The sequence below is a fragment of the Cohnella sp. GbtcB17 genome (genome assembly GCF_019091135.1).
Lineage (GTDB): Bacteria > Bacillota > Bacilli > Paenibacillales > Paenibacillaceae > Cohnella.
In genome coordinates this window covers 1-115,343 of the sequence record NZ_JAGXJW010000018.1, presented here as the reverse complement: position 1 = coordinate 115,343, position 115,343 = coordinate 1, and the positions used below count along the sequence as shown (strand labels likewise).

Genomic DNA, 115,343 nt, shown 5'->3' with positions numbered 1-115,343 from the left:
GTCCATGCTGAACACGCCGTCCGTGACGACGACGCGGGCCCGGTAGGACGCGCTCTCCTTCAGCGCGTGCTCCAGCTGGTCGAGATTTTTGTGGGCGTATACTTTGCGGCTCGCCTTGGTCAGCCGGATGCCGTCGATGATGCTGGCATGGTTGAGCTCGTCGCTGATCACGACATCGTCGGGACCCAGGATCGACCCGAGGATGCCCTGGTTCGTCGTGAATCCGGATTGGAATACCAGCGTAGCCTCCGTGCCCTTAAACGCGGCCAGCTCGCGCTCGAGCTCGCCGTGTATGTCGAGCGTGCCGGCGATCGTACGGACGGAGCCGCTGCCGACGCCGTATTTTTCGATCGCTTCGATCGCCGCGCGCTTCAGCTCCGGGTGCACGGTCAAGCCCAGGTAGTTGTTGGAGGACATCTGGAGCACCCGGCGTCCGCCGAGCGTCATCCAGCTGCCCGATCCGCCCTCCCATTCCGTGAGCGGCCGGTATCTGCCGTCGGCCCGGAGCTGTTCGAGTTCCTTCGATAAAAAGTCCAAGTTTGCCATCTTGTATATGTCGACTCCTTCCAATCTTCGCTCCATTGTTCAGCTGTGCGTAAAGACGACCTTGCCGCAATTGCCCGACTTCACCAGCTCGAACGCCTCTTCGTAACGGTCCAGCGTGAACGTATGCGTGACCAGTCCATCCAGCCGCAGCGCCCCCGAATCGAGCAGTCCTTTCATCTGGTACCACGTCTCGTACATGCGACGGCCGGTAATGCCGTGCACGCTGATCCCTTTGAAAATGAGATGGCGCGCCAGGTCGATCGGCACGTCGTCCGTCGGAATGCCGAGCAGCGATATGCGCCCCGCGTTCGCCGCCGCTTCGAACCCGCCCCGGATCGCTGCCGGATGGCCGGACATCTCGAGCACGACTTCGGCCCCTTCGCCGTCGGTCAGCGCGCGAACCGCCTCGGCCATCGGTGTCTCCGCGCTGTTGACGAGCGCGTCGGCGCCCATCCGCTTCGCCATCTCCAACCGGTTGGCGCGGACGTCGACGGCGATGATCTTGCCCGCGCCGCACGCGCGCGCTACGGCGATCGCCATCAACCCGATCGCGCCCGTGCCGATCACGGCGACGGACTTGCCGACGATGTCGTCGGCGAGGACGGTCTGCACGGCATTGCCGAGCGGATCCTGCAAGCACGCCAGCTCGAACGGCATCTCCGGCCGGTTGTGAATCACATTGCCGGCCGGCAGCACCGCATACTCGGCGAAGCAGCCCGGCGCCGAGATGCCGAAGCTGCGCGTGCGGGCGCAGACATGCGCATTGCCCGTACGGCAGGCTTTGCAGGTGCCGCAAACGATGTGGCCTTCGCCTGAGACATGGTCGCCGATCTTGACGTTCGCCACTTGCTCTCCGATGTCAACGACGACGCCCGCGAACTCGTGTCCGAAAACGTTCGGCGTGACGACGGCGCTCTCGGCCCAAGAATCCCAATTATAGATATGAAGATCCGTGCCGCAAATCGAGGACGCCTTCACCCGGACCAATACTTCTGCCGGTCCCGGGACCGGCACCGGCACCTCCATCAGCGCCGCGCCCGGTCCCCGGTTCGGCTTGACCAGGCCGAGCATCGTTCTATCCCGCATTCTCATCACCCTCGTATCGAGTTAAATCCGTCATATACAACATATTATACATTTGTATTGTATATTGTACAATCTAACTATATAGGTTTATATTCGCCTTACGTCCGGTATAATGGAGAGAAAATAACGGGACTTAGGTGGATACGATGGACGCGATTCATAAGAAAGTCGGCAAAAACCTGCAAGCCGTGCGCAAATCGCGCGGCCTTAGCCTTGACCAGGTGGCCGAGCTGACGGGCGTCAGCAAAGCGATGATCGGCCAGATCGAGCGTGGCGACTCCAATCCGACGATTTCCGTGTTGTGGAAAATCGTCAACGGATTAAAGATTTCATTTACGTCGCTTATCGAGGAGGCAAAGGCGGAAGTCACGTTCGTCGATATGGCCGAGATCGAGCCGTTTTTAGAGGAAGACGGCGCCTACCGCGCGTTTCCGATGTTCCCCTTCGACCAGCGCAAGGGCTTCGAAATGTACGCGGTCAACATGGATCCCGGCTGCAGCCACGAATCGGAGCCCCACAACGAAGCGGTCGAGGAATATATCGTCGTGACGGACGGCTCGCTCGACGTCGAGATCGGCGGCAAGACTTACGCGGTCTCTGCGGGCAACGCCGTGCGCTTCCACGCGGACCGACCGCACGCGTACCGGAACAATACCGGTCAGGTCACTACCTATATTACGCTCATTCATTATCCTTCGTGATGCGCGCCCGCGTTGTTCTGTCGCCGTAATGCCTGCAAATATACATCTTTTTTCGCCGATCGCTATCCTTTCGAGAAGAAAAGATGCAGATCCGCAGGTATTTTCCTCCATCTGCCCTTTCCGGCTTGTGCTTTGAATTTACCTGCGCATTTGCAGGCATTTCATCACGTGTCGCGAGTCGGTAGAAAATACATGTACGTATGCAGGTTTTTCGATCCGCAATACATCAAAACTCCCCGGCACCGAAGGCGCTTTACCCTTTTACGAATCGCCGCCAAATTTTTAAATGCTGATCTAGCAACAAAAAGGACGCCGAAACAGCCTCAAGGCTGTTTCGGCGTCCTTCCTTATTCGCTTGCCAGCCTGCGAATCTGCGCTTGCGCCCAAATGAACCAGCTCGCCTGCTCTTGGTTGCCGCCGTCCTGGATATAAGCTTCTCCACGGGAGAACGGGAGGAAGTTGAATGCTTCTCCGAATAGCGGAACCGTATTGTACGTTTCCAACCATTCTTGCAAGAGGGACAGCCGATTCCAATCGCCGCTCGTGGCATAGAAATAACAAGCCCACGCCAACCCTTTGCCGATGACCTGCGCACCGGCATTCGTCGTATTCGGCGTGATGTACGTATGAAGCATGCGGAATTCGCCCCACATAAACGAACCTTGGCGTTCATAGGCTTGCAACGTATTGCGCGTCTTCTCCTCCGCACCCGGCACCGCGGCAGGGATCGGCGCCAGGTTGACGAAGGAAAAGCCCGGCAGCAGCCGGTCCGCGCTGTCCCGGCCGCGCAGTTCTCCAAAAACGGGCCGACAGTCCTCGTCAAGCGCCGTCAAGCCCCGTTCGATTCCTGCCTGCAGCGCTCCCGCATTGTTTTCCAGAAGCGACGCCGTCTCGTCGTCCGCCAGCCGCCGGGCAACGCCCGCAACCTTGGTCAGCGCCTGCACGGCAAACTGATTGGTGAGCAGATCGTACACGCTCATATGCACATTCTCGCGGGCATGTTCGTAGGCCGGGTTCCAGAGCAGGTTCAGCTTCGGATCGAAATACGGCGCCTTCAAGTAATAAAAAGCGAAATCGCGAACGAGCGGGTAATATTTGCGCTCCGTCTCCCTGTCATCCGCGAGCTGCACATAATCCGCCCAAGCCAGCAAGAGCTGATAATGACCGTCCGGTTGATCCAGCATGACCGGCGGACTTCCGTCAGCGAACATGATCTGCGGCGCACGCTCCGCCCCGCAGGCTTCGATCCGGTCCAGCAGAGACACGAGCACCTTGCGCGCTTCGGGGAGATCCGCCAATGCCAGCAGAGCGAATAGATGCGCGGCCGTGTCTCTCACGAATTGCCCCGGATAAGCGCCGGTGACGGAGGTCGGCACGTACCCGTCGGGCGTCGTTCGGCTATAAAGACTGTCCAGCGTCGTCCGGTAGATCGCATCGTTGCGTTCGCCGAACACCCGGGCGGCAGCCGCCGTTTTTGCATCGGGCAGATCGTCCGTCATCCTGAACGCGGCCGCTTCCGAGAAGCGGGACATCTCCGACTCGTCGTCCCCGATCTGTACCTTCCAGTAGTAGGTACGGCCGGCCGACAGCGCCGGTCCGGCATACCGCACGCGGCCGCGCGCGCAAATGCCCGGGTCGCCCCACTGCCTGACGATGCCCGTATCCCATTGGTCCGCTTGTCCCGGCAGCAGCAGCTCGGGACGCGTAGCCACCAGCAGCCGAAAAGCGCGCTCCTCGCGGCGGCCTTCGACCGTCCAGCGGAACATAGGCGTATTGGAGGGTACGGCTCCCGTCTCTGTCAAAGGCCCTACCGCAAGGCGGACCGGTTGGTACGGGTTCTTTCCGTTTTTTCCGTCCGCCTCGTTCGTTCTGTTCGACATGCCGCTCACCTCTCCAGACCGGACCGAACCGACACATGCGCCCGGCTTAACGGGTCCAGGCCGTCGATGGTTACGATTTTACGCTGTCCGGGCAGCAGATCGAAATAATTGTCGGACGGGACGGCTTCGTTCACTAAACCGAAATCAAAATGGACCGCGTGGGCGAAAACGTCCGTCGAAACCTCCACCGTCCATTGTTTGCCTTCCGTCGAGACCGGCGCAAGCTTCAGCTTTGGCATCGTCAGCCGCATTTCCCTGTACGTGTTCGTCCGCAGCCAAGCCGGATCGGCGATCTCCGTCGACAGCGGAAGAACGTAGCGGACCCCTGCCGGATGATCGAACGCGCCTTTGGGGAAACGAAGAGCCTCGCAGCGGGAAAACGGCTTTAAAACAACGACTGCCGTGTCCGCGTTTTTAACGGTACCGTCGAATGATTGATAGCCGTATTCCACACGAAGCTCGACCTCGGCGGCCGTATCGTTACAGCCTGTGACCTCCACTTCCCCGCCTGCCTCTCGCAAAATAAACCGGACCGGCGCAAACGCCCGCTTTACGAAATAATAAGCGATTTTCCGCCGGCGGTAATAATCGACGATGGACCAGCCGACTTCTCCCCAGCAATCGTTGTACATCCAGAATAGGCTGCCCGAGCAGTCTTCCTTACGCCGGATCGCCTCCAGCGAATATTGCAGCATCAAACCTTGCGTCAGCCCTGCGTAATGCAGATAGCCCTCCAAATCCAGCTTTTTCGGATCGGCATAGTGCTTGGCGATGCCGGCCGGCACCGTTTTTTTCTCGTGCACGTTCGTATGGTTGTCCCAGATCGCGCTCGTGCGGTCCGGTTCGTGCGGTCCGAAGTATTGCCGGATCGACGCGAGGCCCGGCGGGCCGATATAGCCGTATTCGGAGATGAACTTGCCGCTCAGCTGGTCGTATTCCTCCGGCGCGATCCGCTTCCCCATCTCCTCGTTCATCGTGCATTCGAACCAGTGATGGCGGTCTCCCGCCTCGCTGCCGTTAGGATGCGCGCCGCCGTATGGCGAGCTGTTCCAATACGGAATATGCGGGCAATTCCTGCGCACGACGGCCGGCGCGATATAGTTATAGCAATAGGCGCCTCCAAAATACTCGGCCTGCTTTTCCCCGGTCCACCACTCGTCGAATGCCCAATGGTTTTCGTTGCTGCCGCACCACAAAGCCAGCGAAGCGTGGTTCCGCAGCCGCCGCGTCTGGTAATCCATTTCCCGCTCCACTTCGCTGCGGAACCATGCCAGCCGGTCCGGATATGCGGCGCAGGCGAACATAAAGTTCTGCCACACCAGCAGCCCCATACGGTCGCACAGCTCGTAAAAGCAATCCGGCTCGTAGCGCCCGCCGCCCCATACGCGGATCAGGTTAAAATTCGCTTGCGCGGCTTCGCCGAGCAGCTTCTCGTATGCAGCGACGTCAACTCTCGCATAGATCGAATCCGGCGGAATCCAGTTGGCGCCTTTCCCGTACAACGCGACGCCGTTGATCTCGATCGCGAATCTGCGCTCCGCCCCGCCGTCGATCCGCTCCTGGTTCAAGCGGATCGTCCGCACGCCGAACGCAACCGGCGGGTGCTCCGCCCGCTCATCCTCAACGATCATGGCGACCCGGACGGCGTACAGCTGCTGCTCGCCCATGCCGCTCGGCCACCACAGCTTGACCTGGGTTATCCGTCCGTCCAGCCGGATGTAATTCAGTCCGGAAGCCAGCGGTGCTTCCGCAATCATCGTCTCGATCAGCGTCTCCCCGTCATAGAGACCGATCTCGAACCGAGCCTCGCGGGTCGCATAAGAATGAAACTGATCCGCTTCCACCGTCACCGCAACGCAGCCGTCGCTCCCTTCGACGCGCGTATCGACCGCGACCGAACGGATCGCCGCAAGCCGGTGAAAGCGCAAGGTCGCGTCCCCCATAATGCCGCAACTGGCCAAGCGAGGCCCCCAGTCCCAGCCGAACACGTACTGCGGCTTGCGCAGCATAATTCTCCCCGCATCTCCGCGGCCGTTAAAGCCCTCCATGCCGATCGTGTTTTTCAGCTTGGCGACATCGGCTTCGCTGTGCAGCTCGCTGCCCGTCGTCAGGCGCACGACGAGCTCGTTGTCCCCGGCGCGCAGCCAAGCCTTCACATCGCGGCTGAACGGATAAAACGCGCTGCGGTGATGCCCGAGGCGACGGCCGTTCAAAAAAAGATCCGCTTCGCAATCGAGCGACTCCAGCACAAGCTCCGCCACGCAGGCATTCGCCAGATCGGCCTCGTCCACGCGGAAGCTTTTCCTGAACCACCACGATTTACGCTCCACCCATACGCTGTCGAAGCAATGATTGGCGGTCAACGGTTCCTCGATGATCCCTTCGCGGATCAGCGGCATGCGGACATCGCACGGCAAATCGGCCGCCAGCCACCCGTCATTGTCCAGCAGCACCCGCTCCAACTCGTCGGCTCCCACATGCAGCTCGCAGGCTTTTACCCGCCACGCTTCGTTTAACGACTGCCGCTTCATTTGACCGCTCCCATCGCGATGCCGGAGAAGATCCAGCGTTGAAAGATTAAATAGATGAGCACGGAAGGCACCGTAATGACCAGAATGCCCGCCGACATGTAATTCCACAGCACCATCCGGTCGCCGGTGAATCCGATCAGCAGCGTGGCCACCGTGCGCAAATGCGCGGACGGCATGTACAAATACGGAATGTACATATCGTTGAAGACGCCGATGATTTTCAGGATGGCCACGGTCGCGGTCGCCGGCGCCAGCAGCGGCAGGAAAATGCGGTAATAAATTTTAAAATAAGAAGCGCCTTCGATCATCGCGGCTTCGTCCAAGCTATAGGGGAGCGTCCGGGAAAACTGCAGGAACATGTAAATTTGAATGATGTCCGTGCCCACGTAGAGCAGCGTCGGCGCGAGCAGCGTATCGTAGACGCCAAGCTGGTTCACCAACGAGAACCGGGCGACCTCGGTCGTGATGCCGGGTACGATCAAGGCGATCATATACACAAACAAGATCAGCGGCTTCGCCTTGAAGCGGAATCGGCCCAGCACATAAGCCACCATCGAGCCGAGCAGTATATTGCCGACGACGCTTACCGCAATCAGAACGAGAGAATTGCCGAACGCAGTACCGACGTTGCCGACCTGAAAAAAATAGGCGTAATTGGACAGGTACAGGAAGCTGTCGGGCAACGCGAACGGCCGGTTCAGCAGCAGCTCTTCGTTGGACTTGAAGGAGGTGAAGAGCACGATCAGAATCGGCGCGATAAAGAGCAGGCTCACCGATCCCATCAGGGCATAGATCAACGTTTTATTTAAAATCTTCATGGTTGTCGCCCTTTTCCCTTACTAGAATATGCTGCGTCAGCTGTACGACCAGCACGATCGCGATCAGCACGACCGCCATTGCGGAAGCCAGCCCGTAACGGCTGAACTGGAACGCCTCGTGCACCGAGTACAGCGCAAAGGTCATGCTCGCATATCCCGGACCGCCCTGTCCGGTCAGCAGGAACGGCTGCTCGAACGTCTGCACGCTGCCGGTGAACACCAGGAAAACCGACAGCTTCACGATATCGCTGATGCACGGCAGCGTGATAAACCGGAACGATTGCCACTTTCCCGCGCCGTCGATGACGGCCGCCTCGTAAAGATCTTCGGGTATCGATTGCAAGGTGGCGATCAGGATGACCATATAGAAACCGACCGTTTTCCAGACGACGATCAGCGCCAGCGAGACATTGACCACGGAAGCGTCGCTCAGCCAGCGCTGCTCCAAAAATCCGAGCCCCAGCGCCCGCAGAGCGACATTGATCGCTCCCGATTCGGTCTCGTACAGGAAGCCGAACATAAAGGAAACGGCGGTGGCGTTCAAAATAAACGGTGCGAAAACGATGGAGCGGAAGCCCTTGGCAAACCTGAGCTTGCCGGTGAGCAGCACCGCCAGGAACAACGAGAACGCAACGCCGACGAGACCGGTAAGGAAGTAGATGAGGTTGTTGCGCAGAGACACCCACACTTCCCTGGATTGCACGACCTCGCGGTAATTGTCCAGGCCGATCCACTTGGCGCCGTCCAGGCCGTTCCAATCCGTAAAGCTCAGTTGGAAGAGCTTAAATGTCGGATACAGGACGAACATGGCGTACAAGGCGAGCGGCACGAGCAGAAACGACGACACGAACACCCTTTTTTTCATCTGCAAACTCATCGGGTTCACTCCTGCTCCTCGCGATCAGCCGGGGGCGGATCAGCGCAAGCTTTCCCGACCTCCGGCCCGACCGGGGCTTTTGCGATTATTTGGCCGCAGCGACGGCTTTCTTGAATTTACCGTTCAAGTCCTTGACCACCTGGTCCACCGTTCTGCCGGCGACGAGCTCCTGCAGCGATTTGTACAGCGTGATGCCGGAGTTGTTCCATACTTTGATCGCTTTTTCTTGCTGCGGCGCAAGCGTCGCGATGTTCAATTGATAGTCCTTCACGAAGCCGGCCCAGGGAATGGAGGAATTGTCCGCATCCTTAAGCGGAGAGAGCATACCGCTGTAGGTCATGAATTCCGAATCGTACTTGCTGTAATACCAGTCCAGAAATGCGAGGGCCGCATCCATGCTCTTCGTGTTCTTGTTGATCGCCATCGGCAGGTCCGGCGAAGCGGTCAGCATGGTCGTGGCGGCGGGCGTGTCGGATACCGGGAACGGGAAGATCGCGAAGCGGGTCATGTCCACGCCCTTTTCGCTCAGGTTCTGATACAGCCACGTGCCCATCAGCATCATCGCCGACTTGCCCGAGCCGAAATCGTTGGTGGCGGCGTCGAACCCGACGGACAGCGGATCCTTTTCGAAGTAACCCTTGTCCACCAAGTCCTTCAAAATGCCAAAACTCTTGACGTAGCCGCTGTCCGCGGTGAACGGCTCCTCCTGCTCGGCGAACGCGTTATAGATGTTCGTATCGTTGCCGATAATCGGAGCGAGCTGCTGATACGGATCCAGCGGCCACGCGTCTTTGGCGCCGGAAGACAACGGAATGTACTTGCCGCTGTCCTTGATCTTCTGGCTCGTTTCCAGGAACGCCGAGTACGTCTTCGGCACTTCGAGTCCGAGCTCCGCGAAAATATCCTTGTTGTACCAGACGACCGGCGTCAGCATCAGACCGCGCGGCACCGTATAGTTTTTGCCGTCCGGCGCGACGAGCGAATCCATGCCGATCAGCTTGCCGGCGATGGGCAAGTCGTTGAGCGGCACGAAAAACTTGGACCACTGATCCCGGCTAAGATGCGTATCCGTCACGTTGACGATGTCCGGCAAGCTGTTGGACGCGGCTCTGATCTTGATCGTCTGATTGTCCGTGAAGCCCTCGATCTTCAGCTCGACGCCCGGATAATCCGCCATGAACCGGTCGGCCATATCCTTCAGCTTCGTATCGACGATATTCGTTTCCCACGTCAAAAAGGTAAGCTTGCCTGTTACTGTCGGCTGCTCCGGCGAGCCGGAAGCCTCCCCGGTCGCCTGGCCGGATGAGGCCGCCGCGCTTGCGCTTGCGCTGCCGCTCGGCGCGTTGTCCTTGCTGTCACCGCAGCCCGCGAGCAAGCCTGTCAACGTCATGGCGAGCGCGAGCGATACGATTTTGGTTTTTTTCATTGTTCAAGTCCCCCCGCTGGTTGATTGTGCCGCAAGTCCATTGTAAAGCGCTTGCACGATTCTTATAATGGACTCGTTTTATGTTTATCTGGATTGAATTAAGGCCTTTGTCCGGCGCTCCGGATACATAAGAAAACCGGCAGGGCTAACCCTAACCCTGACGGTCCTTTTGGCGTTGGCGAATATTCGCTGCTTATCTCCCGATAAAAACGACGGCGCCCGCACTGGTGGTTTATTTGCGCAGCAGCTCAAGCGCGAACGCGCCGTCCTTCGCCTGTAGCGGAAGAGTCAGCGTCACACAAGTGCACGCCCCTTCCTCGCTCTCCACGCTTAAGCCATAGGCGTCGCCGTAGTAGAGCTTGAGTCGTTCGTTGACATTTCCCATGCCGAGTCCGCCGGTCTCCACTGTCTGAATGTCCCGTTCTTGTGCCGCGGTCTCTTGTTTCGTCACTGCCGCTCCCTCCAGCTTCGCCCGCAGCTCCGTCAGTTGCCGCGACGTCATCCCGCAGCCATTGTCGCGAATCCGGAACTGCGCCGTCTGCCCGCTCACCGTTCCCGACAAGCTCAGCAGTCCGCCTGCCGGCGTATCGGCCAAGCCGTGCACGATCGCGTTTTCCACGATCGGCTGAAAGACGAATTTGAGAATCTCGCAAGCGTACAGCCGCTCGTCGAATTGCACCTCCCATGCGAAGCGGTTGCCGAACCGGATTTTCTGCAGCTCGACGTAGCTGGTCAGATGGTCCAGCTCCTTCTTCAGCGATACGGTCTCGTTCGTATTCTCGGTAATGTAATAGCGGTAAAACTTTCCGAGCATGCGTGCCATCCGCGACGTGTCCGCATCGTCGTTCAGCTCCGCCATCATATGGATCGACTCCAGCGTGTTGAACAGAAAATGCGGATGAATCTGCAGCTTGAGCGCATTCAGCTCCGCCTCCTTCTGCTTCAGCTGCGCGACGAACAGCATCCGGATCAGGCCGTTTATTTTTTTGATCATCTTATTGAACTCGTGGCTGATCTGAAAAATTTCATTTTTGTCGCCCCTGCGCAGCTTCATATGCAAATTGCCCTGCTGCACCCGCTTCATGGTCGCGCTGAGACGCTTGATCGGCAGCGTCAGCCGCACCGCGAACCAGACGGACACGCTCAGCGCGATCAGCACGCAGCCCGACATGAGCAGCAGCGCATAGATCGTTGTCGTCGTGTTGGAGACGTTCAGCTCTTTTTTCGGAAAAAAAGAAATGACCGACCAACCCGTCTCAGACACCACCGTTCTCGTCCGAACGTAGGACTCTCCCCCGATGTTGAGTTGGTTGGCCTTAACGTCCCCGCTGTCGTCCAGCACCTGCGCCGCGATCAGGCTGCTATGGTCCGCGGCTCCGCCGGAATCGTAGATGAATTGTCCTTCCTCGTCGATCACGATCGTCCGCTGCCGATTCACGACGTTCAGCGCCTGGAACAACGGGGCCAGCTCCTCGACCTTCAGGCTGATTAAAATACCGGCGACAGGCTCGAACGAGCCATTGTAATCGCGCAGCGCCTTGCCGACCGAGATGACGTCCATATAGCGTTCCTCGCCGACCAGCTTGAGCCGGTGACGGGGCAGCAGCACGCTCTCGCCTTCCGCCGCGATCAAGGCCGGATACCAACGCTCGCCGACAGGATTGAAGTCCGCGGCCAGATTGATGTCCGTATCTCTCAGCTTGTTGATGCTGCGGCCGGCCATGTCGAAAACGACGACGGAAGAAATCTCTTTCTTGTAAAATAGCGTCGATTCCATAAAGCTCATCAGAATGCCCTGCGTGCGCAGATCGAAATAATAGTTCCTATTATGGATGGCGTTGTCGTGAAGCTCTTGCATGATCTCGGCATCGTTCAGCGGAATTTCTGACAAATACTTCATGTCCTTGATATACATCGACAGCTGATCCGCCGCCTGGTTGACCATCACGTTCAGCGAGCTGATATAGTTGGATTTCTGGTTGTAGTTGTACACGTAGGAAGAGATCAGGATAATGGCCAGCATCGGAATAAAAATCAGCACGACGAAGCCGCCGATCAGCTTAAACGTCAGGCTGCGCCGGCTCAGGCTGACGGCCCGTCCGAACCGGAGCCGCAGCCGCCTCCATCGCCGTCTACGCATTGCGGCCTCCGCGCTGCGCGCGATACTCCTGCGGCGACAGGCCGGTTATTCGTTTAAAGATCCGGCTGAAATAGTTCGGATCCTCGTATCCGACCTCAAGGGAGATCTCGGCGATCCGGTTGTGCGGATCCTCCAGCAGCCGCTGCGCCTGCTCGATCCGGCAGCGGATCAAATAGCCGGTGAAGTTTTCTCCCGTTTCCTTTTTAAACAGCTGCGAAAAGTAGATCGCGTTCAAATGCACGATGCCCGCGATTTCGTTCAAGGAAATATTGTGCCGGTAATGCTCCGCGATGTAGGCCTTCGCACGACTGATAGGATCGTTTTTGGGGGCGGGAAGGGGCGGAGAGGCGGGAGAAGCGTCAGGCTCGCTGCCTGCGGCCCCCGGCTTCCGGCCGATCGCGGACAACAGATCGAGCAGATCCTGATTGTCCACCGGCTTGAGCAAATAATCCACCGCGCCGTACTTCATCGTCTCCCGCACGAATTCGAACTCGGCATAGCCGCTGAGCACGATGACGCGAACCCCGGGATACCGGCTGAAAATGGATTTGACGAATTCGACGCCGTTCATCCCCGGCATTTTGATGTCCGTAATGACTGTATGAAAGCGGTGCGCGGCCAGCTTCTCCAGCCCTTCGTTGCCGTTTCCGGCTTCTCCCCGGACCTGGAAGCCCGCGCGCGCGTTATCGATAATTTTTTTCAGACCCAGTCGAATGAGAGGCTCGTCGTCTACCACCAGTATGTCCTGCACTTGGGCGTCCCTCACTTTGCAAGCGGATTCATCTATTATCCCAGAACCCTGTCGGCTTTCATAGAGATATGGGAGGCAAAAGCGGCTTCTCCCGGAGAAGAAGCCGCCCTGCAGCCGACACCGCCGCACTTAGCGCTTAATGCTTAATAGGCAATCCAGACGCTGCCGAGCTGCGGCGTAAAGATCTGGCCGGTGTCCGTGTCCGCGAATTCGATCTTCAGGTAATTGACCCCGCTGAGACCTGATTGAAAGTACATCACTCTTCTCCATACGCCTCCCTGATCGCTGACGGCAGGCGTTACCTGCGTGTAATTAACGCCGTCCGCGGAGGTGTAGAGCTTGAAATGGTCGACCGTCGAGTCCGATTCCCACCAATGCGCGCGCACCGTGAAGCCGGTCATCCCCGTCACCTGATAAACCAGCCGATCCGCCGCGTTCGCCGTGCGGGACACCCGGCTCCGGTCGCCGCCGAAGTTCGCCCAAGCCGACGAATCCAGAATAACCGTGTTGGTCGCGCTTTTCGTCCATTTCAGGTCGTCGAGGTTGTCGACAAGCATCTTGCCACCGTACGTCAAATCCACGTTTGCGATCTGCGAAGCCCAAGGATATGAATCCATATCCCTGAATTCGATTTTCAGGAAATTGACGTTGGTCAGCCCGCTTTTCGTATATTTGATCTTTTTCCACGTGCCGCCCAGATCCGCGATGACCGGCGTAATCTCGCTAAAGGCGATGCCGTCGGCCGAACCGTAAAACTTGAAGTGCGTGACCGTCGTATCGCCTTCCCACCAGAAGGCGTTCATCTCGAAGCCTTTGATGTCGTTCGCGTAATAGGTCGCGGTATTGTAGCTGAGCGTCGTGCGCTTCAGCCTGCTTCGGTCTCCTTCAAAAGAAGGAACGCTGCTGTAGTCGAAGTCCAGTCCCGCATCCATGTTGTACGTCACGGTCGAATTGTCCAACGGATCTTTGAGCACGTAATCCGTCTGCGTCGTTCCCGTGCGGTAGCCAATCTCGATTCGGCCCAATTGCGGATAAGCGACAGGCGAATCGGATTCCGCGTAAGCGATCTTCAGGAAATTCGCGTCAGGAGGCAGCTCCGGCAGCGTATATACGATTCTTCTTTTCGTCCCGCCTTTGTCCTCGATCGTCAGCGGCGTAATCTCCTTATAATTGCTGTCGGTGGACGATAAATAGAACTTGAAATGATTGATTGTCGTATCGTTATCCGACCAATAGGCGAACAGCTTCACGCTGTCCATGCCGTTCTGGTTGTAAACGATCGACTCGGCGGTGTTCGTCATGCGCATCAGTCGGCTCGTATCGTCCTCGAAGCCGGATGGAGAAGAAGCATCGAAGCTCAGGCCCGCCGTATGGCTGTACATTTTCGCAAAGCTGTTCATGTCGTCGATCAGCTTCGCCGTCTGCACCGTCGTCGCCGTGCCGCTTGCCTGACTCGATGCGACGCCCTTGTTGCCCGCCTTGTCTACCGCCAGCACCTTGTAATAGTAGGTCTGGCCGGGCAGCAGATTCGTATCCAGCCACTTGTTCGTCTGCGGAATGGCGATCAGGCTGCCCGCTCCCGGCGTGAATCCGCTGGTCGTCCCTCGGTAAACCTCGTAATAGCGAAGGTCGCTCGCCGTGCTCGCCGTCCAGCTCAACGCAAGCTTCGTGTCGCTGACGTTCGCGACGCCAAGTCCGGTCGTCTGTCCCGGCGCCGCCGTATCCGCCGAGCCTGTCACCTTGATGATTTGAGCGGTCGTGGACGGTACTTTGATGTACCAATAGCCGCTCACGTCGATCAAGCTGAAGCTCAGCGCCGCGTTGTTGCCATCCTGTACCGCGAAGTTCGTATACCCGTTCGTCACCAGGCCGCCGACGGATATGAACACGTTTTGGGCAGAGGTTTCGGTTCGAGTGGCCTGGATGATATTTTTGTTCGCGCCCGCGATCGTGAGCGAGCTGAACTTGTCGGCCGGAGGCAGGATCGGAGAATTGACCGCGACCGGATACATCATCTGAAACGGGTTCGGCGCCAGCATCGACTTCATCTCGTCCTGCATGAGCTTGCTGTGAATGTACATGCCCACCGTCCAGAAATGGGTGCTGCCGTTGCCGATATTGTTGATATCGGGACCGCTGCCGCCCTCGTACGTGTCGATATAAGAGGTTGTATAGATCCAGTCGTTCGCGACGTACGCATGCTCGAAATAATCGATGAATTCGTTATAGATGTCCCAGTAGGCTGTATCGCGGGTTTGCATATAAAGGTATCCCGCCAACTGCGCGGACAACAAAATGGACTTGTCCTCCATCCGCCACTTTTGGTTGCGCAAATACGCGAGAATGTCCGTCGCATACTGGCGGTAGCGCAAATCGCCCGTCGTCTCGGCCATCCGGGCCATGACGACGCCGGCCTGCCATTCGAAAAAGTGCCACGGCGCGGTAAAGGCGCTGCCCGAATCGGGCGAGCCGTTGCGGCCGAACCAGCCGCCGCCGATCGGGTCCTTCTGCCAGCCGTATTTGATCCAACTGTCCGCCTGCGTCTTCACGATGTCGTAATACTTCTGCTCGCCGTACAGATCGTAAAGGCTCAGCAAAAAGTTATAGAGGTCGAACGCGCCGACGTCCAGACCGTACACGTCGAAGCTGTCGCCGAACGGATGGCCGCTGCGGCCGCTCCCGCTGTTGTAATTCGGCATCAGATTCGTCAGGTCGCTTCGTTCGCGCCAGGCCGTGTCCAGGATGTTGTCGAATTGCGCCTTCCACTTCGCGTCTCCGGTCGATTGGTACAAGAACCACAGGTTCGCGAAAGATCTCGCGCCGCTGTCCCCCATCTCGTTAAAATTCAACTGGTACGCGTAGGTGTTCAAGTCCACGATATTTTCCCAGAAGTACGAATACGGCATCCAGTAATGCGTGCCCCAGTAGTTGCTTTGGGTCGTGCGGTCCGCATAGGCGCGGTTCCAGAGCGCCGCATAGTCGCCCGGCCGCTGCAGCATGACCACGTCGTTGGGGGCGGGCTGCAGCCATTTGTGCACGATAGGCGTGCCTTCGTAAGCGGTCGTGAAGGAATAGCGGATGCCGCCGCTGCGGACGTGAATGCCGACGCCGTCCGTGTAGGCGGCCGTCACGTAATCGTTGTACGCCTGCTTGAACGTTGCATTCCCGTTGAGCAGGTAAATGGAATTGAGGCCGAGTAGGTCATAGCGCTGCCCCATCTCCAGCAAGTTATCCTTGGCCGTGCCGGGAACTGTGCCGCTCGACCACAGCTTGGACAGCTGCTGGGCCCGCTGCCGGTATAGCTCCGCGACCGCTTCCGCTTTCTGCAGCGGCGTCTTCGACGTGTCCGCGTAGGTCGTGATTTTCAGATTGTCGAAGTAGACGTTGCCGTAATTCCCTCCGTCCCACCAGTCGCCGATCCGGCTTTTGACGATCGCCCCTTGCCGGATGCCGGTCGCCGCAATGGCGGATAACGCCGTTCCGTTCAGCTTGGGCGTGATGACGCCGTCCACCCAATTGACCGTCAGCTCCAGCGTATTCCATTGATTGGCGTTCAGCGTGCCCGAGGTCGTCGTATCGTGAATGCCGCCGGACGTGTCGAAGTAGCGCACCTTGAACTGTCGGTTCTGATCGACGATAAAATAGAAGAATTCCTCGGTAAAGTCCGCATCCTTGGCGAACGCCACCACCATCTCCCCCGTGATCGAGACCGGGTATACATCAACGCTGACCCGGTATTGGCCCGAAGCGATCGCAATCGACTTTTCCGCATAAGCTTGGCTGCTGACGGCCGATCCGTTCAGGTGCAAGCTTCGCGTCCCTTCCGATTTGACCGTTGTATCGTAAACCGCGCTGCCGGAACCCGATGCCGAAGTGCTCCAATAGCCGTCCTCAAAGCCTTCCGTTTTCATCAACTGCCAGTCGCTCAGCGCTTCCGATCTGCCGCCGAACGCGAATAGCGCCAGCGCCGCCGGCAGCAGCGCTAGCCAGCCTTTGGCGCGCCAGCACTTGCCTCTCTTCATCTTTTCCATCAGTGTTGTCACGGGTTCCCGCCCTTTCGTGAGGAGTGGAATCTATGTAATCAGAGGACGAGGTCGTCTCCGTTATTTTAATTAAGCGCTTTCAAAACTTACATCGAATCCGTTACCGCCTTTCTTTTTCGATTTTAACGCCGTCGACGGGCAAGCAGACAGGACTGTGTTCGTATTTTTCTGGACTGGATTAGGATCAAGGCGCGAATTTGCGCAAAAAAGCCGGTTCCCCGGGAACCGGCTGCTCTAGATCTCCATCCCTCTCCACATCATGAGCGCGGCGCCGGTGGCGACGGCGTCCTCGCGCAGCTCGCCTTTGGTGAAAACCGGCTGGTACGTCGGATAGTAGTAAACGTTCTGGCGGGCAGTCTCGATGGCGGTTCGGTAAAAGCGTTCATCCGAGTAGATGAGCGACCCGCCCAGGATGACGGTCTCCGGGTGGAACATGTTGATCATATTGGCGAGGCCGATGCCCAGGTAGACCGCCGCGCCGTCGAACAGCTCGACCGCGGACGGATGTCCCTCCCGCAGCGCCTGCAGCACGTCGTCGTAGCGAATCTGCTCCGGCGCGCGCCGTAGCCGCTCCGTCCAGCCGCCGCGTCCCAGCTTGGCTTGCGATTGCGCCTGCTTCTCGAGCGCCTGAATGGAGGCGTACGCCTCCAGGGCGCCGAAGTTGCCGCCCTCGTGCAGCCGCGCGCCGTCCGCCTGGATGATCATCTGCCCGACTGCGCCCTCCAGATCGATCGAGCCATGGACGATCCGGCCGTTCGACATCATCGCGGAGCGCAGCCCGATCCCGGCATGCACGTACAGCATATGCTGGGGATTGGCACGCCGCAGCGCCCAGCGCTCGCCCATGAGCGCTGCGTTCGCGCCGTTTTCGAGACGCGTCTTGAACCCGGTCGCTTCCTCGGCCATCCGGCAGATCGGGACGTCCTGCCAGCCCGGCGCCGCGAAGTGGAGCGGCCGAAGCACGATGCCCCGCTCGCGGTCCAGCGGTCCGACGGCACCGATGCCGAAGCCCTTCACCTGGCCGGGCTCGATCTTGTGATCGAACAGGATGGCCTTGACCGTCTTCTCCGCGTGCGCGATCAGCTTGTCCGGCGTCATCGCTTCGTCCATGCGCCAGCGGGTGAACGACATCGGGTTCATGCGGACGTCGAAGAAGCCGAGCGAAGCATGGGAACGGGATATCTCCAGGCCGAAAAAGTAACCGAATGCCGGATTCGTCTCGTATACGATCGGCCTTCTGCCGCCGCTGGAAGGGCCGAGACCCGAAGCCTGAATAAGCCTGTCCGCGGTCATCTCTTCGAGCGTACGCGTAAGCGTGCTGCTCGGAATCCGGAAACGCTCCAGCAGCTCTGCCTTGGACGCCGCGCCTTGCTCGGCGATATGGCGGTAGATCAATTCCTTTGACGTGGGCACTCGATTCGCGCGATCCATGGACAGGGCACTTCCTCACTCGTTCGTTCGGCTCTAATCGTTCCTATTATTATATCGAAACACCTTACGGCGAGCCATATCACGGTCCTCCGGTCGGTTTAATTTCAAAATGAAAAAAAGAAAAGAGATTAAAATTCGATTCCCGCTTTATTTTAGCCCAATATTTCAAACTTAATTCCATTTTGGATTTAAGATGTTATACTGTTGAAGACGGGAGGTTTCACCATGACCGATAAAAGAAAGCTCCAGCTCTCGCTATTCCTCGTATTTTTGAAAATGAGCCCTTTAACGTTCGGCGGCGGATACGCGCTAATCCCGGCGATCGAACGCGAGGTCGTCGAAAAGAAAAACTGGCTGCGCGAAGAGGAAATCGCCGATTTGTTCGCGGTATCCGGCACCGTGCCCGGCGCCGTCGCCGCAAATTCGGCCGCCTTCATCGGCTACCGGATCGCCGGCGTATCCGGCGCGATCGCGGCGCTGCTCGGCATCTGCCTGCCTACCTTCGCGCTCATGATCGTCTTGTCGATCTTCTACGTTCAATTCAAGGACAATCCGAAAATCGAAGCGGCGTTCACCGCGGTACGCGCCACGGTCGCCGCGCTCATCGCCTTCGCGGCGATTAAGGTCGCCCGCTCTTCGATCGTGGACTTCGCCTCAGGCACGCTTGCGGCGGCGGCCGCGCTCCTGCTTTTTACCGGCATCCATCCGCTATGGGTCATCGCCCTGGGCGCAATAGCCGGCATGCTATGGGTTCATTTCCGCGCGCTAAGCGGCAAGGACACAAAAATCAAGGACAAAGAGCCTGTCTACGATTACATGATATAATTCTGAGCAAATGAGGTTGAGGGCATGCTGATCGATCTGTTCGCCATGTTTTTCCTCGTCGGGCTCGTCTCGTTCGGCGGCGGCTATGCAATGATCCCGCTCATTCAGGAAGAGATTGTGAACCGCTATCGCTGGATGGAGGCGAGCCAGCTCGCGGACATCGTAGCCGTCGCAGGCATGTCGCCCGGCCCGATCGCGACGAACATCGCGGTAGCCGTCGGTTTTCGGCAAGCAGGGTGGCTCGGAGCAGCTTTAGCGGCGCTGGCCGTCTTGCTGCCTTCGTTCGCGCTCATTCTGGCCGCGGGCAAGCTTTTTTTCCGCTATCGCGACAATCCTCGGGTGGCAGCCGCCTTCTACGGCTTGCGGGCCGTCGTCGTCGGACTTGTCGCCTATGCGGCCGTGTCGTTCGCGCGGCATGCCGGCATGCTGACGACTGCGCCGGATTGGCGGACCTGGTGCCAGCTCGCGATATTCGTCGGCTCCCTGTTCGCGCTCGTCTATTTGCACAAGCATCCGTTTGTCGTCATTCTCATATCCGGTCTGGTCGGTATCGCGCTCTACGGCTAGCCGGCTTATCGGAGCAGCCTTTAATCCCTAAGCGAATGGAGCGAACCTGCTTGGAAGAACAAGTCAGACCTTGCTGCGCCGCCCGCAGATCGTCCGTTCCAGCGGACAGCGCCGGCGCCGTCTCGCCGCCGCCTGAAGCCGTCCGGCTTGACCGCCGGCCATCGCCTCATCCTGAGCTTGAGTCGCATATGATATGGATTCCCGGCGGCGAGTTCGTCATGGGCACGGACGCGGCCGACGGATTTCCCGCGGACGGCGAAGGGCCTCCCCGGCCGGTGCGGGTAGACGGCTTTTACCTGTCGGCTCATGCCGTTACCAACGCCGACTTCAAAGCGTTCGTCGAAGCGACCGGCTACGTCACCGAGGCGGAGCGCTTCGGCTGGTCCTACGTCTTTCACCTGTTCGTCTCCGAAGCCGTCAAACAAAGCGTGACCGACGTGCCGCAGTCGACACCCTGGTGGTACGTCGTGAACGGCGCCAGGTGGGACAAGCCCGAAGGGCCCGGCTCCGGCATCGAGGACCGCATGGACCACCCGGTCGTCCACGTCAGTTGGCACGACGCTGCCGCATATTGCAGCTGGGCCGGCGCGCGACTGCCGACCGAGGCCGAATGGGAGTATGCCGCGAGGGGCGGACTGGCCCGCAAAACTTATCCTTGGGGGGACTTGCTGAAGGAGGGCGGGGAGCATCGCTGCAACATTTGGCAGGGCAAGTTTCCGGTGAAAAACAACGAGAGCGACGGCTACGCGGGAACCGCTCCCGTGGATGCTTACGCCCCTAACGGACACGGCCTCTACAATATGGCAGGCAACGTGTGGGAATGGTGCGCGGACTGGTTCACGCCCGCCTACCACTCGATCACCGCCGCGTCGAATCCGAGATTCGACCAGCCGACGGACACACGCTCGATGCGCGGCGGTTCCTACCTGTGCCGCCGCTCCTCCTGCAACCGGTACCGCGTCGCCGCGCGCAGCTCGAACACGCCGGACAGCTCCAGCGGCAACTGCGGGTTTCGCGTGGCGCGGTCGCGCTGAAGAGGTTGGCGGGGAAGGCACCTGCAAAAAAGCTGTACAGCTAATGGAACCAGCCGTACAGCGGAATAAACAGCAGCGACGTTACTATACCCGCCAGCGCCATCGACACGCCGCTGACGCTGCCCTGCAGCTCGGAATCCCGAATCACGCGGCCCGTGCCGATGCCGTGGGAGGAGGTGCCGATGGCGACGCCGATCGGCATATCGCCGGAGATGCCCAGTCGGCGCAGCAGGGCGGGTCCGACCATGCTGCCGAGCAGCCCGGTCAGCACCGTCAGCACGGCGGCGAGCTCGGGAATGCCGCCGGCCTGGCGGGCGATCTCGACCGAGATGGCGCTGGAGACGGACTTCGGCATCATGGTCGCCATCAGCTCCTGCGTTCCGCCCATGAGCCAGACGAGCAGCCCGGCGCCGGCGATGCCGCTCACCGATCCGAGGGTGACGCCGGAGAGGATCGCAGCGAAGTAGCGGCGGAGGAAGTGCCGCTGCTTGTAAAGCGGCACGCCCAGCGCGACGGTCGCCGGTCCCAGAAAGAACGTAATCAGATCGCCGCCTGCCCGGTAGTCGTCATAAGGAATATCGAATAGCAGCAACAGCGCGATGATCGCGCCCGAGCAGACGAACAACGGATGGATCGATTTCCAACGGCCCTGCACCTTCAGGGCAATGACGTAGGCGCCGACGGTAACCGTCACGCCGAACAACGGGTTTTCATAGATCTGTTGCAAGTTCATAGGCCGGGGCTCGCCTCTCCCTGCCCGGGCTCAGGCGCAGGCCTAGCCTTGCGGCCGACCCGGGCGGCTACGCCTCCGGCCACGAGCATGACGATCAGCGTGCTGCCCGTGAGACTGACGACGATCGCGAGCCCGTTCGCCCGCAACACCGGCAGAAAGGCGATCGTACCGACGATATACGGCACGAAGAACAGCATCATATGCCGCGTCAGCAGCTCGGCGGAGCGCTCCACCCACTCCAGCTTGACGAGTCGCAGGAACAAGGCCGCCGTGAACAGGATCAGGCCGATGACATTGCCCGGAATCGGCAGCTGGAAGACGCGCTCCGCAAGCAGTCCAAGCAAATTAAATCCGAGCAAAATGGCGAATCCGGTCATGCCTACGCTTCCTCCCATTCGCTAGCAGGCTCATCGCACCCTCGCCAAGCCTTTAAAGGTATAGGCCAGCACCGGCTTGCCGTCCAGTGCGATATCCTCATCCTCGCAAGCTTCGCCGAAGGACAGCCAATCCTCCTCGTCAAAATGCTGCACCGAGGGGCCGTTGCCGACATGAACGCAAAGAATATACGATGCGCCCGTGATGGAGCGGCAGTCGAGCACGTGATGCGCCGAGGTTTCCCGGCCATCCCGGACATAAGCGGTAATGCTCGCTTCTTGGATTGGCTCGTCGCCGGCCGAAGCGATGCTCGCTGCCTCCGGGGACACGAGCGACGCCTGCAGGATCGCCTCGATCCCTTCTCCCGCGAAGCTTTCCGCTTCCGCGAACGAGTTGATTTTTCTCATGATAGTCTTCCTCTCCATTTCCTGGGTTTGCCGTTCGTTCTCTTTTGGCCGCATTCGTCATCGCGCTGGCCAGCACCTCCGTCGGCAGCGGCTTCTGGCTGCGCAGCAGGCCGAGCTTGTTCACATATCGGAGCGCCTTCACGCTAACTGCCTCCATCGCCCGATGGATTACCTGACCAGGCACCGGATCGAGCAGGCTAAGCGGCTGCGGCGCGAACACGCCTGTGCCCCCTACCAAGTCAAGCCGCTTCGATATTCGTGCGGCGAGAGCCCCTTCTGCTTTTTAAACGCCAGATAAAACGCCTTGTAATCCGCATACCCTACGTCCAGGGCGATCTGCGCCATCTTTTTGTCCGGTTCCTGCATCATCCTGCATGCCTCTTCGATACGCACCTGCTGCACATAGTGCATCGCGGTCATGCCGGTCGTTTCCTTGAACAGCTGGCTGAAGTAGTTTTTGCTGAAAAAGGTCCGCTTGGCCAATTCCGCGAGGCGGAACGGCTCGTGGTAATGGGTATCGAGGTATCGGAGCACCGCCTCGATCTCGGATTTCCGCCTGGGCTGTCGCTCGTCGGCCGCGCTTCTGCGCTGGTAGCCTCGCATCATTTTGACGATCAGCTCGATCATATACGCCCGCAGCACCGCGTTGTACCCCTCAAGCTGACCGTTGTACTCCCGCTCCATCTTGCCGATCAGCTCGTCGAACTCCCGCTGCTCCTCGGCATTCAGGCGAAGATTCTCCCGTACGCGTCCCTCGATCCAGCTGTCCTTAAACAGATAGGACATCGTCAAGCTCGTGAAGTCCTGGAACGGCAGCAGGCTGTCGTCCATGAAGCCCGGAAGAAACAACAGGTTGTAAGTGATGAGCTCTTCGTCCTCCGGATCGCGGTAAAAGGCATGCTTGACCTCATAGTTGATCAGGAACAGGTCTCCCTTGGCCACCCGGTAGATCTCTTCGCCGACCTCGTGATAGCCCGCACCCGCATAGACGTAGCAAATCTCGACAAAGTCGTGGGCGTGAGGCCGCTGCCCGCCGATGACCGCTTCCGAGTGCTTGACGATACGAAACGATTCTCCCGGCCTGAAAAACTGCTCTCCCAGATACACGGCGCCCAGCGGCATGCTCGCCCCTCCTCTTCCCTCTTTTTCTTCTCTTGTCCGATATCGGTATATCCGCCATCCGAGTCTGAATAATTGCCATCGCGATTCGCCCTTTAGAGGGCTACGATAACAACGTACAGCTTCATTATAACGAAAGGCGGCTGGAAAGCGATGAAAGCATTGGCAGTAACGGAGCTCGGCAAGCGGGCGGAAATCATGGAGATGTCGGACCCTGTGATCGACGACGATTCGATTATTATCCGGACCACCTATTCCGGGATCAGCATCGGTACGGAAATGTGGATCGCCGAAGGAAGACGGCAGGATTATGGCCCGCCGCCCTTCGTCAACGGATATCAGGCCAGCGGAACGGTTGTCGAGGTCGGGGCGAATGCGGCCGACACGGTCAAGGTCGGCGACTTCGTGACGGTATTCTGCAACGGCGCGCATGCGCAGTATGTGAAGGCGAGCAGACATCATGTGCACGCGCTCGCTTCGGAAGCTTCGTTGCGGGATTGCGCGATGTTCGTCCAGCCCTGCGTCGCGGCCAACGCCTGGAATCTGGCCAAGGTCAATACGGGCGACACCGTGTACGTCGTCGGGCAAGGGCTGATCGGCCAATGCGCGGCTATGCTCGCCCGCCTGCGCGGCGCCTATGTCGTGGTTTCCGACATCTCGGCCGATCGCCTTGAGCGGTCCCGGGCGTACTGCGCGGACTGGGCAATCGACGCCTCAGTGCAGTCCGTGCCGTTGGCGATCCGCGCCCGGTTCCCCGAGGGGATCGATATCGTCGCCGAATCGACCGGCTTTGAGGCACTGCTGGACGATGCGCTGGACGCCTGTCGGCGCAAGGGAACGTTCGTCTTCCTCGGCTGGTATCCGGACCGGGTCGGTTTCCGCTACGACGTGCCGCACAGCAAGCAGCTGAACGCAATCTTCCCCTGCTTCATCGGCGATCGCCCCTCGCGCGAAGGCGTGATCCGGCTCATCGAATCCGGCAGTCTGAACCTGGCGGGCCTGATCTCGCACGAAGTACGGTGGGACGCTTCGCCTGAACTGTATAACCAACTGTTCACGAAGCAGCGCAACGAATACAACGGCATCGTTATTAATTGGGAGCAGGTGAATTAACATGGCGATCCTGATTACCGGAGCAACCGGGTTCATCGGCCGCGAGCTGGCCCCGCGGCTGGCCGGCAGCCATGAAGTCGTCTGTCTGTCGCGCGGCGGCAAGGCGTTGGGACGGGACGATGCCGGGTGCGTCCATGTGCGGGGTTCGTTCGATCGGTTCGAGGACTTGCGGCAGCTGGATGCCTATCGGATCGATACTGTTATTCATCTGGCTGCGGTGACGGGCGGCTGCAGCGAGGAGGACGGCTTATCCGTAAATGTACTGGGTACGAGACGGCTGTTCCGGTACCTGCTCGACAGAGGCGCCGTAAGGTTCGTCTCGGCCAGCTCGGTCGCCGCTCCCGGCTGCCTCGGCAGCGGCTTCCTGCCAGAGCGGCTGCCGATCCCGGACGAGCACCCCTGTCTGGCGACGGACGCCTACGGCCTCAGCAAAGCGATGGCCGAGCAGATATCGCACTATTTCCATCGCCTGCATCCGGACACGCGCTTCGTCAATCTGCGATTAGGCGCAGTCGTGGGTGCAGACTGGACGTCGCAGCCTGTAGACGCAGGTACGAAGCTGACGATCCCCTTCGTGCGCTTGAGCCATGTGTACGTCAGCGACATCGTCGCGGGCATCGTTCGCACGGTCGAAGCTGAGCTGCCGCCCGGCGTCCATACGTGGAACCTGGTCGGCCCCGACAGCAGCTGCAGCATTCCTACGGCCGACATGCTCCGTGCGGTGCTGGGGGACCGTGCGGCGGATTACGACCTGTCCTACTACGAACAGTCTGGCCACGCGCACAAGCCCGTGTTCGACATGCGCGCCATCGCAGACGCGATTGGATTCTACCCGCAGCGCTCTATGCGTGCACAACCGGCTTCCCGATGAGCTTGGGCGCATCACAGGAAAAGAGCCGTACCAGCACCGATATCGGGTGTCTGTACGGCTCGTGCAATGGCGGCCCACAGGAGCACTTCCCGTTTCCAGTAGCCGATGATTAAGAGGACTATGTTCAGCATAGGTAAACTGAGCGAAGCAAAGCCGGCGGATTCCAGCACGTAGCGACCGCCCCCGTTATCGCTGGCGATCTTCGCAAATCGATATTGGTATTCGTAATCGATTTTCCACTGCGCTTCCTGGCTTCCTGCCGCCTTGATCGTCGTCCCGAGGCAAGAGAACAGAACGTCCCCTTTCACCAGCTGTCTCCACCGCTCCGGCGCGTCCAAGTCTTGCGTGAAGGAATCGTCCTTGAGCACCAGCCTCGTTCGGGTTCAGGCTGGTTTAATGCCCTCGCATATCGAGGTCACTCAGCGCGAAATCGCTGCTTCCCCAAGTATAGACGATGTAATGGCTGCTTAGCGTCTCTTCCGGAGGAATCTTTTTAAAGCTTAAGTCGCCCCTATCGGTAACCCGAATTTTGCTGTCCCTCTGCGGTTCGACGATGCAGCTCCATTCATCCTGGCGATACCGTGAATAGTACGCGTTCAGCGCTTCCAGGGACAGATCCGACTTCATGAGCATCGCGCCGAAAAATTGCATGCCGTTGCCGTTTCCCACGAACTTTCCGGCTGCGGATACGGCGTCTATTCTCTCGGTATTTTCCGGCAACGGTAATCGAATTAACTCTTTTTTAATCGTGGAAGCCGTATGATTATTGACGAGCGGAACGGCTATGAACACGGTAATGAACAACAGGATAAACCCGACGAAAAAAGCTGTCATTAAAAAGGCGATCGCTTTACCCAAGGCAACCCCTCCCGAGCGGTCTCCGCATCGAACTATACCATTTAGACGACAAACTCGGCGAAATGTCTCCAACTCAATGGCATATTTTTTCTTCGCTGCCTTAAACCGGCCTAAAAAAGAATGACAAGGCACAAATCGCCCTAGTAAGATAAGTGAAGCGTTGAATGGAAGGATGGGCAAGATGACGAATTTATACTTCATCCGGCACGGAGAGGCATGTGTGTTAAAAGACGGTATCGTCGATGACTTCGGATTAACCGAGGAGGGACGGTCCCAGGCGGAAAAGCTGCGCGATCGTCTGATCGAGACCGGGGAAATACAAACCGACGTGCTGATCGCCAGTTCCTTTTTGAGAGCTATGCAGACGGCGGAAGTGATTGCACCCGCCTTCGATCGGCCCATCGCGTTCGATGACGAGTTCCAGGAATTACGGCCGGGGAAAGCGCTGGGGTTGACCAAGGAGCAACTGGACGAACTTTTAACGGATTATAGCCCGTCGACGAACCCTTTTGCCGCGATCGCCCCCGATGCGGAAAATTGGCCGCAATTCGTGCTGCGGATCGGATCGGCGATCCATCGCGTTTGCGCCGAGCACCGCGGACGGACCGTGGCGATCGTTTGTCACGGCGGGGTGATCGAGTGTACGTTTCAGTACTTTTTCGGGCTTAATCCTTTTAAACTGCCCGCCGTTCAATTCCAGGTGTCCAACACGTCGATCACGCATTGGTCGGTCGATGACGAGGGCAAAGCGGCATTGATCAAGTTTAACGACGCCCGCCACTTGGACTAGCGAATCCCCGCGAATCAAAGGAAGAAACCGCCCGGTCGCCCGGACGGCTTCTTTCAACAACGGCGCTGAAACCGTATTGTTCCTCCCGCCGCCCGTCTCAAAAATGACCCTCACGAGTCATTATTTTGCGGTAAGCGCCAAAGGTGACTACGCTTCAATTCGTGGCTTATCGGCTTGGCAGTCCGGGTTCGGAACCAAGCCCAGCTGCGCAAGCTTCGTCAAGTAATAGCATTCCTCCCGCATCATATGATCCGGCATCAACGGATTGATTCGATCCAGCATCTCGGCGGTGAATTGCATTTCTTCGATTTCGTTCAGGAAGCCCACGAACAGCTTCATCTCCAGATCGACCTCTCTGTGGAGCCTGCGAAAGGCGGGAAAGTCCTTCAGGCTGGTCCGCATGTAGCCCGCCATTTCAATGCTTTTCATATACAGCTGCTGAAAGTGTTTTTCGAATTGGCCGCTTCGCTTGATCCAACGCTTTTCCAGTGCATCCAGATCGCTCGCGATTGCCGCCGCATGTCCGGCCGCGTCGGGCAGCCATAGAAAATCGTGATGCAAGGCATTAAATTCGGGCACGGGTTTCCCGGCGACCAAGGCGGTCAATATGCGCAGGTATTCTTCCAGCTCGTTGACCATGTGGTTAATAAAAGTAGGCGTCAAATCGATCTTGATTTTGCCGAGTATGGCCCTGCTCAGGAGGTCCAGCTTGAACGTTCGAAGCTTGACCGTCTGCTCATAAGCTTGCCCGCTGACGGAACCGGCGTCTGCATCGGAAGAAACCCGGCGCGCCTGATCGAGAAGTCGATCGAAAGATTGAATGAAGCCCATCGCGATCTCGATGTCCTGACGTTCGAGCGGAGACAGCGCATTGGTAATAAACCTCGCATGGTCGCCCAGAATTTGCAGCCAAAAACGATGTTCATATATAGCGGATTGAGCCATTCGCGTTTCCCCTTTATGATGGATAGATTCTCCCTCGAAAGGTATGTCGCGAGCTGTATAAATATGACCGCTCCGCTCGCCGGCTCGGACAAACGTCCAAACTTGTCCTTAACGCTTGGAATAACCTGCTGTATATTCTCTCAGGAGGTGCGGCCGTGCTTCAAGTAAACGGTATTGTCGGCGGAAGGTCGCCGATCTCGCTAGGTGCCGGAAAGAGCGTCGATGTGCAGACGATCGTGATCGATGTGCCTAAAGGTAAAAAACTGGTGCTGAAAAGCTTGAATTTCCTGTTGTCCAACGACGCGTTTGTCTTCAAAATCGAAGCTTTGCCCTCGACCGGAACGTTTACCGCGAGAGGCGGGGCAGGCGACTTGACGCCTAACAAGGTGCTATTCAACAACACGACCGGCGACGGAGTCCGGATCTTCCTCAATATTTCCGTCCGCAATAGCGCGCGGAATGCGCGGACGCTGGACCGCACCTCCAGCTGGCTGCTCAAGATGGCCCGCATCTGAGGCGTATCCGCACCAAGCTTAATCCACAGCCACACTGGCATTAACTGCCTTTCAGCAATTTATTTGCTCGTTTTGCGATTGTGGACGGAAATCAGCGGCGTTTTAACGGTATCCCCATCCGTCAGGACCACTCCTTAAGATGGATGGGTTAGATGGAGGTAAGCGGGGAAAGCTCCGCGTTTTTTAGGCGGCCGGCGGATGTCGACCGATGGCGTGCCGTCGTCGAACGATTAGTCGTTAAAAGGTACCGCCGCCGAGCAAAAAACGCCAAGCCCGCGGACTTGGCGTTTTCCCTTTTTCTGTTACTCGACGCTACCTCTTATCCTTCTCATAAAATCGAATGTAATCGACTCTGAACTCGCTCGGGTACGCGGGTGCTTGTCCGGCGTTATTCTCTTCACGCGGTATTTCATAAATGTTCAGCATCAATTGCATCGGATAATTCGGCGATTGCGTCGAATGGTGCACCAGCTCGTTATCGATGTAAAAACGGACGCCTTCCGGGGACCAGTCCATCGCATAGACGTGGAATCGGCTGGCGTCGATCGGGAACTCTCGCTCGAAAAACTCCTCCTCGATGGAAGGGTCGCCGAAGGGGTGAAGTCCGAAGCCGATCGTCGACCGTTCCGCGCCTCCTCCGTTCCAGCCCTTCATCTCGAACAGACAAATCTCGGCCGATCTTTCCGGACGGTCCTCGAACCCGATCATCCATAAAGCGCACAAGTTGTTAGGCGTATGAAGCCCGCTCGCCCGCAGCTCCAGATAGCCGTAATGAGGGGTAAACAACCGCTCCTCGACTTGTTCTTCCCGCACACGGCAGTCCTTGGAGAAGCGATGCTGACCATATTCGCTTCCGAGCGGTCCGGAATAGACGCCGGTCTGAAGGTTGCTGACCTTAATGCGCCCGTTGAACTCGGGGCTCCAAGGCGCCTGATCCTCCGTGATTTGCAACACGAGCTGGCTCTCCTCGAACCTGAAATTTGCGCTTGTTTTCGCGCGGCTGCTCCATTGCGGCAAATAGAAAGGCAGCCATTTGCTTCGGTCCAGTTCCCCCGAATCGAAGTCGTCCTCGAATACTAGCGTATACCCCACCTTGTTAACGTCATTTCTGGGAAAGTCGGGCCCTGGCACGGATTACGAGTCCCCTTTCGATGTTCTATAAAATATTGGATCCGCTATGACAGTATACAACTTTATCCAACCTAATTATTAAAAAGCTCCGTTTACGGCAGGGGCTTTATTGCCTGTCTGCCATATCGGGAGCCATCAGCTTCGTCGCCGCCCGGTCCAACAAATATAAACGCTCGCCCCTATTCGTAATAGCTCCGCACGACGATGTCCTGATCGTAGTTGCCAAAGCCCTTGCCGTACAGCGTGAGTCCGCCGCGGCCCCGCCCGGTATCCTCGGCGGCGATGCGCAGCGCCCAGTTCATCGCGTCCGTCTCGATATCGCGCAGGCCGACGTCGGAGATTTTCTGACCGTCGACGTAGGTGCCCTTCTCCTTGATGCGAAGCACCTTTAACAATCCGTACTGATTGACGTCCGAATGCCACCACTCGGGCGTCAGCCGCCCCCGCCGGTCCCCGAAGTCGCCCGGGCTTGTCCACACCCCTACCGTCTTGCCGCCCAGATCGAAGCGGATGTCCGACGGCCAATTCTCGTTCACGCGCGGCGCCTCCGACCCAATCTCGAGCGAGATCTCGATCTCGTGCAGCCGCTGGTCCTTGTACAAATAGTTGGGCAGCTTGTATTCGACCCATCCCTTGGCCATCCACAGGATGCCGGCGTTCACCCGCTCCGGGTCCATGAAGCAGACCGGGTTGTCGAACTGGCCGATAATCTTTTCCACCGTCGCAATGCCGCAGGTCGGCCAAGCCTCGTAGTCGGTGTACTGGCCGATCGGCAGAGACAGCTCGTGGCAGCCGAGCGATGCGGGCGAGTCGGGAGACAGCTTGATCTGCATGAACTCCGTTTTGACATAACAAAGCTTGTACGTCCCGCCGTCGATCCGCTTCATTCTGCTGCCGACGATGCCGGCCTCTTCGAGCTTGCGAATATGTCCGCTGACGACCGCGTTGCTGAGGTACAGCTCCTCCGCCAGCTCCTTCACATGCCGTTCCCGCTCGTACAGCTTATCGATGATTTTTAACCGAACCTCGCTGGCCAGCGCCTCGTAGATGCGAAGCGCGTTCGAATCGGTTGAGAGTAGCACGCCCTCACCATCCGTTCAGGATTTTGTTTTATGTGAATCCTGCATTCAATTGTTGTTCATCAAAACCTATTATGTTACGAATAATATAGGATTTCAACATTTTAATGAATTTATATTTTCCTTAATCCTAAGGAGGCCCACCTCATGACAATCCGCTCTCGTATGCTGATCGACAAGCATTTCACCGTATCCGCCGTGGATCCCCGGATGTACGGTTCCTTTATCGAACATTTGGGACGCGCCGTATACGGGGGAATCTACGAGCCGGGCCACCCTACCGCGGACGAGAACGGCTTCCGCCGAGATGCGCTGGAGGCGATCCGCGCGCTTCAGGTTCCAATCGTGCGCTCCCCGGGCGGCAACTTCATGTCCGGCAACATCTGGGAGGACGGCGTCGGCCCCAAGTCGGAGCGCAAGCGCAAGCTCGAACTCGCCTGGTGGACGACCGAGACGAACGCCGTCGGCACGAATGAGTTCGCGGAGTGGGCCAAGCTGGCCGGCACGGAAGTGATGATGGCCGTCAACCTCGGCACGCGGGGCCCGGACGATGCGAGAAATCTCGTCGAATACTGCAATCATCCTTCAGGCTCTTACTACAGCGACTTGCGCATCTCCCACGGCTATCGCGAGCCCCATCGCTTCAAGACGTGGTGTCTGGGCAACGAGATGGTCGGTCCCTGGCAGATCGGTGCAAAAACTGCGGTCGAGTATGGACGGATCGCCAATGAGACGGGGAAAGTGATGCGCTGGGTCGATCCGACGATCGAGCTCGTCGCCTGCGGCAGCTCCTCCAGGGGCATGCCGACGTTCGCCGAGTGGGAAGCAACCGTTCTCGATCTCGCCTACGATCAGGTCGATTACCTTTCGCTGCATGCTTATTACAACAATAACGCGGGCGATACGGCCAACTTCCTGGCCAGCTCGCTCGATCTCGACCAGTTCATCGGGGGCGTAGCTTCGATCGCCGATTACGTTCAGGCGAAAAAGCGCAGCAAGAAAAAAATCATGCTGTCGCTCGACGAATGGAATGTGTGGCACTCGATCGGCACCAGCCGCGCGAGCGAACGCTGGCAGATCGCGCCGCCCGAGTTCGAGGACGCGTACACCTTCGAAGACGCGCTCGCCGTCGGGTGCTATCTGATCACGATGCTGAAGCACGCCGACCGGGTGAAAATGGGCTGCCTCGCCCAGCTGATCAACACGATCGCGCCGATCATGACGGAGACGGGCGGTTCGCTCTGGCTGCAGACGACCTACTATCCGTTTTTCCACGCTTCGAATTACGGCAGAGGCACGGTACTCCAATCGGTCGTCGACGCGCCGAAGTACGATGCCAAGGACTTCACCGACGTTCCATACCTGGAATCGGTCAGTGTGTTCGACGAAGAGCAAGGTGTCCTGACCATCTTCGCCGTGAACCGTCATCTGGAGGAGCCGATGGCGCTCGAAGTCGACGTCCGCAGCTTCGGCGACGCGCGTCTGCTCGAGCATATCGTGCTGGAAAGCGACGACCTGAAGGCAACCAACACCAAGACAAATCCGAACCGGGTCGTTCCGCGGAAGGGCGGCGAGTCCAAGATCGACCAGGGCAGCGTGCAAGCCTTGCTCGGCCGCGCCTCCTGGAACGTCATCCGCATCGCGACGACGAAGGGCTAATCGAAAAAACCAAAAGACCGGGAACGGCGTTGGGGATTGGGTCCCCGGCTGTTTCCGGTCGTTGATGCGGACATATGCGATGTGACCGCACAACGACATACCTTAGCTACTGTTGAGTCGGATTTATGCGATACTACCGCACAACGCCGCTCTACAGCCGCAGTTTTGGCGGAGATATGCGATATTGCCGCATAACAACCACACCCAAGCTACTGTTAGGTCCGAGATGTGCGATACTACCGCACAACAGCGTTCCCCAAGCCGCGCCCCTAACGTGCCAGCAGCACGTCCTAGCGCTCGCGGACGTATGTCGCAGTTGCTGTTCGCCATGTGCAGAACGAGCGACCGATCGTTGGCCGTCTTACGTCACCATGAGCTAGTTCGTCCGCTCTCTGACCGCAACTCTGGATTCGTCTCGCCGCAAGTTCATCAGGACCAGCACCAGCGCGATCGCCGCGAGGAAGACGCCGAGCAGCCGGAAGCCGGCAAAGGTAAACGTCCCGCCCATAATCATGCCGGTGAGCAGCGAAGATAGAATCGTCCCGAGGTATCTCGATGTATTGAAGAGGCCCGAGGCTACGCCGGCGATTTCTTTGGGCGAGCTTCTGAACAAGGCCGCCTGCATGCCGACGGCGTTCAGCCCGTTGCCGACTCCGAAGGCCGCCAGCGGCAAGCTGACGCCGATCGCCGGCGAGGACTTGCCCAGCGCCGCGAGCCATATAGAGCCTAGCAGCATCAGTATGGCGGCCGCAATCAACGCGGGCCTCGGTCCCGACTTGTCGATCCATTTGCCCGCGAACGGAGAAGCGGCGACCGAGCAAAGGCCGAGCGTCAGCATCAGAAGCCCCGTGTGAAGCTCGCTGACCTGGCGAACCGTCTGCAGATAGGAAGGAACGCCGAAAAAGAGCGCATAAAAGAGCAGGTTGACGAGCACGAACTGCACATTGACCCAAGTCATCGCCGGGTACTTGGCAAAGGTCCGCAGCGGGATAAACGGCGACGCCGTCGTCAGCTCGCGCCTTGCGAATAAAGTCAGCGACACCAGGCCGATCCCCCCGGCGACGATGCCCCGCAACGGGGCGTGCCCAGCCGTCTTGACAGACAGCAAGCCTATGAGCAAACCTAGCAATCCCGCCGCAAAAAGCAGGATCCCGATCGCATCGATCCTCGCCGCCCATTTTCGAAGAGACAGCTTGCCTGCGGCCGCCGGAGCGTCCCCCGGAATCGCGCGCCGTGCGAGCAGGAAGCTCGCCACAACGAACGGCACGTTGACGATAAAGATCGCATGCCAGTCCCATTGCTCCAGCAAGACGCCCCCCGCAAAAGGGCCGATCGCCGCCGCTCCGGACAAAAAGATCGACAGCACGGATAGCGCCGATGCCTGCTTTTCCGTCACGTGAATTCTGACGATCGCCATGCCGACCGCGACCAGCATGCTCGTTCCGATCGACTGCGCGACACGCGCCGCGATCAGCCATCCGAAGCTCGGCGACAGCGGAGCCAGCATCGAGGAGACGAAGGATACGACGAGCCCTGCGAGAAAGATTCTTCTGCGGCCGAACAGGTCGCTGACCTTGCCCATGACGGGCTGAGCGATCGCGCTCGCCAAATAAAAAGAGAAGATCAACCAGGATACTTCCGTATAATCGAGCCTGTAAACCTGCTGCAGACGCGCGATCGCGACGGCGATCATCGAAGAATTTAACGGATTTAACAATACGCCCAAGCCGACCGCGATCAACAGCTTTTTGCTGCGGACATTCATTTATGCTTCCCCTCCAACAACCGTGCTACAGCCATCTTACTTTATGCCGTCCATTTACTCCAACGCATTTTAAGCTATACTAGCATTGACTATAGGGAATGAATCGAGGGATCGGCATGGAGCTGCTTCAGCTGCAATATTTTATCGCGGTCGCGCGTCTTGAACATATGACCGAGGCTGCCCGAAGCCTGCATGTGACCCAATCGTCGCTCAGCAAAACGATCCAGCGCCTGGAAGAGAGCCTCGGCGTGCCGTTGTTCGACCGAACGGGCAGGCAGCTGCGGTTGAACGCGTTCGGCAGTCGCTTTCTGCTGCGCGCGGAGCGGGCATTGTTCGAGCTGGAGCAAGGGAAGCAGGAGCTCGGCGAGCTGTCGGATCGGATGGAAGGTACGCTTAAGCTGGCGATGACGACCGCAAGCACGCTGCCCGGCATCTTAAAGGCGTTCCGGGAAAAGCGTCCCTCGGTCCATTTTCATGCGCAAATGGCAAACCTGACGGAGATGATCGCGCTGCTGCGTCGCGGAGAGGTTGACTTCTGCATCACTTCGCCGCCTGTCGAGGAGGAGGACATTCATTGTGAGATCGTGTTCGTCGACCCTTTCGTGCTGGCGGTTCCCAAAGGTCACCGGTTGGCGGATCGCGACAGCGTGTCGCTGGAGGAACTTAGAGACGAATGGTTTGTCGGCGTAAAAAAGGGCTACGGCACGAGGGATTTTCTTGATGTCGTCTGCGATGCTGCCGGCTTCGCCCCCCGGTACGTGTACGAGGGAAACGAACCCGCAAGGCTGAGCGCCCTGGTCGAGGCCGATATCGGCGTCGCCTTTATGCCGGGCACGGCCAGGTACCCGCAGGCCAATGTCCGTTATCTGCGTTTGGAGGATGCCGGCTTGACGCGTGAGATCGCTTTGTTGTGGCACAGGAGCCGCTACCTGTCGCAGGCGGCGCTGGATTTTCGGGAGGTCGTGCTCGCCTATTTCGAAGCGCAATCCGACCATTCGTTCAGGGCATGAATATTCAACCTGGCGAAGTAAATGCGATTGTGACCTGCGCACCAAAAAACGGAAAACCTCGGGACGAGGATTTCCGTTTTTATGAATATAGGGCGGTTCCATACCTGCCGGGCTTGCCTGCGGGTAAACGAATTTTACCGGAGAATCAATTGAATCCGCCGTTCACGCGAATCGTCTGTCCGGTAATCCAGCGCCCTCTGTCGCCGGCGAGCAGCTCCACCGCGTTCGCGATGTCCTCCGGCTCTCCCAGGCGTCCGAAGGCGTTCATCCGCCGAAACGATTCGACCAGCTCTTCCGACTTCCCGGTCAGGAACAGCTCGGTCGAAACCTGTCCCGGCGCGATGCAGTTGATCGTGATGTCCTTGGGACCGAATTCCTTTGCCAGTTGGCGCGTCAATTGCTCTACTGCGCCCTTGGTCGCGGCGTAGACGCTGTACGTCGGGAGCATCGCGCCGGCCACGGAGGTCGAGAAGTTGATGATCGATCCGCCCGGCGACATATGCTTCATCGCTTGCTGGCAAGCGAAGTATGTTCCTTTTACATTGACGGCAAATTGACGGTCGAACGCCGCCTCCGTCACGTCCGCGATCGCCGCGTTGTCCATGATGCCGGCATTGTTGACGACGATGTCGACGCGCCCGTATTGCCCGAGCGTCCGCTCGAACAGCGCTTCGACGTCGCTTACTTTGCTAACGTCGGCGCCGATGGCGAACGCTTCTCCGCCGGCTTGCTTGATCGTCTCTACGACTTCGTCCGCCTTGCCCGGATTTGAAGCATAATTGACGATCGCCTTCGCGCCGGAGCCTGCCAGTTGAATGGCGATCTGCCGCCCGATTCCTCTCGAAGCCCCTGTAACGATCGCGACTTTTCCCTGCAATTCCATATCGAATCCCTCTCCTTTGGGTGGAACGGCCGCCGCTGTCCGCGTCCGACCTGATGAACTCATTATAGAAAAGGTTGACCGCCACCGGGTAGAACAGACGTATTCGATCCTTGCCTATTTCTCTTCGGAGCGGGTATGATGAGGGAAAACGCGAAGCGCGCGGAAAGGAGCCGTCGACCGATGAATGAACCTTCGCGCATGGAGCAGGCCCGGCAGCGATTGGCGAATGCGATTCAGCGCCATGCTCCGAGCAGCGGCACGCATCGAACTGCCATACCGGATTTAACGCTGCTGCATGCCGTGCGAACGTCCGAGCCGCTGGAGTCCGTCTACAAGCCCTCGATCTGCATCGTGGCGCAAGGCGCCAAGACGGCTGCTTTGGCGGACGGCATCTATACCTACGATCCGATGACGTACCTGGTGACTTCGGTCGAGCTGCCGATCTTCGGCAAAATCGTCGAGGCTTCGCCCGAGATTCCCTATTTAAGCCTGAAGCTGTGCTTCGATGCCGACGTCATTCTGGACGTCGCCGGCGTGATCCCGCGTCCCGAGCTCGTCTCTTCGGAGCCGGTCCGGGGCATTACCGTGAGCCGCATGTCCCCCGCCCTGCTCGAAGCCGCTTGTCGGCTGGTCGAGCTGCTCGATGAGCCGGAGGACGTCCCGGCGCTAGCTCCCCTCGTCATCCGCGAGATGCTGTACCGCCTGCTTCAAGGCGAACAAGGTCCGCTCCTGCGGTCGTTCGCGACGGTCGGCAGCCAATCGCATCTCATTGCCCAGTCTGTCCGATTGATCAACCGGCAATACGAGCGTCCGATTCGCGTCGAAGAGCTGGCGGGTGCCGTCAACATGAGCGTGTCAGCGTTTCACAAGCACTTCAAGCGCGTCACAGCCATGAGCCCGCTGCAATATCAGAAGACGGTGCGTCTGCAGGAAGCGAAGCGCCTGATGCTGTCGGAAGCCGTATCGGCGTCCGAGGCGGCTTTTCGCGTAGGCTACGAGAGCCCGTCTCAATTCAGCAGGGAGTACGCCCGTCTGTACGGACGGCCGCCGATGCAGGACGTGCAGGAGCTTCGCGAAGCGACGGCTGTCGGGGCGGGCGGCGAAGGGCAAGACTAATTATGAAGAGGCTCGGCGAGTAAGCGAATGGGAGGATTCGGTATGATTACGCTCAGAAAAATCACGCTCGATAACCGGCGTGCCGTGTTTAACCTCGAAGTGTCCGAGGATCAGCGCCAGTACGTCGCATCCAATCTGTCGAGCGTCGCGTCTTGTTATGTGCTGTCCACAAATGGGGGACATCCTTTTCCGTTTGCCATTTACGCGGATGAGCAGCCGGTCGGATTTGCCATGTTGACATACGGGATTACCGGATACGAGCTGCCGTCAGTCGCCGACGGCAGCTACTGCATCCTGCGGTTCATGATCGACAGGCATTATCAGGGCCGGGGTTACGGCCGCGAGGCGTTGGCGGAAATGATAAAGTTCATCCGTACCTTTCCCGCCGGCCCCGCGCAATTGTGCTGGCTCCCTTACAAACGAGACAACACCGCCGCCAAGAAGCTTTATGAAAGCTTCGGTTTCCAGGAAAACGGTGAGATTTGCGATGGCGAACAGGTCACCGTATTGCGCTTGTGAGCGGCAAGTCCGCCTCCACGCCGATTTGAAGCAACCACGCAGTATAACAGCCCTCGGCCATTCCGATCGGAACGGTCAAGGGCTGCTGCGACTAACTGTTTTTACTGGAATGACAAGGCGTCCACTTCAACATAGTAGTTCGTCGATCTCACGTTTTTACTGTTCTTGGCCACCACTTTGATCGTGTGCGTGCCGCCCGTCAGGCCTTGCTTGCGATAAACCGCCACGTCGGTAAAGCGCTCCTCGCTGTACAGATCGACCGTCTGGTCCAGCACGCCGTCGATATACACGTCGGCCATCCCGTGATCGGCGTCCGTTTTGCCGCGCCATTCGACGCTCGTTCCCGTGAAGCTGGCTTGCATATACGCGCCGGCCGACGTCGTGTGATGGCCGGTATCGCGATAATAGCCGGTGCCGGTCGAGATCCCGGTGCTCCACGTACCGGAATAAGCCAGCTGCGAGTTGCTGTCGTCCCAGGTGACGATCGGCGTGCCCTTCGAGCTGTTCAGCCGGTCGATCTCCACATAATAGCCGGTCGAAGCCGCGTTCTTGTCGCTGCGTGCGACGATCTGGATCGTATGCGCCCCGTTCGAGAGCCCGCGTTTAACGTAAATTTGATTGTCGATATACCGGTTGGCATTGTAGAGATCGACGGTCTGATTGAGCGTGCCGTCGATATACACGTCGGCTTTGCCGTGATCCGGGCCGATGACGCCGTACCATTCGATGCTTGCCCCGTTAAACGTATATTGCGCATAGCTTCCGCCAGTCGTCGAGAAATGGCCCGTATTGTTCCAATAACCGGTTCCCGAAGGTACGCTGGTCAGCCATGTGCCGGCGTAGGTGAATCCGCTGGCCGTGTCGTCGACGACCGTCGGCGTCCCCGTCGTAATGTTGAAGCGATCCACTTCCACGTAGGTGCCCGTCGAAGCGCTGTTTCTGTCGCTCCTGGCGACGATCTTGATCGTATGCGGACCGTTCGTCAGGCCGACCTTGGAGTAAATCTCCGTATTGACGAAGCGATGGGCCGCGTACAAATCGACCGAATTGTCCAGCGCGCCGTCGATATACACGTCCGCCGTGCCGTGATCGGGACCTTTGACGCCGGACCAGACCACGTTGGTGCCGTTAAACGTATATTCCGAGTAGCTGCCCGCGGTCGTCGTAAAGTGACCGTTGTTCCCTGAATATCCCGTCCCCGACGGCACGCTGGTCAGCCAGGTTCCCGAATAGGCGATGCCCGCGTCGTTGTCTTCGACTACGGTCACGCCCGGCCCTGCGCCCGCGATCGCGTTATGCATGTTGACCAACTGCGCGTACTGCGGAGAATTGATATGCCCTTCCTTGCTCACGTTCGGCCCGATGGAGATGACGCCGCTCTGGTTGGTCACCGTCGAAAAATAGTTGGTCAAATCCAGCGTCGAATACTTGAAGCCGTTCCGCGCCCAATCGTAGCCTTGATAGGCCGTCTCGCTCCACTGGACCCCGCCGATCCATCTGGAATAAGGCGCCGCGTTGTATTGGGAAGGCACGTACTGGAGCAGGTTCTGCTCGCCTGTAATATAATCCGCGTAAGTGGTCATCGGCGCTTCTACCGACAAACCCGGATCGAAGGAAACGATCGCATCGGCATTGCCGTGCTTGGCGGCCGCGGCAAAGGTCTGAAAATTATGCGCGGCGGTGTAATCCGTATACGCTTGTGAAATATCCGGCTTGCCGTACATGGCGCCGTTGTTGTAAGTCCCGTCGAACCACCAGCCGGCGACTTTCGAACCGTAACGGTCCGACCATTCTTGTATAATGCTCTCCCACTTGGCCTGGAAGGCTTGCGGCGCCAGGTTGTCGTAGATCGGCGTCGGATCGCCGAGTGCCGCACCCGCGCCGGGATCGTCCGAGGGAGAACGGGCGGGCAGATACAGCATAAGCTTGATGCCGTAAGGATTGAGCGCGTCGTACAGATCCTCCGGCAAATCCCGCGTCGACATCTTCGACGTCGAAGCGGTGCGCCCGACGAGGCTGTCGTACGTTGCATTAGGCGAAGCGAAGTAACCGCTGTTCTGCCCGAGCGTAAAAATGACGTACTTCGCGCCTGTCTCGCTAACCTGTTTCGCAAAATAGTCGACGTCGAAGTTGTCGACCAGCGTGTTCCAATCGCCCGTAATATCCCCGCCGCCGTACAGCCACTGCACGAACAGCCCGAATTTCCCCTGCATGAACCAATCCGTGTTGGCATTGTACGTCTGGGCCTGCGCGCGATGAGGCGGGATGAGTGCCAGAACAACCAGTAAAGCCAGAACCAACGCATACGCGCGATTAGAACGTCTAAATGGTCTTTGACGCGTCGTCATGCTTGAACCCTCCCTTGGCGGATGGCTTGCTTGATGGCTTGCAGTTGTTCCCTTTGCTGCGGATCGAGACGGCCGAACCGGTTGACGTGAACGTCCAGCGCGATGACGCCCTGCCATTCGATGGCGGACTTGACCCAATCCGTCAACTCGCCGGTCGGCCAGTTCAGCCCCGTATTGCCCCAACCCGCCAGATCCGTGACGAATCGCCCCAGGAACGTCCAATGGAACCACTGGACGCCCTCCCGTTCGTCCGCCCATCGCCCGTCCCCGGGCAAAGGGCCGATCTCGTTGGTCTCCCCTGCCGTATAGTCCTCCAGCGGCGAGTTGACGAGCCGGTCGCGGAAGATGCCGCCGTTAAAGGCCACGATGCGCGACGCATTGCCCGACTTGGCTGCGCCGGCGAGAGTGTACCAGTTGCAGGGCAGCGTCAGGTCGTCGTAAGCCTCCTGGAACCACATGCCGTCGAACCACCAGCCCGCCAGCTTTTCCCCGTATCGGTCGGACCATTCGCGGATGACCGCCTGCCACTTGGCCTGCGTCTCCTGCGACGGCGCGACCTCCACCGGATAATCGAATGCCCGGTTGATCGCGTGATCCCCTGCTTCCAGATGCGCCTTGCTCGGCGGATTGGCCGGCACGTACAGGATCAGCTTAATGCCGTGAGGCGCCAGGGCATCGGCAATCTCAAGCGGCAGATCGCGGGTTGAAGCGCGCTCTCCAGGCTGCAGGCCGGCGATGCGATCGTAGGTCGCGTTGGGCGAGAGCAAGTAGCCGCTGTTCTGGCCAAGGGTCAGGATGACAAAGCCGGCTCCGCTCTCTACGACCTGCTCCACATAACGATCGACGTCGAAGCCGTCAATCACCTCGTTCCAGCTCTCCTCGTCCTGCCATTTCTCGCCGTCGTTCGGCGCCACCCGGTTCATGAACTCCGCCAGCAAATGATGCGAGATGCCGTAGCGGGCGGCGTGCAGCCAATCCGTATTCGGATTCCCATCCGCGTCGGCAATGGGTCCGATCGCTTCGCTGGTCAAGACGTGACGCTCATCCCCGCTAACAAGCCCAGCCTCGCACCTGACGTATCGGCCGACGGCGGCCGCGGAGAGCGGCAGAACATCGTAGTAAGCGCCGGCTATGGGCGTATAAATCCCGTCCTTGGCATCCGAAGTGAGCCAACGGTAGGATGGCCCCTCGTGCTCCTCGTGCCGGTCGGATTCCCGCTCCGGCGGAAGGACCCTGGCTTGCAGCGCGCCCTTCTTGCGGGGCAAGCCCGATATTTCGACGCGCGCTGCCTTCAAGCTTTCATCATTGGACGGCACGGGCATCCGCTCCTCTTATTTCTTATTGAGCTGGTCCAAAGTCGCCTGCGCTTCGGCCAACACCTTGTCGCCTCCGGCCTTTTTCCAATCCGCTACGTACTTGTCGAATTCGCTAATCGGCCTGCGGCCGGTGATGAAATCGATGAAGCTCTTGATCGTAAGCTGCGTCAACGCGTCCTGGAATTCGTCGTAAGCCGGCTTGGCCAGCGGCGTCATGAAGTCGTACTTGCCGATCCCTTTGCTCGCGGCCGCTTCCTTGACCGGCATCAGGTCGCCCCGCGTCATGAACGGCGCCTGGAAGTCGTAATCGTTGAAGCTGGCCGGCGCGTGATAATAGTTGCCGATGCCGAACTTGGTGCGCTCCTCGTCCGTGTCGTAAGGCGGGATGTAGGCGTAGGTGCCGTCGCTCTTGATCTCGAACGTCTTGCCTTTTTCTCCGTAGTGGATTTTCGTATACAGGTCGAGATCGAAGGAGGTCGCGTCGAACATTTTCAGATAAGCCGCCATCTTCTCGGGATCCTTCTCAAGCTGCTTGCCGAACTGAATGCCCGTTCCGAGCATCGGATTGCCCTGCGTAATGCCGAAGCTGCCGCTCGGCCCCTTCGGACCGCTGGACAGCGCCCAATCCGCGTCCGGCACGTTTTTGCGCAATTGGGTGTAATATTTGCCTTCGTAGAACGCCTCCGGCTGGATGAACTCCCACCACGACCGCTGCACGACGCCGACTTTGCTGGAAATGACTTTGTCATCCACGTTGGAATCTTTGTTGACGAAAAATTCCGGATCGATCAAGTCGGCCTTGAACCACTTGTTCAACGTCGTCAGCGCTTCCTTGGCGCCCGGCTCGATCTCGCCCCGCACCGCCTTGCCGTCCGCATCGACGGTTGCGCCCGGATACACGCCGTACGCGCCGAAGACGGACGAGAAAATGGTCTGAATCGTCGTGGCGCTGGCCGTCATGCCGTAGGTGTCCTTCTTCCCGTTGCCGTCCGGATCGTCGTTGCGGAACTTGGTGAGCGCCGCCTCCATCTCTTCGACGGTGTCAGGCGTCTTCGCGATGCCGACCTTCTTCAGCCAGTCCTGCCGATAGCCGATGATCTCGGAGGAGGAAGCGAGCGTCCACAGCACCGGCAGATTATAGATCTTGCCGTCCTCGTGGCGCACGAACCGCATCGGATCGGCGCCGAGATTTTTTTCCAGCCAGGCCATATATTTCGGCGCGTTCTGCTTCAGCATATCGATCGGAATCTCCGCCGCCGCCCCCTGATCGGCGAACTTGTCGGCGTCTGCGAACGGAACTTCCTTCCACCAGTCCGGAATGTCGCCCGAGGCGATCTGCAGCAGCAGCTTCTCCTTGATAGCCGCCGCGTCGTTCGTCGAATTGTAAAATCCGATATCGACGCCGAACTTGTCGCGAATCGCATTCATCGCATATCCGTCGAGATTCGTCTTGTCCGCGTCGAAATTCCATACCATCAGCTTCATTTTCTCGCCGGTTGACGACGCCGAAGCCGCAGACGCAGACGCGCCGGACGATACCGCGGCATTGCCGTCGTTGTCGTTGCCGCATGCCGTCACCGTCGTCGCCAGCAGCGCCGCCCCCAGCAGCATCGAGATTTTTTTCTTTTGTTTATCCATCTGAACCGCTCCCTCGATTGTCGTTTTTCGAATCTGTATATAAAAGGCTCAGCCTTTTATAGCGCCTACCATGACCCCTTGGACGAAATACTTCTGCACGAAGGGGTAGACGACCAACATCGGAATGATCGACAGCATGACGACCGCCGCCTGCAGCTGCCTGTCGGTATATTCGCTGTGCGTATTCATCTTCTGGATCATCGCGTTCATGTCCGCCGTATCGTTTTCGATGAGAATCTTGCGGAGGACGACCTGAAGCACCTGCTTGTGCCCGTCGGCGATATAAATCAGACTGTCGAACCACGCGTTCCAGTGACCGACGCCCACCCACAAAGCAAGCGTCGCCAGCACGGGCGCGGACAGCGGCAGGATGACCGAGACGTAGATTCGTAAATAACCCGCGCCGTCCACGCGCGCCGATTCCTCCAGGCTGTCGGGTATGGAACGGAAGAAATTGCGCATGACGAGCGCGTTAAAGGCGCTGAGCGTCCCGGGCAGCACGAGCGCCCATACCGAATTCAGCAGATGCAGCTCGCGAATCAACAGGTAATTCGGGATCAGGCCGCCGGTAAAAAGCATCGTCAGCAGCAGGAAGCCGGTCAAGGCGCGATTGAAGGGCAAGTCCTTCTTGGACAAGGGATAAGCGGTCAAGGAAGTCACGACGAGCATGCACAGCACGCCGAGCGCGGTTCTGACGATCGTATTGAGATACCCCGTCCAAAGCGGCTTAAAGTGAAAGGCCAGGCGGTAAGCCTCGAACGAGACCTGCTCCGGAACGAACATCAGGCGGGTCGAATAGACGGAAGCGCCTGTCTCCAACGAGGTAACGAGCTGCGTCCAAAACGGATAAAGCGTGAGCAGCATGAGCAGCGTCATCGACGCATACAAGCATAGATCCGCAGCCATGCCGAGCCGCGTTTTACGGTAAACCATCTACTCACCCCTTTTTGTACGTTGGTCTACCAAAGCGTGTGATCGTTGCCTCCGACGGCTTTGACCAGACGATTGACGCTTAGCAGCAGAATTAACGCCACCACCGATTTGAACATGCCGACCGCCGTGGAATAGCTGTAGTCCGCGTTGATGAGCCCCAGCCGGTACACGTAGGTATCGATCACGTCGGCAACGCCGTACACCTGCGAGTTGTACATATTAAAGATCTGATCGAAGCCGGCATCCAGAATCGTTCCCATCGAGAGAATGAGCATGATGGAGATGACGGGTGCCAGCATCGGCAGCGTAATCTGGATCATTCGCCGGAAGCGGCCGGCCCCGTCCATAATCGCCGCCTCGTGAAGCTGCGGATCGACGCCTGCGATCGCGGCCAGAAAAATAATCGAGCTCCAGCCGAAGCTTTGAAAAACCGAGGTGCCGACCAGAATGCTTCTGAAGTAACGCTCGTCGGCCATAAAGACGACAGGCGCATGTCCGAACGCCTTGACGAGGGCATTGACGGGTCCCTCGAGCGAGAACAGCGTCGTGAAGATGCCCGCCAGCACGATCCAGGAAATAAAATGCGGCAAGTACGACACCGTCTGCACCCATTTGCGGAAAAGCGGACGTCTAATCTCGTTAAGCAGCAGCGCGAACGCGATCGGCGCCGGAAAACCGAAGATGAGCTTGTAGACGCTGATCAAAATCGTGTTTTTGAGCACGACGTAGAAATGCGGATCGTCGAACACTTTGTTAAAGTGCTTCATGCCGACCCAGGGACTGTCCAGAATGCCCGAGGTAATGCGAAAATCCTTGAAGGCGAGCACCAGCCCGTACATGGGCATGTAATTGAATACAAGCAAGAAGATAAAGCCGGGTATGAGCATTAAAAACAACATCCGGTATTGCTTGAACTTGTTGAACCGTCCCTTCGCCCGACCGCTCGACCGGGTCTGGACGGCGGATTCCGCTGCGGTTGCCTGCATCGCTCGCTTCCTTTCCAGCGCTTGCCGAACGCCCTGTGCTTGTGCCTTGCATGAGTAATATTAGCAAGCCGGAATGGCTTTGTATCGTTCTCATTTCTTCGATTCATTTCAGTTTTTTTCGTTGTTGGCCGATGGAGCCGCACGACGCTTGACGCCTTTTCTCCGGGTAAGCAATAATCGATTAAAGCGCTTACGCTAACTTGCAACGGAAAGAAGGCTGGCCATGTTCCGCATCCTGATCGTCGACGATGAGCACTTCGAGCGCGACGGCGTCGTCTATCTCATTCGCAAGTTCGGCCTGGATCTGTCGATCGCCGAAGCGGAGAGCGGCGAAGAAGCGCTTGCGTATATGCAAGCGCATGCCGTAGATATTCTGCTGACCGACATCCGGATGCATGGGATGGACGGTCTTCAGCTGGCGCGTCATGCGCGGGACCTGCAGCCGAACGTTAAAATCGTCATTCTGAGCGCCTACGGACAATTCGAATACGCGCAGCAAGCGATCGACCTGAAGGCCGTTCAATACGTACTGAAGCCGGTCGAAGTCGAGAGCTTGGTGAAGGCGCTTCGTCAAGCCGTCGATCTGTGCACGGAGGAACGGCTCGAGCTGGAACGGCAATCGAAGCTTCAGCAGGTGTACCGACGCGGCATTCAGTCGGAGAAGAGCACGCTGCTGGCCGATCTCATGGGCGAAGGGGAAAATGGGCCCTTGTCCGGGGAAGACGCCCACGGAGAGCTGCTGCAGTTGAACCGTTTGTTCGCCGGCCCGGGCGTTTCCGAAGATCGCTCGTACCGCTTCTTGATGCTGGATACGCGGCTGCGGTTTTTCGATACGGTCGACGACGGATTCGAAGCGCTGCTGGGCGAACGGCTGAACGGCGAAGGCGCCGTCATCGTCTTGAACGAATATCAGGCGCTCGTTCTCCTGGAAGCGCGCGCCGAGGAGACGGAGCGTTCGCTGGAGCGGATGTGCGGGGATTTGGCGCGCTGGTTCAAAGGGCATTACGGCAAGGAACTGAGCATCGTATGCAGCGGCCCGTTCCATGACTTCGCGCAGATGCGTGCCGAATATCGCAAATTGGAGTCCATGCTCGAGAGCAAATTTTTCTACGAAGAAGGCTTCGTCCTGTTCGCCGACGCCGCCCTGCCGCAGCTGCAATCGTCCGCGTTTGCGGAGCGGGCGATCGCGGATATTTCCCAGTGCCTGTCGCGCAAGGAGTGGGACGTCGCGCAGGCCCGCTTCGTCCACCTGTTCGACGATCTGAAGAACAGCGGGCACGCCTCGGTGATCTACGTGAAATACATCTGCTCTGAAATTATCCGCCCCCTCCTCCAAACGAAACGAAAAGGAGACGCGGGCGACTTTCGGGACACGCTCGAAGCGATCTTTCGCACGACCGCACTCAAAGATCTGCGGCAATTGATGCTCGACCTGTTCAGAGAATGCGGCGCCCGCTCGGAGCAGGCCGCGCTGCCGGAAGCGAATCATAAGATCGTGGACGAGGTTATTCAGATCATCGAACGGGAATATCATACCGATCTGTCGGTGGACACGATCGCCGAACGCGTCTACCTGACGCCCAGCTATTTAAGCCACTTGTTCGCCAAGCAGACCGGCGTGAGCCTGATCAAATATTTGACGATGCACCGGCTGGAAAAGGCTAAAAAGCTGCTGCAAGAAACCAACCGTAAAATCGTCGATATTGGCGCCGAAGTGGGCTATGCCAACTACCCGTATTTTTGCTCGCTGCTCAAAAACTATTACGGCAAGACGCCCACGCAAATCCGGGAGGAAGGGCGGACATGATCGCCCGCCTCCGGCATGCGGTCGATCGGCTGCGGTTCAGGCAGAAGCTTGTGCTTTCCTACCTGTTTATCAGCTTGATCCCGATCCTGTTTCTGGGGACGTATTCTTACAATCAATCGAAGCATTTCCTGAACGATCAGGCGATGGACGACTTCCGCGGCAGCGCAGGCATCTTCGCCGAAAGCATCCGCGCCAACATGGACCGGTACGAGACGATGGCCAGCCTCGTCTTGTACAACGATATCATTCAAAAAATTTTATCCAAGCGATACCTGGATTTGTTCAACCTGTACGACGACTTGACAGAGTTCTTGAACCCTTATCTGAACATGCTGCTTAACCTCAACAAGGACACACTTCAGCTCACCATCTATACGAAAAACGACATGCCCGAATACGGCGACTACATCAATCGGATCGAACGCATCGAAGACATGCCGTGGTATGCCGCGCTGCAGGACGGCAACCGGCCCCAGTGGTTCCACGACCCGAACCAGCTGTTCCTCGCCAGCCGCTTCCCCAAGCTACGGCCCGCGGGCAACACGTACAAAGCGGCAAGAAGCGCCAGTGACGAAAATGTTCTCTACATCCGCGTCAACAATCGCAATTTGTTCGCGAGCTTGCCCGACGCGATGAAGGACCAGTGGGTGTTCCTCGTGGACGCTGCCGGCGCGACGGTCTACGCCAATCAGAACATGGACGAACAGATGACGCGCACGCTCGCTGGCATCGTCGACAGACCCGAAGGTCATCTGAAAATCGGCGGAACCGATATGATCCTCATCAAACAGCCCGTTCCCGCGACCGACTGGCTGCTGTACTGCCTCGTTCCCTATCGCAACCTTGCCCAGCATTCGGGCAGCATCGTCCGGGCGACGCTCATCGTCGCGGGCCTTTGCCTGCTCATCCTGATCGTCATCATCGCGGTGTTCGCCAAATCGATGATCCGGCAGATCTACAAGCTGAACAACTGGATGCGGCGCGTCGAAGAAGGAGAGCTCGAGCTGAGAATCAAGAGCACGTCGAAGGACGAGATCGGCGAGCTGACGCGAAGGTTCGGCAACATGCTGCAGCGGATCAACGAGCTGATCAACGAAGGCTACAAAAACAAGATCAAGCAGAAGGAAGCCGAGCTGAGCGCCTTGAAGTCGCAGATCACGCCGCATTTCCTGTACAACACACTCAGCTTCATTAACTGGAAAGCCGTAAAAAGCGACGATCTCGAGCTCAGCCGGATGGTCACGAGCCTCTCCAAGTTTTACCGGACGGCGCTGAATCGCGGAGATAACATGATCTCCGTGCGCGACGAGATCGAGAATATGAAGTCCTATGTGGACATCGTGCTGATGACCAGCGGTCACCGGTTTGACGTGATGTACGACCTGGACGAGACCGGCTACGACTATGGCACGATCAACCTGATTCTCCAGCCGCTCGTCGAAAATGCGGTCAAGCACGGCATCAACAAAAAGACGGACGGCAAAGGCTTGCTCGAGATCAAGCTGCGCGAAGGCGAGGACACGATCGAATTCAGCGTACGCGACAACGGGCCGGGAATCGAACCGCACCTGCTAAGCGAGCTGCTGACCAAGCCTACCGCCGGCTACGGTCTGAAAAACGTAGACGAACGAATCAAGCTCATGTTCGGCGCCGAATTCGGATTGCTGATCGAAAGCGAGGTCGGCCGGGGAACGCGCATGCGGGTGGTGATCCCGAAGCAGGCGTTAACCAGCGACGGACCCGCATCGTAAAAAACTCCCCCGAAGGGGAGTTCAACGGTTCGCGGCTTCTTCGCCTGCCATCGAGCGGATGTAGAAGTAGCCCAGCACCGAGCAGAGCAAGAAGGTGAAGAAGGCCATGGCGGCCGCCTGCTCGCGTTCCTGGAAGACGCCGAATACCTGCTGCATGGATACGCCAAGCATCTGCGGCGCGTTCGGTCCGAGCAGGAACGGCGCGGTGAAGGAGCCGATGACGCCCATGAAGACGAAGGTCAGCGCGACGAGGAACGTCTTGTAGGACAAGGGGAAAATGAACCGCAGGAATATGCGCAGCTTGCCCGCCCCCGTGTCGCGGGCGCTCTCGATGATCGAAGCCGGGATGCCCGTCAGCGCCGAGCTCAGCAGCATCGTGGCGAACGGGATATTAAACCAGATGTTCGCGATGACGATGCCTTTCTCGTCGAAAATGAGACGGGGCAGCGTCATGCCGAGCGGCAGCAGCAGCCGGGCCAGCCAGCCGTGGTTGCCCAGCAGGTTCATTAGCCCGTACGTGGCGATCACGCCCGGGATGAACAACGGGATCATGTATGTCTTGCGGATCCAATCGACCAGCTTCCCGGAGCTGAATCGCATATACAGCGCGAGCGAATAGCTCACGAGCAGCACCAGCGCGCAAGAGACGACCGTCACCTTGAGGGTGAAGAGGATGTTCGAGCGCATCCCCTTATCGGTGAACAAAAATTGATAACGGCTCAGATCGTACCCGCCTTCGCCGTTGCTCAGGCTCGTGACGAACGATTGAACGATCGGGATGACGACGATGACGAGCAGCAGAACGAAGGAAGGGCTGACCATGATCAGCCCCCCGATCGCTTGTTTGACTTCCTTCCTCATTGCGCCGCTACGTCGCTCTGCCAGCGTTTGTTGATTTCCGTGCCGAGATCTCCGATGTTGAACGTGCGGAAGCCTTCCGATACGCCCTTGAACTTATCCTGCATCGCTTGGGACATGTTGGAGAGCTCGATGCCCGGGAACCCGTTCATCTTGGTCACAATCACTTCTTGCGCCTCCGGAGACAGTACGAAGTCCAGGAATTGCTTGACGGCGTCCTGCTTGTCCGACAGCTTGTTGACCATCAGGTAGGTCGGGCCGCCGTTGAAGCCCGGCGTAATTTGCTGCATCTTCACCGTGTCAGGCAGCAGCTTCTCGCCGAGCTGCTGGAGCACCATATCGGACCATGCCGGGATGATCTCCACTTCGCCGTTCGCCAGCAGGTCGAGCGTGCCCTGGTTTTTCTTCGGATAAATGCCTTTGCCGTACACGAATTTGTTCAATTCCTTAAGCTTGCTGAATCCCGCGTCCCACTTGGCCATGACCGCAGGATCGCTGTTGTGGATATCGTCTTCCGGCAGGCCGTCATACAGCACGGTCGTGACGAAGGAGCTGCCAGAACCGCCGGTGGACGGATCGTTGTACGCGAATTTGCCCGGATTTTGCTTGATCCAGTCCAGCAGCTCGTCTAACGTCTTCGGAGGCGCGGATACTTTGGCGCTGTCGTAGGCGAGCACGACGGCCGAGGAACGGTAAGGAACCGCCATGTTGGATACGTCGGCCATCGTCTTCGGGTCGATGTTGGCAAGGTTGGGAATACCGCTTGTGTCGAGCGCCGCCCATACGTCGTCCTTCGTGCCTTGCGCCACGACATTGATGCCGTCCTCGTACAGATCGATGTCTCCCGAGCCTTTGCCGGCTTTTTTCGCCGCGAGAATCCGGTCGTAGGTCGGCTCGGCGCCGGCGCCGGACGGAATATAGACTTCTTTGACTTTGACTTTGTCGTTCTGCTTTTCGAACATCGGGATGAGCGTGTCCCACAGATCTTTGACGTTTTGCGAGCCGGTAAAATAGAAGGAGAATTGGACGGGCTCTGCGGACGAGGAAGAGACGGAAGGAGAACTGGACGCAGAGCTGGATGGAGAGTTAGAAGACGAGTCGGAAGCGGCGGCGTTCGCATTCGCGTCGTTTTTGCTGCCGCAAGCCGACAATGCCGCAACCGTTAACGTCAGCGCAGACAGCGCCGTCAAGCTTTTCTTCAAACGAACCATAGATAATCATCCTCCTCAGATTGTGTCAATCGTTTGGATAAGCGATCATGGAAGCCAAGGTTACGCGCACGCTTTCTCCCGTGCGCAGCCGCTCAATGGCTTCCTTGGATTGAAAGGCCTTAAGCGTGCCGTGCCGGTCCATGTCGACCGATACTTCCGCGTAGTGTCCGAGAATCATGATTTGTTTGATTTTCCCCGGCAGTCCCTGCCCCTGTCCGTCCTGATGATTCGAGCTCGCGTTCAAGCCGACGTCCTCCGGTCTGACGGCCACCTTGACCTTCCCCGAGAGACGCTTCGCGTTCGGCCACGACAGCTCGCCGACCCGAATCCGCTCGCCGTCCACCACCCCCTCCAAAAAGTTCATTTTCCCGATAAACTGCGCGACGTACAGCGTCTCCGGCTCGTTGTAAATGCGCTGCGGCTGCGCGATCTGCTCGATATGCCCGTGATTCATCTCGATGATCCGGTTCGACAGGGAGAGCGCTTCATCCTGATCGTGCGTGACGAGCACCATCGTAAGGCCCGTCTGCGTCTGGATGTCCCGAAGCTCTTCGCGCATCTCGTGCCTCAGCTTGGCGTCGAGCGCCGAGAAGGGCTCGTCCAGGAGCAGCACGGCCGGCTTCAGCAGCAGCGACCGGGCGAGCGCGACGCGCTGCTGCTGTCCGCCCGACAGTTGCGTCGGATATTTCTTCTCCGCGCCCGGCAGCCGCACGAGCCGCAGCGCGTCCGAGACGGCGGTCTTGATGTCGGCTTTGGGCATGCCGCGAATCTTGAGTCCGAATGCCAGGTTGTCGTAGACCGACATATGGGGCCATAAATTGTAGCTTTGGAACACCATCGAGGTCGGACGCTTCTCCGGAGGCAGCTTGGTCACACTCTTGCCCTCGATCAGGATCTCTCCCGCATCCGGCTCGAGGAATCCCCCGATGCCGCGGAGCACAGTCGTCTTGCCGCAGCCGGAAGGTCCGAGCAGCGTCACGAGCTCGCCTTTGTTCACTTCGAGGTTAATGCCGGTGACGCCCTCGCCTGTCTTGTAGCGTTTGGTCAGGCCGCGGACGGCCAGTTGGACGCTCATTTCGTAGATCCCCTCCTTTTCGTTATTTCACTTGAAATCCGCTGGCCATCACGTCCGCGCTGATAAGCCGCTGGGCGGCCACGAGCAGGATGATGGTCGGCGCCGTCAGGATGATCGAAAATACCGCGCCGGCGCTGCTAGGAAAGTCCGATATGATCGAGTACATGATGATCGGCATCGTCTTGATGTCGGGAATGCCGACCAGGAACGTCCCTTGCGCTTCGTCGAGCGAGTTGAGGAACGTGAATACGGAGGCGACCATGATGCCCGGCATCGCCATCGGCAGTGTGATGCTCCGGAATACCCGCAGCGGCGTCGCGCCGACGTCCCGGGCCGACTCTTCCTGGGCGGCTTGAATGTTGCGGAAGGCCGCGGTCGGAATCCACGTCATGAACATGAGCACGTTGATCATGTGCACGAGGACGACCCCGAGCATCGTGTTCATAAGTCCCACTTTGTAGAACAGCACCGCGATCGACACGTAGAGGCCCATTTTCGGAAAGGCGTGCGTCAGCAGGAAGGAGAACAAAAACACTCTTTTGAACGGGAAACGAATGCGGGCGAATGCATAGGCCGCCGGAATGCAGAGAACGATGGAAAGCGCGGTGACGATCGTCGCGATCAGGAAGGACAGCCCGATCGACTTCGCAACGTCGTCCTGTTCGAACACGAACCTCCACCATTTAAAAGACCATTGATGGGGCAGCAGATCGGGGTACGTCCATTGGCCGCTGAAGGCCAGTACGACCAGGTTCAGCAAAGGTCCCGCGAAAAACACGGCAAAAATCGTCAATAGAATAAACTCGATGATCCTCCGTCTGCCGATGGCTTTAAAGTACCATCCCACTAGGCTCGCGCCTCCTTTCTCAAGTCGACTCGCGAATCAGAATTTCGCTGGAGAATTCGTTCTTTTTAGACAGGACCTCTTCTTGATGAATGAGACGGTCGAGCAAGGCGACGGCGTCGTGCCCCATCCGGTTCGTGTCCACCTTGACCGTCGTCAGCGCCGGCGCGTACGCCGCCGCGAAGTCGATATCGTCGAAGCCCATCACCGCCGCTTGTTCCGGGACACGGACCGATCGCTGCAGCAGCACCTTCATGGCGCCGAGCGCAAGCATGTCGTTGGTGGTGAAAAGCACGGTATAATCGCCGCCGATGAACGCCTCGAAGTGCTCCGCCATGAGCCGGGCGCCCTGCTCGAGATTCGACTCCGGCGACAGGACGATGGCCAGGTCCGACGCCGGGACGCCGAGCCGCTGCAGCCCTTGCCTGAACCCCTCCAGCCGGAGATGGTGGCTTCGGTGCTCCTGGGGTCCTGCGATGACGAAAAATCGCCGGTGCCCGAGGCCGTGCAAGTATGCGGCCGCCTTGGCGCCGCCCTCCTCGTCGTTGCTGACGAGGTGGATGACGTCCGGATCGTCGGTCGAGCCGTTCACCATCAGGTAAGGAAGATTGTACTTTTTGACGTGATCGACGACGTTCTTCCGCAGTCTGCTGATCAGAATGAGGCCGTCGACGCGCCGCTCCAGCATGTGGTCCGCCGAGCGGACCGACATCTCCCGGTCGGTCTTGAGCAGCACCGAGTAGCCCAGCCCTTCGGCCGCTTCGAGGATCGCGTCGATCAGCTTGCCGTACAGCGGATGGGAGACGATCGGCTGTTGCTCACGGAATACGATCACGCCGATGTTGTTCGTCCGCTTGGCGACCATCGCCCTCGCCACCGCGTTCGGCTTGTACTGCAATTGCTCGACGACCTCGAGCACACGAGCCCTGGCTTCGGGACTGGCATACCCGTTTCCGGATATAACTCTCGATGCCGTCGATTTGGATACGCCGGCGAGCGAAGCGATTTCCTTGATGTTATAGGTCATGCCCGCTTAGCCCCTCTTCGTGCCAGCCTTGTTTGACGCGCAGCAGCGCCGCGACGTCCCGCGTCGTGATAGACCGGACGCCCATCTCCGCGTACTTCCTCATCTCCTGCGCCTCGCCGACGGTCCAGACGAATACCGACAGTCCGCGATCGGATGCGAGCGTCAGCAGCTCCGGCAGCGCGAGCTGATAGGGCACGTTGAGGCCGAAGCAGCCGGCGCGTTGTGCGTCCTCGCAGGCCGTTTTAATCGCTTCGACGTAGACGGACGTCCGGAAGCTGCCGATATCGACGTTCAACAGCTTCGCGATGCCGCCGTCCGCGTCGTTTGCCCGAACCGCTCTGCCGTATTCGCAGCCGGTCAGCAGCACCCGGTCGGCGAGTTCCCGCCTCCGTATGAGCGCCATGACGGGCTCGATGCAATCGTCGGTCTTGAGGTCCAGATTCATTCGGGCTTGCCCGCCGCCGACCAACAGATCGAGGACCGTCTCGAGCCGGACGATCGGCGCCGACAGCCCTGCGTCCAGCTCTTGCAAGGTCAATCGGGACAAGCTAGCGATGCGGCCGTCGGCCAGCACGACGCGATCGTCATGACTCAGCACAAGGACGCCGTCGCGGGTGACCCGGATGTCGTCTTCGATGATGTCCGCACCAAGAGACAGACCCGCCCGGGCGGATTCGACGGAATTGTCCGGCGTGCCCATGCATCCGGTATGCGCGGTGATGAGTGGAAAATCGTTCATTGGCGTTCTGCTCCTAATCGAAATAAATGGCGTTGGTAAAAGCGATCAGGGCCGATACGCCCCGGACGATCCCCCACAATTCGGCCCGCATCCATGACAAGCCTTCGGTTTGCACGGCCATGCGAATCTTTTGCGTATCCTCCGTCGCCTGAACCGCGCGCTCCTCCAATACGCCCTGATTGCTGGACAAGCGTATGCGGCATGCCGGATCGGCAAGCGCCCAATGCCCCTGGCGGACGGAAAAATCAATGCCGATGCTTGCTGTCACCGTGCGTTTGTCGGCCGGGATGACATCCCCGATCCGGTAGAAGGCGGCGGGCGTCTCGGCCTCCAGCGTGACCAGCGGACCGATCGTTACCGATACCCGCCCCCGGCGCAGCGCCTCTACCGCCTCCTCGCCGATCGGTCTCGACTCGTCTTCAAGGCGGAGATAGGTGACCGAGATCGGCTCGTCCGTCTCCGCGGCGTCGTGCCAATCGCGTCCGGACGTGGCGGCCAGGCGGTAGCCTTCGTTCAGCTTGTCCGTCCACAGCGCGAACGCGCGCGCATTGTCCGTCTTGATCGGCGCGAACGTGCCCGACCAGGCTTCGATATAGTCGAAGTCGTTCCAGTCCTCCACCTCGTACTCCCAGTAACAGCCCGTGCATGCCGGACTTCCGATGCGGAACGGATGCGCAAGCCCGGCGACGCCTCCGCGCGCATGAACGGCGGACACGCCGTCGTGGATATTGCCGGTATTCGCTTGCCGCCAATCGACGTATTCCGCCAGGCCGACGGTGACCATATGCCCGTGGAACGTCGTCCACTCCATGCCGGGCAATATCGCGATCCCCGCCTGCCGCTCCGCCGCTTCCTTGTCCGCCAAGCCCGACATCGTATTGTGATCGGTGAGCGCCACGCACTCGAAGCCGAGCTTGGCCGCCGCCGACGCGAGCTCCGTCAGCGTCATTTTGCCGTCGCTATGAAGCGTATGGGCGTGCAGCTCGCATGCCGTCCATCTCATGGCTGCTCCCCCTTCCTTTCCCCGTCTTCCACCCATACTTGCAGGCGATAGGCGCAGCTGTCGGTGACGATGGCATGGAGGCTAAGCGTGATCGTCCATTCCCCCGCCGCGAGCTTGCCCTTCATCAAGCCCGGGGAAGCGTCGTGCTCTGAGATGGTTAGGCCCTGGACCGGATCATGGCGGTGACAGGCGCCGCGGTAGCCGTCCGGGTCGTCCACCGATAGCGTGATGAGGTTGTTGAGCGGGAGGTACCGGTCGAGCCTCTCCTTGGCAAGCGCCCGTTGCTCGGGCAGGACGTATTTTTCAAAGCTATGTTTCAGAAGTTCGCGCGCTCTTCCGTCGTCGTCCAATCGCTTGGGCGAATATTCGAAATGAATTCGAACCGCGAATGCCGGCTCGTCCAGCTGAAAAGCGAAGCGGACATGCGTGCGGGAGTCTTCAGGGGTCGCATTCGCTCGGATATCGATCAGCATGACAGGACTCCCTTTTTTAATGTCGTGGTATGGGAACGATCCCACAGCTATTAATTTAAAGCCGAAATGTTCGAGCAGTATGTCCGAAAAAACAAATTTGTGTAAAGGTTCGTTGGGACGGGGGTGTAGAGATGCGTTCTGCGCCATGCAGAAAGACCTTCAGAGCAGCACGCAGCGCGCTCTGAAGGTCTTTTCGTTTGGTCGCAGCATAGGAGTGGTTCCTGCAGCCGCGCTTTTCTCGCTTACAGCACGCTCCGGCGCTCTCGTCGTTCCAGTAACGTTGCTTTTATCGCTTACAGCGGTCGCCGGCTCGTGCAGCCGCGCTTTTCTCGCTTACAGCACGGTCCGGCACTCTCGTCGCTTCAGTAACGCTGCTTTTATCGCTTGCAGCGGTTGCCTGCTCATGTAGCCGCGCTTTTCTCGCTTACCGCACGGTCCGGCGCCCTCGTCGCTTCAGTAACATTGCTTTTCTCGCTTACAGCGACGGCCTGCTCTTGCAGCCGCGCTTTTCTCGCTTATAGCACGGTCCGGCGCCCTCGTCGCTTCAGTAACTTTGCTTTTCTCGCTTACAGCGATCGCCGGCTCATGCAGCAGCGTTTATCTCGCTTATAGCACGGTCCGGCACTCTCGTTGTTCCAGTAACGTTGCTTTTCTCGCTTACAGCGGCGGCCTGCTCCTGTAGCCGCGCTTTTCTCGCTTACCGCACGGTCCGGCGCCCTCGCCGCTTCTGTAACGTTGCTTTTCTCGCTTACAGCGACAGCCTGCTCATGCAGCCGCGCTTTTCTCGCTTACAGCGGTCGCCCGCTCCTGCAGCCGCGCTTTTCTCGCTTACCGCACGCTCCGGCGCTCGCGTCGCTTCAGTAACATTGCTTTTCTCGCTTACAGCGACGGCCTGCTCATGCAGCCGCGCTTTTCTCGCTTACAGCACGGTCCGACGCTCTCTTCGCTTCAGTAACATTGCTTTTCTCGCTTACAGCGGTCGCCGGCTCCTGCAGCCGCGCTTTTCTCGCTTACCGCACGGTCCGGCGCCCTCGTCGCTTCAGTAACATTGCTTTTCTCGCTTACAGCGACGGCCTGCTCTTGCAGCCGCGCTTTTCTCGCTTATAGCACGGTCCGGCGCCCTCGTCGCTTCAGTAATATTGCTTTTCTCGCTTACAGCGGCGGCCTGCTCCTGCAGCCGCGTCTATCTCACTGCACGGTCCCCGGTGTCCCCGACGAATCCCGCTCGCGCAGGAATGTCTCCAACCGGCAGATCTCTACACCGGCCAGCATCATGATGCCGGTCCCGTGGTTGTCGTTGACGACGGTGAGCAGATCGTATTTGTAATAGTCCTCGGTAAACGAATAACGCGAGCCGCTGCACACGCCGTGCACGTTGCCGTTGCGGTCGATCGCCTTCGTCGCGAGCCCCCACCAGCCGCGCAGCGCGGCTTCGGCGAAGCGGGCGGTGTCCTCCAGCCATCCGAAGCGGACGCCCCGCGCGAAGGCGTAGGCGAACATCGCCGTGCAGGAGGCTTCCTCGTAAGCGTCCGGATCGGTCAGCACCTGCCGCCACAGCCCCGACTCGCCCTGCTGGGCCGCGATGCCTGCGCACAGCTCGCGGAAAAAAGCGAGCAGCGCCGGCCGGTCCTTGTGCACCGAGGGCAGCCGCTCCAGCAGCTCCGACAGCGAGAACAGCGTCCAGCCGTTGCCTCTGCCCCACGGAATGCGCGTCGCCTTGCCGTACTTGAAGTCGTACACATGGCTCATGACACCCCGGTCCTCCATGTACAGGTAGTTCCGGTAATGCAGGAACTGGCTCGCCGCGTCGTCCAAATAGCGTTGGTCCCCGGTAATGCCCGCATAGCGGCTCAGGAAAGGCGCGCTCATGTACAGATCGTCCGCCCACATCGTGTCGGCCGAGTATTCGCCGACGCACAGGCGGTAATATGCGCCGTCCTCACGCCGCTCCAGCCTGTTCGCGATAAAGTCCGCGATGACGTTCGCGATTGCCAGGTAGTTCGCATTGCCTTCGGTCGGATAAGCCTCGAGCATCGCCGAGCCGAACGAACCGCAGTTGTCCAGCATTTTCATCAGCACGAGCTGGTGATTGATCGAAGGAAAGCCGTACGCGGCCTTGTCCCAGAGGGAATATTCGTACCAGTCGGTGCATGTGTCGATATGGGCACGCGCATAGTCGGCGATCTCGGGACGTCCGAGCTCGCGAGCGGTCTGCAGCAGCCCGTACATCGTGACGCCGAGCGGGTAGTCCCAGCGGCCGAAGTTGGTGGCGGTGCCTGCCGTCCAGCGGTTACTCAACATGGCGTTCTCGTAATAGGGACGCAGCCGCAAGCCCGGGCCGTCCAGCGCCCAGCCGGTCATGCCGCCGGCACCCGCCAAGGCTTGGGACCCGGACTCGGCTGCTGCTCCGCTAGCTACCGCCCCAATCGCTGCCGCGCCGTCGGCCAGCTTGAACAGGCGCTTGACCGATTGCACGGCGGCAGGCGCCTCGTCAATGTCCGCGGGCAACGGGCCCGCATACAGCCAGCCGCCGGCCGAGCTCGCGCCGTGAACCGGCGCCGGCAGCTCGAAGCGAACCGGCGTGCCCGACGCCGCCTCAGATACCGCGAGCTCGAAGCCCCATCCCGACTCGCCCGTCTCCGCGCGGACCAGCACATGACCGTCCTTGAACGCCGGGGGCAGCTCGCGCTTGAACGCCCCTGCCTCGGTCAGCTCGATGACCGGCTGCCCGTCGAGCCAGACGGTGAGCGGGCCGTGCGCCCAGCCCCGCCAAACGCTGCCTGCGCCTCGCGCCGCTGGCGGCAGCCGGCTCCAGGCATAGCCCGCAGCTGCGCCCTCCGGCACGCCGAAGATGCGCTCGAAGTTCGGCCTGGCCGCCGCTTCCTCCGGCCACTCGCGCGCCGGCAGCCAGGCGATGCCGGTGTCGGCTTCTTTCCCGCCGAAGTCGGGGAAGCCGAGTCCTTCGCCGTAAAGCGCGTCCGGCAGCGCGCCGGTATAGGCCCAGCCTGCGGATTCCCGGCGCTCGGCGAACGGCGCGAGCACCTGCAGGATGCGCACCTTGCCTTCCTCCGCGCCGAAGCGGCAGCCGAAGCCCGCCTCCGTCTTGCGCATTTCGAGCAGGAGCGTATTCCAGCCCTTGCGCAGCAGAAGCGGGACGATCGCCCTGGCGTCCGGCTTCATCTCGTCGACCGCGCCGGACCGGTACAGCAACGTGTCGTTCAGGTAAAAACGGACCGGACTAAAAGGCATGATCCCCGCATCCAGCGAGCGCTCGTCGTCGCTCCATACGAGACCGCATGCGTAAGCGACCTCCCCGTGCCGGGCGTCCGGCAGCCGCCGCGCCAGATCGAAGTCGTAATAGCCCTCTTCGGTCTGGAGAATGCCGTCCGCCGAGAACGCGCGCAGCGCGAAGGGAATCTCGGGATTGGCGCCCAGGTAACGCCCGGCCACCGCGCCGAGGATGCCGGCGGCGTCCTCGCCCAGCCAGTAGCCGATGCTCTCGCGCCGTTCGATATATTCGGTCATGGATGATCACTCCAGGCTCATTATGCAAATAGAAGAAAGATCAAGCTTCTGCACGCGGCAAGGTCCGGATGCGAATCCGCGTCTCGAACGGCGCGACGACGTTCAGCAGCAGCGTCCGGCAGTCGGTCGGCAGGTTCGCCTCGCGGACGAAGCCTGCCGTATGCGCGAACGCGCCGCCGCTCAGTTCAAACACGTCCCGTCCCACCGCATAACGCAAGGTGCCCGACTTCCAGAACTGCTTGCCCTCGCCCGCGGGCGCCAGCTCGCCGCCGGACAGCTCGCCGTCCGCTGCCAAAATGACGGAGATCTGCGCCATCGCATCCTCCGGTTCCTCCGAACGAATGACGAGCTCCCAGCCGTCCGCCGTCTCCAGCACATCGGCCTCGACGCGGAGCCGCTGCACATGCGTTTCCTCGCGCAGGTGGTGAGGCAGCAGGTACCATGGGCTGGTCGCCTCGCCCGCGGTCGCCGGCAGGCGCTTCGCCGCCACCGGTCCGTAGTAGCCTTTGAACTGCTCGCCGGCCAGGCGGTATCCGTCTTCCGCTTCGACTAGGCTGTTCATCGGGACGAAGCCCGGCGCGAAGTAGGTGGCGACCTGAACGCCGAGCAGCCGCGCGGCGCCGTGCCGCAGGGCGAAGAAGGAAGGCGTCTCCGCGCTGATCGTGACGCTCTCGTCCCCTCGACGCACCCGGGCGACGGCAGCGCCGAAGTCCGGATGCAGCCGGCTGTGATAAATGCGGCCGCCATGGCCCGCGCCGTCCATCGCCGCCAGGTATTGCCGCCGCGGGAAGTCCGCATGCAGCAGCTTGCGGTATTCGGTCGGCAGCGCCGCGGGCGCTACGGCCCGTTCCTGCAGCGACGGATCGAGCAGCAGCCGGACCGCCGCATTCGTCGGGCAGCTGCCAGGATGCGGCAGCTGTCCGTACGCGAGGTCGGCGGCCGCCTGGAACTCGGCGTCTTCGTCGAGCCGCGCCATCATGGCGTAAGGCAGAAAATAAGAGGACAGGTCGTGTTGATGTCCGAAGTCCTGACGACCGGAGTAATCCGTCACGACGTCGCCGTTCGGATGGACCAGATAAAGCATCATGCGTAGGTTGGCGCGGACGGGCGCGAGCAGCTCGGGCTTCCCGAGCAGACGGGCCGCATGGATGAGCATAATGTCGCTCACCGCGTTGTAAATGCCGTTGCTCCGCTCGGTCCATTCGCCGTCCGGCGTAATGTCCATGCCTTCCGCGAGCCACTGCTCCGCGCGGCCAATCGTCTCCGGCGCGCCGAACAGCTCGTGCAGGAAGCCAAGCGCGGCGCTGACGACCCAACGGTGATTCGGCGTGTGGACGCCGCCCGTCACGAGCGCCGGGATCGTCCGCTCGAGGAACAAGCGGACGTCGGCCGCCGCCTCGCGCAGCGGCGCCCAGTCGTCCTGCGCGAGCAGCTGGTACACCTGTGCATAGCCGACGACGACGAACGCCGTATCTGGCGGCGAGTGGAAGTTCGTCCAGCCCGGCGAGATCGTGCCGTCCTCGTGCTGCGCCCCCAGCATATAGCTGGCGGCCAGCGCGAATCTAGCTGCCAGCGCCTCGTCCCGGTAATAGGGAGAGTCCGGATTGCAAAGCGATGCCGCCCAGATTGCCATCGTCACGGGCGTTCCGGTGGAGTGGTTCGGCGAGGCCAAGCCGTACTCGGCGCTTACGATGCCACCATAGCTGCGGCTTTTTTCATCCAGGTCCTGGCGGTCCATGCCTTCCCGCACCCAATTGTCGTTAATCTCGAACACGTTCCGATAGACGCTGTTCATGCTTGAATCCCTCCGTCCGCCGCCGGCCTCGAACCGGGCGCAGGCGCTCCCTTTCGCGCCGACAGCTTTTGCTGCAATATCGCATGACTGCGGTGAATCGCCTCCGGCTCGCAGGCCGCTTTAAGCTCGTATACTTTAAGCGGGACGCGGTCGATCGCCTCGAGGAACAGGTCGAACGTCTCGCCGTCACCGCTGTGAACGTACGGACACCAATGATCCGACAGCCCGATCGTCTCGTGGATGTGCAGCCCGCCGATGTCGTCGATCAGGCCCGGCAGCTCGGACGCGTTGTCGTACAGCCCCATCCGCTCCATCATCATCCCGTGCCCGATGTCGAACCACAATTTCACCGGCGAGCCCTTCAATTGATCGATGATCCATCTGGCTTCGCCGAGCGTCGGGATCTGGTTGCAGCGCGAACGCGTCTCGATGCCGAGGATCAGATCGTAGCCTCTCGCGGCGAGCGTATAGGATGCCTGCTCCAGACTGTCGCGAATGCGCGCGAGATAGCCGCCGGCCAGCGTCTGCCGCCGTTCCAGCATCTCGTCCCACAAGGTTCGGTACGCCTCCGCGTCCGGGCCTTGCTCGCGGTAGATCTCCTGCAGCTTGCGGCTGATGTCGTTCGGGAACGGCACCTCGCCCGGATGCACCACGACTGCTTTTGCCCCATAGCGATGCGCGTACTCGGCCGACCGTACGAGCAGCTCGATTGCCCGTCCGCGCCGCTCCGCGTCCTCGAAGCCGAGCAGCACCGAGTCCGTGCCGTAGTCCGGATCCGGGACGTGCGGAAACGTATTGTGCACGCTCGACACGCCGATCTCGCCGCGCTCGATCATCGGCTCGATCGTCGTCAGCAACTGCTCGGTCACGTTGTAATTCAGCTCGACCTGCCGAAAGCCGAGCCCGCGAATTTCCTCGATCATGTCCCGGCCGGTCGTATGGCGCTTGATGTTCCAGCACGTCGAGAACGAATATCCGGCTTTATCCCCTGCAAGGTCCGCAGCCCTGTCCAAGCCGCTCATCCCTTCACCGCCCCCAGCATGACGCCGCTGACGAAGTAGCGCTGCAGCCACGGATAGACGAGCAGAATCGGCACGGTGGCGAACACGACGCTCGCCGCCTTCAGGCTCTCGGGCGTGGAGTGGAGGACGCCGGGCCCTTCGTTGCGCGTCACGTCCGAGATCATGCTGTTCTGCACCAGCTGGTACAGCTTCAACTGCAGCGGATAAAGCTCGGCTTTGGTGATATAAAGGAGCGAATCCTGGAAACCGTTCCATCGCCCGACCGCATAAAACAGGCTGAGCGTCGCGATGACCGGCAAAGAGAGCGGCAGGATGATCTTGAAGAGCGTGCCGAACTGCGTCGCGCCGTCGATCTCGGCCGCCTCGACGAGACTGTCCGGAATGCCGTTGAAGAACGAAATCAGAATAATCAGATAAAAAGGGCTAATCAAGCCCGGCAAAACGAGCGCCCACACCGTATTTAGCAGATGCAAATTTTGAACGAGGATGTACTCCGGTATGATGCCGCCGCTGAAAAACATCGTGACGACGATGATGAACATGAACACCTTGCGGCCCTTCAGCTTTTTATGCGTCAGGGGGTAAGCGGCCGCGATCGTCATGATCATGCACAGAACCGTAGTCAAGGCGGTCAAAAATACGGTAAAGCCAAGCGAGCGGATCATCGACGTGTCCGACAAAACGCTGCGGTAGGCTCTTAGATCCAGATCGATCGGCAGCAGCGTGACGGCGCCGGATACGACGGCGCGGGTGGAGCTGAGCGATATCGCGAGGATATGGAAAAAAGGCGCCAGGCAGATAAGGACAAAAATCGCAAGGAGAACGACGTTGACGGTATCGAAAATGCGGTTGGACGTACGCTCGGTCACGGTAGTCCCCTCCTTTCGGTAGATAGCTTACATAGCTTACATAGCTTACAGGATGCCTTCGTCGGTCAGCTTCCTGGACGCATAATTGGCGCCGAGGACGAATATCAGTCCGACGACCGCCTGGAACAGTCCGACGACCGTCGCCAGCGTATACTGGCCGGACTCCAGACCCGTACGGTACACGTAGGTGCTGAGCACGTCGGAATAATCCATGACCATCTTGTTGCCGATGACGAACGGACGGTCGAAGCCGATCGCGATCATATTGCCGAGATTGATGATGAGCAGGGTGGCGATCGTCGTCTTAAGGCCGGGCAGGGTGATATGCCAGATCCGCTTAAGCCGTCCGGCGCCGTCCACTTCGGCCGCTTCGAACAGATCGCGGTTGATGCCGGTAAGCGCCGCCAGGTACAGAATCGTACCCCAGCCCGCGCTCTGCCACACGCCGGTCGCCAGGTACGTGAACAGCCAATAATGTTTGTCCGACAGGAACGGCACCGGGCCGAATCCAAGCGAGGCGAGGAAGTTGTTGACGAGCCCGGACTGCGTGCCGAACACCTGGTATACGATGCCGCCTATAATAACCCAGGAGATAAAGTGGGGAATGTACAAAATCGTTTGGGACAGCCGCTTGAACCACTGGAACTTGACCTCGAACAGCATGATCGCGAGAATCAGCGGAGCCGGAAAGGATACGATCAGATCCAGGATGTTCAGCATGAGCGTATTGCGGAGCGTTTTGAAGAAATCATGGGAATGGAACACTTCGCGGAAAGCATCAAGCCCGATCCATTCGCTGCCCATGATGCCTTGAAAGAAGTTAAAGTCCTTGAACGCGATCTGCACGCCCCACATGGGGCCGTACTTGAAGATGACGAAATAGGCGAGAGGCAGGACTAGCAAAGCGTATAACTGCCAATAACGGCGTAAGTAGACGGTTCCTCTCATGATTGCCGATCTCCTCTCCTGAGGCTGGAAGTAAAGGGCGGCCCATCAGGGCCGCCGCTTCTCCCTTGTTTGTCTCGTGCCTGAAACTGAAACCCAGACTTACTTCTTCTCTTGATACAGCTTGGTGCGCTCGTCGAGGATCGCCTGACCGCCGCTCTGCATGTAATCCTTCAGAGCGGATTCGTACGCGCTCTCGAATTTGTCCGGTTTGGCCGTCGCGGCCTTCACGATGAACTCTTCGTACTTATCCTGCAGCGCCGTGCCGTACTTGGATTCCGCCTCGATCGGACGATCGATCAGGAGCGGCGCGAACGTATCGGTGACCGAGATGTCGAGCGCCTTGCGGAGATTTTGTTGGTACGCCGGCGGGAAGCCTGCCGCGAACGCTTGCTTGTCTTTCTCTTCGTCGCCGGTGAATTTGCCGTTCGCGAGGATAACGATATCGCCGTAATTGTAGATGCGGTCGACCACGTCCTGCGGCGCGTCCGTTTTCACGATCGGAATGCCGTCCTTCATTTCGTAGTTCTCGCCTTCAACGCCGTTTTGCAGCGCCAGCATATTTTCCGACTGAGCCATCCAATCCAGGTACTTGACCGCCTCGGCTGCATGCTCGCTTGACTTCGGAATCATGATATACATGCCGTTCGGCGCGTAGGCCGGCTTCGCGTGCTTGCCTTCGGAATTCGTCAGCGGGTCGATCGGATCGAGCTTCGCCGTCGGCACCGTCTTGAGCAGGTTCTCGTAACTGCCGTCCGCATAGTACAGGTTCGGATAATCCTCGGTCAGAAATCCGACCACGCCGTTCTGTACGTCCTGGGTCAACTGCTTCTTGTCCTTGTCGAGACCGAAGTCCTTGCTGATCAGGCCTTCGTTGTACAGCTTGTTGTAAAATTGCAGCGCATCCTTGAAGCCGGGCAGCAGCGTCGGATATTCGTTGGAGCCGAGCTTCTGCGTCAGCGTGAAGCGCTGTTCGTCGGTCATCGGCTTAATGAACGACCAGATGAGCGGGTCGTACTGCGCCGGCTCGATCGTCATGCCGTAAGGAATCACCTTGCCGCCCGTCTTGCCCGGGTCCTTCTCCTTGAACGCGACCAGCGTGTCGTACAGCTCCTGCGTCGTCGTCGGCGCCTTCATGCCGAGCGCGTCCAGCCAGTCGGTACGGATAAACGACGAATACTTGCCAAGGATCGAGCGCTTGCCGGGAATCGCGAGCTGTTTGCCGTCATAAACGCCGTAGGCGAGCGCGTCGTCCCCGAGGAACGTCTTCAGGTTCGAGCCGTACTGGTTCAGAAGGTCCGTCAGATCGGTCAGGCCGCCCTGCTGGGCATATCGGTTGAAGGTGGCCGAGTCGTAGGTGAAGACGATATCCGGCACGTCGCTGCCGCTCGCCATCAGCACGTTCAGCTTCTTGATCTCTTCGGAGCGGGGCACGGGCACGAATTCCATCTTAATGTTGTTCGGCGTGCCGAAGTTGTCTTGAATGTATTTCGTCAGATAGCTGTTCGTGATGGTGTAAGGACTTGGCGTGTTGCCGCGGTCGAACAGTTCGACCTTAAGCGTGACCTGCTTGCCCGATGCGGCAGGCGAGGATGCGGTGCCGGCCGAAGCCGATCCTCCGCCGCTTGCGGCGTTCCCTGCGTTCGAATTCGAATTGGATGAACATGCGCTCAGCAGGCTCATGCTTGCGAGTACGGCTGCCAGCGACAGGCTTGCCGCCTTCGTCATCTTTGGTGCCATTGTCACAACCCCTTTTCATATAAATAGGTTCGCCCTTTTCTCCGCCTGTCGGGGAGCCGACCGGATCTCGTCTCGCCCCGCCGGTTGAAAGCGCTTCGATCGGGATGTCCCCAGTATGCCTTCCGGTGCGCCGCCGGGACAATAAACTAAATTCGGACGGCGAGAAGCCGCCGTTTTACGGGCATTCCGCGGGGATGCACCGGGCAAGGCGCACCGTTTTCGCGAACTAAACCGAATTCCGCCGCGCCCGTTTTCCCCTTTCGCAGCCGCGTTCCGCCGGTCTTACCGTCACCGGATTCCGAAGACCGCATCGTACCGGAGCGCCGTTTTGCAAATTAAAAAAACGAAACGAGTGCGCTCCGATTCGGAAGCTCGCACTCATTTCGCAACCATCGTTTTGAAAAATAAACCGAATTCCCGAAATAAACTTTAACGGAATTCGTTGCGCATTTTCCTTGTCGCGCCGCGGCTTGCGCGATCATTCGGCCGACGAGCGCAGCTTCAGCTTGCGGTAGTCTCCGGGCGCGACGCCGTAGGTTCGCTTGAAGACGCGGCCGAACGTGATCGAATTCGCGTAGCCGATCTGCAGGGCGATATCCTGAATCGGCAGCTTCGTCTCCAGCAGCAGCTTCTCGGCCCGCTCCATCCGCAGATGCACGAGGAAGTCGACGAACTTCATATCGAACTCCGTTTTGAACAAATAGCTCGCGTACTTCCCGGAGATCTGGAAGCGGTCGCTCAGGTGCTTCAGGGAAAGGTCGGGATCCGAAAAATGCTCCTCGATGTAGCTCTTCATCTCGTTAATCATCGCGCGGTACGTATTCGTCTTGCTGACGACGACGTACGAACGATAAGTCTCGCTGAGGAATTCGCCGATCCCGGCCTCGAGCTCGTCAAGCGATCTCGACGCGTCGAGAATGCGCTGCCAGCTCTCCCCTTGATCGCCCGACAGCCTGTCTCTCAGCTCTTCGGAGAAAATATCGAGCTCGTGTCCGAGCATCCGCATCATCGTCTGCAGCAACGACCGGATCGCATCGTCCTTGAGCCTGTCCTTGCGGAAACGGTCGAACATGTCGTGCAGGCCGTCTCTCCAGGCCTCGTTGTTCATGCGGAAGTCCTTGACCAGCTCCGAGATCGTCCCCAGGTACGGCAGCACCGGACTCAGATCGCCGCTTGTCATCTCTTCGCCGAACAATATCGTGCCCTTGCCATGCGAGAGCTTATGCCTGAGCGCCTCGGTCGCCGCGCGGAACGAATGCTCGACCTCCTCGAGGCGCCTTGCAGCCACGCCGATGCCGAAGCGCAGCGGAATGCGCAGCTTGTCCTCGACCCAGACGCGGCATTGATCCGCGATGCCCCGCAGATCCTCCGTGCTTCTCGCCCCTTCGCCTTCCGGCAGCGCGATCAGGACGGCGACGCGGTCGCCGGCGATCCACTCCGCCCAGCTATGCAGGTTCTCGTTGCGGGCGAGCTCCTGGAAGACGTTCATCAGGGCGAACTTCAGCACGTTCTGGTCTTTGGCCGAGTATTGGCTCTGAAACAACGGATATTCGTCGATCTCGGCGACCGCGATCGCGTAGCTTCGGGCCTCCGCGTCTTCGTCCTGCGGCAGCGGACTGAGCTTGCGCATCTTGTCGGCCAGGTCGTCCCCCAGCTTGTGGCCGCCGATCAGATCGACGAACAGCTGGCTGCGCTGAAGCAGCAGGTTCTCATGATACTGCTTTTCGTAATCCATGGACCTCGAGATCAGGCTGGTCAATGCGTTGTCGATCATCGCCAGCTCGTCCTTTTTGGATGGGGGCGCGTCGGTGCGCAGCTGGATCGACTGCAGGCGGTTCATGACGAGCTGGATCGGACGATAGTTTTTGCGCGTGATGTAAACGATATAGACAACGGCAAGCAGCACCGTCAGTATGCCGATCGCGATCCATACGTATGAAATAACGGATACCCATGCGTACAAATGCCCCGTGCGGATGCCGCTCTCGAACGCCCAGCCAAGCCGGTCCGAGCGCAGCGTCGTTAACTTCTTGCCGCCCGACGCGGAGCCGCCTGCGCCTTCGGCTTTGTGCGCTTCGAAGATCGGCTCGCCTGCTTCGTCCTTGATGATGAGGTAGGAAATGCTGTCGTTGGTCATCGCGTTCACGATCTGCTCGAGCGGGTACATGCTGACGTTGATGACCAGCATCCCCTGGCTGCCGAACGGGAGCGGCAGACGCTTGTACATCGAGATCACCCGAATCGAGTCGGTGCTGCCGACCTCCCGCAAGCTTCGCACGTCCGACCAGCCGCGGTAATCGGGCTTCAGCAGCGCTTGTTCGATGAAGCTTCTGTCTGGGAAGGCGGCCAGCTCGCTCCTCCCTCTCTCCGTAAGGACGGTCTTGTCGGCGTCCCGGTAGAGATAGACCGATTCGATGAGCTCGCTGTTCTCGTTCAGCGTGCGAAGACGAGGCGCCAACGAATAGATTAACGATTCATCTTCGCCGGACGAACGATTCAGATAAGCCGAATAGCTCCCGTTCGTCTCCATTTCCTTCAGCACGCTCATCTCGATATCGTTCACGGACCGCTCGAGGGTTTCCATGATGAACCGCGTCGAGACCGCGTCCGCTTTAGCCGTCTCTTTGCGCGAGATCTCGTTGACCATCAAAAAAGAGAGAAAAACGATGACCGTGATGGTGATCAGAAAAATGGGGAAATAGGACAATAGCAGACGTCGAAACCAGCTTTGCTGCAAGAGGTGCGCCCCTTTCGAATGCACGCGATCGGTCAGGAATAACACGGGCTACAAACGCTTTCACATCCCGTTATTGTAGCATGGCGGCGCGTTCGCTGAAAACCGAAGCAGACGCATTCCCTCTCATTGGAAGAGGTGGAAACGCGGATCGGACAAGGCCGCGAGCAAGAAGCGCGGAACGAAAAACGGAGCCTTTGCGATCGGCAAAGGTCTCCGTTTTTTGATGCGCCTGCTTGACTTATCAGCCTCGGGCTGCCCTTGCGGCGGCTTCTTCCTCGTTCGGACCGTATACGCCCGGGGGAACGACGTCGGCCTGCCGCATCAGGATGGTCATCTGGCCGCGATGGTGGATCTGATGGCGAACGACCAGCGTGAGCACGCCGCTGTAGGTCATGTTCATCGAGCCGAACAAGAGCAGGCTCTCGGACAGGCGCGCGTCCGTCCATTGAGCCTTGAACGCGTCTGCAACGGCTGCGCTCATGCTGCGGTAGGCGTCCACGATCTCTGCGGCGCTCTCGGGAACGGGCCGTTTGAAATCCGGGCCTTCGATCTGAAGACCCGCTGCGCCCAGAATGCCGGCGGGCGAGCTTGCCACATGCCAAGCGAGCTCGCCGAGCGTCCTGCCGCGGGTGGCGGACACGGCTTGCTTCAGCGACGCGTCGCTCAGCCCCTCGAATACTTTAAGCGTCAACGCCGCTTCCTGGTTCCAGTCGCCCACAACCTGTTCGATCGATTGATACATCCTGCTCATCGCTCCTCTGTAGAGTAGATATATACATCAAGCATATCATCGTACGCGGCTTGGGACAAACTAGAAGCCTCCCCAGATCGCCACGATCAGACTGCAAAGGAAGGCTATGCCCGCCGCCGGCGTCATGACGGCTTTTTCCCGCTTGCTTTTCGACGCCAGATTGCCGAGCGTATTAAGGCCGAAAAAGACGGCAATGGCCCATATCATGATGACGGCGCCAGCGCCATCGCCCATTTGGATCACGCCCGCATATGCGAGTATCATCAGCGCAATGATCGCGAGTACGATGGCGGACGGCAGGCTCATCCATCGGACGCGCGGCGGCAATACTCTCTCGTACTTCCCTCCCCAGCAATAGGCGCCCAGCGGCAAACCCGCCAGAAGCAGCAGATGAAAAATCGCGATCAGGATCGCGATCGCCGCGCCAATGACGGCTGCTGACTGTACGATCGGTTCACTCATGCGGATCCCCTTCCTCTGTGAGTTCATGCAGCATTGTTTGAACGGGGCAGCATTGAGTAGTGAAAATGAGGCTTGAGCTCCAGCGCGCCGATCGCGGCCTCGACGACGCGATCCCCCGGTTATAAGGTTTTTCCGTGCAACTGAGCCACTTTGGCAGGATTATGCAAAATTGCATGAATTCCCGTCGAATTACCCCGCGGTAATCATCCATCGTATGCCGAATTTGTCCGTCAACTCGCCGTAGTATAAGCCGAACGGCTGCATCTCGATCGGATGCCTGATTTGCCCGCCCTCGGCAAGCTTCCCGAACGCTTCTCGCGCTTCATCCTGCGTCGCGTAGCCGATCGTCAGCGAAATCGCCGAACCGGAGTCGACCGGCTCGATCGCATCTGCCAGAAAGACATAGTTCTCCCCTGCAACGGCGATGCACATATGCATAACCTTGTCCTTGTGCTCATTTTCTACGCCCATCAGCTCGCCGTGCGTGCCGACGGACATCAGCTTGCCGCCCAGCGCTTGCAGGTAGAAGTCGGCCTGCGTCCTGGCGTTCTCCGAATGGATGTACGGTTTCAACGCGCCCATTCTACGCCCCCGTTCCGATTCATTTTTTTAAATCCTCCTACAAATTATCATAGCGATGCATCCCCCGTTTCTTACGAATTGCTGTATTTGAAAATTGGCTTGCCTTTACCTTTGTTGCCGTTAACCTTTACTGCCATTAACTTTTGTCCGGGCATCCAACTCAATCGCGATAATAGGAAAGCACCCAGCATACGCCGTTGCGATCGGTCACGATCGCCAGCAGCCCGTTAAACGGCGCTTCGTACGCCTCCGCGTTGACCGTGCCGCCGGCCGCCAATCCTTCGTATACGCTTCGGAACGCGTCCTCGGTCTCGAGTTTCAGGAAAACTCTAACGTAGTCGCCCTTTCGAGCCGGCTTCGCCGCCTGCGTATCGGCGAACTTCAGCGTTGCGCCGTTTACGTGCAGATCCGCGTTGAGCACCGTATCTCCCTGCTTGCGCAAAACCTCGATCTCGCCGCCGAAAATCGTCCGATAATGCTCGATCTCGTCCTTGCAATTGTCCAATACGATAAATGGGATGGCGATCATTCGCGAATCTCCTCCAGTTCGGTTAAATTGCGGAGCACTATCTTCAACGATTGAATGAAGGAATCGTAAGCCTCATCCGACAGCCCTCTCCGCGTCCTCGCCTTTACGCGGGCGAGCGCCTCCTTCACCTGGGGAACGACCTGCCTTCCCGCATCGGTCAGTTGGAGCAGCTGGTACCGGTTGTCGGCGGGGTCGGGCTCCCTCCGCACGTAGCCTTCCGCTTCCAGCTTGGCGATCGCCTTGGCCGTCGTCGCCTTGTCGACGAGCAGCCGCGCGCTCAGCGCCTTCTGGGTAACGGCTCGCCCGGATGCGATCGCCATCAGGAAAATGTACTGGCCGCTCCCGATCCGGTAAGGCGCCAGCTCTGCGGCGATCACGACCTGCATGTGACGATAGATGGCCGATATATACTGGCCATGCGATTCGGCGGTCGCGGCGCTTTCGTCATCGCCATCGACGTCGCCGTCGCCGTCTAAATGCCCTGGCTTGCTCATTTTTGTCTCCCTCCTCCAATAGAATGCTATTGCAACTAATTGCAGCATACGCTATATAGAATGCTATTGCAACTAATTTAATCCATAATTATACTCTAACCAATCGACCACCCGCGGCCTGAATTGTAGTAAAATGGTTGGGCGGAAAAATGTACGCAAATGTATGCAGTAGAAAGGAAATCGCAATGAAAACTTTATATGCCCGGCTGTTCCAAAACTATTGGAGCCCTTATCTCGTCATGGCGCTGGCCGGATTGTTCAGCGCGTTCTACTTCGGCATCACGGGCACCGTATGGGCGGTGACCGGCGAATTCACCCGTCTCGCGGGCCATGCGATGGCGTTGTTCGGCGCGGACGTATCGGACTGGAGCTACTTCAAGCTCATCGGCATGAAGGGCACGACATTCACGCGGACGGACGGCTGGATCGTCTGGGGCATGTTCGCCGGCGCGCTTATTATGGTGCTGCTGAACAACAACTTCAAGATCCGCACGCCGCGGCAAAAAAGACGTTGGGCGCAGGGTTTCGCAGGCGGCATCGTCGCCGGCTTCGGCGCGCGGCTGGCGCTGGGCTGCAACCTCGCCGCCTTCTTCACCGGCGTGCCACAATTTTCGCTGCACGCCTGGATTTTCATGGTCGCGACCGCGGGCGGCACCTTCCTCGGCGCGAAGCTGGTCGCCGCCGCATGGTGGAAGGGCAAGCCGGTCGTCACCAAGGGCGCGATCGCCCGGAAGGCCGCGAAGCCTTCGAACGTCCAGCCGGTGCTCGGCGCCGTCGCAGCCGTCGCCTATGCGGGGCTGATCGCGTACCTGTTCGCGAGCGGCCACCGGATGCTCGGCGTCGCCGCGCTGTTCGGCGCGCTGTTCGGCATTTTGATCGAACGCGGCCAGATCTGCTTCACGTCGGCGTTCCGCGACTTGTGGATCAGCGGGCGCGCCACGATGACGAAGGCCATCATCGTCGGTATGGCCGTCAGCTCGGTCGCCACGCTCGCCGTCATTCTCATTAACGGAATGGAGCCGATCACCAAGATCGCCGCGCTCAGCACGCTCGTCGGCGGCCTGCTGTTCGGCATCGGCATCGTCATGGCCGGCGGCTGCGAGACCGGCATGATGTACCGTCTCATGGAGGGACAGATCGTATTCCTCCCCGTCTTCATCGGCAACGTCATCGGCGCCGGCGCGCTGGCTTATGCCTGGGATCATATGGGCGTCTACGATACGCTCGTCGCAAGCGGCTCCAAGATTAACCTGATCGACGTCCTCGGCTCCGGCGGCGCGCTCGCGGCGACGCTGATCGTTCTGGCGGCCGGCTTCGCGATCGCCGCTTACTGGCAGAAGCATTATCGCTTCAAAAATGGCTTCAAGAAAGGAGATAACGCCCATGCCGCAAAAACAACCGCCGTCCGTTGACTTCACGCTCGACGTCCGCGGCGAATCCTGCCCTTATCCGGTCATCTATACGCTCGAGACGCTGCAGCAGCTCCAAAAGGGGCAACTGCTCCAGGTGGTGGCCGACTGCCCCGCCTCGCTGCGCAACGTTCCCGAAGAGGTCGTCAAGCACGGCTACGTCCTCGAGCGCGAGCCGGAGAAAGACGGCCGCGAGCTGTATTTCTATATTCGGGCGTAAACGCACGGCAAAACGCAAAAGGGACGAAGCAGAATGACCTGCTTCGTCCCTTTTGCGTTATTTGGGTAACCGCCTGCCCGGCATCCCACGCACGCTGCTCACGCGATACGCGGAATAGCGCAAAATCGCGCTATTCTCGATCCCACGCCCTGCCACCGCACGCACGCCGCTCACGCGATACCCGGAATAGCGCAAAATCGCGCTATTCTCGGGCGCTCGCCCCGCAACCGCACGCCCGTCGCTCACGCGATACCCGGAATAGCGCAAAATCGCGCTATTCTCGAACGCACGCCGCTCACGCGATACCCGGAATAGCGCAAAATCGCGCTATTCTCGAACGCACGCCCTGCCATCGAACGCCCGCGGCTCACGCGATACTCGGAATAGCGCAAAATCGCGCTATTCTCGAACGGCACCCCCGGCAACCGCACACCAGTCGCTCACGCGATACGCGGAATAGCGCAAAATCGCGCTATTCTCGGACGCACGCCCCGGCAACCGCACGCCCGTCGCTCACACGATACTCGGAATAGCGCAAAATCGCGCTATTCTCAAACGCTCGCCCGTCAACCGCACGCACGTTGCTCACGCGATACACGGAATAGCGCAAAATCGCGCTATCCCCGACCGCAGGAGCCCCCGCTCGCCGACGCGGCGCGGCTCAGCGCGGCTCGCCCGCTTCGCCGACGCGCCGCAGCCGCAGCGTCCCCGGCTCGCCGCGCAGCAACACGGGCTCGCCGGCGCCAAGCGCGCCGCGTTCGATGCGGCCGTGCCGCGCGAACGTGAAGCCTGCCGGCGCGCCCAGCACCTCGTACTCGCCCGCCTCCAACGCGAGGCGGCCCCAGGCGAGGCGGTCTCCGTCGACGTCGCGCCAGGCCTCGAGCACCATCTCCCCTGCGGCGCCGTCGATCTCGGTCGGCAGCGTCACCGGCGCAAGCGGCCCCGGCTGCGATGCGTCGTCCAGCCGGAAAGCGTGCTGGCCTTGCTCCAGCCGGAGCGCCAGGCGCCCGGACGCCGCGGTCCAGTACACACCCCCGCTGCCAAGCCGGGCCGCGGCATCGCCGTCCGCCGGCAGCACCCGGCCAGTCGCCAGCTCGCGCAGCGCGACCTTGCCCGGCACCGCCAACGAGAGCGAGACATCCCGGTCGGCAGACGCGGACAGCCGTCCGTCGCCCCAAGCAGCCGTTGCCGACGCGTCGCTCTCGAAGACGACGCTCCCGTCACGCTCGACCCGCGTGCCCTGCACGAGCAGGAGCGCATCGCCACGCACGGCCAGCGCCGCGCCGTCGAAGCGATAGCCGTCGGCGCCGGTATCGACCGTGCCGGCGGCAGCCGTTCGAACATAGAGCACGGCGTCGCCTTCGAACGACAGCCGGACATAGCCGTCGCACTCCGCCGTCGCGACCGTCGCAGGCGCGCCGCCGTCCAGCCGGTAAGGCGCCAGCGTCGCGATCAATACCGCCGCCCGCTGCTTCGGCGTCGAGAACGTTGCGTGCACCTGCGACTTGCCGGCCGCCCATGCGACCGGCGTTGCCTCGTTCCCTTCGGGATCGAGGAACCGGGTCTCGACCGCGGCCCGGCTGCCGAGCGAATCAGCGCCGTGCAGCCGTACCTGCAGCCCGGCCTTACCCTTCTCGATCGTCGCGCCGCCTTCCGGATCGAGCGTCAGACGCTCGTCGGCGTGAAGGTTCCACTCGAAGGAAACGCCATCCGGATCGGAAGCGGCCAGATCGTCGATGACGACGAATACAGACGGCTTCATGTAGACGATATGCCGCAGCGCGCGGGACAACTCGCTCCCCCGGTAGGCCAAGACCGCGTCGCCCGTCGCCGCGTCGAAGGCGGGATGCGAAGCGAACCCGATCATGCGACCCTTGGCGTCGAAATCGTCGATCGGCTGGCCCTGTCGCCCGTCGAATGTGATAGCGTTCGCGGAATACGTCCGTTTGGTGTAGCCGCGATGATGAACGCTATTGTAATAATCGTAGTATCCACTCTTGAGCGCCAGCGTCTCGCCGAACGCGTGGATGATGAAGCCGTTCTGGTCCGCCTGGCTATGGCTGTAGCTGCCGTACGGGCTCGACTTGAAGTAGAGCGAGAGCCGCTCGGGATCAGTCAGATCGCTGTGCATGGCGACAAGCCCCGTCGTCGGGAACCACTTCGCCTTCGGCAGGTCCGCAGGCGGCCGCGGCGCGATGCTTTCGTCCCCGTAGAAATAATCCTGCAGCCCCGAAGCCGTCCGCTCGCCGATCGCCTCCGCCGCCCACTGCAAACGCGGATCGCCGTACACCTGAGCCAGCCGGTTCAGCAGGCCGATGCTGGGCCAGTCCGGCAGGTATTGGCTATCGTTGCCGAACACGCCGGTCGGGCTGCCGTGCGGGAACATATAGATCGGGTACAGTCCCTCGTGCCGCGAAAACGCCTTGTCGTACGCGTCGATGGCGCCCGCGCTAAGCAGCACGTCCATAAGCTCCTTGTTCGAGCCGGACGACCACTGCCAGTAGCCGGTGCCCTGCGACCACGAGCCGTCCTCGCCGCCCCACGGCGGGAGCAGATTGATGAACGCGGGCACGGCGCGGCGCACCCACACTTCAGCTTCGGGGATGTCGTGCAGCAGGATCGTGCCCATCAACCCGATGTAGCCAGCGATCGTCCAGCCGTGGGAGTCGAACGGATACTGGTTGATCGGCTGACGGTCCAGGTAATGCTCGATCAACACCGCGATGCGCGTGCGCACCATATCCTGGACGGCCTGCCGCTCGGCGGGAGACAACAGGTCGTGCAGCCAGTCGTAGGCGATGGCGGAGCGGTACGCGACGGCGCGGTGCACCTGGTCGTTGATATCGAAGCGCGTAGCCGCTTCAGGATCCCAGGAGGCGAAGTTCAGCAGATGGGCTTTGGCGTGCTCGCCGATCTCGCGGTCTCCCGTGATCAGATAGACGAACGCGGCTTTAAGCAGATGATCGAGCGCAGTGTCGGCGTACTTGCGCAAATCCTGCAGCGCCTTAACCCATTCCGGCGACACGCTGGAGATAGACCTGTCCATGTACGGGAAGGTTGGATCCGGCGGCAGCGGGTCTTCCATCCGCGACAGAACCGAATCCCGGACGTGCTCGAACACGATTTTAGCGACGCCGTGCAGGCGTCGCTCGCGGAATGCCTCAAGCTCCCGAGGGTTCGTCCATACCCGCGGATGGGCCGTCTCCATGCGCGCGAGCAGCTCGTCGATCGGCGGCACGGGAAACGGCACGCTGACTTCCTCAATACGGAATCTGCGCACGTCGCTCCACGCGGACCAGCCGGTCTCAGGCAAATGGAACCGCACGCGCCAATGCCAGGTGCCTTCTTCTAAAATGTGCGGAAAATTATAAAAGTTGATCGTCGGCTCCGCGGACACGATCGCGCCGCCGTCGAAGGCGGCATCGCGCGCGAGCTCCAACCGGTACCGGTCCGCGCCGGGGACGAAGGGCCATCCGAAGTCGGGCGGGTTCTGCGTCGTGACGAGCGCGTCCGACGGCCGGAACGGGAGGTTGGCGTTCGCCATCAGCTCGGCGGGCCAAGCGGGTCCTGTCTCTTCGCGCGGCTGCTTGATCGATGCCGCCTCCGCGCTTTTGCTTGCGTTTTCCATGACAAACTTCCTTCCTCTTCGGAATGTAGCCTCATGGTATGCGCGGCGGTCCGGCGGCACAACTCAACAATGTGCAGTTTTATGAACGATCGGCACCTGGTCGGATGTTTTCATTTTTGTACGGATCGCTTTTTAGCGGTTGCTTTGCAAATAATGCTCGATCTTCCGCAAGCGGACGTGCAGATGCTCGACCGACATTTCCGCCTTGTTCGTGATGGACTCGCGGAACGCATCGATCTCCACCTGCATGTCGCCGAGGAGCTTGTACAGCTTCTCGTAATCCTTCACGACCTGGTCCAAAAATGCGTCCACCTGATCGGCATCGTAGCGCCTCGACATCATGCGGCCTTTATCGAACTGCTGGTTAAAAATATCCAATGCGGAAAACTTGACGCCTTCGTCGGCCAACAATTGCTGGAGCTTCGGGTTGACGGACATGGGAGCACCTCCGATATTGTAATGCGGCAAGAAGCGGAATGGGCCGACTGCGCCTGGCTTAAGCTTGCTCGGCCGTTCGTCCGCGTCTCACCAGCAGGAAATAAGCGAGCATTGCGGCCGCGCTCGTCGCCAGGATGATGACGCCGAGCGGAACGGCTGTATCTTCACCCGCGATGCCGACGAGCGGCGAGACGACCGCGCCGAGCAGGAACGGAATGACGCCGAGCAGTGCGGCGGCGCTGCCCGCCATTTTCGCCTGGCTCTCCATGGCCAGCGGGAACGCCGCCGTGGACGTCATGCCGATGGACGCGACGAATACGAACAGCGGAATGACGAGCGTGAACAACGGACCGTGCACGTAAGCCACGATCAGGACAGCGACGCTGGCGATCATGGCCATCCACAGGCCGAACAGCAGGAAGGCGCGCTCGGATATACGATGCGACGCCCGTCCGACGATCTGCGAACCGATGATCAGGCTGATGCCGTTCGAGCCGAACAACAGCGCGAACAAGGTCGGCGAAGCGCCGTATATATTCTGGTAAATGAACGGCGTTCCCGAGACGTAGGCGAACACGCCTGCGATCATGATGCCCTGGGCCAGCATGTAGCCGACGAACTGGCGGTCGCGCAGAAGCGTGCCATAGTTCCGTAGCTGCTGCTTGAAGTTGCTCGGGCTCCGTAGCTCGACCGGGAGCGTCTCCTTCAGGCGCCACTTGGTCATGCTCCACAAGTAGATGCCGAGCAGCGACAGCGCCACGAACACGCCGATCCAGGAGGAAAACGACAGGACGCCGCTGCCGGCGACCGGCGCCACGAGCGGTCCCAAATTGCCGACCAGCAGGAGCAGCGAGAAAAACCGGGTGAGCGCGTGGCCTTCGTACAGGTCGCGCGCGATCGCGCGAGAGATGACGATGCCCGCCGACGCCGCGAAGCCCTGCACGAACCGGCAGGCGATCAGCACGCCGATATGCGGCGAAAGCGCGCAGCCTAACGAGGCGAGCACATAAAAGGCCATGGCGATGAGCAGCGGATTGCGCCTGCCGTGGACGTCGCTGAGCGAGCCCATCACGAGCTGGCCGATGCCGAGGCCTAGCAGACAGGCAGTGAGGCTGAGCTGCACCAGCGAAGCGGTCGTGCCGAATCGCTCGACGATCTCCGGGAACGCCGGCAGGTACATATCGATCGTAAACGGCCCGAGCGTCGAAAAAAGCCCGAGCAATAACGCTTGTCTGACGACATGCGGGTTGTTCTGGTTAGACATACGATGGCAATCTCCTAATCCTATCTTCTTTATCTGTGTCTGTATTTGCCTCAATTTGAAGGCCAGTCCATCCTACCACAAACGGGCGCGAATTCCGACAACATTTTGCGACAAGCGCGCCATTTTAAAGCAGTCATAGCCCAAAAACGCAAACGGGACGAAGCAGGAAATACCTCTGCTTCGCCCGTTTGACGATTTAAATTTAATTAAAGTTCCTTAGCGACCAGACATATTGAACTCGGGTACCCCGATGGATTTAAACCATTTTCTTATCTGTTCAGGATCTTTAGAGAAGGTAAGCCCCATTTGCAGCAATATACGCGCTTTCTGTGGCATCAAATCCGCTGCACCGATGATGCCCGGCGTACCCGTATCGTAAACCGCTCCCGATCCAGTACGGGTCGCACTTACAAATACGACTCCTTTTTCTATCGCTTCTTTGCGGGCATTGATCTGATCGGTGGAAATACCGCCGGCTCCGTGCCCGGCAGTGACAATTCCCTTTACGCCCGCTTCCGCTAACGCTTTAATAGGAAGTCCGCTTGCTTCAGTATAACTATAAACAACTTCAACCTTCGCCAGATCCTCCCGTTTTACTTTTTTCAGGTCGAAAGGCGTTTTCCAGGCTTCGGTTCCACAAGCCATAACCCGAGCTGGGGCTCTGACAGATCTAATCCGGTTTTCATCTACCGTACCAAGGGCTCCGTAGCGCCCTCCGTCAAAAGTATCCAGACGTAAAGCATCGGTCTTTCTAACTTCTCTTGCAGCAAAAAATTCGTCGTTCATCATGAGTACTGTGCCATAGCATTTTGTTTCGCCACTTGCTGCCAGACGAATAGCATTGAACAAATTAGCTTCTCCGTCAAATGAAAAAGTATTGGATTGCCGCATCGATCCCGTGAAAACGACAGGCTTGTCACTCTGAACCGTTAAATCCGAAAAATAAGCGAGCTCTTCCATTATATTTGTACCAGCATTCACTACTACGGCATCTACCTCAGTGTCTGACAAAGCTTTATCGATGGCCAGACTGAGGTCGTACAAGTTTGCAGATGTGGTTTCGGCTGAATTGATATTATATAACTCTTGAACTTTTACATCTGCAATCTTAGAGATTTCAGGTTGTAATCTTTTAAGAATGTCCGAGATGGACACCTTATCGGGCGCATAGGATTGAAACAGATCGCGACCGTATGCGGTGCTTGTAATCGTCCCTCCCATTCCGACAATGGTTACGTGCGGTAAATCGTTGGCGGCAGCGGCATCCGTTTCCTGTTGAAAAAACGGCACCGTGAAGATCGTGGTAATTACGACGGCAGCGGCGACCATTTTGTTGAACACATGTCTTTTGTTCATAAAATCCTCCTTGGTATATTTATGTAATGTTATTTGCATTATATTTGGCCCATATAATAAAGTCAATATATGATGTCATAATACATGACATTAAATATCGAAAATTTAACGATGTCATATAGAATCAACTTTGGAATTCTTGAATCAAATATTGTTTATGTAACATACACTTACATAATTAGCGTTGCCTCTGCGAACAGAACCGGTAGTTACCAAAACGGAATATTCTTCAACCATGCCCGTTTGCTTTCCCCTATTGCGATAACCTCAGGCTCCGCCATAGGCGCGCCAACTTTCAGATACCACTTTTCCCCTTGTACGATCAGAGATAAAGCATAATCGCTGCCGACAAAGCGATATTCGCCATTCCTCCAAGCATACCGGTTTAGAGCAACGAGCTTGTCGTCATAATAACCATAAATCCATACCGTCCGGGGAACCGTCGTGACTTCGGGCAACGCCGAAACGCAGGTATAATACTCGCGGAGTTGCGTTACAAGCAGGTCTGGCGTAAATATTTCACTCGCTTGCGGGTCAATGTAACCAGCGCGGTCGTTCGCGTTCGCGTTCTCCTCGAAAAACCATTCATTGTAGGGTTCGGAACGGAAGCGCATATGAATGTCGAGCTGCTTGTCCCGCTTGTGATAGACGACCGAAGGAAGCCTCCATGTATTCAGGTAGCGGTCATGGATATGACCACCCGCCCCTCTATGCAGGTAAGCATGAATCATCTTCTCCGTCGGAGGAAGCACGTTCTGCTTCAAGTGCAAATATAGGGGATGCACAACAGTGAGCCAGAGCAACGGCGACAGAAGCAGGAGCAGGACTAGAATCGTTTCTTTCCTACGCTCTTTGATTCGAATAAGAAGGAACATGCAGAATGCGATCGACAGTGGAAAAGAACCGAAATACATAATAAATATGGGCGGAAAAAAAATAATAAAGTAATGGGTACAAAGCCAATACAAGCCGAACCACAGCACAACCATGATATAGGACATATTAAGCAGCGTGCGGCATCGACATCCTAAAATAATGTCTTCTTGCCATTACACCTGCTTCTAAAACCAATGTTATAGGAAGTATCGGCCTTCTCTGATGAGCTTGCTAATCTATTTTTATGTCAATTAATCACTGATTCCTTGATTCCGTCATGTTATACTATTTATTACGAAAGGTGGGTTTGACTTTGGATCAGATTTTAAAGCAGATTCTCGAAGAAATAGTTAATCTTAAAGCTGAAGTTCAACAAATTAGTCAAAATCAACTTATTTTAAATCAAAATCAAAGCCAGACTGCCCTTCAAGTTAACAGCATTTATCAAGCCATTGTACGGCTTGAAGATGGACAACCTAAGGATATTTTCGCTTTGCTTGAAAAAATCAACACTGATTTCTTCGATAAAGAAGCTGAAATAGCTGCCCTTAACAAACGAGTATTTCGTTTAGAATCCGACTTCGAGAAATTTAATAGACAGTAATTTCAAGTCACCAAAGTGTGACTTTTATTTTTTGTTTGCCGATATTTCCTATAACATCCCTGTATCCGCGACACCTACCGACTTAAGCGACCATCAGGAGCGGCCGCGATGCGGTTAGTCGGTGCGGATGTGTCCGCCTGAATCTACTTCCCTTCAAGCATACCGGTGAACCCACGCCTTTATTTGAGAGGCAACCTCGGTTACATCCGCATTCGTTGTATCAACAGTAGGCATAGGCGGGTTATAGACTTCATCGGCGATTTCAAGCAATCGTTTGGCAAAATGTTTGTGGTTTTGAATCTCTTCCTCCGTCCAATTTCTTTCGCGCAGACGTTGTTCGCGCGTTTTTTCGTCGCAATGCAGATTTAGATAATAAACATGCTTAAAAAAAGGAAAGTCCGCACATTTTTCAATATCCCAAGGCATCATCGTTGCGCATAGGATCGTCATGCGTCCGCTTTGAGCAATATTTCGCGCAACCCGCAGCCAAATGTTTCGCATTTTCTCCCAATCGTGTCCGATAAATTCAACTAGATCATCAGGGTTGAAAATATCGAAATCAGGCATCATTCTCCGCAGTTCCTTAATGACGTACGTTTTCCCGGATCCGCTTGCGCCCGTCACGATAAATAAAGGCAATGTGTTTTCCATCGTTTAACTTCATCTCCTCTCAATCCTATCGCCCCAACCACCTATATACATACCAGCTCCCCCACACAGCCAGCGCGACCCAAAGGGCAATGATGAGCGCACCCGCAATCCAGTTCTTCTGTTTACCTCGACCTCTTAGCTCCTCCGCCCTTGCCCGACATTGCTCCAGCACTTCTTGCGGGAGCAGCTTGAGGGCTATATAGACACCCAACGGTACAATGATCAAGTCGTCCAGATACCCAAGGACCGGTATAAAGTCGGGGATCAAATCTATCGGACTAAATGCATAAGCAACCACGCAGATTGTGAAAGCTTTAGCGAACAGCGGGACGCGCGGGTCGCGGTAAGCCAAATACATCGCCAGCAAGTTGGACTTCAGCTTTTTTGCCATCGCTTTGAATTTATGAATCAACGATCGTTTTTTGGCGGCATCATCCAATGTCGAATCATCCTTTTCGGAATGTCGTCGTGCGAATTCTAGTCCCCTGACATAACGCTGTCAGCAGAGTCCCCCTATAATCGGAATCGTCAAATAAAAACCCTACCCGGGGCTGAAGGGACGATCTTTTATGCAATTTGCATCCGTAAGAATCATTACCGACGACGTAGAGCGACTGATCGCATTTTATGAAAAGATGACGGGCGTATCGGCGCAGCGTCCCGCACCCGTCTTCGCCGAGTTTGTTCTGCCTTCCTGCACGCTGGCGATCGGCCACTCCCAGACGGTGTCTCTGTTCGGTGCGGGCTCCGCGCGCGCGGCTGATAATCGCAGCGTAATCATCGAGTTTCGCGTGCCGGACGTCGATGCCGAGTACGCGCGCCTGGCGCCGCTCGTCGGCGAGTGGGTGCAGGAACCGACCACGATGCCTTGGGGGAACCGCTCCGCGCTGCTTCGCGACCCCGACGGCAACCTGGTCAACCTGTTCGCCCCGGTGACCGAGGACGCGCTGAAGCGGTTCGCTGAACGGGCTTAACCGAACGGAAAACGGCAGTCCCTAACCGCCGACTGCCGTTCTTTTTCTCCGGCCTATAAATAGGACCGCGTCCGATTCATATCCGTGACTAAAAACGGATTGTCCTTCCTCATGAGCTCGACCAGGCGCGGAGCTAGCGTAGCGTCCGCTTTCAATCGTTCAAACTCGCGTTGCGTGATGCCGACCAATTGAATGAAGTCGACTTTGCCATGGACCGTATCAATGCCTTCCACTTCCGTATCGCTGACGATGAGCAAGGCGGTAATCGCCGATTCCGCGCCGATGTGCAGCGACGTCCCGTTGCCTGCAATATATTGAAAGGGCTCGAATATTCTCTCTTTCGTATACGTGTATCTGGCAAGATTCGCGAGCATCTGAAGCGACCACAGACAGCTTTCCGCCGATTGCTCTTTTAATTTGAACGTCATCTCATAGCCCCAGCGGCTCCATTCGCCGCCATAAGCCTGCTCTTCCACGTAAAGCTCGGTCATCCCGTAAGTCACGATATGCTTGTAGCCGTGTGGAGAATGATAGATGCTGTATCCGTCGAGATAATCGTCGCCGCCGAACATGGCGCGCTTCTGGATCTCGGTTCCGTAATGCGCCGGCGTCTGCCCGCGATAAAGCTTGTCGAACGCTTCGTCGATGGCTTCCCAGCCGGGAGCCCAATCTTCTTGCTCGGAAGCCCGATTTTTGTACGCTTCTAAATTCAATCGATTCACCTCGCGATTCAGCTATAAATCCAGTCTACGGATTTATGGAGCAAAATAAAAGGGAGCAGTCGCCATGACGGCGTCCTACTCCTCAAAGCTTTGCTATTCGGCAGCGTCACGATCGCCGAGCAGACATCTCCAGTGTCATCCTTAAACCGGAGGATCGACATGGAGATCATGATCGGGCGCAGCCAGTGCCCATCTCGTAAAAGTAACTTCAAAACCCTCCCGGGTCGGCGAACATGCAAAAGGGCCTGCCCGGTTGCCTGTCGGATGTGGAAATCTTGCGACGCGAATGGTCCGCCAAGCATGCTTGCTGCTGCGCGCCCGGATAATGACGGCATCCTTGAGGATTGACGCGCGTACGGTAACTTCTTCGCCTGCCCATTCAGGCACGGCTGCAAGCGACCAGTCCGAATAACCGTCCGTGACCACCGTTGCTAGCTGAGGTATGCCGTCGTTGATTTCAATGCCTGCTTTAATCCATTGCCCGGGACCGTGGTATAACAGCACGCCTGCCTGATCGTACAGCTCCGTAAAGGAATGGAGTCCAAAACTCACTTCGATCGCCGTCCCGGAATCCCAATCAGCAAGCAAGGCCGGCCCGTCTTCATATTCGAATCCATACAAAGTCTTTTTCCAAAAGTCCCTCCCCTTCTCGGGCGACACCTTCAAAAATCCGCCTTCCTCCCGGAAGCTTTGAGGAGGATTAAGCCACGCGCCTGCTTGCCATTCCATTCGTTCACTCGGTGGTGTCATCTATGCTCCTCCTTTCTTCATGAAAGCGTCCGGACATTCGCCAACCGGTTAACGAACCGGCTCGTAACGGAGCGCCATGACGCCGGAGCGGAAGGGCCTGGTCTCGATCAGCTTCAGATTGAGTCGCTCATGGATGCCCCCCAATAAGCGGGGACCTCGCCCGGCAACGATCGGCTGCACCAGAAAGTGATACTCGTCCACCAGCCCCAGCTCCGCCAGTGTGGAACCGAGGCCGGGACCGCCGTTCACAAGCAGGCTCTTCCCTGCTGCCGTCAGCTTCGGCACTTCCTCGGAGACAGGCCCCTTCAGCAAAAAAGAATTCTGCCAGGACAAGCGATCCAACGTACGGGAGAAAACGTATTTGGGCGTCTCGTCGAGCTTGCGCGCGAAGTCAACCATGTATGCGGGGCCTTCGCCGCTGCGGGCAATGGCCGGCCAAGACCGCTCCATCAGCTCGTAAACCTCGCGTCCGTAAAGCCCGCCGTCGGTCCGATCCATCAGTTCCTCTGTATACCGGTGAAGCTCCTCGTCGGCCACCACCTGCGTATGATCGCAGCAGCCGTCCAGCGTCACATTCATCATCAGAATGATACGTCCCATTATGCAGCCTCCTTTATGTTTATATTGTATCATCCAGGCGGAGGCCCGATTTCTCATAGATTGCTGAAAGTGCGCAGCACGGGCTATGCGAGATCGAATATTTTACTTATGCAGCAAACGTTCGTTTCAATCGGCCGTGAATGCCAGCCCCGTCATCGACTCGGCAACGCTCCAAAGCCGCTTGGCCGCCTCCTGATCCACGGCGTACGCCTCGACGCCGAAACGAGGAGCGTCGTTCGTGTTCGACTCGCCGGCGACGACCAACTTGGCGATATCGACGTTTTCGCAGTATACGCCTCCTTTGCCGCGCAGCATCTCGCTCGCAGCGCACCAGACGATCGTGGCCGCCCCTTCCGGAACGGTCTTCCGCTCGTCATTGTATGCGGTGAACGTTCTTCGTCCGCGCTCGTCCAGCGCCCCCATTCCCCTCATCTCGTCATCGGTCAGATACTGGGACAAATTCGTGACGATCGATCCCGGATGAACGGCGAAAGCTCGTATGCCGCGCCCGCGTCCGCGCAAGTCAAGCTCCACCGCAAACAACGAGGCCGCCGTCTTGGATTGTCCGTATGCCGCCCACTTCTCGTATTCGCCCTTGCGATAGTCGATATCGTCCCAGCGAATATCGCCCAGCCGATGGCCGCGAGAAGAGACGATGACGACTCTGGCCTCTCCGGCCGCCTTAAGCGCCGGCCAAAGTCTGGCCGTCAGCCGGAATGGGCCAAGGAAATTCGTCGAGAACTGCAGCTCGTGTCCCAACTTGTCCCGTTCCAGCGGAATGGCCATGATGCCTGCGCTGTGCACAAGCATATGGAGCGGACGAGCCGAATCCAGGAACTGTCGCGCGAACGCATCGATAGACGCCGGATCGGCTAGATCCAGCTCCGCAGCTTCCGCACCCGGTATGCTGGCGGCCGCCTCCGCAGCCTTTTGCAGCGATCTTGCCGGCAGAATCACTTTGGCGCCGGCCTCTGCAAGCTGCCTGGACGTTTCCAAACCGAGACCCGAATGCCCGCCGGTAACGATAGCAATTTTCCCCGTCAAGTCTGTATGGGCGAGGACCTCGGCCGCCGTCGTGCGGGGACCGTAGCCTGTCGATAGCGGAGCTTGGGGCGTGAATACGGTGGTCATTGATTATCGTCCTTTCGTCTTTCCATCCTTGATGTCTTGGAAATGCTTGAGTTTGTACTTAATGACTTCAAGCGTCTCCGATAATTGTCTTGCCTGCTCTTCCACTCGTTCGCGATGCTGATCCAGGAGGTCAAAGCAAGCCGTTTCGTCGTTACGGTCGTATGCCTCTACATAGGCCAGGATGTCCTTCAAAGGCATCGAAGTATTGCGCAAATAAACCAGGAATCGGATCCGGCCAAGATCCGCTTCCGAATAGCGGCGTACGCCGCCGGGGCCTCTTTCCGGCGATTTCAGCAATCCTTTTTTCTCATAAAAACGCAGCGTGTCCGGAGCAAGCCCGGTGTCCTGCGCCACTTCGGCAATCGTATATTGTCGCGACATCGATTGTTTGTGTCCTTTCTTTGTTCAAGAGCGATCATGATCAGCACTAGCATATTCGTTGGAGTATGCTCCAAGTCAAGCGTCAACTATTCTTTAGGAACCGGTTGCCGTTGCGTCATTTAATCGATTTAACCGAATTCTTCCTCCTGTAATAATCGACTAGCGCCAATACGAATAGTCCGAATATCGCAATAAGCCATCCGTATGCCACCCTATTTTTGCCGCCTGCATATTCGCCGCCATAGGTCGCTTTTACGTATACGTCCCCAGCCTCTCGAACCGCGATGGCGTCGCGAATTTGAACGCCATTGATCCGGTAATACTTCGTTCCCTTAGGATATCGATTCGAAAAATGGCCCGAGTAGGTGCCTTCATGATCCGAATACTTGGTGACTTTGCCGATTTTCTCGCCAACTTGGCTCGGCTTGATTCGTTCATCCGTAACGACATATATATTTCCGTGGTAGACAACGAAAGAATAGGCCCAGCTCGCGTAAGCGGACCTGCCAAATAGCGCAAGCGTAAGAAAAAGCATCGCGAGGACGTACATCTCTTTTTTAAATCGCATGCCGCTCCTCCTCCTGCAACGCTGCGATATGCTCGTTACCCATTCGGTAAAATGCCCGAAGTAAGCAAGAAAACGCCTGCAATAATCGCAAGCAATCCGCTTATTCGAGCGGAAACGAGAGCGGCTGTACTCGGTTCCGCATTTTTGAATTGCCAACCGGCCCCTAAATACCAGGACACCTTTGGAAAAAACAAACCGACAGCTCCCATAACGATAAATAAGATGGGGAGCAACGTGAACATGAACATTCGAAGCAGCCTCCTTTTATAAATGGCGCCGAAAATGTAACCTTGTTCCAATATAATCATAAAAAGTAATTGGCGTAAATCGGCCCTTCCGCTTAATTCCGGTTGGAAACGAGAAAACGGGCCTCCCCGCTTTACAGCGAGGGACCCGTTCAAATGGTTAAATCGTTATGGTGTGCGCAAAGCGATCGCGCGTCTCAGCGCTTCGACGGTCTCGGCTCTCGTCGCATTCGCATGTGGATGGAACGCGCCGTCCTGGTAGCCGACAAACAAGCCCTTGTCCGCGGCGGCCGCAACCGACGGCAGCGCCCAGTCGGCGATGTTCGCCCGATCGGTGAAGGCAGCTTCCTTGCCGCCGCTCGCTATCGGTTGAAGCTTCAGCGCCCGCGCCGTCATGACGGCCATCTGCTCGCGCGTAATCGGAGCGTCCGGCCGGAACCTGCCGTCTTCATAGCCGTCGGCAATGCCGGCGCCATGAGCCGCGGCAATCGCTTCGCGCGCCCAGTGATTCGCCGTGTCGCCGAAGGCGCCGGCCTTCGCGTCCGCTCCGGCGATGCCGAAGGCGCGAACGATCAGCTGCACGAACTCCGCCCGCGTCACTTTGGCGTTCGGACGGAACGTGCCATCCGGGTAGCCTTTGACGTAGCCCTGGCCGACCATCGTCAGAATGCTCGCTTCCGCCCAATGACCCGAGATGTCGGCGAGCGCGGGCAGCGGTTGACCGGATGGGAGCGCTCCGGGAGCCGTCAGGACGGCGAACTTGGTAAAATGATTCGTATCGCCGCTGACCGTGCCGCGATTCCAGTCAATCGAGGCGTTGTTGAGCGGCACCCACTCGCCCGTCACCTCGTTCAGCCAATAGACGGCCACCTTGTCTGTCCTGGAATCCAGTCTGGCGCTGCCGAACGGCAGCGTGATTGTGACCGGCTTCAGGAAGATGCCCGTTATCGACTTCGCGATGTCGTAAACGCGGCTTACGCGCCGCGGCGCATCGGGCAGCTTGCCGCCGGCATTATCGTCTAGCGTCGCGATATAGGCGCTGAACGCTTCGGGGAAGACGCCGGCCGGGAAACGAATCGAAGCGCCTGCTCCGGAGATCGTCCCTCCCGCGGCCGGATCGATGCGCCAGCCGGCTGGTCCCGTCGGCGGGTTCGGCTGGGTCGGTTGGCCCGCGCCGTCGTCGTTGCCGCCGTTATCGCCACCAGGGTTGCCGCCATTTTCGCTGCCGTTGTTTCCACCGTTGTTGCCGCCATTATTCCCACCATTATTGCCGCCATTATTACCGCCATTGTTGCCGCCGTTGTTGCCGCCATCGTTGCCTCCGTTGTTACCGCCATTGTTGCCCCCGTCGTTGCCGCCCGACTTGGCGAGCTTCAACACGTTGACATGGAACGTCTTCGTTTGCTTGACGACGCCCTTGGTGACGGTCGCCGTCAGCGTTACGGCGGCGTCGCCCGCTTCGAAAGTCGGCCGGGTCACCTTCCCCGTCGCCGCGTCGATGAATTGCGGCTTGTCGGACGACCAGACGATCGTCGTCCCGTTGGCGCTTGCGGTCGGCAGCACGACGTTCTTTGTCGTGCCTGTCGGCCCCTCGTCCGCTGCGTAACCGATGGCGAGCGCGCCGATGTCGGCCGTCACCGCCTCCAGGTCGGTTATTCCGCCGCCGTTTCCTTCGTCCGACTGGGCAAGCTTTAACACGTTGACGGGGAACGTCCTCGTTTGCTTGGCGGCGCCCTTGGTGACGGTCGCCGTCAGCGTCACGGCGGCGTCGCCCGCTTCGAACGCCGGCCGAGTCACCTTGCCAGTCGCTGCGTCGATGATCTGCGGCTTGTCGGACGACCAGACGATCGTCGTCCCGTTGGCGCTTGCGGTCGGCAGCACGATGTTCTTTGTCGTGCCGGTCGGCCCCTCATCCGCTGCGTAACCGATGGCAAGCGCGCCGAGATCGGCCGTCACCGCCTCCAGATCGGTTATCCCGCCGCCATGTTCTCCGCCCGACTCCGCGAGCTTGGGCACGTTGACGAGGAACATTCTCGTTTGACTGGCGACGCCCTTGGAGACGGTCGCCGTCAGCGTCACGGCCGCGTCGCCCGCTTCGAACGACGGCCGAGTCACCTTGCCAGTCGCCGCGTCGATGATCTGCGGCTTGTCGGACGACCAGACGATCGTTGTCCCGTTGGCGCTCGCGGTCGGCAGCGCGACGTTCTTTGTCGTGCCGGTCGGCCCCTCGTCCGCTTCATATCCGATGGCCAGCGCGCCGAGATCGGCCATCACCGCCTCCAGATCGGTCATCTGGCCGCCCGACTCCTCGAGCTTCAGCACGTTGACGAGGAACGTCCTCATTTGCTTGACGATGCCCTTGGAGACAGTTGCTGTCAGCGTGACGGCGGCATCGCCCGCTTCGAACGTCGGCCGGGTCACCTTGCCGCTCGCCGCGTCAATGATCAGCGGCGCGTCGGACGACCAATCTACATCGGTTCCGTTCGCGCCCGCGGTCGTCAGCACGAGGTTTTTGGTCGCGCCGGCCGGTCCCTCTCCCTCCGCATAGCCGATGGAGAGCCCGCCGAGATCGGCCGTCACCGCCTCCAGATCGGTCATCGCGACGATGCTGCGCTGGTCGATGTCGAACACGCCATAATCCGTCCACGCATACTGCTCGTTCACCCGATAACTTGCGGCTACGACCGCCTGCCCTTGCCGCAGTCCCTTCAGGTCACCGCCGGCGATCTCCGCATATTGCTCGCCCGAGAGAACGCTCCACTCGACCGAATCGCCCGGCAGACGCACCGCCTTGCCTGCGCCGTCGTAGGCGTACAGACTCAGCGGCTGGCTGTCGCCCGAGCGCATCTCGCGCTGCATGCCGATGACGACCTTCTCGATGCGGCCTATGGCCGGATTAACGATCCGCTCGACGTACGTATTGTCCAGACCGAATGCATCGGATGCCGTGATCTTGACATCGAACGCCTGCTCGTCCGGCAGCGGAAGCCGGTAGGCGAAGCGTCCCTCATCGTCCACCTCGGCCGGGTAGCCGTTCACCGTCACGGCGGCGCCGATATCGGTCCGGCCCTTCAGCTCGACCTGGCCGTCCGGGAACGCCGGCTCGTCCACCGCCAGCATCGGCCCGCTCTCCTTTACGACGACCCGGTACGTCTTCTCGTCGGCGTCGCCGTCTTCGTCGTAGGCGGCGATCTCGATCTCGTTCGTGCCTTCCTTAAGCACGATATTCGTCGTCCATGCCGCCCCCGTATACACGTCGGGTTCGGCGGTGGGATCGTACATGGACGGATTCACCCGAACTTCCGTGCGGACCGCCCCGTCGCTCGCAAAGCCGAGCGTCACGTCTCCCGTGCTGCTGCGGAAGTAAGGCAAGCCGTCCGCATCGCGGTCCATGCGCACGACGCCGCTTGCCGGATCGACCGGCTGCACCTGGACGTCGAACTTAGGCGGATCGGGAACCGGCAGCTTCAGCTCGACCGGCGACGACCATTCGCCATAGTATTGATCCGGCCGCGCTTCGGCGACATTCGCGATGACCGAGACATCGTAAGCTACGCCTTCGGCGAAGCCGTCGACTTCGATATCGGCGTACCGCTCCGGTTGACCCGAGGACGGCACCGGGTGCTCGAAGAGCACGACAGGCGACTCGTCATCCGCCGGTTTCCCGTAGATCGTATACGAGCGCACGCCGTCTTCATCGACTTTGTCCCAGCTGATGCGCTTCTTGCCGCCGCCGGCGTCGACGGCCTGAACGGCTTTGGCCTTCAGATCCTGCTCGGCGATGCCGTACACGGCGACGTCGAACGACTGGCCGGCAGGCAGTCCGTACAGCGTCGTTCGATATACGCCGTCGTTCTCTTCGTCGCTCGCACCAGGCTCGCCGTAATACGGGATCGTATACGTCGTGCCGTCCGCATCCTTCAGTCGGACGACGTATTCCGATATGCCCTCGATCGGAGACCAGGCTGCAGCGTATTGGCCCAGCTTAAGCGGATCGTCGACGGTCGCCCAGTCGGCCGTCGGATACCCGTCGTAGGGATCCTTCGCCGTGCCTCCGGGAACTTCGCTTACCGCCTGCACGACGATCCGGTACGTCTCCGGCGCCCAGCCTCTGATCTCGGCTGCATACCGTTCCTTCCCTTCCTCGTAAGGAACGAACGTCCAGTTCGAGCCGTCCGCCGACTTTCCTTGCCCGTCTACCGTGAAGATGTAGTAGCCGGCCAGATGGTCGCCTGCCGAGGCGTCCCATTCGACTTTCGCCGCGCCGCGGCCGATCGCCTTCGCCGTCACGTTGCCCGGCGCGGTCGGCACCTTCGGATTCGTCACGGCGAACGGCGCGGAATCGCGGAAGCTGTTCTGCAAAAGCGCGCCGCTCCCGTCGTATTGCTTGAGCACCGCGACGATCTTGTAGGAGCCGCTCGGGATGCTCTCCGGCAGCTTCGGACGAAGCGTCGCCTCGTCGTCCGCGAGCGTCCCGTCCGACACCAGCCGCGTCAGCAGCGGCTTCGCGGCATTAAGACTTTGCAGATACAGGTCGACCTTGGTCCGCCCGTCGGCCGGCGTCCGTGTGAGCTTCAGATCGACCGCCGTCTCTCCGCCGTCCTGCGCCGCCGCGATCGTCTCGATCTCCGGCGTCGGGGCAGCGTCGAACGCTTCGACTTCCGCAGGCACGCTGCTCGTCAGCGTCCAGGTGCCCGCTTTGCTCCGCTCGGCGGGCACCGTGACCGCGATATAGCTTTGCACCTCTCCGGTGTCCGGATCGGTGTACTCGCTGCGGTACACGTTCGCCTCGTCGCCTTCTTCGACGAGCTGAACCTCTTCTCCGTCGGGATCGGTCAGCTTCAGGACGATGTCGCGGTCTTTCGCGTACTTCGCCTGCACGAGCAGCGCTTCGCCGCCGGCGGATTCGAACGTCGTCAGCGTCTTCGCTGCCAGCGCCCGTACGGCGCCGGCTGCCGGCTTGACCTGAAGCTGCTTCAGATTGGTGCCGATCGTTAGCCTTTTAGGATCGGCCTCGCCCGAAGCCGACAGCGCCGACAAAGCCGACACCGCCGAGAAGCCTTTCTGATCCGGATTGAAAAATTGCAATTGCTGGGTGCTCCACGTGTAGCGCACGCCGACCGGGATCGTATTCAGCGCCTTGGCGTACGCCTGAACGAAGTTCGTGTTCAGCGCCGCGGACGCGTCCGCGAGCTTCAGCCCCGGGAAGATGGGCGAATACGGCGGCAGCAGAACGGAGCCCCGGACGTAGCCGCCAAAATAAAATTGCGACGACTCGTTGTTGTAGCTGAGCTCGACGGACGCCTGGCCGACGATGACGTCGAGCAGGGTGATGCGCCCGCCGATCAGCGCCCCGGACACCGGATAGAACATGATCTTGCCCGTCATGTCGGCGACCGGGAAGAAGTACAGGTTCGCCGTTCCGCTCAAGGAAGCTTCCCGCGCGCCGATCGACAGCTTGACGTTGGATGCGCTGAGCGCCCGCTTGCCGAGCAGCACCGGCGACACCGTGTCGGTCACGCCGAACCAGAAGCTGCCGCCGAAGTCGGGATAGATGCCCTTGGCGATGCTGTCCCGGATCGTATGCAGTCCCTTGATCTCCCCGCCGAGCTGGTTGATCGTCAGCGGGATGTTCGGGATGTTGATAAACCCGACATTGTCCGCGTACTCGGCCATGAATTCGTCCGGGAACACGATCGTCCCGCCTTCCGGCGTCGGTACGGTAAAGATGCCGAACTTCCCCTGAATCCGCGAGCTGCGGTTGAAGCTGCCGCCCGATCCGGTCGGAACGGACTCCAGGTTCGGCAGACTCAGCTTGGCGTAGATGCTGTACAAATTCTGGATCGAATCGATACGCAGCCGCCCCTCGACCCCGCCGGTCTGGCCGGGCTTCAGGCTGTCCATCGTGACGAACGGACCGATCTTCATCTGCGGCAGCCCGACGCCCGCTTCCAGCGCGAACTTGATCTGCCCGTCCTCGTACACGCGGAACTGATCGACGGCCACCTCCGCATACAGCAGCTTGCTGAGCGCGACGTTGTCGCTGGCCCCGAAATAGCGATACAGCGTCTTCATGATCGACAAAATATCGAGCGAGCCCTTGAATTCGGCCGCATACTTTTTCGCGTCCGGATCGTAGACGACCTTCACTTGCTTGATGCCGAGCACGTACGGTCCGACGATCGCCTGGGCGTCGTCGCTGAAACCGAACACGTTCGGATTTTTGATTTTCATATCGTTGACGTTAAAGGTGAAGGCCTTCTTCCAGATCAGCGGCGAATTCGGAATATTCGTCAGCTGCTTCAGGTAGATGCGGCTTCGGTCGTTGCCGCTGACGACCGCTTGCGTCGCCCTGTCGTAGACGAGACCGTTGTCCTCGTATTCGTATGTGACCGGCTTGACGACGATCTCGCCGGGCATGTCCGCGTCGAACTCGGACACGGTCAGCTTCAGCACGTTGCCGAGCGATACCGCCTGCGACGGCTGAGGCACGACCGAATACGTGCCGTCGCCCATGTCCTGAATGTTGCCCTGGATGCGGAGCACTTCCTCCTCGCCGGCCGGTACGGACGGCAGCGCGCCGCCTTTGGCATAATAAATCTTGTTCGTCCGCTGCGTATACTGACCGCCGATGTCCGTGCGTGTCTTGAGCGTATCCTTCTTCGTAATCAGGAGCGTGCCGTACCCGCGCTTCATGACCGAGATGTCGTCGGTGATGCGGATCGCGTCGGGACGGTACATGCCTTTGCTCAAATCGTGCTCCACGCCGATGCCGTAGGAGCCGAGCGGCAGCTGCGGAAGCATGACGGACAGCTGGCTGTCGCTGTCGACGGTGACATACTTCGGCTCGATATTCGTCCGCGCGCCGTTCGCCGCCTGGATGTACACATGCCAGCGGTCCGGAGCGTCCTTGAGAAAATTAAGGCTGCTGCCGTAGATGACGACCTTGCGGAACGTCTCCTTCTCGTACATGCGGTTCGGCGCGACGGCCGTGAACTGGATGTCCGGCGGCTGCCGGAAGTCGTTCAGCACGACGATGTGCGCCGTCTCTTCCCGGCTCTTCACGCCGGGCGCATCGGGATCGCCTACCGTGACGCGAACCTTGAAGGCATAGACGTTGACCGCATCCGCGCCGGTGGCGACGAACCGCCAGCGGAAGGAGAGCCGCTCGCCCTTGGCGACCGCCGGGATATAGGCGATACGCTCGCTCCCGCCCTTCAGCTGGGCGCTGCCCGGGTATACGATCTCGACGCGCACGTCTTTCTGCGCGACAGACTTCGCGAGATTGTTCGCCAGCTCCGCGGACAGCTCGAACGACGCTTGGCCGCCGGCCTCCGACGTCACCTTCTGCGGCGCCGAGACGGTCACCGCCATATTGTCGAGCAGCGCCTGCCGCTGCTTCATCTCGCCCATGCCGACCAGCGTGGAAAAGGACGCGGACGCGCCGTCGGCCAGGGCGGCTTCGTCCCAGTAGACGGCGACCGCGCTGTCCGCCGTGCCGTACAGTCCCCCGTCCGCCGTATAATCGGTCCACTCGCTCCAGTCGTACTTCCATTTCGTCGCCGACAGACCGTTCCAATGGCCGAAAATGACGCGCGTCGGCTTCTTCTCCCCAAAGCCGTACAAGGTGCCATAGGCGACGACCTGCGGATCGCCGATGTCGTCCATCGCCTGCCAGTACAGCGGCACCTCGGCAGGACCAAATTCGCGTTCGCCGATGACGGGCGTCAGCTCGCCCGGCGCCATCAGCAGCGGTCCGTCGTTGTCGCCGGCCTTGACGTCGAGCAGAATCCGCGTCCCGAGCTTGACGCTCTTGCCGGACTTGTTGTCCACCCGGTACGACAGCTTCGCATTGCCCGCCGGCAGCGTCTTGTCGGTCTGCGGCACGAGTTCGACCGTCTGGCGGATGTCGACGCCCCGGTATCGCCATACCGACACGATCCGGTCGCCTTCGACGCTGGGCGCCTGCACGAAATAGCCGTACGGTGCGCTTTGCGGCCCGTAATCGTGTCCGTAGATCGCTTCCTCGCCGTCGATCCTAAAGCTCGTGAACGACGTCTCCGGCAACTCCGGGTTGTAGACGAGCGGCTGATCCTCGTCGCCGGAACGAACCGGATCGCCTCCGGTCGTACCCACGCCGATCCGCCCGTTCGCCTCGTTCACGCTGATGCGAAGCACATCGTCCGAGAGCTGCGGCCTTCCCGCGGCCAGCGCCCACCCGGGAGCAAGGCCCGAGACCGCCATCGCGACCGCGATTGCCGCCGCAGCCGTTTTTATCCATCGCATGCGCATTGACCCGTTCTCTCCCTTTTCGCTACTGCACATTGATCTGTCCGACGAAGGTTCGCCGTTCCCGGTCCTGGACGAAGAAGGTGTACCAGCCCGCTTCGTCAAGCGCGAGCGTCCGGTCCGCGATCGGCGTGCCGCCGCTCTTGAAGGCGCCTGCCGCATGCTTGCCGGGCAAATACTTGAAGACCAGGTCGTCGCTCTCCTGACCGGCGATGTCGAAGCGCAGCGTTCCCCGCGCCACCGTGACGTCGCCGCGCAGCCGGATCCCGTTCACGAACACGTTGATCCCGTTCATCTCCATAACGGACACGCCCCGAACCGCGCGCGAGATGTTGCCCGCGCTGTCGGCGACGGTGTAGACGATCTCGTAATAGCCGCCTTTGTACACGTCGACCTGGCTGGACACGCTAACCTTCGCGGTCAAGTCGCCGTCCCGGTTGTCGACGGCCGTAAAGCCGGGCTCGTCGAAGGTGAACGGCAGCCCCTGATAGACCGGATAGGTAAGCGGTCCGGCGAGCGTCAACGCCGGCGGCTCCTTGTCAATATTGGCGACGACGGCTTTGTACTCGCGAATGACGCCGTTGCCGTCTTTGACGAGGAAGACGAATTCGCCATTGTCCGCAAAAGTGTAGGACGCGCTTCCCCCGTTGTTGATCACCGTGAATCCGCTCGGAAGCTCCAAGGACGCCGCAACCGGCTTGTTCGTCAGCGCCGTCGTGCCGTATGAGACGGATACGGCAGGCGCGGTGCTGTCGATCCACGTCACGGCCGCCTTGCGGTTGTCTTCGTTTACGTATCCGCGAAGCGCGTTGCCGGCCAGATCCTCCACCTCGAATACATGCTCGCCATTTGCCGCGAACGTATAGGACACCCACCCGTTCCGGTAGGTGATGCCGTCGCCGACGCCCGGCTTGACCTTCTTGCCGACGTACAGATAGGCCGTCACTTCTCCCGCGGTCGGCTGACTGGTCGAATAGATAATCGGTCCGCCTCCCGCCAGATGGGCAAAGCCCGTCCTGTCGATCTGTCCGATCGACACCTGGATCGCGCTCGCCTCGCCGCCTTCGGGCTGAAGCTGAATCGAGAGCGGCGCGCCCAGCGGCGTAGCGTCCTTGATCGCAAGCGTATGCGACGTATCCGCGACCGCGGGGTCGATGCCGTCCCAATTCAGAATCTTCACCGGCACATCGCTTGTCAGCGTGAGCGTCACGTCACGCCCCGTCATCTCGGTCGTGTCGAAGCTTGCCGATACGGCCGGAGCGGGCGCCGCAGGGCCGATGACGTACGGCTGCGCGTAGGCCTTCCCTGCCGCCTTCCCTTCCGCATCCAGCGCCTGCGCGCGCAGCAGATACTCGCCGTCCGCGCCGGCGAGCGCGATCTCCTGTCCGCTCGGCACGTTTATCCAATCCTGTACGACGGCGCCGTCAGCCTTCTCGATCCGATAGCGCACGTCGCCTTCGGCGGCCAGCAAGCCCGCCGCATGCGTATAGAGCCGAAGTCTGTGCTCCGATGCCGAAGCTAGCTGACCCTGCGCATCGATCCGATCGACGTAGGTCGCCTTTAATTCCAGCGTGTCGTCGCCGCGGATCACGTAGTACGAGGATGCGGCAGAGACGATATTGGCTTTGTTGCCGGCCGCGAACGGATCCTTGTCGTACGGCGGCTGCGCGTGCCGACGCTCGACGCCCCTAACGTAGACGTACAGACGGAAGCTCGACCTGAAGCCCGAGCCCTCCCTGAACAGCGGCGTCGTGTCGATGCCCGCATGCGCCGTCCTGCCGCCGGCGGCCAAGGGCACGTCCGTCCATTTGTCGCCCATCGATTCGCATGCCCCGGGACTGCGCGCGCAAAAGTCGAATTCGCTGACCATGTACTGCACGGCGCCCAGCCCCGTGTTGTCCGCGACGTTGGCTTCGATGACATAATCGCCGCGGGCGAGCGGCTGGTCCGCAAAGTCGATCGCGAGCGGCGTCGTATCCTTGATCAGCTTGACCGGCACGGGGTTGGTCGCGTTTTTGTCGGTCAGAAAGCGGTCGGCGTCGTAGTAAACCTGCTGCCACATAAAGCCGCCCGTGACGGCATCGACGGTTTTGACGTACAGATAGTGCGTCCCTTCGCCCAGCGCGGACGTATCCCCGTTGGGCAGGACGGCCCAATAGCCTTCATATTGGCGCCCGTTCATCGGGTTGGTCTCGACGGCGCGATAGGTGTCCGAGAAAGGCTTGACCGCCAGATCGTCCACAGGCAGCTTGGAGCTGGCGCTCCACAAGTAGCCGCTCTTCGACAGATCGACGTCGGCGTAGCCCTTGTAGCCGTTCACCGACTTCTGCCCCGTGCTGTACAGGAACGCAGCAAGCCACGTATACGTGTTTCTCGGCATCTCGTACGACTGCCGCAAAAACTTGAAATCCGCGACTGCCGTGCGCAGGATGTCCGCGCGCATCATCGGATCGGACTCGCTGTCGCCCAGCGTTCGCAAGTACATGCCTCCCGCATCGCCCGAGCCCCCGCCGATGACGTAGAAGGGATTCATCGTGACCCGGGATTCGACGAACCCGCCGGGACCTGGATAAAAGAGGGTGTAGGGTCTCCAGTTGCCGCCGCGGTCTCTCACCTCGATATCCAAATCCGCCGACTTGCCGCGCGCTTCCGGCGGCACCGGAATATAGTTGCGCTCCGCCATCGTCGTCCAATCGACCGACTTGCTGTACATGCCGGCGCTCAGCCTGTACTTGAACTCGAAGTCTTGCGGATCGAGCAGGGCGTCCTTCACGTCGACGATGATCCGGTCGACGGACAAGCCGCTTGGCGGCTGGCCGCCGCGCTGAAGATCGGCCGGATTGGGCGTGATCGTCAGCGTCGGGTATTCGCGCTTGAACTGGGCGGCGGCCATGCCGGAGATGCCCGACAGGTCGATGACGGTCGTCGACTTGAGGACTGTCTGTCCATTGTCCGGATTAAGCGCATAGTACTTGATCGAGCCGTATTGGCCGTCGAGCGCCAGCTTGCGATCGAGCGTGAGCGGTCCGCTTGGATCGGAGAGTCCCGGCTCGAAACGGAACACAAGCGTATGGTCGCCTTCCTGTCTCTTGATGACCGCTCGACTGCGCTCCCACCAGTTCAGGGCGCTATCTTTATCGAAAACGTATAAGGCGCCTTCGGTGAAGCCTGCCAGCTTTTCTTTTACGGTAATCTTCCATTCCAGCCAGCCGTTCGGTCCTACCACGTAGCGATTCGCGTACGATTGGTAGACGACGCCTTTGTCGCTTGCCGTCATCTGAACGGAGACTGCCGTTAGCTTGGGCTGCTCGTCCGCCCGGGCCGCCGACGCGAATGCCGCCACGGCGATCCATGCGACGACAGCAAGCGCGATGCGAAAGCGCCAGCCGCTAAAAAAACGGCCTCCTGCCGCTGCCGATTGGACGGCTCCCCGCACCAGGCGGCGCATCATGGCGTCCCGCAGCAGCATATTCCTCTTGCGATTCATCTTTGTTTTCCCCTCTGTACGATGACGTCGAACACCTGAAATGCCGCCTCTCCCCTTCCGGCAATCTAGTCCTCCACGCATTATTGTTAGGGTCTGAAGCGCGAATGACCAGTGACCGGCGTCATGATGACGAAATTTGTCAAAATATCTCCGTTCCCGGTCGCGCAGCAGTATAATAGGAACATCGAACGTGGAGGCGGAGGTTGTCTTTTCTAATGATTCGCGTAGTTATCGCCGACGATCAGACGCTGATGCGGGACGGCCTGCAGACGATCATCGACCTGCAAAAGGATATGCAAGTGGTAGGCACGGCCGAGGACGGCGAGCAGGCTTGCGCGCTTGTCCGCGAGCTGCGTCCCGACCTTGTGCTGATGGACATTCGCATGCCCCTTCGGGACGGCATCGAGAGTACCAAGACGATCAAGCGGGAGCATCCGGGCACCGCCGTGCTGATCCTGACCACCTTCGCCGAGGACGAATATATCGTCGATGCTCTGGCGAACGGCGCCTGCGGCTATATGCTGAAGGACCTGCCCGCGCTCAAGATCGTGGAGTCGATCCGGGATGCGATCAAGGGTCAGCTCATGCTGCCCGCCTCCGTCGCCGCCAAGCTTGCGTCGCGGCTCGCTTTTCTGTCGAAAAAGCCCGCCGACGGGTTCGATCCGAACCGGCTTCGCGAGGAAATGATCCGGTTCACCGACCGCGAGAAGAAGGTGATTCTGCTCATGCTGGAGGGCCGGAGCAATCGGGAGATGGCTGAATATCTGTTCATGAGCGAAGGCACGGTGAAAAACTACGTCAGCGTCATTTATCAGAAAATCGGCACGAACGATCGCGCCAAGGCGCTCCTGCTGCTGCAGGGACTCATGCGCGATGCAGAGCCGACGGGCGGCCGCGAGGATTGACGTCCGGGACGGACGGTTGCCCGGCGGACGAACGGTCCGTGACTCAAACGGTGACCGCCGTCACTGGTCATGAGCCGAAAAAAGGGGCGATGATGGTGCTTGGGCGCCTGTCGCATATCCAGGAGCCGGAATGGAGAATTCCATGTTGTTGTCGAAGACCAAACCATATATCGTCGCGCTGATCGTGCTGGCGATCACGATCTTGCCGCTCGTGCCGTTCGCGGTCCTCGATCAGCGCGTCACGCCTTCCTACGCCGGCGTTTATTCGATCAGCGCGCAGAAGCAGCTTCTCGCGCATGCCGGCGACCTGACGGTCGACCGGCTTGAGACGGCGTCTTGGCGCAGCGCGTCGGACATCTGGCAGGAATTCCGCGGACGCAAGACGACCGGCTACTTCTGGTATGCGCTAGCGCTGCCGGACAACCGATGGCGCGATCCGTATTTGTTCGTTCAAGGACTGCTGCACTACGAGGTCTACCTGGACGGCTCCATCATTCTGGAACGCGGCATGGACCAGCCTTACGAACGCCGCGTCGTGCCGGGCTCCAGCCTGGGCCGTGCGCCGCTGCCGCTCGATGCGTCCGATCGCACCTTGTATATCCGCGTGTACAAGGACAACGAGCATGCGGGTCCTGGCGGGCTCTATATTCGCAGCTTCGCGGACCAGCTCGCCGCGCTGTTCGGGAATTACGCTTATTTGATCGCGCTCGGCTTCGTCTCCGCATTGACCGGCGTCGGAGCGCTCGTTTTTTTCTTTTCCCGCCGGGACCGGAGCTATCTCTACTTCGCCTTGTTCGCCCTCTATATCTCGTCGCTGTGCGTCGGACGGGCGTTTCCCCTCCTGCAGCTGTTCGCGGACACGTATCTGTATCCCTACTATATGAACGCGATCGTGCCGCTTGGGGTCATGTGCTTTTTGCTTTTCTATGAATCCGTATTCGGTCCGGGCTATCGGAAAATCGTACGCCGGCTGTGGCAGGCTATGCCGCCGCTGTTCGTCGTCTCGATCGGCGCCGCCTGGCTTTATCCGCCTGCCTATCCGGCGATGAACAAGGTGTTTTTTGCGCTCATGCTGCCGATCATCGCGATCGTGCTGGCGCATTCCGTCGTCCACTACCGCAGGCAGCGAAGCCCGGAGGCGCTTTGGTACCTCGCCGGCTTTTCCGCGCTCGGTCCCGTGCTGGCCGTCTACTGCCTTTCGGCCGCCGGCATTTGGTGGATGTGGCTGGATCGCCTGATTTTCGAGCAAAGCCGGTTTATGCACGCCTTCTTCGTGCTGCTGTTCTGCATGGGGATGGTGCTGCGTGAACGGGTGCGGGCGGTGTACGCCCAGGTCGAGCGGCACGCCGAGGAGCTTGAACGCAAAAGCATCCGGTTGACGGAGCTCGACAAGCTGAAGGACGACTTTCTCGCGAACACGTCGCACGAGCTTCGCACGCAGCAGAACGGCATTATCGGCATCGCCGACACGCTCGCGCGCGGCGCGGCCGGCCCGGGCGGCGAGCAGCTTGGCGATCAGTTGCAGATGATCGCCGTCAGCGGCAAGCGGCTCGCGCATATGGTCGACGACATTCTCGACATCTCCAAGCTGAGGCACGGCGATCTGCGGCTGCACCGCGAGCCGGTTGCCCTGGCGCCGCTGACCGGCGTCGTTACCGCGCTCGTGGCGCCGCTCGCCCGAGACAAGGGGCTGCGCGTCATCGTCGACATCGCCGACGATGCGCCGCTCGTCTTCGCCGACGAGAATCGCGTTCAGCAGGTGCTGTTCAACCTGATAGGCAATGCGATCAAGTATACCGCTGCCGGCGTCGTTCGCGTGACGGCGAAGGCGGTCGGGGATGAGCTGCACGTCGCAGTCGCCGACACGGGCGTCGGCATCGATCCGCGGGAGCTGCCGCGGCTGTTCGAGCCGTTCGAGCAGGGCGAAGCGAGCCTGCGCGGCGCAGGCCTTGGCCTGCCGCTGGCGCGGAAACTCGTCGAGCTCCACGGCGGCTCGCTCTCCTGCGTCTCCGAGCCGGGCAAGGGCAGCGTGTTCACGTTCACGCTGCCGATCGCGGAGCGCGGTGAGGCGGCAGTTGCGACGGCGGTAGGTGCGGTGGCGGCTGAAGCGGCAGCGGCCGAAGCAGCGGCGGCCGAAGCGGCGGCAGGCGAAGCTGGTACCATGGCAGCGGCAGCTCTCGCTGAACCAGTATCGCCGCTTGGGGCGATTGCCGAAGAGCCGCTTGAGCCAGCCGCCGCTATGGCTTCCGCGCGATCCCCGGAAGCGTCGAGCGCAGATCTCTCGACTGCTGTCGCCCTCATCGTCGACGACGATGCGATCAACCGCCAGGTGCTAACCAATCTGCTGTCGCTTCAGGGCATGCGTTGCGTTAATGCGGCCGACGGCCGGGAAGCGCTGGTCTGGGTCGCCGCGAACGGCAAGCCCGATCTGGTCGTCGCCGACGTCATGATGCCGATCATGAACGGCTACGATCTGTGCCGGACGCTTCGCCTGTCCTATGATGCCGGCGCGCTGCCGATCCTGCTGCTGACCGCTACCGGCAGTCCGGCCGACATCGCGGCGGGCTTCGATGCCGGCGCGAACGATTACCTGGTCAAGCCCGTCGTCTCCGACGACCTGCTCGCCCGCGTGCGCGTCCATCTGCAGCTGTCGCGGCTGACCGGATCGCTCGAGCGTCTCGTGCAGGAGCGGACGGCCGAGCTGGAACGCGCCAACCGGCAGCTGATCGACTCCGTGCACGAGACGGCGCATGCGCTCGCGGAAGTGTCCGTGCTGGAAGAGCGCAACCGGATCGCGCACGACATGCCCGACCAGGTCGGCCACACGCTGACGGCCGCCATGATCCAGATCGAAGCGGCGAAGCTGCTGTTCGACGGCGACCCGCAGCGCGCAGTCGGCAAGCTGGACTCTGCCCGCGAATCGGTGCGCGAAGGACTCGATGAGATCCGGCGCACAGTGCGGCTGCTGAAGACGGCAGATGAACAGGAAGGGCTGCTCCCTGCCCTGCACAGCTTGCTGCGACGAACGGGAGAGCTCACCGGCATTGCCGTGGACTACGCGATCGAGCCGCTGCCTGCGCTCGACGAAGCGCTCGGCGCGACGCTGTACCGGGCGCTGCAGGAGGGTCTGACGAACGGAATTCGGCATGGCGGAAGCCGGACGTTCAACTTTCAATTGGGCATTGCGGATTCGCAGCTCCGCTTCCGCCTCGCGAGCGACGGCCGACCGTACGAGGCCGGTCCGTTCGGCTTCGGCCTGACTGCGATGAAGGAGCGGGTCGAGCGCCACGGCGGCTTGTTCTCCGTCTCCGCGAACGGTGGCGTCGGCTGCCTGCTTGCGATCGACATTCCGCTCCACAATTAAAAAACAGCGGCAGCTATGGACCGACAAATAGAGTCCTGAGCTGCCGCTGTTTTATTTTCGTATAGATTTACGGTTTGAGACATCTTGATGCGTCGCCTGGTAAACAAGTTTAAAAGGAGACTCGTCGCCCAACATTGCTTTTTCGAGCCACGGCAGAAACTCATGATCATTCATTTGGGGGCCCTCCCTGAGGTGTTACAACCCTTATTCGCTCTTAAGCTAAAAAAGGTTCAGCAAAAGTTTACACTTTTTGACACGCGCTTTGCCGAAAAAGCCGTCTGCGGCCTATGTTTGCGCAATGGCGCGCAGCATACGGACTGAGGAGCCCTTATTTTTGTTCCTGTCGCGCTTTGTAGCCTGTCCGCGGACCCAGTAGCCTTTATTGCGGAATTGGAGACCTTTTTTAGCCTTGTTCTGGGTGAATAACGGCTCTCCAGTCCGAAACGATCGCAATTTTACCGTTTTTTTGGGAAATAGCGTCATCTGAGTCCGGTATCTTTGTTCGCAAACCGCCTGCGCGAGAGATAACCTATGAACCTGCAAAGGAAGGGCAGGCTTTCACATGCTCAAAAAGCCCGCCGGACCACGCCGGCAGGCTATCAGTTCAAAATCCCATTCCTATAAGGATTATATGTACACCTCAAACTCCTTTACATACACAGCGTTGCCGGTAACCTCGATCACCTTGCCGCCCTCGGATACCGATACGCTCACCCGGCCATCCCGGCCGATCTCTTGTCCTTGTTCGATGAATAGATTCAATGAAGAGGCCGCACTATCGATGTACCTGGCATAGTAAGCCCCCATGACGCCAGAGGCGGTACCCGTCACCGGATCCTCGATCGTACCGGAAAACGGCGATGAAAAATGACGCGCATGCATATGCGCAGCAGAATCGTAAGTCTCCAGACAAAACGGGTGGATCGACGATCTCGGCATCTCTTTTAACACATCAGGAAACACCTTATTGTCGGGTCGCATTCTTTTGCACGCATCCAGGCCTTTAATGGGAACCAGCAATGTCCACGTGCCTGTGCTGCCGTACAACGTTGGCAGTCGTGTTTCTATATCGTCCTCTTCAATGCCCATCGAATGAGCCAGATCTCTAATCGAACCGTTAAACGCTTGAAACTGGGGAGCAGCTTGTCTCATTGTGATAAAAAGCTCGCTGCCCGAAGTGAACCGAATCGGCAACACGCCGGCCTTTGTTTCGATTGTAAGCTCCGTTTTATCGCCCAGCAGCCCCTTTGTTTTTAGTGCATACAAAGTGGCCATTGTCGCGTGCCCGCAAAGATTAATTTCATGTCCTGGCGTAAAAAAGCGGATTCGGAGATCCGCCCGATCCGAAGTCATCGGGAAAGCCGTTTCATTAAAACCAACTTTCTCCGCGATCTCCCGCATTTGCGCTTCCGAGAGATTTTCGCCGTCAAACACGACACCTGCCGGATTTCCCTTGTTCGGAATGCTGCTGAATGCGTCATAGTGATAAACTTTTATCGATTGCATATGACCACCGCCCCTCTTTGTTATCTCGATTCAAGTGAAGAGCCACGGGTTATCGCGCAAAAGCGCAGGATCTTTACCTAATCACCCAGGTACTCGCATAAAGAGCCATGCTACCGTGCACTTTTACGCGATAAAATCGCAATGAAGCGCCATCCAGCGTTGAAGGTTTTCCGAGCTCAATCTATTAGCCTTTTCTTTAATATCTGAGTATCCTCTTTTACATAGTTACACTGTTCATATGTCTTAATTGCAGCGCTATTATTTCTACCTGTCAGTACCTTCACGCTTTTTACACCACGTACTTTAAGGCTTTCCTCCAGACAAGAAATTATTGAACCGGCTATTCCTTTTCGTCGAGCAGCTTCTTCAACATACAATTCAGTAATTTCACCATAAGGTTCATCATAACAAAAAGAATAAAAACTTTGTGCACAACCAAAACCAACTATCTTACCTTCAAACTCTGCTATAGCTATTAATTCATTACCAGTATTGAGACGTTTAATTATTTTAGCCGGAAGCCTCTTTTTACCACCATTAAACTCTTGATTCAATCTTGAAAGTTCTTCTACATCCCTTAATGTTGCAAGTCTCGCGTTCACTTCTGACCCTCCTTACGTTATCCACACTGTTCGTATGTTAATTCACTCTCTCAATTTTTGTTTGAAGTACTTTAAAGGCATTTAAATGAGACGTATGATGCAAATACTGTTTGATTTGCTGTGCACATTCATGAGTTTTATTGAATTCCGTATTTATTTCTAAGTCGTAAATACCGTGCGTATGAACCAGATTATACTGATGATTTGCAAGACCAATATTCCGGTCTCCTCGTTCCCTTTCTCTTCGTTGAAGTTCTTCTAACGAACAATTAACAGAAACAAATAACACTTTGTAGTCCGCCAACAACATAACGCATTCATCTAACCACTGTCTTTCTTCGAGTACATGGTCGACAATCAGGTTATTCCCAGTAGCAACTAGTGCAGGAAGTGCGTGATGCATACCTTTAATAACGTTCAACATCGCGTCTTTTGTTATTTCCGCTGTTTTACTTCCATTAAGATAATCCAGCGGCAGCATATACAAAAATTTGTCTACCGATACGTGTAAGTATGGTTCGTCTAAAATTCGTTGTAATTCTAAGGAAATACTGGTTTTCCCGGAACTTGAGGTTCCATTTAAAAATATAACTGTCCCTGACGGCACTAAACATCCCCCTCATTCCGTTGACCTTAAGTTCACTCCCGCTTGCTTAACAGTCTGGCCGAACAATATCATCAATCTTCTCAGGATTGCTCGTTTATAAGGGCTAGAAATAATAATATGTATTGAGGTATCGTTCCCCGATAATGTAATAAAGAAGAAACACTATTTATTTATTTTTCCTTCGTTGATCAGCATTTCTTTATCCTTTAAAGAAAAAGTTCCAGGCTCCCAACCTTCTAAACTTCCGATTCCACCAATAATATCTTCATTAACTTGATAAATGGAAGCGTATATTTTCTTTCCTGTTTTTTGTTTTTCTTTCAGCAAGTAGGTTGTAAGATAAACTTCTTTATACGGCTTAAAATCAACACCTGCGATTCTTGCATCTCCATTCAAAATCTTTTTTGTATCGAGCGTTCCTTCACTAACCTTTTCCTCAATATGCCAACCAAACGACTCAAGGTATTGAAAAGGGTTAACATTATTCTGCTTAGTTGTTTCCTGACTGCAACCAATCAGGAACACAAAACAACATAATGTAAAATTAAAAATTAACTTTTTAATCTTATTGCACCCCCATTTCTCGATTTTTTACATTTTAAAATTAGACATTAAGACCCACATGAAAGTTGCAAATTCCCAACTATCCTCCCGTTACTTCAATGGAAACATCAATTGGTCGTCTGACCGGTTGCCGCGATTCTCGTTTTGCTATCATTCTTCGCTAGGCGTAATGGGTTAGTTAATCAATTATAAAAAATTCATCGAAAGATTCTCCATTTAACTGAAATAGCATCCTATAAACACCCAACTTTTTATTTTTATATTCAATTGGAATGTAAGTGACGACGTAATCAAACCCATAAGAAATAGCATTGTAGTTCTTTGCCACATCCCACTCATCAAGAAACAGAGCTACATTCTTAAGTTGAATTTTTAGTTGAGATTTATCAAAATCGTCTCCAAACACCTCTCTAAATTCTTGTTGTTCCTCTTTTTTATAGTTATTAAAGCAAAACCAAAAGCCATCTATACTTTTCTTTTCAATCTCTTTATCCATAGCCCACTGTCGTAACTCATTAATCATTCATTTTAGCCCCATCCTCTATTTATTCGAACTCGTTATGTTAACCTGCCAGTTACTTCAATGGCTAAAGGCAGCTGATGCGTATGTCCAGCTGCCTTCGCATGAAAACGGCAGCTGATCTTTAGACCTACTGCCGCGGTGTAAGGTTGTGCTCTTGTTCGCCGTCAGTTCAATCCATGGTCGTCATCAATCATCCATGAAAATTCTTTTGCAATTAAAACAGCAATTTGCGAAATGGAATGTTCTAATATTCCATGTACATTTCTGGGCAGGTCGATTTCAATTAAGTTTATTTCTTCGACACTTTCAAGTGAATGAAACGCATAGCTTCCATCTGGATTAGCAGGAATCCCTTTTATTTGAACGATTTCTCCATTGATTTCATTTATAAATCTCAGATGGCTAACTTTTGTAAAACCCAAATTGAGTATATAATGCTCTAAAACTTCTGATCTTATTTGTTTAGTGTAATCATAAGCATGAATACTAATATAGTCGTACATATTCCCCCATTAAATGTCGGCTTTAGCTGACTGCCGTTTTTTTCTGCTATCGTTCCCCGTTAAGCGTAACATCTTAGCCATTGAACTCTTTAAAACGTTTACCTTGATAAGTAAGTTGTCCATGGTCACCGACTACAATTAGACCGAATTTATCTCCTCTAACCGGCAATTCAATACGGGTACTGTCAGCTAACTCAAAAGTCACGTAATAGTTGGTGCTTGAACTGGTGTCCCCAGAACCACCCCATACCTCTGTTCTTTTATCCAGCACCGTTGCGGGAGATGTAATAATATCCGCAGCATTGTTTGTAGTCCATGTCGAGAAGCCACGAATGATTATATAGAGGAATGTTCCAACCACTAAGATAACAATTAAGCCCCCAAACAGCTTAAAAAATGCAGGCATTTCATTAATTAAGCCTTCGTTACCAGGGTATCCATTCATCAAATCTCTCCTCGACAGAAAATACAGACATTTCCATATTCATTTGACGCTCTCAGAACTTGAAAAGTTGCGCTATTCCGCTAGTTCCTTCAACGAAAAACAAAAACCGATCGTGTGATCGGCTGCTGTTGAATTCTATTTGGTAGGTTTATTGGATGTTTGTTTTCTCGATGATGGAGGAGCGTAGGTATTTCATGTCGGTCATAGGCGGACGTCCGAACAGTCTGGTATATTCCCGGCTGAATTGGGTGGGGCTTTCGTAGCCGACTCGAAACGCGGCTTCAGCGGCTTCCATGTCTTCTGTAAGGAGCAAGCGTCGTGCCGTCTGTAACCGGATGGCTTTTTGATACTGCAACGGGCTCATGGCGGTTACTTTTTTAAATTGCTTATAGAGGGCAGAGGGACTCATGTTCACTTCTTTTGCCAATTCTTCTATGAGGAAAGGTTTGAAATATTCTTGATTGATCAGATGGATGACCTTGGCGATGCGATGCGCCTGAGTACCGATCAGTGCGAATTGTCTGATGATCTCTCCCTGCTCACCCTGCATCACCCGATATAAAATTTCGCGGATGATCATCGGTGCAAGGACTTCAATATCGCCGGGCGTATCCAACAGTCGGACCAACCGGATTACCGCTTCAAGCAGCGTAGTCGTGGATGAGCTCACGACCATGCCGGGGCCTGTCGCTCCATTTATCGTTTGCTTGGATGACTTAAGAATGTCCATTATCATATCCTGGCTGAATTCCAATTGTAAACTCAGGTATGGGAGCTGCGGCGAGGCTTGTGTGATTTTTCCGACCACTGGCAGATTAACGGAAGTGACCAAGCAATGGCTCGGATCACAGCTGTAGGTTTGACCGGCAAAAGTGACAGCCTTCCCACCTTGAGCGATGACATAGAAGGACGGCACGCTCACCCCGTTGAAAGGCTCCGTTTCATGGGATGTTCTTCTAAAACTAAGCTCGGGTACAGCCGACCCAAAAGTACCATCGGAAGGTGCATACTGTCGAATAAGCCTTGCCAACTCTTGCTGATAATTGGACAGGGTCGAGGGTTGGGCGAAATTTTGCATGATCGGTCTCCTATTGTTACTGCCTGGTAAGCCTATTGTATTCGTGTTGTATCGGATCAGGCAAGAATCGGACGTGAATGAACTACCGGCACAAGCGGGGTACAGCCTATACTTCCAAGTGCAGGCAGGGATTCATCTTAAACTATAGCGAAAGAAGGTACCGGATATGTTAAAAGAGAAGGTCGTTGTCATTACAGGGGCAAGCAGTGGAATTGGTGAGGCTGCAGCGCTTCTACTCGCCGAGAAGGGAGCAAAAGTCGTACTGGGAGCGCGCAGGGTAGAACGTCTTGAAGCACTTGCAGCCCGTATAGCCGCGGCAGGCGGCGAAGTCGTCTATGCCCGAACAGATGTGAAGCAACGTGAAGACCTGATTCATCTCGTCAAGCTGGCATGTGAGCGTTACGGTAAAGTGGACGTTCTCATCAACAATGCCGGAATCGGGCCGATATCCCCGCTCGACGAACTCCGTGTGGAGGATTGGGAAGATATGATTGATGTCAACATAAAAGGTGTACTGTACGGCATTGCGGCCGGGTTGCCGGTTTTTCGCAAGCAGGGTTTCGGACATTTCATCAACATCGCTTCTACGGCAGGGCTTACGACGTCACCGAGCATGGCGGTATATTCAGGCACCAAGTTTGCTGTGCGAGCGATCACCGAGGGGCTGCGTCAAGAGGCCGGCGATAACCTGCGCGTAACGATTATTTCTCCCGGGTTCGTGAAGACGAATTTTGTAGAAGCCATTCCAAGTCAGGAGATCAGGGGAGAGCTTGAGCGGTACCGCGATAAGAACGCAATTCCACCGGAAGCGATTGCCCGTGCGATCGTATTCGCGATGGAGCAGCCTGCCGACGTGGATATTAACGAGATTATCGTGCGCCCGACTGCACAGGCGTAACTTCTCCAAATGCAGATACAGCGGCAATCTTGGACTGAAAATAAGGTCCTCGACTGCCGCTGTGTGATTGAACTAACGTTATCCGTTAGCTTCATCTTCCGATCTTACCCATACACGAAGCGGACCTATCGTAGTCCATCCCGATTTAAGTGCTGCGTTAAGACCAGCGCCTCGTTCATATCCCACCATGGACAACCCCGGAAAATCAAATGCGACTATTCCATGAATGGCCGACCACAGATGATCGCGGTTAACGTTTGAAAATGCGTTGGATACACCCACAGCATTGGCGCCTAAGTTAGCAATAAATCCAGCCACTTCGCCGTCTTTCTTTTTTAAATAAAATTTGACCTCAGGGCGCTCTAAAAGTTCGGGCCTGAGAATATTTCCTGTTCCGTGTGCGGAAGTCCAATCCGCCAGATCGTTTACTGTGGTGACACGACTCCATCCTGACGGAAAGGACTCCACATGATCCACCGGTTCATGGTGTATCCATTCGGCTGTAAATAACATTTCAAAACTCCAAGGCGACAGATCCAGCAAAGCAAAACTATCTTTTATGGAAGATACCTCTTTATTACGAATAATGCCTCTTACGTCGTCAATCGTTACATGCCTGCTTGATGTAATCATGTCCGGGTAATAGGTCGGCGCTTTGGACTCCGTTCTCCAAATATGCTTTCCAGAAGTTGCAGGAATGCCGTGCGTCTCGCATACGATTCCGCACCAAAGGATGTTATTTAATACGGCTATGTCAACCATTTCCCTCAAGATCGTTTCTCCCTGTCTGTGTGTGATTGATCTGCATTTCAGATACAGGCCCTCCCAAATTCACCCATCCCTTGATAAGACGAATACGAAAAGAAAAAGTTACGGTGTACTATCCGTTAGCGTTAGCATACAAATTTTCTATCAGCCGTTCCTTTCGTAGAACCGAGTCGTACGTACTAGACGATGTAGTCCGGATTAAACATCGCTTTGACCATCTCGATGGACCGAATACGATCCGCAAGACGATACATCTGCGTGGTCATCATGAATTCGTCTGCCTCCGTGGTCTCAAGCAGCTCTTTCAGTACGGAATGGACGGTTGCCGGACTTCCAATCGCCTGACCGCGTCGCCGCTGTTGGACAAAGGCGAGTTCCTCGTGTGTCCAACGATGGGCCTCGGTCTCCTCCGGAGAGGGCAGCATCCCCGGCCGCCCTTGAAACAGCCGCAGGAACATCAGGTCTGACGCTCTTCCTATGCGATCTGCCTCCTCATCGGTCGGGGCACAGACCACGAGTGCCGTAATCATGGTATAGGGCTTGCTCAGAGTGACCGAAGGCTGGAAGCTACGGCGGTAATGCTCGAACGCGGAGACAGCATTTCCTCTGCCGAAATGGTGGGCGAATGCGAAAGGCAATCCTAACGAAGCGGCTATATCCGCACTGTGAACGCTCGCACCGAGCATCCAAATCACAGGGGGCTCCTCCGCGCGAGGTGATACAAATACATCATGGTACGGATGATTGGAGGGGAAGCTGCCGGCGAGGAACCCGGCGAGCTCTTCGACCTGCTGCGGAAACTCGTCTGCACCGTATCGCGACAGCATACGATTCAGCACCATCGCGGTACGCGGTTCGGGAGTCGCCCTTCCGACACCGAGATCGATACGATTTGGGTAAAATGCGGCCAGCGTGCCGAACTGCTCCGCGACGACCAGGGGAACATGGTTGGGCAACATCACTCCGCCTGAGCCGACACGAATGCGGCTGGTGGCGGCCGCCAGCGCGCCAACAGTCACCACCGGAGCGGAGCTGGCGACGCCCGGAGCACCGTGGTGCTCGGCCATCCAATAGCGAGTGAAGCCCAGTTCTTCCGCACGCTGCGCTAACCGGATGGTCGCTGTCAGAGAGTCGTGCGTCGTGGTGCCGGTGCCAACCAAGGCAGTATCGAGAATCGACAGGCGAATCGGCGATCGTGCTTTTTCAGATTGCAATGATTCGTTGTCCGACATTGAACAATCTCCTAATAAGCGAAGTTAACTTGCTTGTTCTACCAAATCAGTTGTATTACGTCTCTTTGCCAGATTCCGTGTAACCCATGCCTTGGATCATTTGCGGAAGCCAGGCAGTAAACGAGTAGAACAATATCGCCATTAGACCAAAGGATATTGTGATTAGCCAGGCCTTGCCGTTTCGCCATGGTAATTTTACTTTCGTATTCACGGAATTCGTGTGTACCGATTTTTTTACCTGCAGGTTGACGAACAACCACCAAATACCACCGGCTACGGCAGCAATAATGGCCCAAAATGCAAGGGAAGCTCTCCAGGAATGAAATCCTTCCTGAAGCGGTATGGAAAGCCATGTGCTGACAGTAGAACCTAACGTAAGTGCAACTGTGTATACCGCAATCATGGACGGAACTTGTGCTGGAAAATGGAGTCTGATGAAACCGGACATCAGCGGACCGATCAACGCAATACCAATACCTGTAATAAAAGCTGTGATGAGCAGAAGCGTTGCCGAATGAGCGAACAAACGAATAACCGTGCCTGCTCCAATAATCCACAGTGACAAACCGATGATCTTTTCAATTCCCCACTTACCGCCCGCCTTTACAGCAATCGGAGAAAAAATCCCCATGCATAGCACCGGTATCGAAGTTAACAAACTCGCTGCAACTGCATTCATTCCAAGGTCTGCGGTGATGTTTTCGAGCAATGGCGCGATGGTATTAATGGCCGGACGTAAATTAAACGCGGCAGTAAACAACGCTATTGCAAGCAGGAGTACGTTTTTTTTCATCTTGCTTTACTTCCTTTCGGTAAGATGTCATTACTTAACGGAGCCATCCCTGAAACGCTAGACAAATCATAATTGAACAATACTCATTTATCAATTATATTGAATTTATAGTTATGATTTATTAAACAAATGATTAGGAGCCTTTTCGATGACTCATTATGGAGGGAACGGACTGAATGGAATTTAGACAATTGGAGTATTTTGTGGCCGTAAGCGAAGAACTGCATTTTACCAGGGCCGCCGACAAGATCGGTATATCTCAACCCAATTTGAGTCTACAAATTAAAGCCTTGGAAGAAGAAATCGGAATGCCTTTATTCGACCGCATTGGAAAACGGATCGCGCTGACCGAAGCGGGTTCTCTCCTATTGAGCCATACCAGAAGCATGTTTCAAAATTTTCAGAACGCACTTCACGAGATAGATGATCTCCGACATCAGCGTGGAGGCAATCTAAGCGTCGGGGCGCTGCCATCCGAGCTTGATTTCCATTTGACTCCGATGTTTATTCGTTTTATGAAAAAATACCCCAATATCAAGTTAAAAATCGCCTCGGATGTAAATCTGGCCGAATTAGTTTTAAAGACCGAGATTGATATCGGCATTACAGTGAAGCCTTTGTTCGATCCCCGACTGGTCGTACGCCCATTAGCCCGTGAAGAGTATGGGGTCGTTGTATCCAAAGAGCATAAGCTGTCCGCAAAAGAATCCATTTCCTTGATCGAATTAAAAGAGCTGTCCGTTGTTATGTATCCGAGAGAATTCTGCTGGGCACGAAAATTTGTCGAAGATTGGTGTCAACGGCATGGATTCAATTTAAATGTACTTGTTGAAACGAGCAGCCTCTCCTCTATCCTCCAATTTGTAAAAGAAAATATCGGAGTCGCTGTGGTAGCGAACTCGCTGCTCGAATCCATCGACAATCTTCATTTGCGTTATATCCCGATACATGATTATCCCCCGAAGAGGGAGATGAGCATCATATATCGGGCGGATAAATATCGAAGTCACGCTGCGCAAGCCTTTATTCAATTTGCTGAGGACGAGCTAAAAGATCGAAGGGGACAAGACCGCCTCCTTAACATTCAGACTTAACTTAAGGCTGCTGTTCCTTGGCATAAATCAACCCTAAGAGATGAGCTTGATCAAGCAGCATCTCATAATGCTTGGAATCGGAATCCAAAGTCTCGTATAAAAATTCGACTTTGGAATTGGAAATACCGCAATAATCTGCAATTCCCACATTAAGCAGATGCGTAATCTTTTCATCATAGTTACGCTTACTCATCTGTTCTTTGGAAACACCCGCCAGCCCCATCCACAAGACATGCTGATGATGAAGCTTGTTCGAACCGTAGGCAAACCCATTGTTCCATACACGGTCAATATAACCTTTGAGCATAGCCGGCAAATGCCACCACCAAATCGGAAAAATAAATGCTAAGGCGTCGTGCTCCTTCAAACGCCTTATTTCCATTTCCACCTCAGGAGAAAAGGACTGTTCCGCTGCCGAAAAATCAGGTTCATCTATTTCTTTAAGAACAGGGTCAAAGCCAATCCCGTGTAAATCCAATATCTCATAGTCGTGGCCAGCCTCAGCAAGACCTTGTACGAAACGCTCGGCAACCTTAAAGGTAAGGGAATCTCTCCTCGGATGCGAAACAACGACTAATACTTTCATCCTGGTATCATCACCTTTCTCATGATCGATGGCTGATGCTATTATAAACAGTGATAAAAACAACCTGGAAGTACGCACTTTCAAGTTCTATAGGAAGATCCAGGTGCCATAGGAACATGGAAGTGCCTGAGATAGATGCCTTTGGACGGAGGAATAAGAGATGACTAATGAGAGGAATAATAGCGTTCAAAAGAAATATCAAGTTGGCGTGGAGGCGGCATTAGAGGTAATGGGGGGAAAATGGAAGCCTTTAATCATCTATCATTTGATGACAGGACGCAAACGGTCGTCTGAGTTTCGACGTCTAATCCCCGGCATCACACAAAAAATGCTGACCACTCAACTAAGAAGCCTTGAAAAGGATGAGATTGTTGCACGACAGGTTTATCAGGAGATCCCACCTAAAGTCGAGTATGAGTTAACTTCCTACGGCTGGGGATTGAAGCCCGCGCTGGACCTTTTATGCTATTGGGGAGAGGACCATCTGGAAAAGGTTTATGGCGACAAATCCAAGGTTTTGGAGGATTTTCACGGCTAAGCTGAACAGCCTGCCCAATCCCGCCGGCAGGCTGTGTAATTGAGCTATCGTTCTCCGATAGCACAACCTTTGTTAGAAACTACTATGACTTTGGCACTGAATTTTTTTGTCTCTCTAGGCCTTTAGAAAATAATGATAACATTCTTCATCTCTTTTATAGCCACTTTTTTCATAAATCCCTTGTGCTCTTACATTATCAATCGCTGTTGAGAGTGCTAGTCCCTTGGCTTTGATGCTTCTTGCATAATCTTTTGCAGCTTCTAATAAGGCCCGAGCAGTTCCTGCACCTCTAAAATCTGAATGTACATACAGATCATTTAAAATCAAAGATCTTTGCATAGAAACTGAAGAAAATGAAGGGTACAGTTGAGTAAACCCGATTATTTTATTGTGATTCAGATCTTTAGCAACGAAGATAATGGATTCTCTGTGTTCAAATCGTTCAAATAAGAACTCCTTTGCAGCTGAAATATTTGATTCCTGATTGTAAAACATCCGATATTCATTAAACAAAATTGTTAATTCATCAAGATCATCGATTGTTGCCATTGATATGAGAAAAGTGTAACTGTTCATATAATTCATCTATCGTTCTCTTATGCCGGAGGGGTCAAGCCCGTCGTAATTGCGATGCGGTTCCAGCCATTGATTGTGATGATAGCCATCAGCAGCTCGCTGATCTCCTGCTCGCTGAAGTGACGGGCTGCTTCTTCGTACACGTCGTCCGGAACGTGATTGGA

The 115,343-nt window shown here is 57.8% G+C and carries 99 protein-coding genes (1 of these 99 running past the window's edge); 23 read left to right on the top strand and 76 right to left on the bottom strand.

Translation table 11 applies throughout. From position 1 onward, the window contains the following. Both KVT38_RS12260 and tdh read right to left on the bottom strand, forming a co-directional pair. Positions 1-546: the 5' portion of a glycine C-acetyltransferase gene (locus KVT38_RS12260; protein ID WP_217594007.1), read on the bottom strand. The gene continues 630 nt to the left of window position 1, outside the view; the window shows 546 of its 1,176 coding nt (coding positions 1-546); the start codon lies at positions 544-546; the stop codon falls past the left edge of the window. 39 nt (positions 547-585) lie between these two features. Continuing rightward, on the bottom strand, positions 586-1,632 hold the full coding sequence (gene tdh / locus KVT38_RS12255; protein WP_217594006.1) for an L-threonine 3-dehydrogenase: 1,047 nt from the start codon (positions 1,630-1,632) through the stop codon (positions 586-588). A gap of 146 nt (positions 1,633-1,778) precedes the next feature. Here tdh and KVT38_RS12250 point away from each other — a divergent pair, with 146 nt between their 5' ends. After that, a complete protein-coding gene (locus KVT38_RS12250) occupies positions 1,779-2,333 on the top strand; it encodes a helix-turn-helix domain-containing protein (protein ID WP_217594005.1) in 555 nt (184 codons plus the stop codon). Between the two features lie 347 nt (positions 2,334-2,680). On the opposite strand, the gene KVT38_RS12245 is transcribed toward KVT38_RS12250, so the two are convergent. The 9 genes from KVT38_RS12245 to KVT38_RS12205 all read right to left on the bottom strand — a co-directional run bounded on the left by KVT38_RS12245 (position 2,681) and on the right by KVT38_RS12205 (position 18,230). Then, a complete protein-coding gene (locus KVT38_RS12245; protein WP_217594004.1) occupies positions 2,681-4,213 on the bottom strand; it encodes a glycoside hydrolase family 78 protein in 1,533 nt (510 codons plus the stop codon). Between the two features lie 5 nt (positions 4,214-4,218). Beyond that, a complete protein-coding gene (locus KVT38_RS12240) occupies positions 4,219-6,744 on the bottom strand; it encodes a beta-mannosidase (RefSeq protein WP_217594003.1) in 2,526 nt (841 codons plus the stop codon). After that, positions 6,741-7,562: a carbohydrate ABC transporter permease gene (locus KVT38_RS12235; protein ID WP_217594002.1), complete on the bottom strand. Its 822-nt coding sequence runs from the start codon at positions 7,560-7,562 to the stop codon at positions 6,741-6,743. The genes KVT38_RS12240 and KVT38_RS12235 overlap by 4 nt, the downstream gene beginning before the upstream one ends. Further along, a complete protein-coding gene (locus KVT38_RS12230) occupies positions 7,546-8,439 on the bottom strand; it encodes a carbohydrate ABC transporter permease (RefSeq protein ID WP_217594001.1) in 894 nt (297 codons plus the stop codon). Before KVT38_RS12230 ends, KVT38_RS12235 begins: the two co-directional genes overlap by 17 nt. 85 nt (positions 8,440-8,524) lie before the next feature. Then, positions 8,525-9,865: an ABC transporter substrate-binding protein gene (locus KVT38_RS12225; RefSeq protein ID WP_217594000.1), complete on the bottom strand. Its 1,341-nt coding sequence runs from the start codon at positions 9,863-9,865 to the stop codon at positions 8,525-8,527. Between the two features lie 232 nt (positions 9,866-10,097). Then, positions 10,098-12,005, bottom strand: coding sequence for a sensor histidine kinase (locus KVT38_RS12220; protein ID WP_217593999.1), 1,908 nt, complete (start codon positions 12,003-12,005; stop codon positions 10,098-10,100). Continuing rightward, on the bottom strand, positions 11,998-12,756 hold the full coding sequence (locus KVT38_RS12215) for a response regulator transcription factor (RefSeq protein WP_217593998.1): 759 nt from the start codon (positions 12,754-12,756) through the stop codon (positions 11,998-12,000). The genes KVT38_RS12220 and KVT38_RS12215 overlap by 8 nt, the downstream gene beginning before the upstream one ends. A 143-nt stretch (positions 12,757-12,899) precedes the next feature. Further along, on the bottom strand, positions 12,900-16,799 hold the full coding sequence (locus tag KVT38_RS12210; RefSeq protein ID WP_217593997.1) for a fibronectin type III domain-containing protein: 3,900 nt from the start codon (positions 16,797-16,799) through the stop codon (positions 12,900-12,902). A gap of 234 nt (positions 16,800-17,033) precedes the next feature. Then, entirely contained in the window at positions 17,034-18,230 is a 1,197-nt protein-coding gene (locus KVT38_RS12205) for an ROK family protein (protein ID WP_217593996.1), read from the bottom strand. Between the two features lie 225 nt (positions 18,231-18,455). Here KVT38_RS12205 and KVT38_RS12200 point away from each other — a divergent pair, with 225 nt between their 5' ends. From KVT38_RS12200 to KVT38_RS12190, 3 genes are read left to right on the top strand one after another with little or no spacing between them, the layout of a single operon-like run. After that, positions 18,456-19,055, top strand: coding sequence for a chromate transporter (locus tag KVT38_RS12200; protein WP_217593995.1), 600 nt, complete (start codon positions 18,456-18,458; stop codon positions 19,053-19,055). A 24-nt stretch (positions 19,056-19,079) separates the two neighbouring features. Next, positions 19,080-19,622 (top strand): chromate transporter, encoded by a 543-nt coding sequence (locus KVT38_RS12195; RefSeq protein ID WP_217593994.1) that lies wholly within the window; start codon positions 19,080-19,082, stop codon positions 19,620-19,622. A gap of 35 nt (positions 19,623-19,657) precedes the next feature. Beyond that, positions 19,658-20,656, top strand: coding sequence for a formylglycine-generating enzyme family protein (locus KVT38_RS12190; protein WP_217593993.1), 999 nt, complete (start codon positions 19,658-19,660; stop codon positions 20,654-20,656). Between the two features lie 40 nt (positions 20,657-20,696). Here KVT38_RS12190 and KVT38_RS12185 read toward each other — a convergent pair whose 3' ends face one another. The 4 genes from KVT38_RS12185 to KVT38_RS12170 form a co-directional block, all read right to left on the bottom strand. After that, positions 20,697-21,389 carry an LrgB family protein gene (locus KVT38_RS12185; RefSeq protein WP_217593992.1) on the bottom strand — a complete coding sequence of 231 codons (693 nt, stop codon included), beginning with the start codon at positions 21,387-21,389 and terminating at the stop codon, positions 20,697-20,699. Next, the gene (locus KVT38_RS12180; protein ID WP_217593991.1) at positions 21,386-21,766 is read right to left on the bottom strand and encodes a CidA/LrgA family protein; all 381 of its coding nucleotides are present in this window, start codon (positions 21,764-21,766) and stop codon (positions 21,386-21,388) included. The genes KVT38_RS12185 and KVT38_RS12180 overlap by 4 nt, the downstream gene beginning before the upstream one ends. A gap of 30 nt (positions 21,767-21,796) precedes the next feature. Further along, on the bottom strand, positions 21,797-22,171 hold the full coding sequence (locus tag KVT38_RS12175; RefSeq protein WP_217593990.1) for a hypothetical protein: 375 nt from the start codon (positions 22,169-22,171) through the stop codon (positions 21,797-21,799). Positions 22,172-22,402: 231 nt separating this feature from the next. Continuing rightward, positions 22,403-23,293 carry a helix-turn-helix domain-containing protein gene (locus KVT38_RS12170; protein ID WP_217593989.1) on the bottom strand — a complete coding sequence of 297 codons (891 nt, stop codon included), beginning with the start codon at positions 23,291-23,293 and terminating at the stop codon, positions 22,403-22,405. A 150-nt stretch (positions 23,294-23,443) separates the two neighbouring features. Between KVT38_RS12170 and KVT38_RS12165 the strand changes: the two genes are divergently transcribed. Continuing rightward, positions 23,444-24,403 carry a zinc-dependent alcohol dehydrogenase gene (locus tag KVT38_RS12165; protein WP_217593988.1) on the top strand — a complete coding sequence of 320 codons (960 nt, stop codon included), beginning with the start codon at positions 23,444-23,446 and terminating at the stop codon, positions 24,401-24,403. Between the two features lies 1 nt (position 24,404). After that, the gene (locus tag KVT38_RS12160) at positions 24,405-25,274 is read left to right on the top strand and encodes an NAD-dependent epimerase/dehydratase family protein (protein WP_217593987.1); all 870 of its coding nucleotides are present in this window, start codon (positions 24,405-24,407) and stop codon (positions 25,272-25,274) included. A gap of 11 nt (positions 25,275-25,285) precedes the next feature. On the opposite strand, the gene KVT38_RS12155 is transcribed toward KVT38_RS12160, so the two are convergent. Continuing rightward, positions 25,286-25,582, bottom strand: coding sequence for a Rossmann-fold NAD(P)-binding domain-containing protein (locus KVT38_RS12155; RefSeq protein WP_217593986.1), 297 nt, complete (start codon positions 25,580-25,582; stop codon positions 25,286-25,288). 85 nt (positions 25,583-25,667) lie between these two features. Further along, entirely contained in the window at positions 25,668-26,132 is a 465-nt protein-coding gene (locus tag KVT38_RS12150) for a hypothetical protein (protein WP_217593985.1), read from the bottom strand. 181 nt (positions 26,133-26,313) lie between these two features. On the opposite strand from KVT38_RS12150, the gene KVT38_RS12145 reads away from it, so the two are divergent. After that, positions 26,314-26,922 carry a histidine phosphatase family protein gene (locus KVT38_RS12145; protein WP_217593984.1) on the top strand — a complete coding sequence of 203 codons (609 nt, stop codon included), beginning with the start codon at positions 26,314-26,316 and terminating at the stop codon, positions 26,920-26,922. Between the two features lie 147 nt (positions 26,923-27,069). On the opposite strand, the gene KVT38_RS12140 is transcribed toward KVT38_RS12145, so the two are convergent. Continuing rightward, positions 27,070-27,867, bottom strand: coding sequence for a DUF2935 domain-containing protein (locus tag KVT38_RS12140; RefSeq protein WP_217593983.1), 798 nt, complete (start codon positions 27,865-27,867; stop codon positions 27,070-27,072). Between the two features lie 155 nt (positions 27,868-28,022). Between KVT38_RS12140 and KVT38_RS12135 the strand changes: the two genes are divergently transcribed. Then, positions 28,023-28,382, top strand: a complete 360-nt coding sequence (locus KVT38_RS12135) for a hypothetical protein (RefSeq protein ID WP_217593982.1) — start codon at positions 28,023-28,025, stop codon at positions 28,380-28,382. Between the two features lie 312 nt (positions 28,383-28,694). On the opposite strand, the gene KVT38_RS35540 is transcribed toward KVT38_RS12135, so the two are convergent. Further along, positions 28,695-29,474: a glycoside hydrolase family 16 protein gene (locus tag KVT38_RS35540; protein ID WP_217593981.1), complete on the bottom strand. Its 780-nt coding sequence runs from the start codon at positions 29,472-29,474 to the stop codon at positions 28,695-28,697. Positions 29,475-29,692: 218 nt separating this feature from the next. Beyond that, the gene (locus tag KVT38_RS12125; RefSeq protein ID WP_217593980.1) at positions 29,693-30,595 is read right to left on the bottom strand and encodes an ArsR/SmtB family transcription factor; all 903 of its coding nucleotides are present in this window, start codon (positions 30,593-30,595) and stop codon (positions 29,693-29,695) included. A gap of 144 nt (positions 30,596-30,739) precedes the next feature. Here KVT38_RS12125 and arfA point away from each other — a divergent pair, with 144 nt between their 5' ends. Then, complete coding sequence (gene arfA, locus KVT38_RS12120; protein ID WP_217593979.1) at positions 30,740-32,251, top strand: arabinosylfuranosidase ArfA; 1,512 nt, start codon at positions 30,740-30,742, stop codon at positions 32,249-32,251. A gap of 376 nt (positions 32,252-32,627) precedes the next feature. Here arfA and KVT38_RS12115 read toward each other — a convergent pair whose 3' ends face one another. Next, complete coding sequence (locus KVT38_RS12115; RefSeq protein ID WP_217593978.1) at positions 32,628-34,016, bottom strand: MFS transporter; 1,389 nt, start codon at positions 34,014-34,016, stop codon at positions 32,628-32,630. A 116-nt stretch (positions 34,017-34,132) separates the two neighbouring features. On the opposite strand from KVT38_RS12115, the gene KVT38_RS12110 reads away from it, so the two are divergent. Then, on the top strand, positions 34,133-35,026 hold the full coding sequence (locus KVT38_RS12110; RefSeq protein WP_217593977.1) for a LysR family transcriptional regulator: 894 nt from the start codon (positions 34,133-34,135) through the stop codon (positions 35,024-35,026). A gap of 145 nt (positions 35,027-35,171) precedes the next feature. On the opposite strand, the gene KVT38_RS12105 is transcribed toward KVT38_RS12110, so the two are convergent. Continuing rightward, complete coding sequence (locus KVT38_RS12105; protein WP_217593976.1) at positions 35,172-35,909, bottom strand: SDR family oxidoreductase; 738 nt, start codon at positions 35,907-35,909, stop codon at positions 35,172-35,174. A 180-nt stretch (positions 35,910-36,089) separates the two neighbouring features. Here KVT38_RS12105 and KVT38_RS12100 point away from each other — a divergent pair, with 180 nt between their 5' ends. Together KVT38_RS12100 and KVT38_RS12095 are read left to right on the top strand one after the other, a co-directional pair. Then, positions 36,090-37,025, top strand: coding sequence for an AraC family transcriptional regulator (locus KVT38_RS12100; RefSeq protein WP_217593975.1), 936 nt, complete (start codon positions 36,090-36,092; stop codon positions 37,023-37,025). A 42-nt stretch (positions 37,026-37,067) separates the two neighbouring features. Further along, on the top strand, positions 37,068-37,544 hold the full coding sequence (locus KVT38_RS12095; protein ID WP_217593974.1) for a GNAT family N-acetyltransferase: 477 nt from the start codon (positions 37,068-37,070) through the stop codon (positions 37,542-37,544). Positions 37,545-37,645: 101 nt separating this feature from the next. Here the strand turns inward: KVT38_RS12095 and KVT38_RS12090 are convergent, their stop codons facing one another. The 5 genes from KVT38_RS12090 to KVT38_RS12070 are packed head-to-tail and all read right to left on the bottom strand — an operon-like array spanning position 37,646 to position 44,765. Then, positions 37,646-39,892, bottom strand: a complete 2,247-nt coding sequence (locus tag KVT38_RS12090) for an alpha-L-fucosidase (RefSeq protein ID WP_217593973.1) — start codon at positions 39,890-39,892, stop codon at positions 37,646-37,648. Next, a complete protein-coding gene (locus KVT38_RS12085; protein WP_217593972.1) occupies positions 39,889-41,208 on the bottom strand; it encodes an alpha-L-fucosidase in 1,320 nt (439 codons plus the stop codon). Before KVT38_RS12085 ends, KVT38_RS12090 begins: the two co-directional genes overlap by 4 nt. A 15-nt stretch (positions 41,209-41,223) precedes the next feature. Next, a complete protein-coding gene (locus KVT38_RS12080; protein WP_217593971.1) occupies positions 41,224-42,846 on the bottom strand; it encodes a type 2 periplasmic-binding domain-containing protein in 1,623 nt (540 codons plus the stop codon). Positions 42,847-42,894: 48 nt separating this feature from the next. Further along, positions 42,895-43,779: a carbohydrate ABC transporter permease gene (locus KVT38_RS12075; protein ID WP_217593970.1), complete on the bottom strand. Its 885-nt coding sequence runs from the start codon at positions 43,777-43,779 to the stop codon at positions 42,895-42,897. A 26-nt stretch (positions 43,780-43,805) separates the two neighbouring features. Beyond that, positions 43,806-44,765 (bottom strand): ABC transporter permease, encoded by a 960-nt coding sequence (locus KVT38_RS12070; protein ID WP_217593969.1) that lies wholly within the window; start codon positions 44,763-44,765, stop codon positions 43,806-43,808. Positions 44,766-44,988: 223 nt separating this feature from the next. On the opposite strand from KVT38_RS12070, the gene KVT38_RS12065 reads away from it, so the two are divergent. Together KVT38_RS12065 and KVT38_RS12060 are read left to right on the top strand one after the other, a co-directional pair. Beyond that, entirely contained in the window at positions 44,989-46,572 is a 1,584-nt protein-coding gene (locus tag KVT38_RS12065; protein WP_217593968.1) for a response regulator transcription factor, read from the top strand. Beyond that, positions 46,569-48,323, top strand: a complete 1,755-nt coding sequence (locus tag KVT38_RS12060; RefSeq protein ID WP_217593967.1) for a sensor histidine kinase — start codon at positions 46,569-46,571, stop codon at positions 48,321-48,323. Before KVT38_RS12065 ends, KVT38_RS12060 begins: the two co-directional genes overlap by 4 nt. Positions 48,324-48,344: 21 nt before the next feature. Here the strand turns inward: KVT38_RS12060 and KVT38_RS12055 are convergent, their stop codons facing one another. The 20 genes from KVT38_RS12055 to KVT38_RS11960 form a co-directional block, all read right to left on the bottom strand. Continuing rightward, positions 48,345-49,184: an ABC transporter permease gene (locus KVT38_RS12055; protein ID WP_217593966.1), complete on the bottom strand. Its 840-nt coding sequence runs from the start codon at positions 49,182-49,184 to the stop codon at positions 48,345-48,347. Continuing rightward, complete coding sequence (locus tag KVT38_RS12050) at positions 49,181-50,392, bottom strand: extracellular solute-binding protein (protein ID WP_217593965.1); 1,212 nt, start codon at positions 50,390-50,392, stop codon at positions 49,181-49,183. Before KVT38_RS12050 ends, KVT38_RS12055 begins: the two co-directional genes overlap by 4 nt. Positions 50,393-50,417: 25 nt before the next feature. After that, positions 50,418-51,467, bottom strand: a complete 1,050-nt coding sequence (locus KVT38_RS12045) for an ABC transporter ATP-binding protein (protein WP_217593964.1) — start codon at positions 51,465-51,467, stop codon at positions 50,418-50,420. Between the two features lie 22 nt (positions 51,468-51,489). After that, on the bottom strand, positions 51,490-52,314 hold the full coding sequence (locus KVT38_RS12040; protein ID WP_217593963.1) for an ABC transporter permease: 825 nt from the start codon (positions 52,312-52,314) through the stop codon (positions 51,490-51,492). A gap of 19 nt (positions 52,315-52,333) precedes the next feature. Next, positions 52,334-53,338: a LacI family DNA-binding transcriptional regulator gene (locus tag KVT38_RS12035; protein WP_217593962.1), complete on the bottom strand. Its 1,005-nt coding sequence runs from the start codon at positions 53,336-53,338 to the stop codon at positions 52,334-52,336. Then, on the bottom strand, positions 53,328-54,077 hold the full coding sequence (locus KVT38_RS12030) for a glycerophosphodiester phosphodiesterase (protein WP_217593961.1): 750 nt from the start codon (positions 54,075-54,077) through the stop codon (positions 53,328-53,330). Before KVT38_RS12030 ends, KVT38_RS12035 begins: the two co-directional genes overlap by 11 nt. Positions 54,078-54,090: 13 nt before the next feature. Further along, the gene (locus KVT38_RS12025) at positions 54,091-55,080 is read right to left on the bottom strand and encodes a CehA/McbA family metallohydrolase (protein WP_217593960.1); all 990 of its coding nucleotides are present in this window, start codon (positions 55,078-55,080) and stop codon (positions 54,091-54,093) included. Then, positions 55,077-55,553, bottom strand: a complete 477-nt coding sequence (locus KVT38_RS12020) for a hypothetical protein (protein ID WP_217593959.1) — start codon at positions 55,551-55,553, stop codon at positions 55,077-55,079. The genes KVT38_RS12025 and KVT38_RS12020 overlap by 4 nt, the downstream gene beginning before the upstream one ends. Positions 55,554-56,741: 1,188 nt before the next feature. Continuing rightward, a complete protein-coding gene (locus tag KVT38_RS12015; protein ID WP_217593958.1) occupies positions 56,742-59,078 on the bottom strand; it encodes a glycoside hydrolase family 88/105 protein in 2,337 nt (778 codons plus the stop codon). Positions 59,079-59,118: 40 nt separating this feature from the next. Beyond that, positions 59,119-60,873 (bottom strand): hypothetical protein, encoded by a 1,755-nt coding sequence (locus tag KVT38_RS12010; RefSeq protein WP_217593957.1) that lies wholly within the window; start codon positions 60,871-60,873, stop codon positions 59,119-59,121. Then, positions 60,870-61,895 (bottom strand): sugar phosphate isomerase/epimerase family protein, encoded by a 1,026-nt coding sequence (locus tag KVT38_RS12005; protein WP_217593956.1) that lies wholly within the window; start codon positions 61,893-61,895, stop codon positions 60,870-60,872. The genes KVT38_RS12010 and KVT38_RS12005 overlap by 4 nt, the downstream gene beginning before the upstream one ends. Beyond that, positions 61,892-62,764: a carbohydrate ABC transporter permease gene (locus KVT38_RS12000; protein WP_217593955.1), complete on the bottom strand. Its 873-nt coding sequence runs from the start codon at positions 62,762-62,764 to the stop codon at positions 61,892-61,894. Before KVT38_RS12000 ends, KVT38_RS12005 begins: the two co-directional genes overlap by 4 nt. A 45-nt stretch (positions 62,765-62,809) precedes the next feature. Beyond that, the gene (locus KVT38_RS11995) at positions 62,810-63,712 is read right to left on the bottom strand and encodes an ABC transporter permease (protein WP_217593954.1); all 903 of its coding nucleotides are present in this window, start codon (positions 63,710-63,712) and stop codon (positions 62,810-62,812) included. Positions 63,713-63,811: 99 nt separating this feature from the next. Continuing rightward, positions 63,812-65,449 (bottom strand): extracellular solute-binding protein, encoded by a 1,638-nt coding sequence (locus tag KVT38_RS11990; protein WP_217593953.1) that lies wholly within the window; start codon positions 65,447-65,449, stop codon positions 63,812-63,814. 478 nt (positions 65,450-65,927) lie between these two features. Then, positions 65,928-68,186: a helix-turn-helix transcriptional regulator gene (locus KVT38_RS11985; protein ID WP_217593952.1), complete on the bottom strand. Its 2,259-nt coding sequence runs from the start codon at positions 68,184-68,186 to the stop codon at positions 65,928-65,930. Positions 68,187-68,427: 241 nt separating this feature from the next. Then, positions 68,428-68,928, bottom strand: coding sequence for a DinB family protein (locus KVT38_RS11980; RefSeq protein WP_217593951.1), 501 nt, complete (start codon positions 68,926-68,928; stop codon positions 68,428-68,430). A gap of 69 nt (positions 68,929-68,997) precedes the next feature. After that, positions 68,998-69,399 carry a hypothetical protein gene (locus KVT38_RS11975; RefSeq protein WP_217593950.1) on the bottom strand — a complete coding sequence of 134 codons (402 nt, stop codon included), beginning with the start codon at positions 69,397-69,399 and terminating at the stop codon, positions 68,998-69,000. Positions 69,400-69,588: 189 nt separating this feature from the next. Beyond that, the gene (locus KVT38_RS11970) at positions 69,589-69,981 is read right to left on the bottom strand and encodes a VOC family protein (RefSeq protein WP_217593949.1); all 393 of its coding nucleotides are present in this window, start codon (positions 69,979-69,981) and stop codon (positions 69,589-69,591) included. Between the two features lie 160 nt (positions 69,982-70,141). Further along, the gene (locus KVT38_RS11965; protein ID WP_217593948.1) at positions 70,142-70,510 is read right to left on the bottom strand and encodes a VOC family protein; all 369 of its coding nucleotides are present in this window, start codon (positions 70,508-70,510) and stop codon (positions 70,142-70,144) included. Next, positions 70,507-71,004, bottom strand: a complete 498-nt coding sequence (locus KVT38_RS11960) for a MarR family winged helix-turn-helix transcriptional regulator (RefSeq protein ID WP_217593947.1) — start codon at positions 71,002-71,004, stop codon at positions 70,507-70,509. Before KVT38_RS11960 ends, KVT38_RS11965 begins: the two co-directional genes overlap by 4 nt. Before the next feature lie 185 nt (positions 71,005-71,189). On the opposite strand from KVT38_RS11960, the gene yedE reads away from it, so the two are divergent. Then, complete coding sequence (yedE, locus tag KVT38_RS11955; protein WP_217593946.1) at positions 71,190-72,416, top strand: selenium metabolism membrane protein YedE/FdhT; 1,227 nt, start codon at positions 71,190-71,192, stop codon at positions 72,414-72,416. After that, positions 72,388-72,633: a sulfurtransferase-like selenium metabolism protein YedF gene (gene yedF / locus KVT38_RS11950; protein WP_217593945.1), complete on the top strand. Its 246-nt coding sequence runs from the start codon at positions 72,388-72,390 to the stop codon at positions 72,631-72,633. Before yedE ends, yedF begins: the two co-directional genes overlap by 29 nt. A gap of 661 nt (positions 72,634-73,294) precedes the next feature. Here the strand turns inward: yedF and KVT38_RS11945 are convergent. The 5 genes from KVT38_RS11945 to KVT38_RS11925 all read right to left on the bottom strand — a co-directional run bounded on the left by KVT38_RS11945 (position 73,295) and on the right by KVT38_RS11925 (position 80,320). Then, the gene (locus KVT38_RS11945; RefSeq protein WP_217593944.1) at positions 73,295-76,261 is read right to left on the bottom strand and encodes a DUF4962 domain-containing protein; all 2,967 of its coding nucleotides are present in this window, start codon (positions 76,259-76,261) and stop codon (positions 73,295-73,297) included. Positions 76,262-76,393: 132 nt separating this feature from the next. Continuing rightward, positions 76,394-76,699: a DivIVA domain-containing protein gene (locus KVT38_RS11940; protein ID WP_217593943.1), complete on the bottom strand. Its 306-nt coding sequence runs from the start codon at positions 76,697-76,699 to the stop codon at positions 76,394-76,396. 58 nt (positions 76,700-76,757) lie between these two features. Continuing rightward, on the bottom strand, positions 76,758-77,963 hold the full coding sequence (locus KVT38_RS11935) for a multidrug effflux MFS transporter (protein ID WP_217593942.1): 1,206 nt from the start codon (positions 77,961-77,963) through the stop codon (positions 76,758-76,760). Positions 77,964-78,179: 216 nt separating this feature from the next. After that, positions 78,180-79,319, bottom strand: a complete 1,140-nt coding sequence (locus KVT38_RS11930) for an asparaginase (protein ID WP_217593941.1) — start codon at positions 79,317-79,319, stop codon at positions 78,180-78,182. A 209-nt stretch (positions 79,320-79,528) separates the two neighbouring features. Then, positions 79,529-80,320 (bottom strand): hypothetical protein, encoded by a 792-nt coding sequence (locus KVT38_RS11925; protein ID WP_217593940.1) that lies wholly within the window; start codon positions 80,318-80,320, stop codon positions 79,529-79,531. Positions 80,321-80,508: 188 nt separating this feature from the next. Between KVT38_RS11925 and KVT38_RS11920 the strand changes: the two genes are divergently transcribed. Beyond that, a complete protein-coding gene (locus KVT38_RS11920; protein ID WP_217593939.1) occupies positions 80,509-80,799 on the top strand; it encodes a hypothetical protein in 291 nt (96 codons plus the stop codon). 153 nt (positions 80,800-80,952) lie between these two features. Here KVT38_RS11920 and KVT38_RS11915 read toward each other — a convergent pair whose 3' ends face one another. Beyond that, complete coding sequence (locus KVT38_RS11915; protein WP_217593938.1) at positions 80,953-81,450, bottom strand: AAA family ATPase; 498 nt, start codon at positions 81,448-81,450, stop codon at positions 80,953-80,955. A gap of 25 nt (positions 81,451-81,475) precedes the next feature. Then, entirely contained in the window at positions 81,476-81,841 is a 366-nt protein-coding gene (locus tag KVT38_RS11910; protein ID WP_217594017.1) for a YkvA family protein, read from the bottom strand. Between the two features lie 178 nt (positions 81,842-82,019). On the opposite strand from KVT38_RS11910, the gene KVT38_RS11905 reads away from it, so the two are divergent. After that, the gene (locus KVT38_RS11905) at positions 82,020-82,424 is read left to right on the top strand and encodes a VOC family protein (protein WP_217593937.1); all 405 of its coding nucleotides are present in this window, start codon (positions 82,020-82,022) and stop codon (positions 82,422-82,424) included. 53 nt (positions 82,425-82,477) lie between these two features. Here the strand turns inward: KVT38_RS11905 and KVT38_RS11900 are convergent, their stop codons facing one another. From KVT38_RS11900 to KVT38_RS11860, 9 genes are all read right to left on the bottom strand, one after another. Beyond that, on the bottom strand, positions 82,478-83,146 hold the full coding sequence (locus KVT38_RS11900; RefSeq protein WP_368859085.1) for a suppressor of fused domain protein: 669 nt from the start codon (positions 83,144-83,146) through the stop codon (positions 82,478-82,480). Between the two features lie 141 nt (positions 83,147-83,287). Then, on the bottom strand, positions 83,288-83,896 hold the full coding sequence (locus tag KVT38_RS11895) for a DUF1349 domain-containing protein (protein WP_217593935.1): 609 nt from the start codon (positions 83,894-83,896) through the stop codon (positions 83,288-83,290). Between the two features lie 48 nt (positions 83,897-83,944). After that, the gene (locus tag KVT38_RS11890) at positions 83,945-84,496 is read right to left on the bottom strand and encodes a dihydrofolate reductase family protein (protein ID WP_217593934.1); all 552 of its coding nucleotides are present in this window, start codon (positions 84,494-84,496) and stop codon (positions 83,945-83,947) included. 126 nt (positions 84,497-84,622) lie between these two features. Beyond that, positions 84,623-85,627, bottom strand: coding sequence for an SDR family NAD(P)-dependent oxidoreductase (locus KVT38_RS11885; protein ID WP_217593933.1), 1,005 nt, complete (start codon positions 85,625-85,627; stop codon positions 84,623-84,625). Positions 85,628-85,630: 3 nt separating this feature from the next. Then, the gene (locus tag KVT38_RS11880; RefSeq protein WP_217593932.1) at positions 85,631-86,008 is read right to left on the bottom strand and encodes a MerR family transcriptional regulator; all 378 of its coding nucleotides are present in this window, start codon (positions 86,006-86,008) and stop codon (positions 85,631-85,633) included. Between the two features lie 115 nt (positions 86,009-86,123). Beyond that, positions 86,124-86,576: a hypothetical protein gene (locus KVT38_RS11875; protein WP_254639175.1), complete on the bottom strand. Its 453-nt coding sequence runs from the start codon at positions 86,574-86,576 to the stop codon at positions 86,124-86,126. A gap of 35 nt (positions 86,577-86,611) precedes the next feature. Next, positions 86,612-86,824, bottom strand: a complete 213-nt coding sequence (locus KVT38_RS11870) for a DUF6199 family natural product biosynthesis protein (RefSeq protein WP_254639174.1) — start codon at positions 86,822-86,824, stop codon at positions 86,612-86,614. Positions 86,825-86,989: 165 nt separating this feature from the next. Beyond that, positions 86,990-95,113, bottom strand: coding sequence for an S-layer homology domain-containing protein (locus KVT38_RS11865; protein WP_217593931.1), 8,124 nt, complete (start codon positions 95,111-95,113; stop codon positions 86,990-86,992). Between the two features lie 22 nt (positions 95,114-95,135). After that, positions 95,136-98,597 carry a DUF5011 domain-containing protein gene (locus tag KVT38_RS11860; protein WP_217593930.1) on the bottom strand — a complete coding sequence of 1,154 codons (3,462 nt, stop codon included), beginning with the start codon at positions 98,595-98,597 and terminating at the stop codon, positions 95,136-95,138. Between the two features lie 215 nt (positions 98,598-98,812). On the opposite strand from KVT38_RS11860, the gene KVT38_RS11855 reads away from it, so the two are divergent. Both KVT38_RS11855 and KVT38_RS11850 read left to right on the top strand, forming a co-directional pair. Next, positions 98,813-99,502: a response regulator transcription factor gene (locus tag KVT38_RS11855; RefSeq protein WP_217593929.1), complete on the top strand. Its 690-nt coding sequence runs from the start codon at positions 98,813-98,815 to the stop codon at positions 99,500-99,502. A gap of 142 nt (positions 99,503-99,644) precedes the next feature. Next, entirely contained in the window at positions 99,645-102,866 is a 3,222-nt protein-coding gene (locus tag KVT38_RS11850; RefSeq protein WP_217593928.1) for an ATP-binding protein, read from the top strand. Between the two features lie 627 nt (positions 102,867-103,493). Here the strand turns inward: KVT38_RS11850 and KVT38_RS11845 are convergent. The 8 genes from KVT38_RS11845 to KVT38_RS11810 form a co-directional block, all read right to left on the bottom strand. After that, complete coding sequence (locus tag KVT38_RS11845; RefSeq protein ID WP_217593927.1) at positions 103,494-104,372, bottom strand: PhzF family phenazine biosynthesis isomerase; 879 nt, start codon at positions 104,370-104,372, stop codon at positions 103,494-103,496. 176 nt (positions 104,373-104,548) lie between these two features. Continuing rightward, positions 104,549-104,974 (bottom strand): GNAT family N-acetyltransferase, encoded by a 426-nt coding sequence (locus KVT38_RS11840; RefSeq protein ID WP_217593926.1) that lies wholly within the window; start codon positions 104,972-104,974, stop codon positions 104,549-104,551. 37 nt (positions 104,975-105,011) lie between these two features. Further along, positions 105,012-105,581: a chloramphenicol phosphotransferase CPT family protein gene (locus tag KVT38_RS11835; protein ID WP_217593925.1), complete on the bottom strand. Its 570-nt coding sequence runs from the start codon at positions 105,579-105,581 to the stop codon at positions 105,012-105,014. A 162-nt stretch (positions 105,582-105,743) separates the two neighbouring features. Further along, positions 105,744-106,106 carry a DUF4830 domain-containing protein gene (locus tag KVT38_RS11830; RefSeq protein ID WP_217593924.1) on the bottom strand — a complete coding sequence of 121 codons (363 nt, stop codon included), beginning with the start codon at positions 106,104-106,106 and terminating at the stop codon, positions 105,744-105,746. Between the two features lie 217 nt (positions 106,107-106,323). Further along, on the bottom strand, positions 106,324-106,668 hold the full coding sequence (locus KVT38_RS11825; protein WP_217593923.1) for a hypothetical protein: 345 nt from the start codon (positions 106,666-106,668) through the stop codon (positions 106,324-106,326). A gap of 164 nt (positions 106,669-106,832) precedes the next feature. Continuing rightward, positions 106,833-107,171 (bottom strand): hypothetical protein, encoded by a 339-nt coding sequence (locus tag KVT38_RS11820; protein ID WP_217593922.1) that lies wholly within the window; start codon positions 107,169-107,171, stop codon positions 106,833-106,835. Between the two features lie 73 nt (positions 107,172-107,244). After that, on the bottom strand, positions 107,245-107,616 hold the full coding sequence (locus KVT38_RS11815; protein WP_217593921.1) for a DUF2500 domain-containing protein: 372 nt from the start codon (positions 107,614-107,616) through the stop codon (positions 107,245-107,247). Between the two features lie 148 nt (positions 107,617-107,764). Then, on the bottom strand, positions 107,765-108,694 hold the full coding sequence (locus tag KVT38_RS11810) for an AraC family transcriptional regulator (protein WP_217593920.1): 930 nt from the start codon (positions 108,692-108,694) through the stop codon (positions 107,765-107,767). Positions 108,695-108,860: 166 nt separating this feature from the next. Here KVT38_RS11810 and KVT38_RS11805 point away from each other — a divergent pair, with 166 nt between their 5' ends. Continuing rightward, positions 108,861-109,592, top strand: a complete 732-nt coding sequence (locus KVT38_RS11805) for an SDR family oxidoreductase (protein ID WP_217593919.1) — start codon at positions 108,861-108,863, stop codon at positions 109,590-109,592. Between the two features lie 78 nt (positions 109,593-109,670). On the opposite strand, the gene KVT38_RS11800 is transcribed toward KVT38_RS11805, so the two are convergent. The 3 genes from KVT38_RS11800 to KVT38_RS11790 all read right to left on the bottom strand — a co-directional run bounded on the left by KVT38_RS11800 (position 109,671) and on the right by KVT38_RS11790 (position 112,385). Next, the gene (locus tag KVT38_RS11800; protein WP_217593918.1) at positions 109,671-110,363 is read right to left on the bottom strand and encodes a hypothetical protein; all 693 of its coding nucleotides are present in this window, start codon (positions 110,361-110,363) and stop codon (positions 109,671-109,673) included. A 176-nt stretch (positions 110,364-110,539) separates the two neighbouring features. Further along, on the bottom strand, positions 110,540-111,592 hold the full coding sequence (locus KVT38_RS11795) for an LLM class flavin-dependent oxidoreductase (protein WP_217593917.1): 1,053 nt from the start codon (positions 111,590-111,592) through the stop codon (positions 110,540-110,542). 55 nt (positions 111,593-111,647) lie between these two features. After that, positions 111,648-112,385, bottom strand: coding sequence for an MFS transporter (locus tag KVT38_RS11790; RefSeq protein ID WP_217593916.1), 738 nt, complete (start codon positions 112,383-112,385; stop codon positions 111,648-111,650). A gap of 176 nt (positions 112,386-112,561) precedes the next feature. Here KVT38_RS11790 and KVT38_RS11785 point away from each other — a divergent pair, with 176 nt between their 5' ends. Then, positions 112,562-113,479 (top strand): LysR family transcriptional regulator, encoded by a 918-nt coding sequence (locus tag KVT38_RS11785; RefSeq protein ID WP_217593915.1) that lies wholly within the window; start codon positions 112,562-112,564, stop codon positions 113,477-113,479. A 1-nt stretch (position 113,480) separates the two neighbouring features. Here KVT38_RS11785 and KVT38_RS11780 read toward each other — a convergent pair whose 3' ends face one another. Further along, the gene (locus tag KVT38_RS11780; RefSeq protein WP_217593914.1) at positions 113,481-114,065 is read right to left on the bottom strand and encodes an NAD(P)H oxidoreductase; all 585 of its coding nucleotides are present in this window, start codon (positions 114,063-114,065) and stop codon (positions 113,481-113,483) included. 160 nt (positions 114,066-114,225) lie between these two features. Between KVT38_RS11780 and KVT38_RS11775 the strand changes: the two genes are divergently transcribed. Continuing rightward, positions 114,226-114,603 (top strand): winged helix-turn-helix transcriptional regulator, encoded by a 378-nt coding sequence (locus KVT38_RS11775; RefSeq protein ID WP_217593913.1) that lies wholly within the window; start codon positions 114,226-114,228, stop codon positions 114,601-114,603. Between the two features lie 114 nt (positions 114,604-114,717). Here KVT38_RS11775 and KVT38_RS11770 read toward each other — a convergent pair whose 3' ends face one another. Next, positions 114,718-115,179 (bottom strand): GNAT family N-acetyltransferase, encoded by a 462-nt coding sequence (locus KVT38_RS11770; RefSeq protein WP_217594014.1) that lies wholly within the window; start codon positions 115,177-115,179, stop codon positions 114,718-114,720. Positions 115,180-115,343 lie beyond the last annotated feature (164 nt).

Bases quoted from the DNA above. Each gene is read 5' to 3' on its own strand.
- yedE (WP_217593946.1), top strand. From the start codon at position 71,190: ATGAAAACTTTATATGCCCGGCTGTTCCAAAACTATTGGAGCCCTTAT.
- KVT38_RS11815 (WP_217593921.1), bottom strand. From the start codon at position 107,616: ATGAATGGATACCCTGGTAACGAAGGCTTAATTAATGAAATGCCTGCA.
- KVT38_RS11960 (WP_217593947.1), bottom strand. From the start codon at position 71,004: ATGAGCAAGCCAGGGCATTTAGACGGCGACGGCGACGTCGATGGCGAT.
- KVT38_RS11945 (WP_217593944.1), bottom strand. From the start codon at position 76,261: ATGGAAAACGCAAGCAAAAGCGCGGAGGCGGCATCGATCAAGCAGCCG.
- KVT38_RS11820 (WP_217593922.1), bottom strand. From the start codon at position 107,171: ATGTACGACTATATTAGTATTCATGCTTATGATTACACTAAACAAATA.
- KVT38_RS11935 (WP_217593942.1), bottom strand. From the start codon at position 77,963: ATGTCTAACCAGAACAACCCGCATGTCGTCAGACAAGCGTTATTGCTC.
- KVT38_RS12035 (WP_217593962.1), bottom strand. From the start codon at position 53,338: ATGACCTATAACATCAAGGAAATCGCTTCGCTCGCCGGCGTATCCAAA.
- KVT38_RS12075 (WP_217593970.1), bottom strand. From the start codon at position 43,779: ATGGTTTACCGTAAAACGCGGCTCGGCATGGCTGCGGATCTATGCTTG.
- KVT38_RS12175 (WP_217593990.1), bottom strand. From the start codon at position 22,171: ATGAGAAAAATCAACTCGTTCGCGGAAGCGGAAAGCTTCGCGGGAGAA.
- KVT38_RS12080 (WP_217593971.1), bottom strand. From the start codon at position 42,846: ATGGATAAACAAAAGAAAAAAATCTCGATGCTGCTGGGGGCGGCGCTG.
- KVT38_RS11865 (WP_217593931.1), bottom strand. From the start codon at position 95,113: ATGCGCATGCGATGGATAAAAACGGCTGCGGCGGCAATCGCGGTCGCG.
- KVT38_RS11770 (WP_217594014.1), bottom strand. From the start codon at position 115,179: ATGAACAGTTACACTTTTCTCATATCAATGGCAACAATCGATGATCTT.
- KVT38_RS12060 (WP_217593967.1), top strand. From the start codon at position 46,569: ATGATCGCCCGCCTCCGGCATGCGGTCGATCGGCTGCGGTTCAGGCAG.
- KVT38_RS11930 (WP_217593941.1), bottom strand. From the start codon at position 79,319: ATGAACAAAAGACATGTGTTCAACAAAATGGTCGCCGCTGCCGTCGTA.
- KVT38_RS11795 (WP_217593917.1), bottom strand. From the start codon at position 111,592: ATGTCGGACAACGAATCATTGCAATCTGAAAAAGCACGATCGCCGATT.
- KVT38_RS11875 (WP_254639175.1), bottom strand. From the start codon at position 86,576: ATGCGATTTAAAAAAGAGATGTACGTCCTCGCGATGCTTTTTCTTACG.
- KVT38_RS12015 (WP_217593958.1), bottom strand. From the start codon at position 59,078: ATGACCGAATATATCGAACGGCGCGAGAGCATCGGCTACTGGCTGGGC.
- KVT38_RS11925 (WP_217593940.1), bottom strand. From the start codon at position 80,320: ATGTCCTATATCATGGTTGTGCTGTGGTTCGGCTTGTATTGGCTTTGT.
- KVT38_RS11885 (WP_217593933.1), bottom strand. From the start codon at position 85,627: ATGACCACCGTATTCACGCCCCAAGCTCCGCTATCGACAGGCTACGGT.
- KVT38_RS11880 (WP_217593932.1), bottom strand. From the start codon at position 86,008: ATGTCGCGACAATATACGATTGCCGAAGTGGCGCAGGACACCGGGCTT.
- KVT38_RS12250 (WP_217594005.1), top strand. From the start codon at position 1,779: ATGGACGCGATTCATAAGAAAGTCGGCAAAAACCTGCAAGCCGTGCGC.
- KVT38_RS11940 (WP_217593943.1), bottom strand. From the start codon at position 76,699: ATGTCCGTCAACCCGAAGCTCCAGCAATTGTTGGCCGACGAAGGCGTC.
- KVT38_RS12020 (WP_217593959.1), bottom strand. From the start codon at position 55,553: ATGCTGATCGATATCCGAGCGAATGCGACCCCTGAAGACTCCCGCACG.
- KVT38_RS11995 (WP_217593954.1), bottom strand. From the start codon at position 63,712: ATGAGAGGAACCGTCTACTTACGCCGTTATTGGCAGTTATACGCTTTG.
- KVT38_RS12070 (WP_217593969.1), bottom strand. From the start codon at position 44,765: ATGCAGGCAACCGCAGCGGAATCCGCCGTCCAGACCCGGTCGAGCGGT.
- KVT38_RS11895 (WP_217593935.1), bottom strand. From the start codon at position 83,896: ATGACACCACCGAGTGAACGAATGGAATGGCAAGCAGGCGCGTGGCTT.
- KVT38_RS12050 (WP_217593965.1), bottom strand. From the start codon at position 50,392: ATGGTTCGTTTGAAGAAAAGCTTGACGGCGCTGTCTGCGCTGACGTTA.
- KVT38_RS12245 (WP_217594004.1), bottom strand. From the start codon at position 4,213: ATGTCGAACAGAACGAACGAGGCGGACGGAAAAAACGGAAAGAACCCG.
- KVT38_RS11975 (WP_217593950.1), bottom strand. From the start codon at position 69,399: ATGAGTGAACCGATCGTACAGTCAGCAGCCGTCATTGGCGCGGCGATC.
- KVT38_RS11845 (WP_217593927.1), bottom strand. From the start codon at position 104,372: ATGCAATCGATAAAAGTTTATCACTATGACGCATTCAGCAGCATTCCG.
- KVT38_RS12025 (WP_217593960.1), bottom strand. From the start codon at position 55,080: ATGAGATGGACGGCATGCGAGCTGCACGCCCATACGCTTCATAGCGAC.
- KVT38_RS11870 (WP_254639174.1), bottom strand. From the start codon at position 86,824: ATGTTCATGTTCACGTTGCTCCCCATCTTATTTATCGTTATGGGAGCT.
- KVT38_RS12090 (WP_217593973.1), bottom strand. From the start codon at position 39,892: ATGACGACGCGTCAAAGACCATTTAGACGTTCTAATCGCGCGTATGCG.
- KVT38_RS12110 (WP_217593977.1), top strand. From the start codon at position 34,133: ATGGAGCTGCTTCAGCTGCAATATTTTATCGCGGTCGCGCGTCTTGAA.
- KVT38_RS11965 (WP_217593948.1), bottom strand. From the start codon at position 70,510: ATGATCGCCATCCCATTTATCGTATTGGACAATTGCAAGGACGAGATC.
- KVT38_RS11805 (WP_217593919.1), top strand. From the start codon at position 108,861: ATGTTAAAAGAGAAGGTCGTTGTCATTACAGGGGCAAGCAGTGGAATT.
- KVT38_RS12200 (WP_217593995.1), top strand. From the start codon at position 18,456: ATGACCGATAAAAGAAAGCTCCAGCTCTCGCTATTCCTCGTATTTTTG.
- tdh (WP_217594006.1), bottom strand. From the start codon at position 1,632: ATGCGGGATAGAACGATGCTCGGCCTGGTCAAGCCGAACCGGGGACCG.
- KVT38_RS12065 (WP_217593968.1), top strand. From the start codon at position 44,989: ATGTTCCGCATCCTGATCGTCGACGATGAGCACTTCGAGCGCGACGGC.
- KVT38_RS12240 (WP_217594003.1), bottom strand. From the start codon at position 6,744: ATGAAGCGGCAGTCGTTAAACGAAGCGTGGCGGGTAAAAGCCTGCGAG.
- KVT38_RS12005 (WP_217593956.1), bottom strand. From the start codon at position 61,895: ATGAGCGGCTTGGACAGGGCTGCGGACCTTGCAGGGGATAAAGCCGGA.
- KVT38_RS12170 (WP_217593989.1), bottom strand. From the start codon at position 23,293: ATGCCGCTGGGCGCCGTGTATCTGGGAGAGCAGTTTTTCAGGCCGGGA.
- KVT38_RS11790 (WP_217593916.1), bottom strand. From the start codon at position 112,385: ATGAAAAAAAACGTACTCCTGCTTGCAATAGCGTTGTTTACTGCCGCG.
- KVT38_RS11910 (WP_217594017.1), bottom strand. From the start codon at position 81,841: ATGGCAAAAAAGCTGAAGTCCAACTTGCTGGCGATGTATTTGGCTTAC.
- KVT38_RS11785 (WP_217593915.1), top strand. From the start codon at position 112,562: ATGGAATTTAGACAATTGGAGTATTTTGTGGCCGTAAGCGAAGAACTG.
- KVT38_RS11915 (WP_217593938.1), bottom strand. From the start codon at position 81,450: ATGGAAAACACATTGCCTTTATTTATCGTGACGGGCGCAAGCGGATCC.
- KVT38_RS11775 (WP_217593913.1), top strand. From the start codon at position 114,226: ATGACTAATGAGAGGAATAATAGCGTTCAAAAGAAATATCAAGTTGGC.
- KVT38_RS11810 (WP_217593920.1), bottom strand. From the start codon at position 108,694: ATGCAAAATTTCGCCCAACCCTCGACCCTGTCCAATTATCAGCAAGAG.
- yedF (WP_217593945.1), top strand. From the start codon at position 72,388: ATGCCGCAAAAACAACCGCCGTCCGTTGACTTCACGCTCGACGTCCGC.
- KVT38_RS12030 (WP_217593961.1), bottom strand. From the start codon at position 54,077: ATGAACGATTTTCCACTCATCACCGCGCATACCGGATGCATGGGCACG.
- KVT38_RS12180 (WP_217593991.1), bottom strand. From the start codon at position 21,766: ATGACCGGATTCGCCATTTTGCTCGGATTTAATTTGCTTGGACTGCTT.
- KVT38_RS11970 (WP_217593949.1), bottom strand. From the start codon at position 69,981: ATGGGCGCGTTGAAACCGTACATCCATTCGGAGAACGCCAGGACGCAG.
- KVT38_RS12100 (WP_217593975.1), top strand. From the start codon at position 36,090: ATGAATGAACCTTCGCGCATGGAGCAGGCCCGGCAGCGATTGGCGAAT.
- KVT38_RS11980 (WP_217593951.1), bottom strand. From the start codon at position 68,928: ATGTATCAATCGATCGAACAGGTTGTGGGCGACTGGAACCAGGAAGCG.
- KVT38_RS12045 (WP_217593964.1), bottom strand. From the start codon at position 51,467: ATGAGCGTCCAACTGGCCGTCCGCGGCCTGACCAAACGCTACAAGACA.
- KVT38_RS11890 (WP_217593934.1), bottom strand. From the start codon at position 84,496: ATGGGACGTATCATTCTGATGATGAATGTGACGCTGGACGGCTGCTGC.
- KVT38_RS12140 (WP_217593983.1), bottom strand. From the start codon at position 27,867: ATGGCTCAATCCGCTATATATGAACATCGTTTTTGGCTGCAAATTCTG.
- KVT38_RS11990 (WP_217593953.1), bottom strand. From the start codon at position 65,449: ATGGCACCAAAGATGACGAAGGCGGCAAGCCTGTCGCTGGCAGCCGTA.
- KVT38_RS12190 (WP_217593993.1), top strand. From the start codon at position 19,658: ATGGAGCGAACCTGCTTGGAAGAACAAGTCAGACCTTGCTGCGCCGCC.
- KVT38_RS12145 (WP_217593984.1), top strand. From the start codon at position 26,314: ATGACGAATTTATACTTCATCCGGCACGGAGAGGCATGTGTGTTAAAA.
- KVT38_RS12205 (WP_217593996.1), bottom strand. From the start codon at position 18,230: ATGGATCGCGCGAATCGAGTGCCCACGTCAAAGGAATTGATCTACCGC.
- KVT38_RS12010 (WP_217593957.1), bottom strand. From the start codon at position 60,873: ATGAACAGCGTCTATCGGAACGTGTTCGAGATTAACGACAATTGGGTG.
- KVT38_RS12185 (WP_217593992.1), bottom strand. From the start codon at position 21,389: ATGAACTTGCAACAGATCTATGAAAACCCGTTGTTCGGCGTGACGGTT.
- KVT38_RS11850 (WP_217593928.1), top strand. From the start codon at position 99,645: ATGTTGTTGTCGAAGACCAAACCATATATCGTCGCGCTGATCGTGCTG.
- KVT38_RS12160 (WP_217593987.1), top strand. From the start codon at position 24,405: ATGGCGATCCTGATTACCGGAGCAACCGGGTTCATCGGCCGCGAGCTG.
- KVT38_RS12095 (WP_217593974.1), top strand. From the start codon at position 37,068: ATGATTACGCTCAGAAAAATCACGCTCGATAACCGGCGTGCCGTGTTT.
- KVT38_RS12195 (WP_217593994.1), top strand. From the start codon at position 19,080: ATGCTGATCGATCTGTTCGCCATGTTTTTCCTCGTCGGGCTCGTCTCG.
- KVT38_RS12230 (WP_217594001.1), bottom strand. From the start codon at position 8,439: ATGAGTTTGCAGATGAAAAAAAGGGTGTTCGTGTCGTCGTTTCTGCTC.
- KVT38_RS12225 (WP_217594000.1), bottom strand. From the start codon at position 9,865: ATGAAAAAAACCAAAATCGTATCGCTCGCGCTCGCCATGACGTTGACA.
- KVT38_RS12055 (WP_217593966.1), bottom strand. From the start codon at position 49,184: ATGAGGAAGGAAGTCAAACAAGCGATCGGGGGGCTGATCATGGTCAGC.
- KVT38_RS12235 (WP_217594002.1), bottom strand. From the start codon at position 7,562: ATGAAGATTTTAAATAAAACGTTGATCTATGCCCTGATGGGATCGGTG.
- KVT38_RS12165 (WP_217593988.1), top strand. From the start codon at position 23,444: ATGAAAGCATTGGCAGTAACGGAGCTCGGCAAGCGGGCGGAAATCATG.
- arfA (WP_217593979.1), top strand. From the start codon at position 30,740: ATGACAATCCGCTCTCGTATGCTGATCGACAAGCATTTCACCGTATCC.
- KVT38_RS11905 (WP_217593937.1), top strand. From the start codon at position 82,020: ATGCAATTTGCATCCGTAAGAATCATTACCGACGACGTAGAGCGACTG.
- KVT38_RS12105 (WP_217593976.1), bottom strand. From the start codon at position 35,909: ATGGAATTGCAGGGAAAAGTCGCGATCGTTACAGGGGCTTCGAGAGGA.
- KVT38_RS11825 (WP_217593923.1), bottom strand. From the start codon at position 106,668: ATGATTAATGAGTTACGACAGTGGGCTATGGATAAAGAGATTGAAAAG.
- KVT38_RS11860 (WP_217593930.1), bottom strand. From the start codon at position 98,597: ATGAATCGCAAGAGGAATATGCTGCTGCGGGACGCCATGATGCGCCGC.
- KVT38_RS12115 (WP_217593978.1), bottom strand. From the start codon at position 34,016: ATGAATGTCCGCAGCAAAAAGCTGTTGATCGCGGTCGGCTTGGGCGTA.
- KVT38_RS12220 (WP_217593999.1), bottom strand. From the start codon at position 12,005: ATGCGTAGACGGCGATGGAGGCGGCTGCGGCTCCGGTTCGGACGGGCC.
- KVT38_RS11780 (WP_217593914.1), bottom strand. From the start codon at position 114,065: ATGAAAGTATTAGTCGTTGTTTCGCATCCGAGGAGAGATTCCCTTACC.
- KVT38_RS11855 (WP_217593929.1), top strand. From the start codon at position 98,813: ATGATTCGCGTAGTTATCGCCGACGATCAGACGCTGATGCGGGACGGC.